Below are 113,728 nucleotides of genomic sequence, written 5' to 3'. Positions count from 1 at the left end.
AACGTAACACGGAAGGCAAGACTTTTCTCGTGCTCCGCCAACCCACCGGAAGTATTTGATTTTGGACGAAATTCGTCGAAAAGCGCAACCCTTGTGACGTGCTTGCAGGCAGGTTCGGAACGGGCATTTTCAAGCTCGTCGAGCAACGCCTGGAGCGGTACTTTCTGATCCACGACGACGGCGATATCACGCCGCACGGGCGGGAATTTCGGCACTTCCGAAGGCGCCGGCAGCGCGCGATCCATCAACGCGTCCGCTTCGATTTCGAAGAGGATCGGCGCATGCGGCAGGTCGTACTTTTGCTGCCAGCGCGGATGCAGTTCGCCGATCCAGCCCACCGCCCGGCCCGCCACTTCAACACGCGCGCTGCGTCCCGGATGCAGCGCCGGATGCTCCGCCTTCACGAAGCGCGGTACGACGGGAGCGAACAGCGCTTCGACGTCGCTCTTCACGTCGAAGAAGTCGACGCTGCGCGACGGCGCGCCCCATTGCTCGTCGAGCGCGGGACCGTAGGCGAGACCGCCGATCATCTTCGGTTGCGCGAAACCTTCGACAGCCAATTCGCCCGCCGTGACCGATGCATCGCGCAGAAACACACGCCCTGCTTCGAACACGCGAATACGGTCCGCGCGTCGGTTCAGGTTGTAGCGCAGTACGTCGATCAGACTGCCGAACAGCGTCGTGCGCATGACCGAAAGCTGACTCGCGATCGGATTGATGAGCTTCACCGGATTGTCGTTGCCGGCGAAATCCTTCTCCCAGTCGGCATCGACGAAACTGAAGTTCACGGTCTCCGAATAGTCGCGCGCGGCCACGGCATGACGCAATGTGTGAATCGAGCGCTTCGTTTCGTTCGTGCGCCGCATTTCGCTGGCAGCAACCGGCGGGCGCGCGGGAATTTTCTCGAAACCGTAGATACGCGCGACTTCCTCGATCAGATCTTCCTCGATCTCGATATCGAAGCGATAAGCCGGCGGCGTCACGCTGAAGGTATCGCCGTCGCGCTCGAAAGCGAGATTCAGACGCGTGAAAATCTGTGCGATCTCGTCCACGCTAATGTCCACGCCGATAATGCGGTGCGCGCGCGACACGCGCATGGTCACCGGATGACGCTCGGGCACGTTGACGGTCTGATCGTCCACCGGGCCGGCTTCGCCGCCGCAGATGTCGAGGATCAGTTGCGAAATGCGTTCGATATGCTCGACAGTGGTCGAGTAATCGACCCCGCGTTCGAAGCGATGCGCGGCGTCCGTCGAGAAGTTGTATTTGCGCGCACGGCCGCGAATGGCGTCCGGCCACCAGAAGGCGGCTTCGAGATAGATGTTGGTGGTATCGAGCGTGACAGCCGTGCTGTCGCCGCCCATGATGCCCGCGAGGCTTTCGACCTGCGCGCCGTCCGCGATCACGCCGACGGTTTCATCCAGTTCGACAGTGTTGCCGTTGAGCAGCTTGAGCGATTCGCCCTTCTTGCCCCAACGCACTTCGATACCGCCGTGAATCTTGTCGAGATCGAACACGTGCGAGGGACGGCCGAGTTCAAGCATCACGAAATTCGAGATATCGACGAGCGCCGAGATGCTGCGTTGACCGGCGCGTTCGAGGCGCTCGACCATCCATTGCGGCGTCTTCGCGCGCGCGTTCACACCGCGAATCACGCGACCTGAAAAGCGGCCGCACAGATCCGGCGCGAGGATCTTCACTGGCAGCTTCTCGTCGAGCTTGACCTCGACCGGCCGCATGTCGAGCGACTTCAACGTCGCGCCCGTGATCGCGGCGGTTTCGCGCGCGACGCCAAAAACCGAAAGGCAGTCCGCCTTGTTCGGCGTGAGCTTGATCTCGAAGACGGTGTCGTCGAGATTGAGCGCTTCGCGAATGTCTTGTCCGATTGGCGTATCGGCCGGAAGGATCAGCAAGCCGCTATGGTCTTCCGAGAGCTTCAGTTCGCGCGCCGAGCACAGCATGCCCTGGCTTTCGACACCGCGCAGCTTCGAGAGCTTGATTGCGAAAGGCGCGCCACCGGCTTCGGCAGGCGGCAACTCCGCGCCGACCAGCGCGACTGGCACCTTGATGCCGGGCGTGACGTTCGGCGCGCCGCACACGATGTTCAACTGCTCGCCCGTGCCGGCATCGACCTGACAGACGTTGAGCTTGTCGGCGTCCGGATGCTTCGCCACTTCCAGCACTTGTCCGACGACGATCTTCTTGGTCGGCGGCGCGACCGGCCGCAGGTCTTCGACTTCGAGACCGGCCATCGTGAGTGCGTGCGCAAGTTCGTCGGTCGTGAGTGCGGGATCGACGAAGCTTCGGAGCCAGGATTCTGGGAATTGCATGTGTGTCTACGTTCGAATGAGGTGGTGTCTCTCGCCCGGTTGCTGTTGCCAAACCGGGCTCCGCGGGCCGTGCGGCGTTTAAGCGAACTGGCGCAGAAAACGCAGGTCGTTCTCGAAGAACAGACGCAAGTCCTGCACGCCGTAACGCAGCATGGCGAGACGCTCAAGGCCGCTACCGAACGCAAAACCGATATAGCGCTCCGGGTCGAGGCCCATGTTGCGGATGACGGTCGGATGTACTTGACCCGAGCCGGAGATTTCCAGCCACTTGCCCGCGTTCTTGCCGTGTTCGAACATCATGTCGATCTCGGCCGACGGCTCCGTGAACGGAAAATACGACGGGCGGAAGCGCACGAGAATGTCGTCGCGCTCGAAAAACTTCTTGAGGAAATCGGTATAGACGCCCTTCAGGTCCGCAAAGCTGATGTTCTCTTCGATCCACAGGCCTTCGACCTGGTTGAACATGGGCGAATGCGTGGCGTCGCTGTCCACGCGATACGTGCGGCCCGGCACGATCACCTTGATCGGCGGCTTGTTCATGCGCGCGTAGCGCACTTGCATCGGGCTCGTGTGCGTGCGCAGCAACAGCGGGCGGCCTTCGGCATCTTTACCATCGACGTAGAAGGTGTCCTGCATCGAGCGCGCCGGATGGTTCTCAGGGCTATTGAGCGCCGTGAAGTTGTACCAGTCGGTTTCGATCTCGGGACCGTCCGCGACATCGAAGCCGATCGTGCCGAAGATGCGCTCCACGCGCTCCCACGTGCGCATGACCGGATGCAGCGTGCCCGTGCTCGCGCCGCGTCCGGGCAAGGTAACGTCGATAGCTTCGGCAGCGAGCCGCTGGTTGAGGAGCGCGTCGGCCAGCGCCTGACGACGCGCGTTGAGCGCCGCTTCGACTTGCTGCTTGGCCACGTTGATCCGCGCGCCTTCGGTCTTCTTTGCCTCCGGATCGAGCTTGCCGAGACCCTTCAGCAGTTCGGTCAGCGCGCCGGATTTGCCGAGAAAGCGGGCCTTCGCGTTTTCGAGCGCGGCGGCGTCGGAGGCTTCTTCAAAGGCGCTTTTTGCGTCGGCGACAATCTGGTCCAGATCCATTGATCCCATCTTTTCAACGTCGAAGTTCTAACTGAATTACGGTTTGGCTTATGCGCACGATTGGTTCGTACGCCTCACATGCGATAAGCAAAACCGTCCGACCAACAAAAACGGGGCTCGGTGAGAGCCCCGTTTTCTACCTTTGCGCCACCCGAACAACCGGACGACGCTCAGGCGAACCACGCAGTACTAATTTCGCAATTAGGCTGCAACGGCGGCTTTCACCTGATTCACGATCGCAGCAAAAGCAGCCTTGTCGAACACAGCCATGTCGGCCAGCACCTTACGGTCGAGTTCGATCGAAGCCTTCTTCAGGCCGTTGATGAACACGCTGTACGTCATGTCGTGCTGACGCACCGCCGCGTTGATACGCGTGATCCACAATGCGCGGAACACACGCTTCTTGTTGCGGCGATCGCGATAGGCGTATTGCCCTGCGCGCATGACCGCTTGCTTGGCGATGCGATAGACGTTATTGCGACGGCCGCGGTAACCCTTGGCCAGACGGATGATCTTCTTGTGACGGGCCCGTGCGGTAACCCCACGTTTTACTCGAGGCATGTTGCGCTCCTATGAGTGTCGGTTAAGGGTTAAGCGAACGGCAACATTGCGCGGACGGAGTTCAGATTTGACTCATGAACGGCCGTCGTGCCACGCAAATGGCGTTTGTTCTTGGTGGTTTTCTTGGTAAGAATGTGGCGCTTGAAGGCCTGACCGCGCTTGACGGTACCGCCCGGACGCACCACGAAGCGCTTTGCAGCACTCTTCTTGGTCTTCATCTTCGGCATGAAACTACTCCAGTTTATTAGATGGTCATGGGTGTGCGGATGATCCGTCAAACAAACATCGGACCCCTTGCCGCCCTTCGAAACCCACGCTCCACTTATGTGCGGACAGCCTTTTGTGGCTACCGCTTTTCATGAGCGGCGTCACCAAAGTGACGCCAGCCCTGAAACCACCTGCGATGCCGCGCTCACGCTTTTCAACGGCGCGCGATCCAACGCTTTACGACGCTCGTTACTTACCCTTTTTCTTCGGGGCAAGCACCATGATCATCTGACGCCCTTCCATCTTCGGCATTTGCTCGACCTGACCGTATTCGTCCAGATCCGTCTTCAGACGTTCGAGCATGCGCATGCCGATTTCCTGGTGCGCCATTTCCCGCCCGCGGAAACGCAACGTGATTTTCGTCTTGTCGCCGTCTTCGAGGAAGCGCGTGAGGTTACGCAGCTTGACGTTGTAATCACCGTCGTCCGTGCCGGGGCGGAATTTGACTTCCTTCACCTGCACGATCTTCTGCTTGAGCTTCGCCTCGTGCTGCTTCTTCGCTTCCGAGTACTTGAACTTGCCGTAATCCATCAAACGGCAGACAGGCGGTGAAGCCTGCGGCGCGATTTCGACCAGATCCACGTCGAGCTGTTCCGATTGACGGAAAGCCTCGGCCAGTTTCACGATTCCGAGCGGCTCGTTGTCCACTCCGACCAAGCGCACTTCCGGCGCAGTGATTTCACCGTTGATGCGATGTGACGACTTATCAGTAGCGATGTTACGTTTCCTCTAAATATGAAAAAACAAGCCGCGCTGCGAGTGACTTACTTGAACGCCCGCACTTCCTGCTGCAGACGTTCGAGGAATGCGTCGACCGGCATCACGCCCAGATCGACACCGCCACGAGCACGCACGGCTACGGTTTGTGCATCACGCTCTTTGTCTCCGACGACCAGCAAATACGGAACCTTTTGCAGCGTGTGCTCGCGTATTTTATAGCTAATCTTCTCATTGCGCAAATCGCTCTCAACTCTAAGCCCTTGTTTTTGCAACGATTGGGCCAGAGAAGCCGCATATTCGGCCTGACTTTCGGCAATATTCAGCACGACTGCCTGCACAGGCGCGAGCCACGGCGGCATTGCACCGGCGTGGTGCTCAATCAGGATGCCAAGGAAACGCTCCATCGACCCGACGATGGCGCGATGGAGCATGACCGGACGGCGGCGGCTGTTGTCCTCGCCGACGTACTCCGCGCCGAGACGCTCCGGCAACACCATGTCGAGCTGCAGCGTACCGCATTGCCAGGACCGGCCGAGCGCGTCCTTGATGTGATACTCGATCTTCGGACCATAAAACGCGCCCTCGCCCGCGAGTTCTTGCCACTGCAGGCCGCACGCGGTGAGCGCGTCACGCAGGCCTTGCTCCGCGCGATCCCAGGTTTCGTCGGTACCGGCGCGCTGCTCCGGACGCAGCGACAACTTGATGTCGATGTGATCGAAGCCGAAGTCCTTGTACACGCTCATCGCGAGCGTATTGAACGCGATCGATTCGGCGATGAACTGATCTTCCGTGCAGAAGATGTGCGCGTCGTCCTGAACGAAACCGCGCACGCGCATGAGACCATGCAACGCGCCCGACGGCTCGTTGCGATGGCACGATCCGAACTCCGCGTAGCGCAGCGGCAGATCGCGATACGACCGAAGGCCGTGATTGAACACCTGCACATGGCCCGGGCAGTTCATCGGCTTGATGGCATAGTCGCGCTTCTCGGACTCGGTCGTGAACATGTTCTCGCGATAGTTCTGCCAATGGCCGGACGCTTCCCACAGCGAGCGGTCCATGACCATCGGGGTCTTGATCTCGAGATAGCCGGCCTCATTGATCCGACGGCGCATGTACTGCTCGACCTGCTGCCACAGCGACCAGCCCTTCGGATGCCAGAACACCATGCCCGGCGCTTCGTCCTGCAAATGGAACAGGTCGAGCTGCTTGCCGAGCTTGCGATGATCGCGCTTCTCCGCTTCTTCGAGCATGTGGAGATACGCTTCCTGGTCTTCCTTCTTGGTCCAGGCGGTGCCGTAGATACGCTGCAACTGTTCGTTCTTCGAGTCGCCGCGCCAGTACGCGCCCGCGACCTTCATGAGCTTGAAGACCTTCAGCTTGCCGGTGGACGGCACGTGCGGACCACGGCACAGGTCGGTGAAACCGCCGTGCGAATAGAGCTTGATTTCGTCCGAAGCCGGGATCGATTCGATGATCTCCGCCTTGTACTTCTCGCCGATGCTCTTGAAGTACTCGACCGCTTCGTCGCGCGACACCACGCGCCGCGACACGGGCTCGTCTTTCTTGACGAGGTCCTGCATGCGCTTTTCGATCTTCTCGAGGTCTTCGGGCGTGAAGGGACGGCTGTACGCGAAGTCGTAATAGAAGCCGTTGTCGATGACCGGCCCGATGGTCACCTGCGCCTCGGGGAACAAGTCCTTGACCGCGTAGGCCAGCAAGTGCGCGGCAGAGTGACGAACGACATCGACGCCTTCCGGATCTTTGTCCGTGACGATGGCGAGCGACGAATCCTGGTCGATGACAAACGACGTGTCGACGAGCTCGCCGTTGAGCTTGCCGGCAAGCGCGGCCTTGGCGAGACCCGCGCCGATCGATGCCGCGACTTCCGCGACGGTCACCGGGTGGTCGTATTGACGGACCGACCCATCAGGCAAACGTACCGAAACCATTTCGTTCTCCAAGACGCCAGCTCACGCCAGGCGAGTTCGACTAAAACATGCCGCTCGATACCGTGCAAAACCCGAGAGACAAAAAAAATGCGGCCCCGCTATCGAGGGGCCGCATTCACTTTTCACACATACCGCAAACAGATTGGCAGAAGGCGAATTAGGTCCTCGACTAGCGTCGCTCCGAAGTTGTTTCGGTCAACGTTCGACGTGCCATATTTTTTCGCCTTGTGCGCAATGCGCTTCTTGCGGATTGAAGACTCGGCGGACCGAGGCTTCGTTTTCGTTGGTAGGCTCGATTGGACTCGAACCAACGACCCCCACCATGTCAAGGTGGTGCTCTAACCAGCTGAGCTACGAGCCTGAAAGAAGTGAGATTATATGGAGCGTTTCGATTTTTGGCAAGTGCATCTGTGCGATGAATCGAAAAATTATTCGTCGATCCGTTCAACTTTTCGCGCAGTGACGCTCCCGGCCGTAGCTTGCGTTCAGGCTCGGCGCGCCGCGCGGATCACGCCCACGACTTCCCCGAGCAAGGTGCACGCGCGTTGAATCTGCATCGCGTTGGACACTTCCACGGTGAACTGCATGTAGGCCACGTTGCGCCGGCTTTGCGTCTTCACGCCTATCACGTTGATTTTCTCGCGCGCGAAGACTTCAGTGATGTCGCGCAATAGTCCCTGCCGATCCGCCGACTCGACCGACAAATCCACCGGATACACCGACGACCCACGCCCGTTCATCACCTGCGCCGACCACGTCGTATGCAGCACGCGCTCGGGCGAACGCTGCGCCATGCGCTGGAACGTCGCGCAATCGGACCGATGAATGGACATGCCCTTGCCGCGCGTGACGAACCCCGCGATAGGGTCCGGCGGCGCCGGGCGGCAGCAACGCGCGAGCTGCGTGAGCAACGCATCGACGCCGACGACCAGCACGCCCGTCGATGCCCCGAGCGCCACGCTCTGTCCGCTGCTGCGCTTTTCGAACTGCTCGGGCGTTTCGAGTTCGGGCTCGGGGGGCGGCGTATCGCTCAAGGCCTGTTCGATATTGCGCAGGCTGAATTCGTCCTTGCCGACGACCGAGTACAGATCCTCGGGCGCCTTGAAGCCGAGCTTGCTCGCGAGCTGATCGAGATTGACCGAGGTCTTCCCTTCGCGCTGCAGCGTCTTTTCGACGATCGCGCGACCTTCCGCGATGTTCTCCGCCGCATCGATCGTGTTGAACCACGCGCGCACCTTCTGCCGCGCGCGCGGGCTGTGCAGATAGCCGAGCTGCGGATTGAGCCAGTCGCGCGACGGGCCGCCCTCCTTCACCGCGACGATCTCGACCGTCTGCCCGTTCTGCAGCGGCGTGTTGAGCGGCACCATGACGCCATCGACACGTGCGCCGCGACAGCGATGCCCAAGCTCGCTATGCAGGTGATACGCGAAGTCGACCGCTGTCGCGCCGTGCGGCAACGCGATCACGCGCGCCTGGGGCGTCAGCACATAGATGTGGTCGTCGTCGAGGGTGGCGTCGCGCAACTGCTGCCAACCGGGCTGCTCGCCTTCGACATCGTCCTTCCAGGCAAGCAACTGGCGCAGAAAGGCGATTTTCTCGTCGTACTTCTCGCTTGCCGTGACCTGGCCCGCGTAGCCGCGCGTGCCCGCTTCCTTGTAGCGCCAGTGCGCCGCCACGCCATACTCGGCAAACTGATGCATCTCGTAGGTACGGATCTGCACTTCGAACGCGCGCCCGTCGTCGCCGATCACGACCGTATGCAGCGACTTGTAGCCATTCGGCTTGGGCCGCGAGATGTAGTCGTCGAACTCGCGCGGCACCGGCTGCCACAAGTTGTGCACGATGCCGAGCACGGTATAGCAGTCCTTGATGTCCCCGACGATCACGCGAAACGCGCGCACATCGTTCAGTTCGGAGAAATCGAGATGCTTGCCGCGCATCTTCTTCCAGATGCTGTAGATGTGCTTTGGCCGGCCGCTGACTTCGGCCTTGATCTGCGCGGTATCGAGTTCAGTCTGCAGCCGCGCGATGGCGTCCGTGACATAAGACTGGCGCTCCACGCGCTTCTCGTCGAGCAGCTTCGCGATGCGCTTGTACGTGACCGGGTCCTCGAAGCGGAACGACAGGTCTTCGAGCTCCCACTTGAGTTGCCAGATGCCGAGACGGTTCGCGAGCGGCGCGTAGATTTCCATGGTCTCGCGTGGCACATCGGGCGAGGGATCGATCTTGTTGGCCGCGTGATAGCGCAAGGTTTGCAGGCGCGACGCGAGGCGAATCAGCACCACGCGAATATCCTGCGCGAAAGCAAGCAACATCTTGCGCAATGATTCGACTTGCGCGCGCCGCGCGGCCTGTGCGTCGCGCGTGTTCTCGGGTAAGTCCGCGAGCGTGGCGCGCGAACTGACGGAGCCGAGACGCAAGAGCTTGCGCACATCGCCGACGAGCCGCTGCACTTCCGCGCCGAAGCGCTCCTCGATAACCTTTTCCGGGTCGTCCAGATGCGGCGTCAACACGAAGAGCGCCGCAGCGGCGATCGCGTGAGCGTCGACGTTGAGCGTCTGCATGATGCGCGCCGTGCCTTCCGCGTGCTCGGTGAGCAGTTCGCCCGTCGAGACGCGCGCATCCTTCGCGTGCTCGCGGATGAACGCGAGCGCATCGTCGATGGATGGCTCCGGCAAGGTGTCGGCGATAACGGCGGACTCGGTCATGCGCGAATGACTGCTCTTCGGCGAACCTGCTTAGCGCTGCGCCGCCACGACGACGACTTCCACCAGGCATGCGGGGTTCGCGAGCTTCGCTTCGACGGTAGCGCGCGGCGGCGTGTTGCCCGCGGCGACCCACGAGTCCCACACGGCGTTCATCGCGGCGAAGTGCACCATGTCGGAGACGTAGATTTGCACCGACAACAGATGCGACTTGTCGCTGTTCGCTTCTTCGAGCAAACGGTCGATATGGCCGAGCACTTCGCGCGTCTGGCCGGTGATGTCCTGGTCGGTGTCCTCGGCGATCTGGCCCGCGAGATACACGGTGCCGTTGTGGATGGCGATTTCCGAAAGCCGTGCGCCGACGTGATGACGAGTAACTGCCATATGCGTTCCTGTTCGATGAAGATGCAAATTGGGATAAAGCGCCAGGCGCTCAGCCCGATATTATGCCGCGCCCGCGTCATTTCCGAGAAAGAAGGCGCGCGCGGTGGCGATCTGGTCCGCCGCGAGGAAGGCCGGCGCGTGTCCGGTATCCGCCACTTCGACGCTCGTGACCGCCTGCCCTTTCGACACCATTCGCTTGACCGTCTCGCGCGACAGCAAGTCCGAATGCTCTCCTCTCACGACGAGCACCGGCGTCTTGAACGAGGCCAGCGCATGCCACAAGTACGCTTCACCCGCCGCGTTCTGTTCGGGCGTCGACGCCTTGAACGGCTTCGCGATGTCCGGGTCGTAGCGAAAGCGCCACGCGCCGTCCTTCTCGTGCAGAAGCGGCGTATTGATGCTTGCCCACTCCTCGTCCGTGAGATTGCCGAACGAAGCCGCAAGCGCGGCGGCGTGCCGCACGCCTTCATCGAGCGAGGCGAAGCGCGTGGGCTTGCCGAGATATTCCCCGATACGCGTGAGCGCGATGGGCTCGATATGCGGTCCCACGTCGTTGATGAGCATCTTGCGAATCGGCGTATTCGGCAAGCCGCCGAGCGCCATGCCGATGAGTCCGCCCATCGAGGTGCCGAACCAGTCCACCGTTTCCACGTTCAGACGCGCGATGAGCGTCACCATGTCCGCGACGTACTGCGGCACGCCGTAATGGCGCGGGTCGGCGAGCCAGTCCGACAGACCACGCCCGACGACATCCGGACACACCACGCGATACTCGTTTGCGAGCGCCTGCGCCACCTTGTCGAAGTCGCGGCCCGAGCGCGTCAGGCCATGCACGCACATCAGCACGCGCGGATTGGCGGGATCGCCCCATTCGGTGTAGGCCGTGCGATGCAGACCGGCCGGGCTCGAACACTGCACGAAACGCTGGCGCGGCACGGCGGCCGCCGGATGCGGCGCTTCGACGACGATGGATGTGCTCATGGGTATTCCTCGCAGGAAGATGTCGAATCGATTGTAAGCGCCGCGCGCGAAACCGACTGAACATCGGCCGAACGGACGACCCCTTGACCACGGTGATCAAAAACAAAGCGGGCGAAGCCTCGCAGCCCCACCCGCCTTTCCACGTCGAAAGACGCCGCTTTACTTCAACCCGATTACTTCACGCCGCTGACATCCAACGGCGCGCCGGTCTTTTGCTGAATCTCCTCGGCACTGACGCCATCGGCCAGTTCGACGAGCTTGAGACCATTCTCGGTCACGTCGATCACGCCGAGGTCCGTGATGATGCGATCCACCACGCCCACGCCCGTCAGCGGCAGCGAGCATTCTTCGAGAATCTTGTGCTGGTCGCCCTTCGCGACGTGTTCCATCAGCACGACGACTTTCTTCACGCCCGCTACGAGGTCCATCGCGCCGCCCATGCCCTTGATCATCTTGCCGGGAATCATCCAGTTGGCGAGGTCGCCCGTCTTGCTGATCTGCATGGCGCCGAGAATCGCCAGGTTGATGTGGCCGCCGCGGATCATCGCGAATGAATCCGCCGACGAAAAGATCGACGAGCCCGGCAGCGTGGTCACCGTCTGCTTGCCGGCGTTGATGAGATCGGCGTCCACTTCTTCTTCGGTCGGCGACGGGCCGATGCCGAGCAGGCCGTTCTCCGATTGCAGCCATACTTCCATGCCGTCCGGCACATGGTTGGCAACGAGCGTCGGCAAGCCGATGCCGAGGTTCACATAGAAGCCGTCCTGCAATTCCTTCGCCGCGCGCGCGGCCATCTGATCACGAGTCCAAGCCATGGTCATTCTCCTTTCGCGCGGACGATACGTTGCTCAATGCGCTTTTCAGGGTGCGCATTCAGGACGAGCCGCTGCACGAAGATGCCCGGCGTATGGATGTGATCGGGATCGAGCTCGCCTACTTCGACGATCTCTTCCACTTCGGCCACGGTGATCTTGCCGGCCATGGCGCACATCGGATTGAAGTTGCGCGCCGTGCGGCGATAGATGAGATTGCCCGATTTGTCGGCTTTCCATGCCTTCACGATACCGACGTCCGCTGTCAGCGAATGCTCGAGCACGTAATGGTTTTCGCCGAACTGACGCGTTTCCTTGCCGTCCGCGATCACGGTGCCGAAGCCCGTGTTCGTGAAGAACGCCGGGATGCCCGCGCCGCCCGCGCGCAGTTTTTCGGCGAGCGTGCCTTGCGGCGTGAATTCGAGTTCGAGTTCGCCGGCCAGATACTGCCGCTCGAATTCCTTGTTTTCGCCCACGTAAGACGAAATCATTTTCTTGACCTGACGTGTTTCGAGCAGGAGGCCGAGCCCGAAGCCGTCGACACCCGCGTTGTTGCTGATGCAGGTGATGTCCTTCACGCCCGAGTCGCGCAACGCCGCGATCAGCGCTTCGGGAATGCCGCACAGCCCGAAACCGCCGACGGCGAATGTCTGCCCGTCCTTGACGATGCCATCGAGCGCCGCCTTCGCGCTGGGATAGACCTTGTTCATCTGATTGTCCCTTCCATTTGTGAACCCGACTGAAAACCGGCTTTTCTTGGCCGCCGTGGCATGCAAGGCGGCGTTTAGACTTGAGCAAAGATTACGCTTAGCGATCCATCCGGCACAATACGCAAAAATACATAAGTCTTTGCCCGCGCCCTTTGGTTCCGTCCGGGAGCGAAGCACGGGCGCACCTTTTCCTCATGCCTGAACTGGACTACCAAACCGCGTTTCATCTCGCGCCCGTTGGCCTCGTGCTTTCGCGCGAGCGCATCATCGAGGACTGCAACGAGCAGGTCTGCGCCATGTTCGGCTTCGAGCGCGCGGCGCTCATCGGCGAGTCGTTTCAGGTGCTTTATCCAAGTCCGGACGAGTTTGCGCGCATCGGCGAGCGTATTGCCGCGCATATCAGCACGCAAGGCACCTACAGCGACGATCGCATCATGAAGCGCTCGGATGGGGAAATGTTCTGGTGCCACGTCACCGGCCGCGCGCTGGAGCGCGACGCACCGCATGCGGCAGGCGTCTGGACTTTCGAGGATTTGAGCGCGACGCGGCGTGTGGCCATAGAACTGACGCCGCGCGAAAGGGAGATCGCCGCGCAACTCGTGACCGGCAAGACGAGCAAACAGATTGGCCGCGTGCTCGACATCAGCCCGCGCACGGTCGATATCTACCGCGCGCGGCTCATGCGCAAATACGATACGGGCAACGCGACGGAGTTGCTGCAGCGCCTGCTCGGCAACTGAGCGCGCACGCTCATAGTGCGGGCGCAGCCGTCTCGATGATCTGACGAAGCAAGTCCGGCAGCGGCACGGACTTGCCCGCCTTGTAATCCACCCACACGATCTTGGCCGCGCCCTTTGCAAAGAGCTCACCAGGCGCGTCGTCGCGATACAGCTCGAAGTGCGTTTCCAGGCTGCTGCGTCCGGGCTTGCCGACCGACATGCGGCCGATCACGTTGCCCGGATAATGTAGTTGCCGCAGGAATTCCATCGACGCATTGACGATCACCGGCCCTTGTCCCTCGGCGTTCGATCCGACGATGCCGAGCTCTTCGAACCACGAAATTCGCACCTGCTCCATGTAGCGGAAGTAGACGGTGTTGTTGACGTGCCCGAAGGCGTCCATGTCACCCCAACGGATAGGCATGGAAAGTTCGAAGACGGTGTGAAAAGGGTTGTTGCTCATGTTTGCCTGTTCGAGAAAGCGCGCGCGCTCAGAGCGAAAAACCGTCGTCCGCCGAGATGACCGCGCCGTTCATGAACTGCGATTCGTCGGCGGCGAGTAAGAGCAGAAGGCCGTCGAGGTCGCCGGGCGAACCCACGCGGCGGCGCGGCAGCATCGACACGAGCTTCTGGCCTTGCTCGGTTTTCCAGTGATGGTGATTGATTTCGGTGTCGATATAACCCGGGCAGATGGCGTTCACATTGATGCCGTGGCGGCCCCATTCGAGCGCCATGGCCTTGGTCATCTGCACGACCGACGCCTTGCTCATGGCGTAGAGGCCGATCTGCGGAAACACGCGCAGTCCCGCCACCGAAGCCACGTTGATGATGCGATACGCCGGCTTGGCCGCGCCGCTGCCGCGCATGATCATGCGCTTGGCTACTTCTTGCGCCACGAAAAACGCGCCGCGCACATTGGTGCCGAAGACGTATTCGTAGTCGGAGGGCGTGACGTCGGTCAGCTTCTGCGTGGTCGACACACCCGAATTATTCACGAGGATGTCGATGGTACCGGCTTCCGTCTCCGCATGCGCGACCGCGGACTTGATGCTCTGATAGTCGGTCACGTCCAGCGACACGACATGCGCCGCGCCACCCGATGCCTCGATTTCCGCGCGCAATTCCTTGAGACGCTCGGTGCGACGGCTCGCCAGCACCACTTTCGCGCCGGCTTGCGACAGTACTTGCGCAAAACGCTTTCCAAGTCCACTGGACGCGCCGGTAATCAGCGCGACCTTGCCTTCCAGATTGATCGAACGGCCCATTGTGCTTCCTTCTTTTACGGTTGATTCGGCCTTACGCGGCACGCGGCATGCGCCAGTCCGCTAGTGGCATCGACACCGATTTCGCGGCGCCGTCTAGAATAGTACGATCGTACTCGATCAGACAAGGTCGGTTGCAGCCTGCCTGACGTTCGCTGACAATACGCGATCTTAAAAGGCCATTCTAACGGTACAGAGGAGCATTGATGACCCCGGCGAGCCTTATCGAGCAGTACGGTCCCCGCGAATCGATGGAATACGACGTCGTCATCGTCGGCGGCGGGCCAGCCGGTTTGTCGGCGGCTATCCGGTTAAAGCAGCTTGCGCAGGAAAAAGGCGTCGAAATCGGCGTGTGCGTGCTGGAAAAAGGCTCGGAGATCGGCGCGCACATTTTGTCGGGCGCGGTCATGGACCCGCGCGGTCTGTCCGAACTCATCCCCGACTGGAAGGAAAGAAACGCACCGCTCGACGTCGAAGTGACCGAAGACCGCTTCCTTTTTCTCACGCAGGACAGCGCGAAGCAGGTGCCGAACTGGCTGCTTCCCGACAACTTCAAGAATCACGGCAACTACGTCGTGAGTCTCGCCAACGTCACGCGCTGGCTGGGCGCGCAGGCGGAGGAACTGGGCGTCGAGATCTTCCCGGGCTTTCCGGCCGCCGAAGTGCTGTACAGCGACAGTGGCGCGGTGAAAGGCGTCGTCACCGGCAATCTGGGCATCGGCAAGGATGGCGAGCCGACCGAGAACTTCCAGCTCGGCATGGAATTGCACGCGAAGTACACGTTATTCTGCGAAGGCGCGCGCGGGCATCTCGGCCGTCAGTTGATGGACAAGTTCAAGCTCAATCAGAATGCCGATCCGCAGGTATATGGCATCGGCATCAAGGAATTGTGGGAGATCGATCCCGTCAAGCACAAGCCGGGGCTCGTTATCCACACGGCGGGCTGGCCGCTCGATCCCGACACGTACGGCGGCTCGTTCCTTTATCACATGGACAACAATCAGGTGATGGTGGGCTTTGTGGTCGGACTCGGCTATTCAAACCCGTATCTTTCGCCGTTCGAAGAGTTTCAGCGCTACAAGACGCATCCGGCCATTCGCCCGTTCCTCGAAGGCGGCAAGCGCATTTCCTACGGCGCGCGCGCCATTACCGCGGGCGGCCTGATGTCGTTGCCAAAGCTCGTGTTTCCGGGCGGCGCGCTGGCCGGCGACGACGCGGGCTTTTTGAACGCATCGCGCATCAAGGGCAGCCACGCGGCGATCAAGTCCGGCAAGATGGCCGCCGAAGCCGCCTTCGACGCGGTGCAGGCGGGCCGTCAGAGCGACGAGTTGAGCGCGTATCCAGAAGCCTTCGATACTTCCTGGCTCAAGACCGAACTGCATCGCGCGCGCAATTTCAAGCAGTGGATGAGCAAGGGCCTGTACCTCGGCACGTTCATGGTCGGGCTGGAACAGAAGGTCATGGGCGGCAACGTGCCGTGGACGCTGCATCATCAGCATTGGGATCACGAGATGCTGAAGCCCGCGTCGCAGAGCAAGCCGATCGTTTATCCGAAGCCGGATGGCAAGCTGACGTTCGACAGGCTTTCGTCGGTGTTCATTTCGAACACGAATCACGAAGAGAATCAGCCGGCGCATCTGACGCTGAAAGACCCGAGCGTGCCGGTGAACGTGAATTTGCGGACCTATGCAGGTCCGGAAGGACGTTATTGCCCGGCAGCGGTGTACGAGTTCGTGAAGACGGACGATGGCGGCGAACGTCTGCAGATCAACGCGCAAAACTGCGTGCATTGCAAGACATGCGATATCAAGGACCCAACGCAGAATATCGTGTGGGTGACGCCTGAAGGCGGCGGCGGGCCGAATTACCCGAATATGTAATCGGGTGAGATGGTGGGCCGCGCGTGGGCGCGGCTGCCGTACGGCGCCGGTCTTGAACCGGCGCCGTGCTTTTATCGGCGAGGATAACGCCGGCGCGGTCAAGCCTGCCGTTCAGAAAAGCGCAATCAAAGCGCGATCAACTAGCCGGCGTATGCGCCGCAATCTTCGGTGTGCCGACGACGACATCGCCGTTCTGCGCACGATGCCTCAGCGCGTGGTCCATTAGCACGAGCGCAAGCAGCGCCTCGGCGATAGGCGTCGCGCGGATCCCCACGCACGGATCGTGACGGCCGAAGGTCTCGACAGTCGCGGGCGCGCCCAATTTGTCGATCGACTGACGCGCCGTGCGAATGCTCGATGTCGGCTTGATCGCAATCGACACGGTGATGTCCTGCCCGCTCGAAATGCCGCCGAGAATGCCGCCCGCATTGTTGGTCGCGAAACCTTCGGGCGTCATCTCGTCGCCATGCTGCGAACCGCGTTGCGCCACGCTCGCGAAGCCCGCGCCGATCTCGACGCCCTTCGCTGCATTCAGGCCCATCATCGCCTTGGCGATGTCCGCATCGAGTCGATCGTAAAGCGGCTCGCCCAAGCCGACCGGCACGCCGCTCGCGACCACTTCGATGCGCGCGCCGACCGAGTCGCCGTCGCGCCGCAAGTTGTCCATGTACGCTTCGAGCTGCGGCACCACGTCGGCATTCGGCGCGAAGAACGGGTTCTCGCGCACATGTTCCCAGCCGACGAACGGAATGGGAATCTCGCCGAGCGCGCTCATGTAGCCGCGCGTTTCCACGCCGAACTTTTCGCGCAACCATTTCTTCGCGACCGCGCCTGCCGCGACTGTCGGCGCCGTCAGACGCGCCGACGAACGGCCACCGCCGCGATAGTCGCGCACGCCGTATTTCTGCCAGTAGGTGTAATCGGCGTGACCGGGGCGGAAGGTTTCGACGATATTGCCGTAGTCCTTGCTGCGCTGATCCGTATTGCGGATAAGCAGCGCGATGGGCGTGCCGGTGGTCACGCCTTCGAACACGCCCGAGAGAATCTCTACCTGATCCGCTTCCTGGCGCTGCGTCACGTGGCGCGACGTGCCGGGACGGCGGCGGTCCAGTTCGACCTGGATATCGGCCTCGGTCAGGGCCATGCCGGGCGGGCAGCCGTCGATCACGCAGCCGATCGCCGGTCCGTGCGACTCGCCGAAGTTGGTGACGGTGAAAAGCGTGCCAAGGGTATTGCCGGACATGAGCGTCGACCTTAGAAAAGTGCCGGGGAAACCGACATTATGCCAGTGGCATCTAGCGCCGCGCCCCGCGCAACGCCGTCACGATCTGCTGCAAACGTTCCGGCGTCGCCTCTTCCGGCGCGATCGGTTCGCCTACCGCCAGCGTCAGGCGGGTCATGACGCCGCGTTGGATAGGCCGCGGCCAGCGCGCATCTTCATGACGCGAAAACACGCTGCCCCACAAGCCTCGCAGCGCGACCGGCACGACCGGCGCCGGATGCCGCCGCAGGATCTGCGAAATGCCGTGCCTGAACGGATTGATCTCGCCCGTACGCGTGAGTTTGCCTTCAGGAAAGATGCACACGAGCTCGCCCTCTTCGAGCGCTTCGGCGCATTTCTGGTATGCGCGTTCGAGCAATTCCGCGTCTTCGTGCGCGGGCGCGATCGGAATCGCCTTCACATGGCGGAACAGCCAGCCGATCACCGGCGAGCGAAAGATGCGGTGATCCATCACGAAGCGGATCGGGCGCGGACTTTCGGCCATGATGACGATGGCATCGACGAAACTGACGTGATTGCACACCAGCACCGCCGCGCCGCGCGATGGAATGCGCTCGGCATCCACGAGACGAATGCGGTAGAACGTATGCACCAGCACCCAGGCCATGAAGCGCAGCAAAAACTCCGGCACGAGCGAATAGATGTATACGGCGACAACCACGTTGAGCAGCGCGGTCGCGAGAAAGAGCCCGGGAATGCCTACGCCGAGCGCCGTGAGCCCGAGCGCCATCAACGCCGAGACGATCATGAAGAACGAGTTCAGGATATTGTTCGCGGCGATGATGCGCGCCCGATGCGTCGGCTGGCTGCGCGCCTGAATTAGCGCGTAGAGCGGCACGCTGTAGAAGCCGCCGAACATGGCAAGGAGAAAGAGGTCCGCGAGAATGCGCCAGTGCGGCAACGCGAGCAGAAACTCCGCAACGCCGAGCAGATGCCCCGCCGGCGCAATCCGATGGCTGGCGAAGAACAGATCGATGGCGAACACGCTGATGCCGATGGACCCGAGCGGCACCAGTCCGATCTCGACGCGCCGCTTCGACAGCTTCTCGCACAAGAGCGAACCCGTGGCGATGCCGAGCGAAAACGTCGCGAGGAGAATGGTCACGACATCGGGGTTCGCGGAGAGCACGTCCTTCGCGAAGTTGAAGAACGACGTGAGAAAAGTCGCGCCGACGAACCACAGCCATGAAATGCCGAGCAGGCTCAAGAACACGGTACGGTCGGCTTTCGCGAGCTTGAGATTGCGCCACGTCTCCGAGACCGGATTCCAGTTGATGCGCAAATCCGGCTGCGACGCCTTGGACTTCGGAATGAAGCTCGATACGACGCGCCCGATGATCGCGAACGCGAGACACGCCGCCGCGAGCACCATCGCCCCGTGTTCGACCGCACCCGCCGCCGCCCCGCCGACGATCGTGCCGATGAGAATCGCGACGAATGTGCCCATTTCCACGAGCCCGTTGCCGCCGACGAGTTCGGAAGCCTCCAGATGCTGCGGCAGATACGCATACTTCACCGGCCCGAACACCGTGGAGTGCACGCCCATCAGAAATGTGCAGACGTATAAAAGCGGCGCGCTATGCAGCACGAAGCCCGCGCCGCCAATCAACATGACGAGAATCTCGAAGCTCTTGACCAGGCGCGCGAGCGTGGCCTTGTCGTATTTGTCGGCGATCTGGCCTGAGGTCGCGGAGAACAGCACGAACGGCACGATGAAGATGGCCGAAATGAGGAACGCGGCCGTGCCCGGATCGACGCCGGAAAAGCGCGCCGCCTGAAACGTGACGAGCGACGTAAAGCCGACCTTGAAGACGTTGTCGTTCATCGCGCCTAGAAACTGCGTCCAGAAGAACGGCGCGAAACGGCGTTCGCGCAAAAGACCGAACTGGCCTTTCTCGTCGTGGCGTGCGGCGCGGGATGCGCGCGACGAGGCACGCGACGGATTTTCACTACTCATGGCTATCTACAAAAATTGATCCGGAGTTGATCGCGAACCGGGCTTGGATGGCGCCGCGCGATCGAATGCGGATGTCACGGGAAAAGAAGCTCGAAGCCTGCAAAGGCGTTCGAGCCGGACGAAAAAAAGCGCGCCACCGGGGCGCGCTTCCATGGGGTGTCACGCGAAGCGTCGAAGCGTTGGATCGGGCAGGTGCTCAGCGCGCTTCTTCCTGTTGCTCAGGCCAGTCGCGTATATACGCTTTCAGCATGCGATTCTCGAAGCCTTGTTCCTCGACGACCGCGCGCGCGACATCATAAAACGAGATCACGCCCATCAGCGCGCGATTCTCCATGACCGGCAAGTAACGCACGTGATGCTCGAGCATCATGCGCCGCACTTCGTTGACGTCCGTTTCCGGCGTGCAGGTGAGCGGATGGTCGTCCATGATCTTGCGGATGCTCGTTGTGCCGACGCTGCCGCCGTTGTCGCGCAAGGTGACGATGATTTCGCGGAAGGTAAGCATGCCGGCCAGATCGCCATATTCCATGACGACGAGCGAGCCGATGTCATGCGCCGCCATGGCGTCGATTGCTTCGGCGAGCGGCGTGTCGGGCGTGACCGTGAATAGCGCGTTGCCCTTTACTTTCAGAATGTCGCTGACTCGCATGACTGTCTCCTCGCGAAATGCCTGTTCAATTGCCGAACGTTCTTGAAACCATGTTTCGATGCTATCGGAAAGGCCCGCAAAAAGAAAGCAAAGCAGCCTTGTCTGGCCATTCGGATAAGGCTTTGCGGGCCGATCTCCCATTCGATGCGCGCGTGTTCGCCCTAGGTTTTCCCGCGCGAGGCGGATGTTACGATGATCGACCGCTATTTTCCTGACCTGCTCCACACAGGCCGCCAACCATGCCCGCCAACCGCTTCGACACGCTCGCGCTGCACGCGGGCGCCGCGCCCGACCCCGTGACCGGGGCGCGCGCCACGCCGATCTACCAGACCACGTCGTTCACTTTCCGCGATACCGATCACGCCGCCGCGCTCTTCAACATGGAGCGCTCGGGGCATGTCTATTCCCGCATCTCGAACCCGACGGTGGCGGTTTTCGAGGAACGCGTGGCGGCGCTGGAAGGCGGCGCGGGTGCAATCGGCACGGCGAGCGGCCAGGCGGCGCTGCATCTGGCCATCGCCACACTGATGGGCGCGGGCTCGCACGTCGTGGCATCGAGCGCGCTGTATGGCGGCTCGCACAATCTGCTGCACTACACGCTGCGGCGCTTCGGAATAGAGACCACCTTCGTCGCGCCGCACGATCTCGATGCGTGGCGTCAAGCGGCGCGTCCAGAAACGCGCCTCTTCTTCGGCGAAACGCTCGGCAATCCGGGACTCGACGTGCTCGATATCGCGGGCGTCGCGGAGATCGCGCATGAACATGGCGCGCCGCTGCTTGTGGATTCGACCTTCACCACGCCTTACTTGCTGCGACCGTTCGAACACGGCGCCGACCTGGTCTACCACTCCGCGACCAAGTTTCTGGGCGGTCATGGCACGACCATCGGCGGCGTGCTGGTGGATGGCGGCACGTTCGACTTCGCGGCGAGCGGACGCTTCCCCGAATTCACCCAGCCTTACGACGGCTTTCACGGCATGGTCTTCGCCGAGGAAAGCACGGTTGCGCCGTTCCTGTTGCGCGCGCGGCGCGAAGGGCTGCGCGACTTCGGCGCGTGTCTGCATCCGCAGGCTGCGTGGCAGTTGCTTCAAGGCATCGAAACGTTGCCGTTGCGCATGGATAGGCACGTTGCGAATACGCGCAAGGTGATCGAATTCCTGCTGAGTTCACCGGCAGTCGAAGGCGTGGCTTATCCCGAACTGCCGACGCATCGCGACCATGCGCTCGCCAAGAGGCTTCTGCCGCGCGGTGCGGGCGCGGTGTTCAGCTTCGATCTGCGTGGCGGCGTGCCGGCGGCGCGCAAGTTCATCGAGTCGCTGACGCTGTTTTCGCATCTCGCCAATGTCGGCGATGCGCGCTCGCTCGTCATCCATCCCGCCTCGACCACGCACTTTCGCATGGACGCGGCGGCGCTCGCTGCGGCGGGTATCGGTCCGGGACGTATTCGTTTGTCTATCGGACTGGAAGATGCGGACGATCTCATCGACGATCTCAAACGCGGGCTCAAGGCAGCGCAAAAGGCGGCCGAAAGCGCAGAGAGCGGCAAAAGCAGCGAAGGCTCACGCGCCGCGCCGCTTGGGAGCCGCGCATGATGTTCGATATCGCCGGGCGCCCGGCCTATGCCTACACCGGTGGCAAACCGTTCGATGCCGCCAGGCCAACGATCGTCTTCCTGCACGGCGCGCAGCACGATCACAGCGTTTGGGGCTTGCAGACGCGTTACTTCGCGCATCACGGTTTCGGCGTGCTCGCGCCCGACCTGCCCGCGCATGGCCGTAGCGCCGGGCCCGCGTTGAGCACCATCGCCGCGCTCGCCGACTGGACGATTCACCTTCTCGATGCAGCCCATACGGACAAGGCCATTTTCGTCGGGCACAGCATGGGTTCGCTGATCGCGCTCGATGCCGCCGCGCGCCATCCGGCCCGCGCGCTCGGACTGGCGCTCGTCAGCACGGCCGCACCGATGGCCGTCTCCGACATGCTTCTCGATGCCGCGCGCGAGCACGAGCCGGAAGCGATCGATATGGTCAACCAATGGTCGCATTCGACCATCGCCGCGAAACCGTCGGCTCCGGCGCCCGGATTCTGGTTGCGAGGCGTCAACCAGCGCCTGATGGAACGCATCAGCGCTCAAGGCGAGGCGCAGCTTTTTCACACCGATTTCAGCGCGTGCAACGGTTACGCGGATGCGCTCGAACGCGCTGCAACGGTGCAGTGTCCGGTACTCGTACTGAGCGGCAAGCGCGATGTAATGACGCCGCCGCGCGCCTCCCGCCCGCTCGTCGAGGCGATGAAGCGTGCGGGCGCAACGGTGAGCGCGGTCGAATTGGACGGCGGTCATGCGCTGATGGCCGAGCAACCGGATGCCGTGCTGGACACGTTGTTTGCGTTCGCGCTGAAGTGTGCGGGGGAACGGTAAGCGCTTTCGAACCGATTGACGATTCTGCGCTGTTGGCCGAGGAACCGGACGCGTCGTTTGTCTTGGCGCCGAAATGTGTGGGGAAGCGGTAAGCGCTTTAGGTCCGAGTGACGATTTTGCGCGGATAGCCGAGTAACCGGACGCGTCGTTCGTCTCGGCGCCGAAGGGTGTGGGGAAGCGGTAGGTGCTTTAGGTCCGAGTGACGATTTTGCGCACATAGCCGGGTAACCGGACGCGTCGTTCGTCTTGGCGCCGAAGGGTGTGGGGAAGCGGTAGGTGCATTAGGTCCGAGTGACGATTTTGCGCACATAGCCGGGTAACCGGACGCGTCGTTTGTCTTGGCACCGAAGTGCATGGAAAAACCGGTGAGCGCGTGGTTTGCAAGAAGTTAAAGCCTCGCGCGTCAAAGCCTTGCATCGCTTGCACCACCACGCGCGCCGTCGCAGAATGAATCTTGCTGGCGCTTTCGTCAGGTGGAAGGCACCGCATCGACCGGGAGGCGATCATGGCGCAGACGACACACGGAGAACACTTCGCGAACTTCGCCGAGTTCTATCCGTACTATCTGGACGAGCATCGCAATCTGACATCGCGCAGGCTGCACTTTTTAGGCTCACTCGGCGTGATTGGCTGCATTGCCATGGCCATCGCCACCGGCGACTGGCTCTGGCTGCCGGCCGCTGTGATCTGCGGCTACGGCTTTGCGTGGATCGGCCACTTCTTTTTCGAAAAAAACCGCCCTGCCACCTTTCGCCATCCGGTCTATAGCCTGATGGGCGACTGGGTGATGTTCAAGGACATCTGCATCGGCAGGATCTCGCTTTGAACCGTGTGCTCAGGCCGGTTGTTGCGGCATGGAAGAACGCGGTGTTTCGAGCAGGCGCGGGTTTGTGAGCGCCGCCGCGCGCGCCGCGACGAGTGAATTGAGCGTGGCTTCGAGCCTGTCGTTTTCGAGCGCTTCCATCAGCGCCGTGCGATCGAGATGCGTGGCATCGAGACGCAATTGATAATCCAGTTCCTCCCGGTCGATCACGAACTGGTCGAACAGCATGGTCATGGTGATGTGCGCCGGGTTGGCGATCAACACGAAACGCGGCATCTTCGAGTCTTCGAGCCGGCCGATCCAGCCGAGCGCATCGAGCCGCGTGATCAGGCGCGTGGAGGTATCCAGATCGCAACGCGCCATCTTGGCGAGTTCCATCGCCGTGTAGCCAGGCTTGCCTTCGTCGCGCAATTCGACGAGTCGCGCGAGTATTTCGAGCGCGTAAAGCAAGTCGCTGCCCGGAAACTCGCGCCGATGATATTGCCCGATGCGAATGGCCGGCAACGCGGACGTCACCATTGCACCGACGAGCGCGATCATCCAGCAGAGATAAACCCACAGCAGAAACACCGGCAGCGCGGCGAACGCGCCATACACGGCGGTGTAAGTGGGAATGCGCCGCACGTAGTAGCCGAAGCCGCGCTTGCCCAGTTCGAACGCCACCGCTGCAATCAGCCCGCCGATGACGGCATCGCGCCATTCGACCTTGCAGTTCGGCATGAACACGTAAATGATGGTGAAGGCGAACACCGTGAGCGGCAACGAAACGCCCGTCAGCGCCCATTCGACGATAGGCGGCATAAGATTGTGCGACCCCGCGAACGCGATCGAATGCGCGAACACGTAGGACGAGATGGAAAGACTGCAGCCGAAGAGAATAGGCCCGAGTGTGATGATGGCCCAATAGACCATGACGCGTTGCGCGAACGGGCGCGCCTTCTTCACGCGCCAGATGACGTTGAGCGCCGATTCGATCGTCATCATGGTCATCACCGAGGTGACGAACAGGATAATGAGGCCGACCGTGGTCAGGCCCTTCGCTTTCGCGGCAAACTGGTTCAGATAGTTGAAGATCTGCGTGTTGATCTGCGTCGGCATTAAATGCGCCGCGAGGAAGTCCTGCAACGACGACTGGAACGAACCGAAAATGGGAAATGCGGTGAAGAGCGCGAACGCGACGGTTGCGAGCGGCACGACGGACAGCACGCTCGTGAACGTGAGACTGCCCGCCACCTGCGCGACGCGATCCTCGCCAAGACGCCGCGCGACGAAACCGGCGAGACGCTTGACTGCCGCGAGATCGATGAAAACGTGCCGCAAACGCATTCTCCCAAGCGAGGCCGCGTGAGGCTATTGCCCTGCGCGCCCCCAAAAACAGGCTAATCCCTATAATAGCCGTTCACTAAAAAAGCCTTATGAACGACATCCTCGTGCTCTACTACAGCCGCCACGGCGCGACCCGCGAGCTTGCGCTCGCCATCGCCCAGGGCGTCGACAGCGTTCCTGGCATGGCCGCGCGGGTGCGCACGGTGCCGCCGGTTTCCACCGTCTGCGAAGCCACGCAGCCCGACATTCCCGCCGACGGCCCGCCTTACGCCGAGCTGCGCGATCTGGAGGAATGCGCGGGTCTTGCGCTCGGTTCGCCCACGCGCTTCGGCAACATGGCCGCGCCGCTCAAATATTTCCTCGACGGAACCACGCCGCAGTGGCTGTCCGGCGCGCTCGCGGGCAAGCCAGCAAGTGTCTTCACCTCCACCGGCAGCCTGCACGGCGGCCAGGAAACCACGCTGCTCTCGATGATGCTGCCGCTCCTGCATCACGGCATGCTGATCGTCGGCATTCCTTACACCGAGTCGCGCCTGACTACCACGCAAAGCGGCGGCACGCCTTACGGCGCATCGCATCATGCGCGCACGGGCGACGCCAGCCAGCACGGCATCACCGCCGACGAGAAAGCGCTCGCCGTCGCGCTCGGCACAAGGCTCGCGCGCACCGCGCTCGACCTCGTGCGTGGCGCGAAGGCCGCTTGAGTCCGTTTGAGCCCGCTTAAGCCCAACATGACCGCACCTTCGCTGACCGAGCCGCGAACGAATGCGCCGCTTGCCATCGGTGCACTGACGAGTCTTGCCGCGCTCATCGTGCTCTCGCTTCTCTGGGAGCTGTGGCTCGCGCCGCTGCGTCCCGGCGCATGGGTACTCGCGTTGAAAGCACTGCCACTTGCATGCGCGCTGCCCGGTGTCATCAAGCGCAACGTCTATACCTTGCAATGGGCTTCGATGCTCGTTTTGCTCTACTTCGCCGAAGGCATCGTGCGCGGCATGACCGATACCGGCCTCTCCGCGCGCCTCGCCTGGCTCGAAACTTTGCTTGCGTTCGCATTCTTCGTCTGCGCGCTCAGCTTCGTCGCCCCCTTCAAACGTGCGGCGCGTGCAAGAAAACGCTGAATCGTTCGCTTTTTTCCATACGGACGTGATGCTTTTTAGCACGGATCGAAACGCTGCGCGCGGCCTATGCCATTCGGCCGAGGCGCAAGCCGCGCCCCGCTGCGCGATACTGTCGACTACGCTACACGGTCCAATCTGCCCTCATCCATGACTGCCTCTCACGCCCCGTTCATCGCCGCCTGCACCGAACTGCTCGGCGCGTCCCACGTTCTCACGCACGATCACGACACCGAGCCGTTTCTCGTCGACTGGCGCAAGCGCTATCGCGGCAATGCGTGCGCCGTGCTGCTTCCCGCCGACACCGCGGAAGTCGCCGCCGTCGTCGGACTCGCGCATGAACACGGCGTGGCCATCGTGCCGCAAGGCGGCAACACGGGACTCGCGGGCGGCGCAACCCCCGACGAGAGCGGCGCGCAAGCGGTATTGAGCCTGCGCCGCCTGAACCGCATTCGCGGTATCGATCCGCATAACAACACCATTACCGTCGAAGCAGGCGTCGTGCTCGCCGAAGTCCAGGCGCGCGCCGAAAGCGCACAACGTCTCTTCGCGCTGAGTCTCGCGGCCGAAGGCAGTTGCACGATCGGCGGCAACCTCTCGACCAACGCGGGCGGCACGGGCGTTCTGCGTTACGGCAACACGCGCGAGTTGTGCCTGGGCCTCGAAGTCGTGACGCCGCAAGGCGATATCTGGGACGGCCTGCGCGGCTTGCGCAAGGACAACACCGGCTACGATCTGCGCGATCTGTACATCGGCGCGGAAGGCACGCTCGGGATCATCACGGCGGCGGTGATGAAACTGCATCCCGCGCCGGTCGCGCGCGTGACAGCGCTCGCGGGTCTAGCCTCGCCGCACGCCGCACTCGATTTCCTGGCAATGGCGCAACGTCACGCAGGTGCGCTCCTGACCGGCTTCGAGCTCATGTCCGACTTCTCGATGCGCCTCGTCGGCCGGCATTTTCCGCAACTGCGTTATCCGTTCGGCGAACCGCACGCGCAAACCGTGCTGCTCGAACTCTCCGACAGCGAAAGCGACGAACACGCCCGCGCGCTCTTCGAAAGGCTGATGGAACAGGCTATGGAAGAAGGTATTGTCGAAGATGCCGTGGTCGCGGAAAGCCTCGCGCAGTCGCAGGCATTCTGGGACTTGCGCGAGCATATCCCGCTCGCGCAGGCGGAGGAAGGGCTGAACATCAAACATGACATTGCGGTGCCGATCTCGAGCATCGGCCGCTTTATCGAGGAAACCGACGCGATCATCGCTCGAGCCACGCCCGGCGCGCGCATGGTGACCTTCGGACATCTGGGCGACGGCAATCTGCATTACAACGTGCAGGCGCCCGAAGGCGTCGATCAGAAGCAATTTCTCGAAGCGTTCCAGACGCCGATCAACGCACTCGTCTACGACCAGGTGCATGCGCATCGCGGCAGTATCAGCGCCGAGCACGGTCTCGGGCAACTGAAGGTGGACGAAGCGATGCACTATAAATCGGCCGTCGAGGTGCGCCTCATGCAAAGCATCAAAGCCGCGCTCGATCCCGAGAATCGCATGAATCCGGGCAAGGTCGTGCGCTGGGCGCAAGCCGGGACAAGGAAGGAGAACATCGCATGAAGATACGCGTGCTGTCGGACCTGCACCTGGAAAACGACGAGCCGCTCGCGATTCCTTATGCCGAAGCCGATCTCGTCGTGCTGGCGGGCGATATCCACAATCACGCGGAAGGCGTGCGTTGGGCGGTGGAGAATTTCGGTTCGGATGTGCCTATCGTCTATGTGCCGGGCAATCACGAGTACTACGACGCCGAATTCGGCGCGATGGAAGTTGCCATGCTCGACGCGGCGCAAAGCGTGGACAACGTGCATTACCTGAACAACGCGGCGCTCGTCGACCGGCGCGGCGCGTGGCGCGTTCTCGGCACGACGCTCTGGACCGACTTCGCGCTGTTCGGGTCGAGCGACGAAGAAATCGGCCGCGCGCAGGAAGCGTGCATCAAGGCCATGCTGGATTATCGAGGGCTGATCCAGCTCGCGTGGCCGGAGCAAGACGGCGAACCCCGCGCGTTCGCGCCGGAAGATTCCCTCGCGCTGCACGAGCAAGCGCGCGCGTGGCTCGAAAACGAATTGGCCAGACCGTTCGCGGGCCAGACGATCGTCGTCACGCATCACGCGCCGTTGCGCGAAAGTCTGTCCGAGCGGTATGCAACGGATATCGTGTCGGCGGGCTTCGTCAATCATCTGCCGACGCTCGCCCGCACGCCCGCCGCGCTTTGGATTCACGGCCACACGCATACGTCGTTCGACTACACGGCGAATGGGACGCGCGTGGTCTGCAATCCGCGCGGCTACTTCGACCGTCGCTCCGGGCGCTGGGAAAACGAACAGTTCGCCTGGGACAAGGTCGTCGAAATCTGACGGAGCAACGCGAATAACGGGAGCCAAGCCATGTGCGGCCGAATCAGCCAGTACCGACTGCCGATGCATTACGCGCAACGTCTGCATCTGAAGAACCCGTTCGTACTCGTCGATGCCGCCGACCGGCGGCCCGGCTACAACTTGTCGCCGGGCACGCATCCGCTCGCCGTCTATCCTGACGAATCGATTCGCGCTGTGCATTGGGGATATTGCCCGCCGTGGGCGATACAAAAGAAGTTGCCGCAGACCATCAATGCGCGCGTCGAGACGGCGTCGACCAGTGCCTATTTTCGCAATCTGTGGAAAAAAGCGCGCATTCTCGTGCCGGCGGATGGCTGGTTCGAATGGCGAATCGAGCCGCGTCCGGGCGAATTGGCGACCAAACCCGCCGCCGCGAAGCCCCTCAAGCAACCGTATTACATTCGACGCGCCGACGGCGAGCCCATGTTCCTTGCCGCGCTCACGAGCATCACGCGCGAGGAGGACGCCGCGCAGCCCGGCGCGGGCTTCGTGATCGTCACGGCAGCAGCCGACGAAGGCCTCGTGGACGTCCACGACCGCCGCCCGCTGGTTTTCTCCGCAGCCACGGCGCGGCGCTGGCTGGACCCGGACGCATCAGCGGAGGATTTGGCGCGGCTCGTGAAGTCCGACGGCGTGCCGGCTTCGCACTTCGTCTGGCACCGCGTTTCAACCGATGTGAACCGCGCCACCACGGACGAAGCGCGGCTCATCGAGCCGCTGGAAGCGCTTTTTTAGATTCAGCGGGTGCGCCGGTCGCGGTTGCTTTCGACGCGAATCGGGATCAGGCGCTTTCTTGCCTCTTCTTCCGACTGGGCACGCATGGCATTGAAAAGCTCGCGCGACGCCGGAACGGCGATCAACGACACAAGCGCGGCAAGAGCGAACATAAGTGGCGTGCTCATCAGACGAGTCCCCAAGATAAATGCAGTGAACGTAGACAGACAGTAGCAAATGCGGGTGAATCAGGAGTAAGCAAGTGTTGCGCCGCAGCTTATTTCGTAACCGGACTTCGGTCAGCGCGCCGGAGCCGACAGCACTGACGGCAAGCCTATTCAGCCTACTACGAACTCCTTGAGCGACTCGGAATCGGCGGCGAGCGTGTCGGGCAACGCCTCGCGCAGAAACTCCACCCACGTGCGGATCTTGGCGTCCAGATACTGGCGCGACGGGTACAGCGCGTAGACCGTCAGTTCCTGCATCGTGTATTGCGGCAGCACACGCACCAAAGTGCCCGCGCGCAAGGCGGGCAGCGCGGAGGACGTCGGCAATACGCCGATGCCCATGTTTTCCCGGATCGCCGTCACCATGGCGTCGGCCACGTTCACCGTGAAGGGCGAAGCGCCGAGACTGACCGTTTCCTGCCCGTTCGGACCGTCGAAGACCCAGCGGTCGGGCGGAAACACGGGCGTCATCAATTGCAGACAGGTGTGGCGCACCAGATCGGACAACACATGCGGCGTGCCGTGCTTCTCGATATACGCCGGTGACGCACATGCAATGCTGAACACCGTGCCGAGCCGCGCCGACACCAATGCGGAATCCGGCAACTCAGAAGCCAGCACCACCGACACGTCGTAACCCTCGTCCAGTAGATCCGGCACGCGTTGCGCCAAAGTCAGCTCGACCTGCACGGACGGATGACGCTGCTGATAGCGCGAGATCATCGGCACGACATAGTGCACGCCGAAGCTCGTCATCGAATGCACCTTGAGTTTGCCGGCCGGACGCGCGTGGGCGTCGCTGGCTTCGGCTTCGGCCTGATCGACGTAAGCGAGAATTTGCTCGCAGCGTTGCAAATAGCGCTCGCCCGCCTCGGTTAGCGCGATTCGGCGCGTCGTGCGATTGAGCAGCCGCGTGCGCAGATGCGCTTCGAGGTCGGACACGGCGCGCGACGCGTAGGCGGTGGTCGTATTGAGATGCTGCGCGGCGGCGGTGAAACTGCCCGCCTCGACGACGCGCGCGAACACGCGCATGTTTTGGAGCGTATCCATGACGCTTTCCCGTTTTTCGGCGTTTGTGTAGATCGAATTGTTACATGACCAGTAACAGCGATTATCGCAATCTCAGTAAGAATGCTTTACATCGTTACTGGTTATTCGACAATCCCTGCAAAAATATAATTCACTCTCAAATTCTATTCAATTTTGGGAGGGAATCGTGCGGAGCCGGTCGTTCAGTCACGCCGCTTATGCCGCGGTTCTTACGGCATTTTTAACAATCGCCGGATGCGCAAGTACGGGCAAGGTTGCGCCGCAAGATCCGCTGAAAGACCCGGCAACGCTCGATGTCGGCAACGCCATTCGCGCCGCCAATGCGGACGCTGCGTGGCCCGGCCAGGAATGGTGGCGCGCGTATCGCGATCCGCAGCTCGATGCCTGGATTACACGCGCAACCGGCGGCAACCCGACACTGGCGATGGCCGCCGCACGCGTTCGCGAGGCGCGCGAGGAAGCCGGCGTGGCGCGCTCGGCGCTTTTGCCGCACGTCGATGGCGCGATGAGCCTGCAACGCAAGCACTGGCCGGAGAACGACTTCTACGGCCCCGGCTACTACGGCGGCACGACTACGTGGGACGACACCGCCGGCCTTTCGCTCTCCTATGACCTCGATCTCTGGGGCCGCGACGATAACGCCGCCGAACGCGCGCTCGATGTCGCCCACGTGCGCGCGGCCGATGCCCGCGCCGCCCAGCTCGAACTCGAAACCAACGTGGTGCGCGCCTACATCGGCTTTTCGCAGGCGTTCGCGCTGCTCGATATCGCTCAACAGACGCTCGCGCAGCAGCAGCGGATCGCGGATCTCGCAGAGCGGCGTTTAAAAGGCGGCATCGGCACACAGCTCGAAGTGAGTCAGGCCGAAACGCCGTTGCCCGAGTACGAGCGTCAGGTCGATATCTATCAGGAAGAGATTGAGCTCGCGCGCCATCAGCTCGCCGCGCTTGCAGGCGAAGGTCCCGGCGCGGGCGATGCGCTCACGCGTCCCACGCTCGCGCTCGCGACGCCGCTGCCCTTGCCCTCGTCGCTGCCCGCCGAACTCGTGGGTCATCGGCCCGATATCGTCGCGGCGCGCTGGATGGTGGCGGCGCAAGCGCGCGGTATCGATGTCGCGAAGGCCGAGTTCTATCCGAACATCAATCTCGCGGCGTCTCTCACGCAGACTTTCGCGGGCGGCGCGCTGCTCAGCTTCCTCACGAGCAAGGCGACGGGTTATACGTTCGGCCCGGCGCTGTCGTTGCCTATCTTCGAAGGCGGACGGCTGCGCTCGCAACTCGGCGCGGTGTCGGCGCAATACGACGTAGCCGTCGATCACTACGACGCGACGCTCGTCGCCGCGCTCAAGGACATCGCCGATCAGGTCGTGCGCGTGCGTTCGCTCGACACGCAGCTGGAAGCGTCGGGGCGCTCGGTCGCCGCCGCACGCAAGAACTACGACCTCGCCAACGCCGGTTATAAGCGCGGCCTGACCGATTACGTCAACGTGCTGATCGCGCAAGCGCAATTGCTGCGCGCGCAGGACGGCGAAGCACGCGTGCGGGCGCAACGGCTCGCAGCCTATGCAACGCTCACCTCCGCGCTCGGCGGCGGTATCGACGATCCCTCGAATGGTCCGCAAGAAACGGCGCTCGCGCCCGCGAAGCATATCGGCCCGTTCGGTTCGTCGCTCGGCGCGTCGTCCTCGGTGAAGTGAGGAGAACGTTCATGGCCACTGTTCTCATCGACAAGCGCGCATCGCTCGTGAACGCCTTCGCGGATTGGGCGCGCACCGACGGCCTCGCGTGGATCTACATCTTCAAGGCGGTGCTGGCGGCGCTGATCGCGCTATGGATCGCCATGCGGCTCGACATGCAGCAGCCGCGCACCGCGATGACCACCGTCTTCGTCGTGATGCAGCCGCAAAGCGGCATGGTGCTCGCGAAGAGCTTCTACCGTTTCTGCGGCACGATGGTCGGTCTCGTCGTCATGCTCGCATTCATCAGCCTGTTCTCGCAGCAGCCGGTGCTGTTTCTCTCGGCGACGGCGCTCTGGGTCGGCATCTGCACGGCGGGCGCGGCGCGCAATCGCAACTTCCGCTCGTATGGCTTCGTGCTCGCGGGATACACGGCGGCGCTGATCGGCATACCGGCGGCGCAGCATCCGGATGGCGCGTATCTGTCGGCCCTGACGCGGGTGGGCGAAGTGTCGCTCGGCATCGTGTGCGCGGGCGCCGTGAGCGCGCTCGTGTTTCCGCAACTCGCGGGCGAGCAGATCCGCACCACGGTGCGACGGCGCTTCACGCAATTCGTCGATTACCTCTGTCACGCGATGTCCGGCAAGCTCGAGCGCGCGCAAATCGAACGCACCAATCTGAGCTTCGTCGCGGATATCGTCGGCTTCGAGGCGGCGCGCAGTGTCGCGATTTTCGAGCATCCCGAATCGCGGCGGCGCGGCGGGCGGCTCGCGCGGCTGAATAGCGAATTCATGAGCGCATCCACGCGCTTTCACGCGCTGCATCAGTTGATGAACCGGCTGCGCGCAAACGCGTCGGGCACGACCATCGATGCGCTCGAACCGTTCATCCACGAAGTGCCGCCGCTGTTGCTGATTGCGGGCGAGCCGGTGCGCAACGCTGCCGACGCCGCGCACGCCGCCGCGCAATTGCGCGACTACAAGGCCGCGTTGCCCAGGCGCGTGCGCGCGACGCGTATCTCGCTCGAAGCCGCGCCCGGCTTCACCGCACTCGAATTCGATACCGCGACCGAGCTGCTTTATCGTTTCGTCGACGACATGCTCGCGTATGCCGACACCTACGCGTCGCTCGCGGCGCCGTCGCATGAACGCGAGCGCTGGGTCGCGCGTTACGTGCCCAAGACCAATCTGCTCGCGGCCGCACTTTCCGGCCTGCGCGGCGCGGTCGTGATGTTCGTCCTGAGCGCGTTCTGGATCGCGAGCGCGTGGCCGAGCGGCGGCACGATGGTGCTCAACGCCGCTGCCGTTTGCGCGCTGGCGTCGTCGTCGCCACGGCCGACGCAGATGGCCGCGCAAATGGCTATCGGCACGACGCTCGCGAGCATCACGGGCATGATCGTCGTGTTCGGCGTGTTTCCGCATATCGACGGCTTCGTGCTGATGTGCGCGGCGCTCGTGCCCGCGCTCATGCTCGGCGCGTTCTTGACGACGCGTCGCTCGCTCGCGGGCGTGGGCATCGGCTACTGCATCTTCTTCTGCTTTCTCGCGGGGCCGGACAACCTCGTTCATTACGATCCGACCGGCTTCATGAACGACGCCATCGCGCTCGTCTTGTCGATGATCGTCTCCGCGATCGCCTTCGCCGTGCTCCTGCCGACCGATGCGCCGTGGCTGCGCCGTCTGCTGCTCGCGGACCTGCGCCGCGAAGTAGTGAGCGCGCGGCGCGGACGTCTCGCGCAACTGACGACGCATTTCGAAAGCCGCACGCGCGACCTGCTTTCGCAGATCAACGCGCTCGCTTCCGACAAGCCCGCGCTGCAACGCGAGGCCTTGCAGTGGCTCTTCGCGGTGCTCGAATTCGGCAATGCGGTGATCGATTTGCGACGCGAAATGGCGGGCTTCGAACGCGTCGTGAACCCGACGCTCGATGCGGTGGCGCGGCTTTTCGATCGGCCACGGCAAGCGCGTTTCGATGGCGCGCTCGTCGCGACGGAACACGCCATCGACGAGATGCAGGCCAGGCTTGCTTCGCACGCTTCGGATTCGGATACGCCGCGTGAAGAGCGGCATCGGCTGCAACGCATCGTGAGTCATCTGCATTTCATTCGTACCGCGCTGCTCGACCCGGAATCGCCGTTCGCAGCGTTCCAACCGATTTCGCCTGAAGGAGCGTCCCATGCCGCGTGATACCGCGATTCTCGAAGCTTACGTGCCAACGCTGCTTTTGCTGTGCCTCGCGGGCGGGCTCGTCACCTGGATCATCGACCGCGTGCTGGCGCTGACCGGACTGTATCGCGTGGTCTGGCATCCGGCGCTGTTTCGCGCGAGCCTGCTCGTCTGCGTGTGCGGCGTGCTGGGTCTCGCGGTGTATCGATGATTCTCGACCGCTTCGTCGCCAACAACATATTCAAGAGAGTTGCATCATGCTGATCAGAAAACTCGTCGGCTTCGTCATGACGATAGCCATCTTCGCCGCGGCGCTCGTCATCGGCCGCATGCTGTGGGTGCATTACATGAACGATCCGTGGACGCGCGATGGACGGGTGCGCGCCGATGTGGTCAACGTGGCGCCGGACGTGTCGGGCGCGGTCGTGCAGATGCCGTTGCACGACAATCAGTTCGTGAAGAAAGGCGACTTGCTGCTGGAGATCGACCCGTCGCATTACCAGATCGCCGTCGAGCAGGCGCAGGCGAACGTCGCGGCGCGCGCGGCCGAGTTGCGCATGCGCCGGGCCGATGCGGCGCGTCGCGCGGACATGGACGCGCTGGTCGTCTCGAAGGAAGCACGCGAGAACTCCATGCAGACGGCATCGACTGCCGAGGCGCAGTTGCAGCAGGCGAACGCCGCGCTGGATGCCGCAAAGCTGAATCTGGAACGCACCAAGGTGTTTTCCCCAGTGGATGGCTATGTGACGAATCTGAACGTGTATCGCGGCGATTACGCGACGGCGGGCGCGGCAAAGCTCGCCATCGTCGATAGTCATTCGTTCTGGGTCTATGGCTATTTCGAAGAGACCAAGTTGCCGCATGTGAAGATCGGCGACAAGGCGCAGATTCGTTTGATGAGCGGCGGCGAGCTCACGGGTCACGTCGAGAGCATTTCGCGCGGCATTTACGATCGCGACAATCCGCAAAGCCGTGAGTTGCTCGCGGATGTGAACCCGACGTTCAACTGGGTGCGGCTCGCGCAACGCGTGCCGGTGCGCGTGAAGATCGATGATGTGCCGGAGGGCGTGCTGCTCGCGGCGGGGACGACTTGTACGGTGGTGATTGGGGCGATGTGAGGTACGAAGGGCGAGCAGTGCCGCTCATGCGACGGACGGGTTCGAGGTAAAGTCGAACGAAATTTTCGTTGCAGTAAAGGAGTCTCGAATGGGATCCAAGAAGATCGGTCGCTTCGCGGTCGAAGACATTCCGCCGCGTGAAAGAATCACGCCCAAGCCTGAACGAGCCATCGACATGTCGACGCCGGAAGCGCGCGAAAGAGCCTCGGCTGCGATCCGCAAGGTGATCCGTACGCATAACGTCGCGATCAAGGCACTCGCAAAGCGCTGAGTCTCGCCATGCTATAAAACGCTGAATTCGTCATCGTCGCGCACGTCGACATACTGGCCTGGGAAGGCGGGCTTCCGGGTTTCGCGCAAGCGGGTCCGGGCGGCGTGGACGCCGTGCTTGCCCGAGTAGAATCACGCCCACTACGCAGGGCAGACGATATTTTCGGTATTGCAGCGATGTACGCGGTGGCCATTGCCCGAGGGCACGTATTCAACGACGGTAACAAGCGAACAGCGCTTGTCTGTGCCTTGGCGTATCTGGGGGAACAGGGATACGACTTGTCCGCGACGCCAGACATTGAAGAGGATCTGGTCGAAACAATGGTGGATGTGGCCGAAGGCAACATCAGTCGAGAAGAATTGGCCGATTACCTCGGCGTCATCTGCGCGATTCGCTAGCTATTCCGCCGCAAAAAAGCCCGTTCCGCTTTCGCCAGAAACGGGCTTTCTCAAGCAAGACCAAGCCTTACTTCAAAACCACTTTCACATCGAAGTACTTGGCCGCGAACCGGTCGATGCTCCCATCGTCCTTCAACTCCTTCAGCGCGCGATTGAGCGCATCCTTCAGCGCCTTATCGTTCTTGCGCACGCCGAAGCCGACGCCTGATCCGAGCAGCTTGTTATCCGACACCGCCGGTCCCGCGAACGCGAAACCCGCGCCTTGCGGCTGCTTCAAAAAGCCCTTCGATGCCGCCTCGGCATCTTGGAACGCGGCATCCAGACGGCCCGTCGCGAGATCCGCGTAGATCTGATCCTGCGCCTGATACGACTCGACATCGATACCCGCCGGCGCCCACTTCGCCTTCGCGTATGTCTCTTGAATCGAGCCTTGCAGCACGCCCACGCGCTTGCCCTTCAGACCATCGACGCTCGGCAGGATCGTGCTGCCCTTCTTCGCGACGAGCTGGTTGGGAATCGTATAAATGGGATCGGTGAAGTCGATCGCGACGCGCCGCTTGTCCGTGATCGTCATGTCGGAGTTGATGGCGTCGAACTTGCGCGCCTGCAAGGCCGGAATCAAGCCGTCGAACGAATTTTCGACCCACACGCATTTCGTCTTCAGCTTCGCGCACACCGCGTTGCCGATGTCGATATCGAAGCCCGTCAGTTCACCCGACGGCGTCTTGGATTCGAACGGCGCGTAAGACGCCTCCACGCCGAAGCGCAGTTCCTTCATGCTGTCGGCGGCATGCGCGTCGAGCGTTGCCATGCCTGCCGCCGCGGAAACGCTCACGAGCGCGAACGCGGCAAACCTGCGATTGAGCCATTGCAGTTTAATCAAGTCCATCTCCTTCCAGTTCGATTCGTTCGTCTCTGTCAGATGCCGCATGCCGCCAGCGTCCGAAGCATCGCGGCACGGAAAGCCATGCTCAAACGTCTCGGCGATGATCGCTGCGCCGCATCAAACACAGGGCCGCGATTGTAGCGCGGTCGCGGCAACAGACTGTGGAGATAACGTGGACGGGAAAGTTGCAAGTGGCGGTCGCGTTCATGCAAGTGCAAATGGACGGCCGGGTGCGCGGGCAGGTGCGTGCTGCAAGCTCAAGCTAGAGCCCAAACGCAAACGCACGGGCAAGCCACGCACAAGTGCAAACACGCGACAGATCGCGAAGGCGTGCCACCCACCTCGATAGAAATCTCGGCGATGTGCCGCCCAATAATCGCGACCGATGTGTGGCCACAAGCACGACTCGACGCTCGAACAAACGTGCAAGCGCCACCGCAAACGCCAGCGCTCAATCGAGCGCCGCCAGCGTAGCCTCGGTCGTATCGACGACCATCAGCCCCGCGCGCAATCCCGCCTTGACCCGAGCATTCGGAAACACGATCCGCTCTTCATCGTGCGATACGCGATACCGGTAATCCCCATCATGCGCGAGCTCGGTGCCCGCTGGAAACGCCGTGAAATTCGGCACGTCGCCAGCTACGTTCAGCACGAACGCATCGCTTTGCTTGTCGATCTGCGCGACCACCGAAAACACGCGCAACGGCGCATCCGCGTCCGGCCGCTCACCGCCTATCAGACGACGCAACGCCGCATCCGATGCCGCAAAACGCGTGAGATCGTTCGCGCCGAACGGACGCACCTTGCCGAGCTCCAGCGTGCAGGCAAGCGCGTTGCAAGCCTGCGCCGTGAAGTATGAAAACGTATTGTTCTTCTCGCGATGCAAAAGCACCGCCTGCAAGCGCGCATCGCGCAGCCAGTCGAACATCGCGCGTGCGAGCGGTGCGCCGGTGTGCGGCAGCAAGGCGAACTGCTCGAATACCGAGGCGCGTATCGCCGTGTGCATGTCGATATGCCATCGCGCATGCGTGACGCCCTCGAAGAACGCCAACGCACTCGCTTCGAGCGACGCCGCGCGCGGCGCTTCCCGGCTCTGCGTGAACTTCGCATGGCGGCCGCTAAAAAGCCGGTTCAGATCGTCGTCGATATACCGCTCACCCGCGCGCATCGCCTCGATGTTGCCGAGAATCACCAGCATGCGCGCGGCAAGTGGCGCCGCGCCGCTCGCGATATCGGCAACAAGCCGCGACAGCATTTCGATGGGCGCGGTTTCATCGCCATGAATGCCCGCCGATGCAATCACGCTTGGCGAAGCCTCGTTCGCCGCGGGTTCGAGCAGCAGCACGCCATCGTCCTGCCAGGTCCAGCGCACGCCCGAAGGCGCGACGCCGAAGGTTTGCAACGGCTGCGCGCCCGACAGCGTGAAGCGCAAGAAATCGTTCAGCAGCAAGGCATCAGCGCTGGAAGTCATAGATCGATCCGAGCGAGAGAATGGCCGTCAATTCATCGAGCGCGGTGCGCGACTGATCGAGCAATTGCGGGTCGGCGAGATCGGCGGCCGCGAGGCGATCGCGATAATGTGTGTCGATCCAAGCATCGAGGCGGGTGAAGAGCGCGTCCTTCATCCAGACATCGCGATTGACGGCCGCGTGCTCCACGTCGTTCAGCACGACGCGCAAGCGCAGACACGCCGGGCCGCCGCCGTTTTTCATGCTCTCGCGCAGATCGAAGACGAGCACTTCGTCGATCGGCGTGGATCGCTCGCCCAGCGAATCCAGATACGCGGCCACGCGCTCGTTCTCGCGGCATTCCTGCGGCACGACGAGCACCTGCTTGCCCTGAACGTTCGACAGCAACTGACTGTTGAAAAGATACGACGAGACCGCATCCGCGACGCTCACTTCGCTCTCCGGCACTTCGAGCGCCGTGAAGACCGCGCCACGCGCCGCGAGCTTCGCGCTCAGTTCGTCGTACACGTTGTGTTGATCGACGAACGCGCGCTGATGGCAAAACAGCGTCGTGCGATTGCCGACCGCGATGACATCGTTGTGGAACACGCCGGCATCGATCACATCGGGCGATTGCTGCGCGAAAACGGTCGCCGACTCATCGAGTTCATGCAGGCGCGCGACGGCCCGGCTCGCCTCCAGCGTCTGCCGCGCGGGATAGCGTTGCGGCTGCAGTCCCTGCGCATATTCGCTGCGTCCGTAGACAAAGAACTCGACGCCCTTCTCCCCATATTCGCGCGCAAAACGCGTGTGATTCGCCGCGCCTTCGTCGCCGAGCGCGGGCGTGCCGGGCAGCGCGTGATGAATGCGAAAGCGCGCTTCGTCGACGAAGATCGCGGCGAGCGAACGGCGCGTTTCGCCATGCTCGATCGCGCGATGCAGCTTCGCGGCGAGATTGGCGGGCGTGAAGTGGACGCGGCCATCGGCGGTGTCGGCGGAAGGACTGACGGTCGCGGCGTTGGCGGTCCACATCGCCGATGCGGAACTGGCCGCCGCCAGCAGTTCGGGCGCTTCGCGAGCGGCGCGCGCGATGACCGTGGCATCGTCGCCGGAAAAGCCGACGTCGCGCAGAAGACGCACGGAAGGCCGTTCGAGCGGCGGCAAGACGCCTTGCTTAAAGCCGAGGTCCGCCAGCCGCTTCATCTTGCGCAAGCCCTGCTTCGCGGCGGCCTTCGGGTTCGCCACCGACTTCTCGTTGCTGCGCGACGCGACGTTGCCGAACGACAGCCCCGCGTAGTTGTGCGTCGGGCCGACCAGCCCGTCGAAGTTCGCTTCGAATGAAGACATCCTTGATCCTTCGCGGTTCTTTAGAACGTGAGTCCCGGCGACACGCTCGCGGGCATCTGCAATTGCGCGCTTTCCACCGATGCCATCGGGTACGAACAGTAATCCGCCGCATAGTACGCGCTCGGCCGCTGATTGCCCGAGCGCCCGATGCCGCCGAACGGCGCCGCCGACGAAGCGCCGTTGGTCGGCCGGTTCCAGTTGACGATGCCCGCGCGGATGGTGCGCTGAAAGTGCGTCCACGCGGCTTCGTCGTCGGCGAGCAAGCCTGCCGAGAGACCGTAGGCCGTATCGTTCGCGCGTTCGATGGCCTCGTCGAAAGTCCGGTAGCGCGTGACCTGCACGAGCGGCCCGAAATGCTCTTCGTCGGGAACGTCGGCCGCGTGGGTCACATCCAGGATAGCCGGCGTGACGAAGCCCAGATGCGCCGCGCGCTGCTTCATCTCGAGCACGGGCGCCGCGCCCGCTTCGATCAGATGCGCCTGCGCCTTTACGAGCCGCGCCGCCGCGCGCGCCGAGATTACCGCGCCCATGAACGGCTGCGGATCTTCGTCGTAAGCGCCAACGCGAATGTTCGCACTCACTTCGGCGAAGCGCTGCATGAAGCGCTCGCCGAAGGCATCGTCGGGAACGAAGAGACGGCGCGCGCACGTGCAGCGCTGCCCCGCCGACAAGAACGCCGATTGAATGGTGTGATGCACGGCGGCGTCCACGTCGTCCGTATGCGCGACGACGAGCGGATTGTTGCCGCCCATTTCCAGCGCGAGCACGATCTCCGGCCGCCCACCGAACTGGCGATGCAACAGCGTGCCCGTATCCGAACTGCCGGTGAAGAAAAGCCCGTCGATTTGCCGATGATTCGCCAGCGCCACGCCTGTGTCCTTCTCGCCCTGCACGAGATTCAACACGCCGGCGGGCAAGCCTGCTTCGCTCCACAACGCGACCGTCGCTGCAGCCACGCCCGGCGCGAGTTCCGAAGGCTTTAACACGACCGCGTTGCCCGCAATGAGCGCCGGCACGATATGACCATTGGGCAGATGCCCCGGAAAGTTGTACGGCCCGAACACGGCGACGACGCCATGCGGCCGATGCCGCAACACGGCGACGCCATCGGCCATGGGTGCGCGCTTCTCGCCGGTGCGCTCGTGATAGGCCTGCACGGAGATATCGACCTTCGCGGCCATCGCAGCCACCTCGGTGCGCGCTTCCCACAACGGCTTGCCGGTCTCGCGGCCGATGGCGTCGGCGAGCGCTTCCTTGTTCTCGTTCAACGACGCGGCGAAGCGGCGCGCAATGGCGACGCGTTCATCGAAACTCACCGCCGACCACGACGCAAACGCGCGCCGCGCCGATGAAACCGCGCGCTCGACATCGTCGGCCGAAGCACTGTTGCCTTGCCAGACGACCGAGTTTGTCGCCGGATTGCGCGAGGCGAACGCCGCACCCTTGCCTTCCAGCCACTCGCCGCCGATATACAACCGATTCTGGATACTCATGTCGTTTCTCTTTACTTGGCGCGCGGATAAGACGTGAGCACGCGCACGGCATCGCCTGCGGTTACGCGCAGGGCATCGGCTTCTTCCTGAGTCAGCAGGAACTTGCCGTCATCGACCGCGCCGACGGTCGCGCCGCAGCGGAACCCTTCGAGCAGCGTGTTCGATACGAGACTGCGCGCATCGCTTTCGATGGCGGCATCGCGCACGCCGATCCTCACTTCGGCCAGCACGCTTTCACGCACCGTGCGCAAATCCGCGACGTGACATTCGAGCACGGGACCGGCATCGAAGATATCGACGTGATTCTCGTAGCGCAGCCCTTCGGCTTCGAGCATCTTGCGCGCGGGCGCGGTATCGCGATGCGTGATGCCGACCGCATCGCGCGCGGCATCGGGCAACAAGTCGAGGTACACGGGATAACGTGGCATCAGTTCCGCCACGAACGACTTCTTGCCATGCGAGCTGAGATAGTCCGCTTCGTTGAAATCGATCTGATAAAAATGCGAGCCGACCGCGTTCCAGAATGGCGACTCGCCGTTGTCATCGAAATGACCGCGCAACTCGGCGCACAGACGCTGCGGAAACCGCGAAGTGAATTGCGCGATGAACATGAAGCGCGAGCGCGACAGCAAACCGCCGACACCCGCCGTGCGATAACGCGGGCTCAAAAACAGCGAGCACACTTCCGCGTAACCGGTGAGGTCGTGCGAGATGTTGAGCAGCGACATACGCGTCCATACGCCCAGATCCTTGCTCGCATGCACGACCGTTGCCACGCGATAGTTGTAGAACGGCTGCTCCAGTCCGACTTCCGTTTCGATGCCGCAAACGCCCGCGATATCGCCCGTCGCGGTGTCTTCCATCACGAAGAGATAGCCTGCCTCGAAAGCCTCGGCGGCATCCGCAAGCGTGCGGCGCGCGCGTTCGACGCGCGCGGCGAGCGCCTCGCGATCCGGCTTGAAGGTGGTCAGGCCCGGCCCCGTTTCGAGGGCCAGCGCGACGAGTGCGTCGACATCTCCCGGCCGCACAGAGCGCACGACGATCATTGCAATTCTCCCGAAGCCTGATGCAAGGGCACGGCACGCACCGTCTCTTTCTCCTGCACGCCGAGCGCCGCGCGCGCGTCGGCGCTCAAGGCCGCGCCGTCGGACCGCGTGCCCGCCAATGGTGCGACGATCGCGCGAAATTCGTGCGCGCCGCCCGCGGCCACGAGATACGGCGCGGCGCGTGAACCGGCAAGCGCGCCATCGCGCACCGTGCGCAATTCGCCCGAACTCGCCGATGCGCTCTTGTCCACGGCTATCGTCAACACCGGGCCGGCGTCGAAGATGTCGACGAAACGGTCGGGCTCGAAGCCCTCTTCCAGATGGATGTCGTATGCAAGGAGCGTGCTTTCGTTCGGCTCGCCGAGCACGCGCTGCGCTTCGCCTGGCAAGAGCGGTACATAGATGGGATAACTCGGCATGACTTCGGCAATGAACGTGCGGCTGCGTCCACCCGATTCGAGTTCCACCTGCTCGAAGTCGCGGCTGAAGAACTTGCGTCCCACTGCTTCCCAGAACGGCGACGCGCCGGTGTCGTCGCTGACGCCGAGCATCAGCGAGAAGACTTCGCTCGAAAAGCGCTTGCGGTTCGCGGCGATATACAACATGCGCGAGCGCGACAGCAAATGCGCCGCCGCTTCGCCTTCGGGCGTGCGCAGCGACGGATCGATATAAAAGCCCGTGAGACGGCTCTTGCCCGTGAGTTCGTGCGACATCGTGAGCGCGTGGATCTTGCGATTCACCTTGAGTTCGCGCGATGCGTGGATCAGCGCGTCGTTACGAAACGCGTAGAACGGCTCCGAGTACCCTGCCGACGCGACGATGCTCGATGTCCCGAGCAGCTTGCCCGTCGTCGAATCCTGCATCACGAAGAGATAGAACTCCTCGCCGGGCAAATCCACCTCGGCGCGAAACGAATCTTCCGAGAGCGCAACGCGCGTTTCGAGCGCGCGGCGGTCGCGCGGCAGCGAATGCAGCACAGGTTGCGCCGCACGCGCCATCCGTTCGAGCTCGTCGAGATCGGAGAGTCTTGCGGGACGAACGAATAGCATCATCGGGTCCTGTTAGCGAGTGACGGCGGACGCGCCCAGAAGCTGGCCGATTGCCTGCTCGATACGCGCGAAGCCTTCGTCGAGATCGGCCATCGGCATGATGAGCGACGGCGCGAAACGCAGCACGTTGGGGCCGGCGATCAGCATGATCACGCCATTCGCCGCTGCCGCATTGAGCACGTCCTTCGCGCGGTCCTTGTAAGTGTCGTTGAGTTCCGCGCCGATCAGAAGACCGCGACCGCGAATCTCCCTGAACATGTTAAAGCGCTCGCCAATCCGCTGCAGATGCGCCTTGATCGCGCGGCTGCGCGCTTCCACGCCGGCGAGCACCGTTGGATCGCTGATCAGTTCGACGACCTTTTCCGCAATCGACGCGCCAAGCGGATTGCCGCCATACGTCGTGCCGTGCACGCCGACCGAGAAATGGCTTGCGATCGCTTCGGTGGTCAGCATCACGCCGATGGGAAAACCGTTGCCCAGCGCCTTCGCGCTCGTGAGAATGTCGGGCGTCACGCCATACTGCATGTATGCGTAGAACGTGCCCGTGCGGCCGACGCCCGTCTGCACTTCATCGAAAATCAGGAGTGCGCCGTGCTTGTCGCAGGCTCGGCGCAGACCCTCGAGGAACGCGGGATCGGCGGGCAGCACGCCGCCTTCGCCTTGCACCGGCTCGACGATCACCGCGCACGTGTCCGGACCGATGGCTTCGACGGCCTTCGCGAGATCGTTATACGGCAAATGCCGAATGCCTTGCGGCTGCGGCCCGAAGCCTTCCGCGTATTTCGGCTGGCCGCCCACGCTCACCGTGAAGAAAGTGCGGCCGTGAAACGATTGCGTGAACGAGACGATGCCGATCTTCTCCGGACCGAATGTGTCGATGGCATAACGGCGCGCGAGCTTGAGCGCGGCTTCGTTGGCTTCGGCGCCCGAGTTGGCGAAGAACGCGCGATCCGCGAAAGTGAGGTCCGTGAGGCGTTTCGCGAGGCGCAACACCGGCGCGTTGGTGTAGCCGTTGCCGATATGCCAGAGCTTTTCGCCCTGCTCGTGCAAGACCTTGAGCAGTTCGGGATGCGCATGACCGAGCGCCGTGACCGCTATGCCGCCCGCGAAGTCGATGTAGTCTTTTCCTTCGGTATCCCACACGCGCGAGCCGCGGCCTTTTTCCGGCACGAAACTCGCCGGCGAAAACACCGGCACCATGACTTCGTCGAACGTATCGCGGCTTACCTTGATCTCGCTCATGCTGTGCTCCTCGTCTGCCATTGCAATGTCTCCGATATTAGGCAATCGCGCGCCATCCGTCTTGCGCGTTCGCGACATGCTTCGAGGGCTTTTCGCGGAACGGCGCGTGCAAGACCGCAGCGCAATGCCTTGGAGCACGCTTCCCTATCGCAGGATTGCGCGATTTATCCGGCGCATTGATCGCGTATTACCCCCGCCGTACCTCATCTCGTACGCTCGAGCTGTAACAAAAGGATTGACCACAGCTCGTTGAGGAGGTCCATATGCAGGTGAATTCGCAAACTGGGTATATGTACGGCGTATCGAATGATGAACTGACGCAAGATACGAGCGGCTTGCCGCCGGAATCGCTGATGCCGGCCGGTACGAGAGCGTTGGCGGCCCCGCCGCCCCGTGTGGGAAGCGAAAATACTCCGCCTGGGAGCGCAGGCACGACGGGAGGCCCGCAAAGGCCGCCAGCAACGCCACCCACCTTTCAGGGGCAGAACGTATTCACGCGTTATACGCCAAACGGATATTCCGTCTCCGCGAAGGGAGGAAGCTGGCTCACGCTTAGCCCCGACTTGGTCGCGCAGACAATTACCAATCGATTCGGCATGCTGGGAAATAACGTTCTCGCGATTGAAGGCAAATTGCAGGCTCATCAGGAGCTAACGGCGGACGAAATCGTCGCTCTAAGGCGGTTCGCTGTCGCGACGGAATATCTTGCGCGTGTCGATCCCGCGCTCAAGAGCATGCTGGACACACCGTCCACCCATACTCAAGACGAAGTGCAGATCAGCTATGTAGGCGGGCCGATTATCCGGACGGACTATACGCAAGCCGAAGTTCTCGAAATGACGTCCGAGGCTCTTAAAAATCCCCTCGCGTCCTTCGTAAAAAGCTCGCAGGACCTCGGTAAGAAGCTGGCAAGAGGAGAAGCGCTTACTCCCGAAGAGGCATCGACCATAGAACGGTATACCGGCGTGGCGGACCAGTTCATGGCATTAACGCCTGCTGGCTGGGCCATGAAAGTTGCCGGTATGTTGACTGGCGGCTTGAATCAAGTCTTAGAAGGAAAGCCACTTACGAGAGCATTGGCGCACGAGTTGCTCGACGAGCTGAACGTGCGGCCGAACTTGGGAGCCGTGCAAAGCGCACGAAACGAGACGCCGCCTGCAACACCTTCGACGCCTTTCGTCAAGCGGCCTGTACATCTCCAGGACGGGCGCATCGGGTACCTGTTGGGGCCGACCAAACCACCGCGCATGCGCCCGGAACAACCCGGTACCTCCGGCGTTTCGACAGCCGGGGGCGGCAGCACGACACGGCCGCCTGCCCGCCAGCTCGGCCAGCGCGATGTCGAGAAATTGGCCGGAAAAGGCCCGCTCAAATTACGTGCACCCACCGATCAGGCGGCCGAACAGCAACGAATGAATTCGTTGCGCGTCCGGTTCGAATACTATCGGCACGACAGAGACGTCTCCGACATGGCCGCGCCGATGGACGCCACCGAAGCGCGATACGATCAGCGCCGCGACGTGCTGAACGTAGGCGAGACGAAGGATGCGACCTCGTACGACAGCAAAATGAAGATGTTCACCGGTACTTATTGGGACAAGAAAGGCATCTCGCTCAAGAAAACCGATCAGATCATCAGTATCGACAACGGCCGGGAGGGAGTCGGTGCCATCGCGGTGCCGTACTCGAAGATTCCGCGCGGGGGAACCGTCCTCGTGACCACAGGCACTCTGTCCGGATGTTCCGTGGTGATGGCATCGGACGGACGGAACTTTTATGCTTACCACGCCGGCACCAATCGCGCGGGTCCAGGATGGACGACCTCTGCGGACGGCGCCGCTGAAATCGTCCGAGCGCACAACGCAATGCGCCCAGATAGCCCGGTCGTTGCTTCTGCCTCGCCCGGCGGTCAAGACCTGATGAACGTCGGCAATAAGTATCCATTCTCGGTGATCGTCTATAACGGCAAATCGGGAAGCCTGACGAATCCGAGTACTGGCAACTCCGCTGAACGAATGTCGATGTTCGACTACTTCGAACCGGACAACTCGAAGAGCGTGGTAGGCACTGGAGAAGCGGTCATCTCCAAGGACATGAACGGCACCGTCTCGGTCCGCGTCCTGGCGGAAAAAGGAACGTTGAGCGATCCCAAGTCGGGGCCGGACGGAATGACGACCAAGTACACGATGCAAATGAGAAAAACGAGCGTCTATACCTTGCCGGCGGCGACTTCGTAAAAAAAGCGCCGGTGCAAAACTTCGTGATTCGCTCGATGCGTCCATTGACCGGCGGACAGGCTCCGTTTCGGTCGATGGCGTGCGCCGCGAGGCACCTCGTCAATTGCGCTGGCCGCTACCATCGGGCGGTTCGATGAGCGCGCCGCCGCGCGGTTCGTCGACCACGCCGCCGCGCTGCTTCTCGATCCAGTTGCGGCGCTCCTCGCGCGGCGTCACGCCGAAACGGTCGCGATAAGCATTCGAAAAATGCGCCGCTGAAGAAAAGCCGCATGCGAGACTGATCTGCACGACCGACTTGCTCGTGCGCTGCAATTGCGTGCGCGCCTTGGTGAGCCGCAGATTGAGGTAGTACTTCGATGGCATCGCGCCGAGGTATTGGCGGAACAGCCGTTCGAGCTGCCGCCGCGAAATGCCGATGAGGTTCGCGATTTCATCGGTGGCGAGCGGGTCTTCGATATTCGCTTCCATGAGCTGCAAGGCGTCGTTCAGACGCGGATGACGCTCGCCCGGCGCGGTCACGAACGGAATGCGCTGCCGCTCCGTGCCCGCGCGCAACACGCCGACGCCGAGCGAATCGGCAATGCGTTCGGCAAGATCCTGGCCGTGATCGCGCGCGATCATCGCCAGCATGAAGTCGATGCTCGCTTGCCCGCCCGCGCAGGTCGCGCGATTCCGGTCGATCTCGAAGATCTGCTGCGAGACGATGGCGCGCTCGAACTGCTCGGTGAATTGCTGATACGTTTCCCAGTTCACCGCGACGCGATACTGCGCGAGTTGTCCCGCCATGGCGAGCCACCAGACACCGTGATGGATGCCGGAAACGAGCGGCGTGCGGGGCGCCACGCGCGCGAGGCTTGCCAGAAAGAGGCGGTAGTCGGCGAACTGCTGGTAGCGCTCCGAGATCACGATGAGCCAGTCGCACTGCACCGCGTCGTTGAAGGCGCAATCGGCGGGCATGTGCGCGCCGCCCGAGAGCGGCACCGGCCGGCCGTCCCACGAACAGATCCGCCATTCGTAAAGCCTGTGCCCGTCGATCTCGTTGGCGAGCAGAAGACTGTCGATGATCGGCGCGATGCCGCTCATGGATACCGGCGGCAGCGCCACGATCACGACCTGCAACGGCCGAGACGAGCCCGCGGAACCCGGCGGCGACAGCCCCACCTTACTTGAGACTGCCGGACAGGAATTGACGCAGGCGGTCGCTTTTCGGCGCGCTCAGCACATCGGCGGGTGCGCCCTCTTCCTCGGTGCGTCCCTGATGCAGAAACATCACGTGATTCGACACGTTGCGCGCGAAGCCCATCTCGTGCGTGACGACGATCATCGTGCGGCCTTCCTCCGCGAGCTTCTGCATGACCTTAAGCACTTCGCCGACGAGTTCGGGATCGAGCGCGGACGTAGGTTCGTCGAAGAGCATGACATCGGGATGCATGGCAAGCGCGCGCGCAATCGCCACGCGCTGCTGCATGCCGCCCGACAAATGCGACGGATACTGCTTCTCCACGCGCGGCGGCAAACCCACTTTCTCCAGATACGTACGCGCGCGGTCCTCGGCTTCCTTCTTCGACAATCCGAGTACGTGGATGGGCGCTTCCATCACGTTTTCGATGGCGGTCATGTGCGACCACAAATTGAAGTGCTGAAACACCATCGCGAGTTTGGTGCGGACGCGCTGCAACTGCTTGTGATCGGCGACATCGAGATTGCCGGCCTTGTCCGCCTTCGTGCGCACGGGTTCGCCGTCGACCACGATCTGCCCCGCGTTGGGCTTCTCCAGAAAGTTGATGCAGCGCAGGAACGTGCTTTTGCCCGAACCGCTCGCGCCGATGATGCTGATGACATCGCCCGCGCGCGCCGAGAGCGACACGCCCTTCAGCACTTCGTTGTCGCCGTAGCGCTTGTGAATGTCACTGGCGACGAGCTTGGTCGCGACGTCTTTGGCGGTAGGCTCCAACGCTTTCTCCTCGGATGATGGCTTGTCGTGATGCATGGCTTCGGATTTTACCGCTCGTCAACGGCTCGCCGGTCTCAAATAGCCGAGCCAGCGCCGCTCCGCGCGCCGGAACGCGGCCACGAGCGCGAACGAAATCGCGAGATACAACAGCGCCGCAATGCCGAACGATTCGAACGACTGATACGTGGCGGAGTTAGCGTCTCGCGCGACCTTCAGGATGTCGGGCACGGTGGCGGTGAACGCGACCGTCGTGGCATGCAGCATCAGGATCACCTCGTTGCTGTACAAAGGCAAGGCGCGGCGCAGCGCGGATGGCAGGATCACGCGGCGATACATCGTGAAGCCGCTCATGCCGTAGGCGCGCGCCGCTTCCACTTCGCCGTGCGGAATCGCGCGAATCGCGCCCGCGAAGATCTCGGTCGTGTAGGCGCAGGTATTGAGCGCGAAGGCGAGGATCGCGCAATTGAAGCCGCTTTTGAAGAACGCTTCGAGAAGCGACTGCGAGCGCACGAATTCGAGGCTGTACATGCCCGTGTAGAGCAGCAGCAACTGCACGTAGAGCGGCGTGCCGCGAAACACGTAGGTGTAGAGACGCACGGGCGTCGAGAGCCAGCGGCGCTTCGACACGCGCGCGCAGGCGAGCGGCACGGCGGCGCAAAAGCCCGTCGCGATCGATGCCGCCAGCAGCCACAACGTGACGACGAGACCCGACGCGCGCATGCCGTCGGAGTACAGGAACGGGCGCCAGTAGTCGGCAAGGATCTGGATCATGGAAAGCGCGAGTGGTCAGAGTTCGGCGTGCCGCACGCCAATGGAATAGCGGCGTTCCAGCGCCATCAGCACCAGATTCGAGGCGCTCGTGATCGCGAGATAGATGAGCGCCGCGACGAGGATGAAGAAGAACATGTCGAAGGTGCTCTTGCCCGCATCCTGCGCCGCCTTGACGACATCCGCGAGCCCGATGATCGACACGAGCGCGGTCGCCTTCACCAGCACCTGCCAGTTGTTGCCGATGCCCGGTAACGCAAAGCGCATCATCTGCGGAAAAAGAATGCGGCCGAACACGCGCATGCCGCTCATGCCGTAGACGCTACCCGCTTCGAGCTGGCCGCGCGGCACGGCGAGGAACGCGCCGCGAAAGGTCTCGGTGAAGTACGCGCCGTAGATGAACCCGAGCGTCAGCACGCCGGCCGTGAAGGGGTCCATGTCGAACTGGTCCCAGCCGAAGGCATCGGTAACGCGATTGATCGCGATCTGAATGCTGTAGAACAAGAGCAGCATGAGGACGAGATCGGGAACGGAGCGGATGAGTGTCGTGTAGGCGGTGGCGATAGCGCGCAGCGCGCCATGCCGCGACAACTTGGCCGTCGCGCCCGCAAGTCCGAGCAGCACCGCCACGAGAAGCGACAGCACCGCGAGCGCGAGCGTTTCCCTGGCGCCCGCCCAGAGGAGCGGACCGAAACCGTGTAAAGACAAGGAGCGCCTCCAATTCGTTCTTCGATTGGCGGCGATCCTCGCAAGCTAAAAATAATCGCTCAAAGCGCAAGCTGGCTTATATTGCGATGCAGCATCCGTGTGTGAAGGCAGTCGAGACGCCGCTGCGTACGCGAGCGCGGATCGGAACCCGCGCACGCACGACATTGAAAAATCGCGCTTTCAGGTCGCATTTTCGATAGACGCGTCGGCGTCCAGACGATGACCTGTCGTGGCCGCGTCGCGTTCAATCCGCTGGCAGCGCGCGCACGAGTTGCGCGACCTGGCCGTTGGCCACCGCGATATCGGCGCTTTCCTGCAGCAGCGGCAGGAAACGTTCGGCGAAGGCGGCTTCGCGAGTTTCGGCGCGGAACATCGCGGCCACCGCTTTCGCGTGCTCGATGCGCGCCTCGGGCGTGGCTTCACGGTCGTCGAGGACGTCGTCGATGGCGGCGATCACGGCCGACAAGGGCGAGAGCCATTTATAAGCCGAACCGTTGATCACGATCTGTAGGAACTCGCCGGGCGACACCGCGCCGAACTCGGCCTCGTGGCGCACGCGCATGTGCGCGAGCACGCTGCGATGAAGCGTGAGCAGCGGATGACGAACATCGCGAAGAAAAGCGCTTGCTGTCTGGTCGTTCATGGTCGTGGCTCCTTGAGGTCAGCCCACCAGATGAGGACGATACCGGCGATTCCAACCCGCTCAGTGGCCGCGTGTCCTGCTTGCGTAGCGAATGAACTCGGCAGCCGAGAGCGGCGGCGAGAAGAGCCAGCCTTGACCGAACTTCGCGCCCCGCGCTTGCAGATACGCCGCCTGTTCCTCGCGCTCGATGCCCTCGGCGATCACCTGCACGTCGAGCGTCTCGGCCATGTCGACGATATGCGAGGCCACGCTGCTCGATGCCGCGTCCTGACCGATGGTATCGACGAACGATTTGTCGATCTTCAGGCCATCCACGCGAAAATTCTGCAAGTGGGACAGGCTCGAATAGCCGGTGCCGAAGTCGTCGAGATAGACCGCGTGCCCCGCATCGCGGAACGCGCTGATGACTTCCTTCGCGGCGGCGGCATCGAGGAAACTGCGCTCGGTCGCTTCGATGCGAATCTGCTGCGGCCGCACGCCGACCCGCGCCACCGCCGGGCGCAGCACGTCGAGAAAACGGTGCGTCGTGAGATCCGGCACGGACAGATTCACGGACACGTAGTAATCGCGATAGCGCTTGAGAAACTCGCCGAGTTCGAAGAGCACGGTGTCGAGCACCTGATCGGTGATGGCCTGGATCAGCCCGCCATGCTCCGCGAGCGGAATGAAGTGATCCGGCCGCACGATCCGGTCATGATGCTTCCAGCGCACGAGTGCTTCCGCGCCGACGCAACGCCGCGTGGCGAGATCGACGATAGGCTGATACGCGACGATGAACTGATGCCGCCGCACCGCGTCGCTCAACTGACCGCGCGGCGAGAGCCTTCTCACGATGAACCATGCGGCCCAGCCCGCGCACGCGAGACCCGCGCCCATGCCGCCGAGCAGCCATCCCCACGGCAAGGTGGAAACACGCTGCCTGAAGGTCTGATGCGGCGCGCTCACGACCACCGCGAGCGGCAGCGACACGGACCGGCGCACGACCCACGACGCGCAATCGGGCCCGGGCGATGGCGTGCGATAAACGGCGAGGATGGCGGCGGTATCGGTGGCGGGCGTGCGCGCGATCACGCGGCTCGCTTCGGTGTTGATGACCGCGAGACTCGCGGGCGCGCTCGCGTTGTCGCGACCATCGAGATAAAGCGAAGGATCGGCGGCGACGTAGAAACCGTCGCGGCCCATGACGAGCGACTCCTTGCCGCCCGGCAAACGCGAGAGCGCATACCAGGCGCTCACGCCGTCGCGCGAACGCCAGTCCGGAGCCGGCAGCGTGAGCCCTTCGAGCGTGCCCGCCGACACCGCGCCCAGAAGCGACGAGCATTGCCAGCGGCCGTCGTGATCGTAGGCGCCCGCATCGCGCACTTGTGTATGTGTCAGCGCAATGCGCCTGAGTTCGTGGAGATAGATCGTCGAGCATGGCGTGGCGCTCACCTTGCCGATTTCGCCGAGCGCGCCCGACAGACGGCGCGTTACGTCTTCCGCCCGAAACAGCGCGGCGGCGGCGGCGGTGTTCAGCAATTCGACTCGCTCCTGCCGGCGGCTGCGCTCCGCCAATAAAAAGCCGATGCCCGCCGGTGCGAGCGCCGCAGTCACCACGATGACGATCAGAAGCGCCGCCAGCGCCCCACGTTGGAATTTGTTCATTGCATGTTATGGTCCGCGGCGCGTTGGGTGATACTGGTCTTACGCCGCACGCGCTTTGAGCGCGTTTTTCGTTCGGATGCTCGACTCGGCGGGGCGCGCGCAGGGCGGCGCCGTCCGCCGTCCCGGACAGACGACTAAGTGTAGGGGGCAGCGCCCGCCCGGTTCAACGCTTTCTTTAACCTATAAGTCGCCGGCTTGGTGGGTTGGCGCACGGCCCGCAGGCCCTTTTTTTGCCTCGGCCGGTCGTGCGAGAATCCGCTTATCACTTTTGCTCCAGAAACGACGATGAACGCACAGAGCGCCACCGCGCCGATCATTCGCGACGCCGCATCCGGCGATTTCGACGCCATCGCGCGCATCTATGCGCATTACGTCGACCATGCGCTCGCCACCTTCGAGGAAGTCCCGCCATCGCCCGATGAAATGCGTTCGCGTCAGGCGGCCATCGTGGCTGCGGGCTTGCCTTATCTCGTCGCCGAGATAGATGGCGAAGTGGCCGGATATGCCTATGCGTCGGCGTATCGGGCGCGCTCGGCGTATCGGCATACGATCGAAGACTCCATCTATATCGCCGAGGGCTTTCATGGCCGCGGTCTTGGCTACACGCTTCTCAGCGCGCTGATCGACCGATGCGAGGCCGGGCCTTGGCGTCAGATGGTCGCGGTCATTGGCAACAGCGGCAACGCGGCGTCGATTGCGCTGCATACGCGTCTCGGCTTCGGACATGTGGGCGTGCTGCGCGATGTCGGCTTCAAGCATGGCCGATGGGTCGATTCCGTGCTGATGCAACGTGCGCTCGATGCGTCGGCGCCGGTCATCGACGGGAAGAGTTGAGCACGCCTTGCCGACCTACACACTCGCCTCCGCCGTCAGCGCTGAAATCGATATCCGCAAAAGCCGCTTCATCGCGCTCGCGATTCCCGTCGCCGACCGCGACGCGGCCATGCGCGAACTCGAACGGCTGCGCGCCGAGCACCCATCGGCGACGCATGTCTGCTGGGCGCTCTTGGCGGGCGGCCAGTCGGGCATGTCCGACGACGGCGAGCCATCTGGCACGGCAGGCCGCCCGATTCTCGAAGTGCTGCGCCATCACGAAGTCGATGGCGTGCTCGCCGCCGTCGTGCGCTACTACGGCGGCATCAAGCTCGGCGCGGGCGGGCTCGTGCGCGCCTACACCGATGCCATCGCCAGCGCCATGCAACTGGCCGAGCGTGTGGAGCGCATCGAGCAAGGAGTCGTCGAGATCGACATCGATTACGCCGATGAAGCGCGCGTGCGACGCTGGATCGAACAGAACGCCGCCGAACTCGTGGAAAGCGCCTACGGCATGCGCGTGCGGCTCGTCGTCAAGATGGCGGCCGTCGCACGCGAAACCGCTGCCGCCGAATTACGCGACCTCACCCATGGCCGCGCGAATGTCGAGGTGCGCACTTGAGCGCGTTCGTAATGCGCGTCGAGCCGGCCGGGTTCGTCGTCCCGGTCGATGAAAACGTCTCGCTGCTCGAAGCCGCGCAAAAGGCACGCGTGGCGCTGCCGAGTTCCTGCCGTAACGGCACGTGCCGCGCGTGCATGTGCCGCCTGATCGAAGGCGACGTGCGGTATCGAATAGAGTGGCCAGGGCTGACGGCGGAAGAAAAAGCCGAACGCTGGGTTCTGCCGTGCGTGGCGCTTGCGACGTCGGATGTGGTGATCGAGCAGCCCGAAGCGCGTGAGATCGTGCCTTCGCCGCGCCCTTCACGCTCGCGCGGATTCTGACTCCGCGAACCCGGGTATTCCGGGATTGTCGTCTCGATTCAACGACCTACGATGAACATCCCGAGCCGCGGCCAAGCATGTCCGTGTGGAAAGAGGATGCAGGCCGGCTCTCAAAAAGTGTACAATTGCGCTTTGCCCTAAATTCTGGCAGGGCCAGATCAACCGAGAATTCAATGACAAAAGTACTGCTGAAAGAGAATGAGCCTTTCGACGTCGCCATGCGCCGTTTTCGCCGTACCGTCGAGCGCACGGGCCTGATTCAAGAACTCAAGTCGCGCATGGCGTATGAAAAGCCGACCACCGAGCGCAAGCGCAAGAAAGCTGCTGCTGTCGCTCGCCTGCGCAAGCAGATCCGTCGCGCGCAATTGCCGAAGAAATTCTATTGATCGACGTGGGGCTTGAGCCCTCGCCTGCATCAAAGCTGTTTGGAGTCGTTTGAGTTGTCTGGTACAGCGGCCCGATAGCCGGTCATAGCCTGAGTCTGATTAGTCGCGGTTTCGCTCTTGAGTGGCCGTCTGGTCATCGGTGCGAAAGCTCGCGGGTGGTATGCGCACTCGACGTGCGTCCTTCGGACAACGGCTGGCAAGAATGCACAAAGCCTGCATGAGTGAATGCTCATGCAGGCTTTTCGTGCTTGTCGGGGAAGAATTTTTTTCGACGCGGCCTTGTGTTTTGGTTTTGACTTGCGATCAGGATGTCGGCGCGCAAAGGCTAAACAAACGCGCAAAAGCGAAGAGCCCGGCTTTAACCGGGCTCTTCGCTTTAAAACTTGGTTGCGGGGGTAGGATTTGAACCTACGACCTTCGGGTTATGAGCCCGACGAGCTGCCAGACTGCTCCACCCCGCGTCTGAAGAACTAAATTATAGACGCAATTTGCTCGCTACGTCAAACGGAGTTTTCATCAAGTCGATGAAACACGCAGAAGTGTTTCGCTGGCGTGCGTTTCTTCGCCAGACTGCAACGCTCGATGGTGCTCCCGCGAAAGTTTATTGAGCAATGGCAGCAAGATGAATGCGATGGCCGCGCCGGCCGTCGCAAGCCATCCCAGCCCGAAGAACAGATGCGTATAGAGCGGCAACGACTGCACCGCATCGAGACTGCCGTTCGGCATGCGCGCCAGATTGGCGACCAAGCTGCCAAGATACTGCGACACGCCCGTCGCCACGAAATACGCGCCCATCATGAAGCCGCTCATGCGCGCCGGCACGTAACGCGCGATCATCGCGAGACCAAGGCCCGACACCAGCAACTCGCCGAGCGAGTAGAGTCCGTACCCCGCCACCATGAACCACGACGACACGCGCCCTTCCACCGCGTAGCGCCCGCTCAATCCGAAGACGAAAAAGCCAATCGCCACGACGACAAAGCCAAGGGCGTACTTCGCCGCAACGGAAATGTCGCGGCCGCTACGCCCGAGGCGTGTATAGGCCAGCGCGAGCATAGGACTCAGCAGCATGATCCAGATCGGATTGAGCGCCTGAAACTGCGCCGCGCTCCAACTGAAGAGATGCCGGCCTGCAATGGAGAACGAAGGATCGACATTGCGCAGGGCGAACAGCGTGAGCGACGTCGACATCTGCTGATAGAACACGAAGAACAGGATGACCTGAAACACGAGGATCAGCGCGGCGACGAGTCCCGCGCGCTCGCTACGATCGCACACGCTCAGCATGTAGCCGAAGATCGCGAGAATCGCGACGCCCGCACCATACACGCACGTCACGGCCACGGCCTTGTGCTGCAGGATGAACACTGTTGCCAGCGCCAACATCACGCCGCCGCCGATGACCGCGAACAAACGCCTCCAGTTCAAAGGCGCTTCGTCGGGCGCCGAGCCGATATGCGCGAGCGTGCGTCGCATCAGCGCAAAATTCAGAAGTCCGAGCAGCATGCCGCCGCAGCACACCGCAAAGGCCGCGTGCCAGCCCCAGTGATCTTTGATCCACGGCGTGGCGAGCATCGAAAAGGTCGAGCCGATATTCACCGCCATGTAGTAAATGGTGAACGCACTGTCGATACGCGCGATATCGCCTTCGTAAATACGTCGCACGAGATTCGCCGCATTCGACTTGAAAAGCCCATTACCGACGACGATCACGCCAAGCGACGCATACATGAACCCGAGCGCGTCGTATGGCAGCGCCAGCATGAAATAACCGAGCGCAAGCACGATTGCGCCAAGCGTCATCGTGCGCCGCGCGCCGAGCACTTTATCGCCAATCCAGCCGCCTATGGACGGCGCGGAGAAAACCAGCGCGGTAAATGCGCCCCATGTGAGATTGGCGTGCTCGTCGGCGAAACCAATCTTGTCAATCATGAACAGTACGAGCAACGCAGCCATGCCGTAATAACCAAAACGCTCCCACATCTCGATCAAAAAAACCGTGGTGAACGAGCGCGTCTCAGACGTGCCGGGCGGGCGAGTAATCATCGATAAATCCTTGAACAACGATGGGCGAATCAGCGGCGCGAGAAACGTCGCTTCAAAGGGTGATCAGGAAAAAGTCAAATAACTGTAAGGCGAGTTCGAGCGGGAAAATGGGTGATTATCGCAAATCCGCGGTGCAGATCATGGCGGAAATTGAGAAACAGGCTATTGCGCGAGTTGCCGCAGCGGATGCCGACAAAAATCCGACGCGCCGGTATTGCATGGCAGACCAACGGCGGATTGCACGACATTCTCTTGCCAATCTCGCGCTGCACGACAACCGCTGCAATTTTAATTGCGCATATCGCCATGAATCTTTGGGGAAACAAGACTTTGCGATGTCATAAACAGCATCGCAATTACGAGCGTAATAATCGTTCGAATTACGTAAAAATGTGCAGCACCACATTTAAAAACGATGCCGAATTCCCGTCGTGAACATCAACTGATTTCGGCCGCTCGACGGATCATTGCCATAAACCACCGCTGGCGCCTGCGACGATGATCTCTGGTAAATCGATTCGAGATAAACATCGGTGCGTTTCGACAGCAGATAATCCACCTGCAGCGCGCCCTCATGCCAGTGCGCACCGCCGCCGCTGGTATAAACATACATGCCCGCTATCGCAATGGACTGCGTGAGCTTGTAAATGCCGTTGATCTCGTAGTTGTTCAGCCCGAGCGATGGCATGACGTTGCCGGTGTCGGCATCGGTTACGCCAGAATTGACGGTGCGTGAAAAGGCGCCGCCCAGCGTGACCGCACCGAGTTCATAGTTTGCGCCCACGCCGAAAGTATTCTGCTGCTGAACGTTCGCCGAGTAGACCGTGCTGGCCGCGCCGGGAAGCGCCAATGCGTCGTACGCGCCGCTCGTGGTGTCGCCGCGTCCGTTGTTATGCAGATAGGCAGCGCCCGCGCTGAACGACCCGAGCGAATAGTTCGCGCCGATGCTGTACGCGCGATTCTCCGCAAACTGGCCGGCGGCATTAGAGAACGCGTACAACCCGCCGAAGCTCAGGCCGCCATAGGAAGCGCTCGTGTACTTCACGGAATTCGCGGCAAGGTACGAATTGTTGGCGTTGTCGTTATCGAGCAAATGGGCGAACGCGGTGCCGCCAGTGCCACCTGTCAACGTGAATGGCGCGAGGTAATCGTGGATGGAATCGTATTGATGCCCGAACGTCACCGTGCCGAGCGTGTCGGTGCCGAGTCCGACGTACATCGGATGATCGTTCAAGCCCTCTCCCGATACCGACGAGAACCCGCGCTCCAGCCGGAAGATGGCGCGCGCGCCGCCGCCGAGGTCCTCCGAGCCTTGCAGCCCCCAATAGCTGCCATCGATCGTGCCGCTCGTCAGCCGATACTGCGACTTCCCGCCCACGTTGCTGACATAAGCGACGCCGGTGTCGATTTCGCCATAGAGCTGCACCGAACTTTGCGCCCAGGCCGACGACGGCGTCCCGACGACTGCGATGATGGTTGCCACTGCCGCCTGGACGCCGAACAGCGCGCTGGATGGCGTCGGGCCAGCATCGACGGCCGAAGAAGTATCGCGGCAGTTTCGCGGACGGATTGGCATAAAGAGCTCCGATAGTTCGTTTTGGTTCTGAGAGCGATTGTCGATTCTGCAATCGAGGTTGTCAGGTCGAAAAGCGTCAGCAAAGCCCTCTGTGACCTTGAACCAACGAACGCGCTTTTTTCTGCTTTATTGAGGTTGCGCATTTCGCCCTCTTCAGCATAGTCAGCGACCCGTGTTGCTTGCCGCTAGAATCGAGGCGCTCACGGACAACCGGATGACGCCCCATGTCGAAAAACACCATCGCAATCGTAACGGGCCACACGCGCGGCCTTGGCGCGGCGCTCGCCGAAACGCTGCTCGCGCGAGACATTCGGCTTCTCGCCCTCTCGCGCAACACAAACGCCGCGCTCGCCGCGCGCTATTCCGGCAAGCTCGAAGAGGTGGAACTGGATTTGACCGACTTGGATGCCCTCGGCCGCTGGCTGGAAGGCGACGCATTGCGCACGTTCATCGGCGACGCGGACCAGGCGCTCCTCGTCAACAATGCGGGCATGCTGGCACCGATCGGCGCGCTCGCGGATCAGAACGCCGCAACCATCGCGCGCGCGGTCAGCGTCAACGTTGCCGCTCCGCTGATGTTCGCCGCGGCCTTCGCCGCACAGGCTGCGCACGTCGCGGACAAACGCATTGCGCATATTTCGAGCGGCGCGGCGCGCAACGCCTATCCCGGTTGGAGCGTGTACTGCGCGACCAAGGCCGCGCTCGATCATCACGCGCGCGCGGTCGCACTGGATTCGGAGCAAGCCGGGGATCGCACGCTGCGCATTTGCAGCGTTGCGCCGGGTGTCGTCGACACGGACATGCAGGCTGAAATCCGCTCGACCGGACTCGAACGCTTTCCGCTGCGGGAACGTTTCGATGCCCTCAAGCGCGACGGTCAGCTCGCGACGCCGCGGCAATCGTCCGAGAAGCTGATCGCCTACTTGTTGAGCGATGCGTTCGGCAGCGCGGCCATAGCGGACGTGCGCGAGCTCGGCTGAGCGTCGTGCGTGTCCATTTGAATCGACGCTCCGTCGAGCGCCCGACGCGACAGCACGTCCGCGCTCGCATTCCGTTCGCGCGGAATCCACGTGAGGCGGACCGCGCCGATCCGGGCGATGAGCGCCCGCGCCTCGCGCGCAAAATGAGTCAGGGAACGAATGCCCGCGCCTTCGCTGGCGTGCATATCGTCGATCACGACGCGGCTGTCGCCGTGAATCGCGATCTCCGTCGCGCCTTCGCGCAAGGCGGCTTCCAATAGCGCGATGAGCGCGCGATATTCGGCAACGCTGCTGTCGCCGCGTCCCGCTTCCGCGCTGATTTCGACGACCTCGCCTTGCGGGCTCTGCAATACCGCGCCAATGCCGACGCGCCCCGGATTCGGCAGCGCGGAGCCGTCGAACCAGCCGCGCCAGGCGGGCGCATCGGTGACCACGGGTTTTCGGTTCGCGCGGCTCGCACGCTCGGCCTCGCGCATTCGTACGGCATCGGCAAACTTCCGCTGCGTTGCACGTCGGGTCGCGATCAAATCGGCGAGGCTTTGCGAACCGGCGACTTTCGTCATCGTCCTAATGAGCGCTTCGTGCTCGGACAACGAAGCGCCTTTGGACAGCCGGCGGCTCCGTTCACGTTCCTTCTTATAGGCAACCGCAAGCAGTTCCTCGACATCGATCATGGACTAAGGAGGCATCGGGGAAAAAGAAGCCCGAGCTTAGCAGACGCCATTAGCGCGCATTCAAACAGGCATCGATGGGAACGAACGTTGCTGCTTAGTTGAAGAAAAAGAGCGGCTCATGCACCTTTGAAAACCGACACCGCGCAACGTTCTTCACGCGTAAGGAGCGAATCATGAACCAACCGATGGAACCCGCCTCGGGCGGCGCGACGATCATAGGCAAAGGCGCCGCGACCGCCGCCGGACCTGGCCCGGACGTGATGGCCGCAAGTACGCTCGATGGAAATTCGGTGTTGTCGAGCGACGGTCACGACGTCGGCTCGCTGAAGGAAATCATGCTGGATGTGAGCAGCGGACGTATTGCGTATGCGGTGCTGTCGAGCGGGGGCTTTCTTGGCATCGGCAACAAGCTGCTGGCCATTCCCTGGAGCGCGCTGACGCTGGATACCGACAATCGCTGCTTTCGGCTAACCGCGACTGCCGAGGAAGTGCGCAGCTCGCCCGGTTTCGACAAGGATGCGTGGCCTTCCATGGCCGACCGCGTCTGGGCGACCACGGTGCATCAGCACTACGGACGAGAGCCTTATTGGACCAAAGAGACGCGGCCGGACGATGTGAGTCCGACGGGCGCGATCCCGCCATCCGGCGTCGACGCGCCCGAGGCGGGCGGCGTCAAGCTCTGACGGGTGAACGGATTTCGGCGAGCCGCCTAGTCGCGGCGGCGCTCGCCGACTTGAACGTCGACGCCTTCGGTCTCGCCCATCAGCGCCTTCAGGACGTCGCCGGCGAAGTCTTCGATAGCGAAATGCCATTCGAGCGAGCCCACGGGGAAGTCGTTGGGATTGCATTTGCCTTGTGCACGCCGGATGGCTCCGACCGACAGGCTCAACGCACGAGCGTGTTCGAAGTGTGGATCGCTCGAATCCAGAAACGGTATCTGATCTTTATCCATGACACTCTGTCGGCCCCGGCCGCGGCGGTTGCATGAAATCGATAACGGCTGACGCCGGCAATACTTTAGGATCACGCGCGCTGTCGGACTCGCATTACACGGCCACACGGCCGCGCCAGATCCAGCATGCGGGAAACTACTCATGCAGCCTTATGAAAATCTTTCGGGCAAATCGGGCATTGCGGCTTTCGAAATCCTGCACGACGGCATAAAAATACGCTTCGTCAACGGCGGGACCTATTTATACGACTATTGCACGCCGGGGCGTACGACAGTCGAGGAGATGAAACGGCTAGCTAACACTGGACGCGGGCTAAGCACCTACATTTCGCGACACGGCGGCGAGTATGCCGAAAAAATTAGCTAGCCGCCAAAACCGCCATTTTAGCTTATTGCCGCCAGCACTCTTTTTTTGCCCCACTATGGAACAACTCAACGACGCGACGGAAGGTGCGGGACAACTTCGTTGCAGGTCGTTTCGAGTTGATGAAGCTGACGTTGAAGTTTGCTGAGCTGCACCTGTGCCGAGACTCGCCGGCCTTCTAGTTGGGCAAGCTCGCGACGTATTTCCTGCTGCCTGGCTGCGACTTGCTGATCCTGACTATTGCCACGCTGCAGATCGACCCGCACACGCTCGACTTGCGCTTCGGATTCTGCAATCAACCGTGTGTACTGTTCGTTCTGTGCTTCCAGGTATGCGCGCCGCATTTCGGCTTCGGCGAGTCGCATGGCTTGCTCGACGAAGTGACGGAACGCGGCTTCAGCGGCATCGGCATCTTCTGCTTTTAGGACTCGCCACACAGCGTCGTCGTGGAAAAGTACCGAATAGTACGTCAGGTCACGCGGGTAAAACAGGAGAGTGGTCGAAAACGCAAAACTTCGAAATGCGCGAAACGTCGATAACGATGATTGCTGAATCAGCCATTCGACTTCAGCTATTTGAGCAGCCTGCAACGCTTGCGAATTGACTTGCTGCGCCGATGCGCCTATCGGCCGAAGAGGCGTGACGCGCGTTGCTTGCGCAGCGGGTGTGGCGACGGTAGGCGGCTCGGCACCAGTGTCATCGTCATCGTCATGCGGCTGAGGGGCGTGCATTCGAAAGGAATCAGGCGCTTTTGGCCGTAAGAGAAACGATGGCGCATTATCGAGTAAGGTGCCTCTTCTGCTGAGCAGACTCTTCACATTGACTCCCCGGCTGCCCTCGCTCCGATCGCCAGATGTCACGCGATCCGTATTCGAAGTTCGCGACTTGAAATTGCTTCGCGATGAATTGCGAGCTTGAAGATTGAAACGCCACTAATATGTATCGCTCAATGACGCTTTAATCTTCAATACGATTGAACTGCGTAAAACTTAGTATAGCCGAGGCGTCGGTAGATTCAATCGACGCCTTGAAAAGGCCGAGGCTTCTCATGTATCTCGTAGGATTGACTCGCGACGTTTCCGTGAATGCAATTCCGTGAAACGCCGTGACTCTTCCGGCTACGCTAATCACATATGGCGGTAGATTGCCTGAGTTCCACTCATGCGCAACTTAGCTAATTGCGCGGACCGTGCCTTGGACATTAAAGCAACCATGCGCATGATTCGAATGCCCTGTACGCCACATGTAATGCCGGGCGTCTTGGCGACGCTGGCTTCAAGCGTGGACATGTGGCGATACAAATGTTCGATAGGCGCAACGCCATGTACCAGCGAAGGTGGTGCAGCGTGCGTGGACGCGGACAGACGACTGACGTTTTCGACGGCAACCGGCGTATTCACCGGCGGTTCCGGAAGCGGCTCGGGCGCTGGTATATCGGCACGGATGGTGCCTTCATTTCGGCCGACGAAAAACTGATAAACCGCTTCCAGACCATCGGCAGGCGTTTGCTCGACACGTCGCGCAGTCGCGGCGCACACATGCAAGCGCCAATTTTCACGCTCACTTATTTTCGAGATGAGATCGGCAATGCGCAAGCGCAATTCGCTATCGCGGCGCGCAATCATGACTTGAAGCATTCGCGCTTCTTCGCTCGATGGATCGGGCAGGCGTGCGCTCCATGCCATTAATTCGTTCAGGGAAATCGACATGGAAAACTCCGTAACATTCTGTTGATTGAAACGGATTTCGATCCGTTCCAGATCTTCTGGACCACGAATTGTAACGAACCAACAGCGGCTTTTGCCCGTCCATAAATCCTAGTCTTTGCGAATGATTTAAGACAAGAAAGCCGCCGTTTCGACGCGGCACGCGCGATGCTTACGAAGTCGGCACACGGCGCACATCTCGCGCCGGACTTCAAGGAGACAAACATGAAATCCACCGCATTGGTTGCCGGCGCTCTCATTGCCTTAGTCAGCACCGCCACGCTGGCGCAGGAGATGTCGCGCGATCAGTTGAATCAGCGTCCTTCCCAAATGCAGCAGGTACAACCGGGCGTCTCGCCGGGCAAGAACATGAACGACTCGGCCCAGGGCGGCGTGCCGTCGGGCACAGCGGGAAGCGGCACGCTCATGCAACAGCGCGAGAAGGGCATGGCGCCCGATGCGACGCAAGCGCCCGCAAAGGGCGCGAATTCCACTGGGACGATGAAGCAGTAGTCGTGCGCGAAGCAGCGCCGCGCGCCGCGTATTCGTGCGGCGCGCTGACACGCGCGTTTCCGGCCAACACATCTTTAACTGTTGGCGACTTGGACGCGACACTTGCGAACGGTCTCGCGTGGTCGCCATCGGACCTACCAAACGTTAATTATCGTCTCCATCACAACGATTAAGAATTGTCCGAAGGTTTTTTGCAGCGTGAGTCGCTTAAATGCATACCTCCTACAGACCATAAAGAGGCTCACAATAATGAAGGACCTGCAAGTTTCCGTCGACTCCAACGGCCGCGTCACCACTTCCCACTCCATGGCTATCGGCGAGCATTGCGCCAATCGTGCGCGCCTGCTGTCATCGCTCGTCAATATCGTCGCAGCGCCGGGCGGCTTCGAACACTTTTGCTCGTACCCGGAAACCATGCGTCGCGACATCCTGAGCCTGCTCCACTCCGTCGCAGAAGAACAGATGCCGTTGATCGCCGCACTCGAAGAGCACACGGCTCGCGCGTCCTTTGAAAAGGGCGTTCAGACGGCGCGTGAATTCATGGCGCAGGAACAGGCGGCAAACGCCGCATTGCATTTCGACGCAGAGCAGGCTGCGCAAGCAATGATCGCTCACTAAACGACTTGACCGCGAGCAAAAGCACGCGGTATCGAGTCGAGCGACTCACAGCCCCGCACGCGCGGGGCTTCTCACTGCAACGATTTCAACCGTTACGCGCCCATGTCCACGTACCAGGCAGCGTCATGGTGCATCCGCCAATTGGAAAACAATCACGAAATCATGCGAACACTTAACGCTCTTATTGTTTCATTCGGATTCCTGGCGTTGACCTGTGCATCGTCGGCCTTCGCGACCTACAGCGAAGAATGGGTTAGCAGTACGGCGGGCGCGCGACAAAGCACGCCGCAACATGCGGCGAAGACGGTGTCACCAAAACGAAAAGTGGCGGATACGTCACAACACGTCGATACCGCAAACCAGTCCGATCCTATCGCCGCGTTCGCGCGACCGGAGTCATCGGCCAGGAAACGCGAGGAAAAAGCAGCCGCTTCGCGCGATCCGATCGAGGCTTTCGCGACTGCGCCGCGGCAACGGTAGCACGGAGCGTACGTTTTTTCCGCAATTTGGCGGTGCAACGTTTGTAGAAACACGATTAATCCGATATCGAAACCAGAGCAGGATCGACTATTCTTTTGGATGTCGTAAGAGATGGATACACGGTTGGCCCCGCCCTGCCATGTGCGCGATTCAATCGAGCATTATTAGAGGCCTGGCCTTGCCGTCGTAGCCATCGTTCTTACGGCGCCTCCTTTTCCCCGTGTCTGTCCAAAAAGAAGCCCGCTATCGGAAATGACTCCAATAGCGGGCTTGTTCTGCTGACTGTCTTTTGCTTGCGTTTAAGCGAGCATATCCGACGGCAGCTTGCCACCATTGGCAGCCAATGCCTGCATCAGTTGCTTGTGCAACCAGATGTTCATCGTCGCCGAGTCGTTGGTGTCGCCGCTGTACTTCAGCTCGGCGGCCAACTGCTTGCGATGGTCGAGGCTGCTGTCTACTTGCAGAAGTTTCATCAGATCGACGATCGATACGCGCCAGTTGAGCGTCTGGCCGCTTTCGCGCGCCAAGCTGTCCATGACGGCGGCCACGTCGATGTCGGACAGTGCGGCAGGAGCCGGCGCCACGTCGGCTTGTGCGACATCAGCCGGGACCGGTTGCGCTTCGACTGCGGGCGCTTGCTCGGCGGGCTTTGCCTTGTGGAAAATCTTGTTGACGATGTCACCGAAGATGCTCATGTTTCAATTCCTTGAGTTGATAGGGAGTTGCAGCGCGTGAACCTTAGCGCGGAGTACCGTCGATGGTTAGTCTTTCCAGCATCGAGTGATGCGAATTTGACTAAATTTTTCAAGGACGTACGCTTAGGAGTGCGGCTTTTCCCCGCGGATGAGTATTCGGTTGGATCGCGCGTGAGAAATGGCGATCGCTTGTGTTGCGTGAAGTGCATCGCTTGGGGAAATGAAGACAACCCTTTGATTTTCATAAAGGATTGCGGAATTCGTCAGAACATGCTGGCTTGCATACAGGCGGTCCCTCTCCGCCACAATTTCAAGCCCTTGATTGTTTGAGGGCTTTTTCTTTTGCAGCCGTTATGTTCGCCTTGCTCGATTCTTATCACGACAACGTCCGCGTTCCAGACGCTGGCGCCCGTCAAGCGGTTGAAGGAGCAGGAGCTCCATGTAATGCTTGTATTCCCTTCGCCACGCGGCAAGGTTCTAAGCGATATCGTTCTCACGTCCTTCCTGCGCCGCGTCAGTGCGAAGAGCGACACGCCTGGACGTATCGCCACGGCGCACGGATTCCACAGCAGCTTCCGCGATCGGGCCAGCGACAACGGCCACGCCCGTGACCTCGCGGAACGCGCGCTGGCTCATACCGTTGCGAACAAGGTTGAAGCGGCTTATCACCGAACCGATTTGCTAGAGTTGCGCCGCCCAATGATGGAAGCGTGGGCAAGACACGTTTGCGCCACGCCGGCTGGTTGCGCCAACCAGTCCGACTGCTAGCAAACCTGCTTAACTGTGCCGCCAGACACCGGCTGGACTGATACTAGATCGGGCGGATGACATACCAAACTAGAGCTGGCACTTCGCGCAAGACGGAATAGGCGTCCCGCGCCTCCCAGAATCGCGGATATGCACCACTAACGTTGCTCACACCAAAACGCCTAAGCGTAAGCATCGTTCTTGGAAGATGAAAATACTGCGTCACTACTAACGCACTTGATAGTCCTCGATTTCGCATAAAAGCGCTAGCGTTACGCGCAGTAGCCCAAGTGTCGTTTCCCGCACGATCAATCACGATGTTGCGAGACGGAACGCCACGACGCACAAGGTAGCGATACATGACAAGCGCTTCGTCATTACCCGACGCTTCAATGCCACCACTCACAAAGACGAGTTTGCATTGTTGTTGCTGATAGCACTGGAAAGCTCGTTCAAGCCTTGCCGCCAACCGTGCTGACGGACTACCATCGGCATCTACCGTGTTTCCCAGCACGATGGCGACGTCCGCCGGGCGCTGCAGGGAAAACAAACCCACAGAAACTAGCCCCGCCGCCGAAAGCAGCCAAAGATGAACAATTATTTTTAAATAGCGCAAATGAAAATCCTCATCGGCATCTGTTTCGTTGTCGTTCTCGCATGGCTTTCCATTACTACGAGCCTACCGCGCGCCCCAGTCGCCCAGCCGTGTACGCAAGAGTGGTTTTCATATCTGGACAACCACTACTTCGACATTTCAGATAGCGACGGACACGGTCCGGACATGGGCAACAGCGAGTGGTTCGACGCATTTGAGGAAAAAGCCAAGCTGCCCGTGACGAATCGTCTTCCGAAACAGCAACGCTGCCAGCTAATTCAAGACCAGCTTGCGCGTCGAAGCTACATCATTAACGAACAGCTTGGCTGGGCAATCTCACTTTGAAGGTGCGCGAAGCCCGAATTTTGCCCGCATTGCCTCGACTACCTGCATCCCATACTTACCCGGACATGCCCGCCCCTCGTTACCGGGTGCTAGAAGCTGATATTCGCGATGCCCCCCTAACGCCGTGATGTTGAAAACATCGTTCAATGTTGCTATCAACACCGACAGGGCATCAATCTGCGCCTTCGTCGGCATCGCGTGGTCAAAGGCCACGGAATCTTTCGCGATGTCCATCGATCCTTTCAACTTCTGCCAAAGCGATTTCCGGCTGTACTCCTGCTGCCAAGCTTCGCCAGCTTCGGCCAGATATTCGAGCAGGACAATAACAAGTTGCCTGTGTTGTCCCCTTTCACATGGGAACCGGTAAAACGAATGTAACGGGCTTCAATCACCTCGCCGGGGCATGAAACGGCATAGTGATAACCAACGTCATCAAATGCTTGCTCGCCCATATCATAGGACTGAACCTTCTTCATTTGTTCGATCGCCCCGTGCTCACCTACTGCGCACGAATAACTACGCCCTGCGTGGTGAATCACGATATCTCGGTAATCCCAGCGTGACGGCGTCAGCGTGTTCTTGGGCGGCTTTGCACCCCAAGACGATCTTTCTAGTAACGGGTAGCCCTTTTGCTTCAATTGCATGATAATCGCCTGCCGAGTTGCGGCTCGATTATTCACAGATATAGATATTGCGCTGGCTCTGGTGTGTCCCGCCGCCGAACGAGTCGATGTCCAGTGTTCAATGTTGTAATCTGCGGTCATATCCCTACGTCCCTGTACCCGGTTTGAGTTCGCGTTTCGGTGACGAGAAAACGACGTGTAAATCGATAGTCCTTTCCCCGTCTGTTTCAATCTTTGCGTACCCGCTCACGTCCGTTTTGCCGGATTGTTTAACTCCTGCTACTCGAGCGACGAAACTTTGGTTACGCAGCGCCTCGCCCGTAATGCTGTCCTGCACATAGAACCAGCTCGCATACTTGTCCTTACTGCGAATTTGTTCGACAGTCTCTGCGATTTCCGCTGGGATGCCCGAGTTCGCTGCAAGTTGCTGTTTGATGACTCCAAGGCTCTCGGCCATGTCGTCGTACCAAGCTTCGCCCGCAAGCATGGCGAAGATGCGCGGATGCTCGGAGCAACCGCATACAACCACGTCGTCATGGGCTGCAATCTCGCTGATGAAGAAATTCATACGACGCGGCCCGCCAACCTTAGCGATGTATCCGGTCGTTTTGCAGACGGGGCAGTATGCCGCCCCGCCAATTAGAGCGGCTTGATGCCCGTGAACGAGAAATTGCGGTCCTTCGTAAGAGCAAATTTCGCCATCGTTGTCGAGCTTGTCTCCGACAACCGCTATACGACGCATCATGACCGAGCCTCGCGATGTGTTTCGTTATGCTTGATTTTTGGCATGTAATTCATTTCTGTCTCGTATGCTCGCTCGGCTTGAGCGGCATCGTGATGCATACGAGCGGCGCGACGGCGCATAACAAGATTCAAACGGACACACGTCAAATTTAACTAATTTTTACGGCGTCGTAGAATCAACGCTGCGGATTTGTATCGTATTCTGCAAAAGTCTGACGCGTGGTTGCGCTGGGACAGGCTTGGCAGCCTGTAGTGACTTTGCAATCCGCGACGCTCGCACAATGCAGCGAAGCGATAGAACCCAAGCGCGACAGACCGCTCGCGCATGGTGCTTTGTCAAGCCTATGGGCGGGACATGGCAGGGAACCCGAAAGGGTTGCCGATAATGGTTGTACTCACCCGCTCTACCAACCTTGTCACTGTTCCCGCCCGCCCTTTCCTTCGAAGGGCGCGGCTCCGGGCTTCATACAGGAGCTAGACAGCATGAAAGAAAAGAGGAAGGCAACGGCCAGCAAGGCAACCCGCGATCCAATAGACTCGCCTTCGCCGAACGCGCGCAACGCAGAGTATCCCGGATGGATGTCGATATCTGAACGCAGTGGCAAACCCGGCCATTGCGGACCGCACTACATGATGACGGCAGGCGTCGATTATTATCAGGCACGCGCAACGTTTGTCCTTACCGGGCTCGTCTCACTCCTGCGCTTGTTATCTGATGAAGAACAAGCCACCAAAGCCATATACAGAGTCCTGGACCATTGGGTACTGGCCGCGCGCTTTAATACGCTCGCTGAGGCGCCAAGGCCGAGGAAAAGTGCGCCCGCGATGGGCCAAAAAAACATAAAGCCCCGTAACGCATTGAGTTAACGGGGCTTTTATGCATTCTTATGGCGGAGAGAGGGGGATTCGAACCCCCGATAGGTTTTACCCTATACACGCTTTCCAGGCGTGCGACTTAAACCGCTCATCCATCTCTCCGGAAGACCGCGATTATACCAACTTCCCGCCGCCCCGCCACCCCCTACGGATGTCGAATGTAATCGACGAGCGCGCGCGTGTAAGCATCCGGCTTCCGGTCGAGAAGACTCACGACGATCGCCACCGCAAAACCGGCCGGCACACCGAAGACGCCAGAACTGATCGGCTCGATGCCAAGCCAGCGATTCCCAGCGAAGCCGGTCAGTTGCACGAAGAACGGATACGTCGACACGATGTAATACACGCACACGACAAGCCCGGCAATCATCCCGGCGACCACGCCGCGCTGCGTGGTGCGCTTCCAGAACACACCGAGCACCAACGCTGGAAACAAACTTGATGCCGCCAGCGAAAACGCGGCTCCCACCAGAAAGAGAATATTTCCCGTATTGAGCGACGCCACCCACGATGCCAGCAACGCCACGCCCAGCAACAAGATTTTGGAGATGGTGACGCGCCGCTGACTCGTCGCGTTCCTATCGACCATGCAGTAATAGACATCGTGCGAAAGCGCATTCGCGATGGTCAGCAGCAAGCCATCCGCCGTCGAGAGCGCGGCCGCCAGCGCGCCCGCCGCGATCAATCCCGATATCACGTACGGCAAGCCCGCGATCTCCGGCGCGGCGAGCACGACCATGTCGGGCTGCATCTGGATTCCCGCCCAACGCACGATGCCATCGCCATTCACATCGCTGATATGGATGAGATACGGCTCCACGCGCCGCCATTGCGTGACCCACTGCGGCAGGTCCGCGAACCGGTGGCCGACAATGCCCGTCAGAATCTCGTGCTTGATGAGCACCGCGAGCACCGGCACGGTCAAATAAAACAGCGCCACGAAGAACAAGGTCCAGCCAACCGAGCGCCGCGCCGATGCCACCGATGTGGTCGTGTTATAGCGCGTGAGGATGTGCGGCAGACTGGCCGTGCCGATCGACAGGCACAGCAGCAGCGACAAGAAGTTGAGTTGATGCGAGCGCGGCGTCTCATCGCTCGCGGAGTCCGGCGCGAAGGCTTCGACCATCGAAACCGGAGCCGCGACGCGCTCGGTCAGGGCATCGCGTTCGCGCGCCCACTTGACTTTCGCATCCGCGGGATCGCGGGGGAACGAAGCCAGTTCGCGCTCGCGCTCGTTGATTTCGCGCAGCGGTCCGTTATGCCGGCGCAGGTCCGCGACTTCGTTGAGGAGACGGCCGTGTTCGTCGAAGAACGACTTCGGCAGCGCGTCGATACGCTGCTGCATTCGCGCCGCCTGACGCTGATAATCCATCCGCACGCGCGCTTCGTCGGGTGACGCCGCGACTTCGCGCTCGAGGGCTTCGACTCGCTCCATCACGCGGCCATAGTTGAGTTGCGGCAGCCAGCCAAGGCCTTCGCGATGCGCGATCATCGACACGGGAATCAGCATCGCGCTGATCAGAATGATGTACTGCGCGACCTGCGTCCACGTCACCGCGCGCATGCCGCCCAGAAAGGAGCACACGAGAATGCCCGCGAGCCCGCAAAAGATGCCGATGGAAAACTCGATGCCGATAAAGCGCGACGCGATCAACCCGATGCCCTGAATCTGCGCGACGAGATAGACGAACGAGCAGAGTATCGCCGCGATGGCCGCGAGCGCGCGCACGAGGTTGCTGGAAAAGCGCGTGCCGAGGAAGTCGGGAATGGTGTAGCGCGCGAGTTTGCGCACGTACGGCGCGAGCAGGAACGCGACGAGGCAGTAGCCGCCGGTCCAGCCCATCACGTAGGCGAGGCCGTCGTAGCCGCTTGCATAGATCGATCCCGCGAGTCCGATGAACGACGCCGCCGACAGCCAGTCCGCCGCGGTCGCCATGCCATTGAACGCCGACGGCACGCGCCGGCCCGCGACATAGTATTCGACGAGATCGGACGTGCGCGAAAGCAGTCCGATGACCGCATACACCGCGATCGGCACGAACAGGAACACGTAGCCTATCCACATGCCCGGCCCGGTCGTGCGCTCGATGCGCTCCATCAGAAAGATAAAGAGCAAAAACCCGAGCGTATAGAGCGCGTAGGCGAGGATCAGCCGGTTCGTGAGCTTCATCGCGCGGCCGCGTCCATTGCGTCTTGTCTCGCCGATAACGCGGCAGCGCGCAACAGACGCGCATCGGCAATCTGCATCAGCACGATATAGACGAGGATCAACGCGACATAGACGAGTATCGCGCCTTGCGCCCCGAAGTAGAACGGCAGCGGAAAGCCCGCGACGCGCACGTGCGCGAGACGCTGCGCGAAAAGCGGCACGCCGAACGAGACGACGAAACCGATCGTGAGCAGCACGCCGATCAACGCGATATTGAAGCGCCAATACGCCCGCTGCGCGCGCGCCATTGCCGCCGGCACGAGCGGCGGAGCGGGAAGCGTGGGTGGCGCGGAATCGGCGGGCGGCGGCATGACCATGCGGTTATTTACCAAAACCGCATGGTATCGGCAATCGGGGACTACAGCGGGATGGGATGGGCGGACGCGGATCGAGTTCGAATCTAACTGCGTTTGCCCTGGCTGGACGAGTCCGCTGCCGAGACGACCGAATGGAATGGCACGGAGACGGAGAGGCTCACGTACCTGCCCTCGTCGATCGAGCTAAACCGCAATCACGGCATGCGGCTAAACGCGATGCGGCGCGCGCCTTGACGTGCGCGACACATCGCAAACCGTCAATCAACGCGCCTCGCCGAGCTGATCCAGAATCGCCGGATTCTCGAGCGTCGAAACATCCTGCGTGATCTGCTCGCCCTTCGCGAGCGAACGCAGCAGACGCCGCATGATCTTGCCCGAACGCGTCTTCGGCAAATTCTCACCGAAGCGAATGTCCTTCGGCTTGGCGATCGGTCCGATCTCCTTGCCAACCCAATTGCGAAGCTCGTTGGCAATCTGCTTCGCTTCATCGCCCTCAGGACGATCGCGCTTGAGCACGACGAACGCCACGACGGCTTCACCGGTCGTGTCGTCCGGACGGCCGACGACTGCCGCCTCCGCGACCATCGGGTTCGCAACCAGCGCCGATTCGATCTCCATCGTCCCGAGCCTATGACCGGAGACGTTCAGCACGTCGTCGATACGGCCCATGATCGTGAAATAACCGGTGTCCTTGTCGCGCACGGCGCCATCGCCCGCGAGATACACCTTGCCGCCGAGTTCCTCGGGAAAGTAGCTCGACTTGTAGCGGTCCGGGTCGCCCCAGACGTTGCGCAGCATGGACGGCCACGGACGCTTGACCACCAGAATGCCGCCTTGTCCGTTTGGCACGTCCTGGCCGGTTTCATCGACGATAGCGGCCATGATGCCCGGCAACGGCAACGTGCACGACCCCGGCACGAGCGGCGTCGCGCCCGGCAGCGGCGTGATCATGTGGCCGCCGGTTTCGGTCTGCCACCAGGTGTCGACGATAGGACACTGCCCGCCGCCCACGTTCTCGTGATACCACATCCACGCTTCGGGATTGATCGGCTCGCCGACGGTGCCGAGAATGCGCAGGCTCGACAAATCGAAACTCTTCGGATGGACCTTCTGATCCGCTTCCGAGACCTTGATGAGCGAGCGGATCGCAGTCGGCGCCGTGTAGAAGATCGTGACCTTGTGGCGCGCGATCATCTCCCAGAAACGGCCCGCGTGCGGATACGTGGGCACGCCTTCGAACATGACTTGCGTCGCTCCAATGGCGAGCGGCCCGTACGCAATGTAACTATGTCCCGTGATCCAGCCGATGTCCGCCGTACACCAGAAGACATCGCCCGGCTTCATGTCGAAGGTCCACTTCATGGTCTGCGCGGCCCACAGCAACACGCCAGCCGTGCTGTGCTGGACGCCCTTCGGCTTGCCCGTGGAACCCGACGTGTACAGAATGAAGAGCGGATGCTCCGCGCTCACCCATTCCGGCTCGCACGTCGCCGGTTCATTCTCGACTACGTCGTGCAGCCAGGAGTCGCGTCCTTCGGTCCATTGCACCTTGCCGCCCGTGCGGCGATACACGATGACGTTCTTCACCGCCTCGCAGCCGCCGGCCGCGAGCGCTTCATCGGCGATGCTCTTGAGCGGCAACGCCTTGCCGCCGCGCATCTGCTCGTCGGCGGTGATGAGCGCGACCGCGCCGACATCGACGAGACGTTCGTTGAGCGACTTCGACGAGAAGCCGCCGAACACGACCGAATGCGTCGCGCCGATCCGCACGCAAGCCTGCATGGCGACCACGCCTTGCACCGACATCGGCAGATAGATCACCACGCGATCGCCCTTCTTCACGCCGCGCTTTTTGAGTGCATTGGCCAGACCGCATACGCGGTCGAGCAAGTCCTGATACGTGACGTTGGTGACCGTGCCGTCGTCGGCTTCGAAGATGATGGCGTTGTCGCCGCCGCGGCCCGCTTCGACATGGCGATCCAGACAGTTATACGAAGCGTTCAACTCGCCGTCTTCGAACCACTTGTAGAACGGCGCCTTGGATTCGTCGAGCACGCGGGCAAAGGGCTTGTGCCATGACAGCGTTTCGCGCGCGAGCCGCGCCCAGAAACCTTCGTAATCGCGTTCGGCTTCGGCGACGAGCGCCTTGTAAGCCTCCATGCCGGAGATGGCCGCGCCCGCCGATGCTTTCGCAGACGGCGGGAATACGCGTTTTTCCTGAAGAACCGATTCGATCGCAGACATCGACAACCTCTCTGATGGTGATTCCAAAAGCCGGCGGCGCGCTTCGTTGCTATCGCGTGCCGCATGTTATGAAGTTCGAAAGCCGGAAAGCGTGCTTCGTTCCCGGCCGAACCTTGTCTCCTTTCCAGGAACGGCTTCGCTCGTAAAGCGCTGCCATCCCGCATGTACTCCAAGATATGCCGTTCAACTTACCCGCTTCTTACGCGCGCCGGTCAAGAGGCACGGGGTATACGCGGAGTCGCGGCGGCTTCAATTACAATGCGTCCCCACAATCGTAACTGAACTCGCAGTGCGGATTCCAGCTTGAATCGCTACGCCCTTTTACTCATCGCAGCCATGCTGCTCGTCGGAAGCAACGTCGGTATCGGCAAGTCCATCGTCGCGTCCGTTCCCGTTCCGCTCTTCGCGCTTCTGCGCTTCGTGATCGCCCTCTTGGTCCTTTGGCCGCTCTTCCGGCTCCCCAAGATGAGGCAGGTCGCGCGCGGCGAATGGATCAACCTCTTTCTGCAGGCATTCTTCGGCACATTCGGCTTCACGCTTCTGATGTTGAATGGCGTCGCACGCACGAGCGCGGTCGCGGCGGGCGTCATCACGAGCACGATTCCGGCTGTCGTCGCGCTCTTCTCGTGGCTCTTTCTCAAGGAGAAGCCGAGCGGACGCGCGTTCGCATCGATCGCGCTTGCGATTGCGGGCGTGCTCGTCATCAACGTCGTGCAAAGTGGCGATGCCTACGCCGACGGCAGCGCGGGCTCGCTCACGGGCAATCTGATGGTGCTCGGCGCGGTGTGCTGCGAGTCGCTCTATGTGATCCTGTCGCGGCGTCTGACGCAAACGCTGCCGGCCATCGACATCTGCGCTTATACGCATGGCATAGGCTTCGTGCTGATGCTGCCGTTCGGCGCGGCTTCGTTTGTTGCGTTCGACTGGCGCGGCGTCGAACCGCTCACCTGGGCGCTCGTACTCTGGTATGGACTCGCGGCGAGCATCTTCTCGTTCTGGCTGTGGATGAAAGGCATCCGCCATGTGGACGGCAGTCTCGCCGGCGTGTTCTGCGCCGTGCTGCCGATTGCCGCCGCGATCTACGGCATCGCGTTTCTCGGGGAGCGGCCGAGTATCGCGCATGGCGTCGCACTCGCCTGCGTGGTCGCGGGCATCGGGCTCGCGAGCATGAAGACGCGCGCGGCGGTATCGGTTGCCGAGTAGTCGCGCCGACACGCGCGCATTTTGAAAGCCGGGCGGATCGTCACATACAACTTGCTACAATGGCGGGCTTCCTGAGCGCGGGTCCACGACCCGCGCGCGTTTCCTGTTCGTTGCTTCTTCCCTTTCCTCGTCCGACAGCCGACCGACAAGCCGCCCATGCCCGCTTCCAAGCACACACCCGACTCGCGCGTCCAACCCGGCTCGATGAAGGCGCTGCCGAAAATCATCTTCATGAGCCGCTGGCTGCAGGTGCCGCTGTATCTGGGCTTGATCGTCGCGCAAGGCGTGTACGTCGTGCTGTTTCTGAAGGAAGTCTGGCATCTCGTCACGCACGCAATGACGCTCGATGAAACCAACATCATGCTGGTCGTGCTCGGCCTCATCGACGTGGTGATGATCTCGAACCTGCTGATCATGGTGATCGTCGGCGGCTACGAAACCTTCGTGTCGCGTTTGGGCGTGGAAGGTCATCCCGACGAGCCCGAATGGCTCGACCACGTCAACGCGGGCGTGCTGAAGGTCAAGCTCTCGATGGCGCTCATCAGCATCTCGTCGATCCATCTTCTCAAAACCTTTATCAACCCGGACCAGCATACGTTTCATACGGTGCTGTGGCAGGTGATCATCCACATGGCCTTCCTGTTCTCGGCGCTCATCATGGCGTACGTCGACAAGCTGACCACGCATACGCATCCCGCACATTTTCACAGCGAAGTCGCGCCCCGAAGCGCGCTCGACTGAGCCTCAGGCGTCATCAGAACGCACAAATATATTCGTCCCCGAAAAGCCCAAGCCATGACCGTCATCAAGCAGGAAGACCTGATCCAGAGTATTGCCGACTCGCTGCAATACATCAGCTATTACCATCCGCTCGACTACATTCAGGCGCTCGGCCGCGCCTACGAGCTGGAGGAAAGCCCGGCTGCGAAGGACGCCATCGCGCAGATCCTGACCAATAGCCGCATGTGCGCGGAAGGCAAGCGTCCGATCTGCCAGGACACGGGCATCGTGACCGTGTTCGTCAAGGTTGGCATGGACGTGCGTTGGGACGGCGCGACGATGAGCGTCACCGACATGATCAACGAAGGCGTGCGCCGCGGTTACCTGAACCCGGACAACGTGCTGCGCGCGTCCATCGTGAGCCCGCCCGAAGGCGCGCGCAAAAACACGAAGGACAACACGCCCGCCGTGATCCACTACGAGATCGTGCCCGGCGACAAGGTCGACGTGCAGGTCGCGGCCAAGGGCGGCGGCTCGGAAAACAAGTCTAAGTTCGCGATGCTGAATCCGTCGGATTCCATCGTCGACTGGATCATCAAGACCGTGCCGACGATGGGCGCGGGCTGGTGTCCGCCAGGCATGCTCGGTATCGGCATCGGCGGCACGGCGGAAAAGGCGATGCTGATGGCCAAGGAATCGCTCATGGACCCCATCGACATTCAGGACGTCATCGCGCGCGGACCGCGGGACTGGATCGAAGAACTGCGCGTGGAACTGCACGAGAAGGTGAATGCGCTTGGTATCGGCGCGCAAGGTTTGGGCGGGCTTGCCACCGTGCTCGACGTGAAGATCATGGCGGCGCCGACGCACGCGGCGTCCAAGCCCATCGCGATCATTCCGAACTGCGCGGCCACGCGTCACGCTCACTTCACGCTCGACGGCTCGGGCGCGGCGAAGCTCGAAGCGCCGCCGCTCGACGCGTGGCCGGACGTGACCTGGGCGCCGAACACGGAAACCAGCAAGCGCGTCGATCTGAACACACTGACGCCGGAAGAAGTGGCTTCCTGGAAGCCGGGTCAGACTTTGCTCTTGTCGGGCAAGATGCTCACGGGCCGCGACGCGGCGCACAAGCGCATTGCCGACATGCTCGCCAAGGGCGAAAAACTTCCGGTCGATTTCACCAACCGCGTGATCTATTACGTCGGCCCGGTCGACCCGGTGCGCGACGAAGCCGTCGGTCCCGCCGGCCCGACCACGGCCACGCGCATGGACAAGTTCACGGAGATGATGCTCGCGCAAACCGGCCTCATCTCGATGATCGGCAAGGCCGAACGCGGGCCTGTCGCCATCGAGGCCATCAAGAAGCACTACGCGGCGTATCTGATGGCCGTGGGCGGCGCGGCATATCTCGTCTCCAAAGCCATCCGCGAAGCGAAGGTGCTGGCGTTCGAAGACCTCGGCATGGAAGCCATCTACGAATTCGACGTGCGGGACATGCCGGTGACGGTCGCCGTCGATTCGCAAGGCACGTCGGTACACAAGACGGGTCCCGCCGAATGGCAGGCGAAGATCGGCAAGATTCCCGTCGCGACGGTCTGATCGATCGAGGCCGCGCGGATCGCGGCCAATGAAGAGCCGGACCGCGCGTCCGGCTCTTTTGTTTTGGAGAAGCGGTATCGAGAAGGATTTCCATTCTCAGTTTTATCGCAATTAAAAAAGATTCACTCATCCTTGGCAGAGCCGTTAAGAACGTTTATCTTTGCGGGATGCCCCACGCTATGAAAAGGAACAATCATGAAAGGCGACGCTAAAGTCATCGAATATCTGAACGCGCAGTTGAAAAATGAACTGACCGCGATCAATCAATACTTCCTGCACGCGCGGATGTACAAGCACTGGGGCCTGGAAAAGCTCGGCAAGCATGAGTACGACGAATCGATTGGCGAAATGAAACACGCCGACTGGCTCATCCAGCGCGTGTTCATGCTCGACGGTCTGCCGAACCTGCAAGACCTGCACAAGCTACTTATCGGCGAAGAGACCAAGGAAATCCTCGAGTGCGACCTGAAGCTCGAACAGATTTCGCAGTCCACGTGCAAGGAGGCGATTGCCTATTGCGAATCGGTGCGCGATTTCGTCTCGCGCGATATCTTCGACAAGATCCTGAACGACACCGAGGAACACATCGACTGGCTGGAAACGCAACTGGATCTGATCGACAAGGTTGGCATCCAGAACTACCAGCAGACTATGATGGGCGAAGGCGAGTAAATATCTGTCCGCAATGTCAGTAGTTGTCGTACCCACAATCATGCCGAACGCGCGTGCTCCGACAAACGCGAGCGCGCCGGTCGGCATTTTCGATTCCGGTCTCGGCGGCTTGTCGGTGCTGCGTGCGGTGCGGGCGTTGCTTCCGCACGAGCGGCTCGTCTATGTCGCGGACTCGTTGTACGCGCCCTACGGCGAGCGCGATGACGATTTCATCGTCGACCGCACCATGGCTATCGGCGAATGGCTTGTCGCGCAAGGCGCCAAAGCGCTCGTCGTCGCATGCAATACGGCAACCGCGCAATCGATCGCGCTCGTGCGCGAGCGGCTTTCCATTCCGCTCGTGGGCGTCGAACCGGGCGTGAAGCCCGCCGCCGCTGTTTCCAAGACGCGCGTCGTCGGCGTGTTGGCAACCGCGGTGACCTTGCGCAGCGCGCGCTTCCAGTTGCTGCTCGAACGTTATGCGGGCGATTGCCGCTTCATCTGCCAGCCGGGACACGGTCTCGTGCAGGCCGTCGAACGCTGCGATACGTCGTCGCCGGAACTCATGGCGCTGCTCGAAGGCTACCTCGCGCCCATGCTCGAAGCCGGCGCGGATACTCTGGTGCTCGGCTGCACGCACTATCCGTTTCTCGACCGCGCCATTCGCGAGATCGCCGGCGAACGGCTGCAACTCGTCGATACCAGCGTCGCCATCGCGCGCCAGCTCGACCGTCTGCTGGAAACGAACGCGCTGAAAAACTCATCGGCTGCGGTGGAATCCATGCCGCGCTTCTGCTCGACCGCCGACGGCGAATCCCAGCGTCAGCTTGCGGCATCGCTTCTGCATCTCGACGCCAGCGTTGAGCACGTGCTGATCCCTTCGCGACGCACGCGCCTTGCCGAACCCGACATCGTCTAAGGGTTTTTCCGGGGCGTCATAGCCGTCGGAGCCCCACCAGCAAACGCTCCTAAGCAATAAATCGGCTAACACACGCGCTGTGTTACAAAAAACACAGAACCCGGCTTGCCAAGAGCGTCTTACTGAATGATAATAATTCGCATTAACGCAAGCTATCGCGAACGACCATGATCGTCTGTGTCTGCAAAGCAGTTTCCGACCGTAAGATCCGCTCCGCCATCGCCGATGGAATGGAATCCTTCGACGAGCTCCAGTTCGAGCTTGGGGTCGCGCTATGCTGCGGGAAGTGCGAAGCAAGCGTGCGCGACGTCATGGCGACGAGCGGTGTCTGCGCGTCGCGCTGTGGAATGGAACAGCGCGAACATGCGCCAGTCGCGCCGCTCACGTTCTACGAACGCCAGGCTGCCTGAGTTACGCGGGCGCGACCGAGATAGCGCTCGGCGCCCCGCTGTCGGCGAAGCGCGCCGCTTGGTTTCTTGATCGCTTATCGCAAGCCAGGTTCCGATCACCTACGCCAGCCACGCAACTCTTTGCCCTTAAGGAGGGAAAGATGGAATTGCTGATTGGTTTCGTGGCTACTCTATTCATATCCCTCATTATTTTCAGAAAATGATGTCGTTTGGTTTCTTCCGCGCCGAACCAGCGAACCTACGTAACTTCGATGGCCGCGCTACTGGCAACACCGCAAGCAGCGAATAAGAATGCAGTCCCCGACAACCTCCCCCGCTGTATTCGACACGACGACGCCGAGCAATCTGAACCCGCGCGTGGTGGCCGCGTGCGTCGCCGTGCTGGCGATTCACGCCGCGCTCTTCGGCGTGGCGCTCACCATGCATCGCGAGCCGCTGCCGCGCCCCGTCGAAGCGAAGACGATCACCGCGCAGCTGATCAGCGAAACGCCGGCGCCCGCGCCGCAGCCTGTCGCCGTGCAGTCGCCACCGACTCCCGAGCCGCCGAAACCGGTTCCAAAGCCGCAGCCTAAACCGAAGGTCAAACCCAAGGTCGAGCCGAAGCCCACGCCGATGCCGGTGCGCGAGACGCCCTCGCAAATCGCCGCGCCCGCGCCCGATCCCACACCGCCGGCCCCGACACCGCCCGCGCCAGCGCCCGCCGCGCCGGCCGCGCCCGCGATCGGAAAACCGACGATGGATCTGGCCGCGCCAAAGAACGTCGCGCGTCTGAGCTGCAACATCGCGCAGCCGGATTATCCGGCGATGTCGCGGCGTCGCGGCGAAACCGGCACCTCGCTCGTCAAGCTGACGGTCGGTATTACGGGCAAAATCGAGAATGTGACGCTGCAAAAGAGCAGCGGCTCGCAGCGCCTCGACGACGCGGCGCTCGACGCCGTGCGCAGCAGCGCGTGCAGTCCTTACAAAGAGAATGGCGAGGCCATTCGGGCAACCGCCACGGTGCCATTCGTATTCAGTCTGAACGACTGACCGGCTTTTTATAGAAACAGGAACTGGAAATGAACAACTACGGGATTGCGCACGTCTGGGCGCAAGGCGACTTCGTCACACGCGGTATCGCGCTGGCGCTCGTCATCATGTCGGTGCTTTCGTGGACCGTGATCGTCGTCAAGGGATGGAATGTGCTGCGTCTCAAACGCCTCACGAAGAACGCCGATCAGGCCTTCTGGCATTCCGACGACTTCAATGACGGCATCAAGAAAATCAGCAGCCAGTCGTCGAATCCGGCTGACAACCCGTACCTCGCGCTGGCGCTGGCCGGTCAGGAAGCGTCCGAGCATCATCATCAGACGCAGCCGCATCTGCACGACCGCATGGATGTGTCGGAGTGGATCACGCGATGCCTGAAAGACGTCATGGATGAAAGCGTCGGCCGCATGCAGGCAGGGCTCGCCGTGCTGGCATCGATCGGCAGTACGGCGCCGTTCGTCGGGCTGTTCGGTACTGTCTGGGGCATTTATCACGCGCTCCTGACAATTGGCGCGACGGGCCAGACGTCGATCGACCAAGTGGCGGGTCCGGTGGGCGAGTCGCTCATCATGACGGCCTTCGGTCTCTTCGTCGCGATCCCTGCCGTGCTCGGCTACAACGCCCTCACGCGCGCGAACAAGAGCGTCGTGACGAAGCTGAACCGCTTCGCGCACGGCTTGCACGCCTTCTTCGTGACCGGCTCGAAGCTGTCGTCGTCCAAGCGCACCAAGGACGCCACGTCCGAAAGCCTGCGTCTCGCGACGCGCGCATCGTAAGCGGAGGTTCAAGATGGCCATGAGCCCTTTCGCCGGCGATGAAGACGACGGCATGATGAGCGAGATCAACATGACGCCGCTCGTCGACGTCATGCTGGTGCTCCTCATCATTTTCCTCGTGACCATCCCCGCGATGCATCACGCCGTGAAGATCGACCTGCCGCACGCAAGCAGCCAGCCGCAAGACGAAAAGCCGTCGCATGTGGACGTCGCGATTCAAGCCGATGGCACGATCGTCTGGGACGAGCAGAAAATCGACGACGCGACGCTCAAGGCGCGCATTGCGCAGGCTTCGCAGCAAAACCCGCAGCCGGAGATTCATCTGCGCGCGGATCGCAAGGTGGCGTACGAACGCGTGGCCGATCTCATGTCCGCGGCTCAGGCGGGCGGACTCACGAAGATCGGTTTCGTGACCGAACCGAAAGCCGGCGGCAATTAAAGCAGCGCGCAACACAGCCGCAAAAAGTAAAAGGCCTTCATCGTCGGATGAAGGCCTTTTTTATTGCGCACTCGGCGCATTCGGGCAAGGCAATTACTTGGGACTCGAATAGCCCGAGCCGGAAGAATCGCCACATGCGGCAGCCGTCGTTGACACGGACAGCGCGATCAGCCCTATCAGGCTAACTATCAGAGTAGCCGTCAGTTTCCGCATAAGAAGCTCCTTAGCGAAAGGAATTTCAATATAACGCCGGCCATTCCCGCAAACAAGGTTTCGGCGATTGAATCTGTCCATCGCAAGCGCGCGCTTCAATGACATAAATGATGCCGCGCGCCGATTGCGATCAAACCGTTTCGCGTTCCGGCTGTTCGTTGACAGGACATTCTCCGGGGAAGCGTTTGCCGCCTTCGATCGACTCCACCAGAAAATCGACGAACGCCCGTACGGCCGGGACCATGCCCTGCCGCGTCAGGAAAACCGCATAGAGTTGCGGCGACGGAAATGTCCAGCCGGGCATCACGGGCGAAAGCTGGCCGGTTCTGAGCGGCGCGCCGTACATCATCTCGGGCAGCGCCGCGATGCCGACGCCGCGCATGACGGCTTCGCGGATCATCGAGAGATCGGCGGTGACGAGACGCGGCTCGTGCTCGAACTCGTGACGCGTGCCATCGGGCGCGATCAGTCGATACACATGGCGGCCATCCGCCGATGGCACATCGAGCGTGTCGTATTGCGCGAGTTCGGCGGCGGTCATCGGCGGCGCGTTCGACTTGAGAAGCGAAGGCGCGGCGACCAGCATCTGCTCGGTGCGCCACAGCGGACGCGCGACCACATTCGAACTCACGGGCGGCTCGGAGCGCACGCGCAAGGCGACATCGATCGCGTCTTCGAACAGATCCACGACGCGATTGGTCACGCGCAGCACGACCCGCACTTCAGGGAATCGATGCATGAAGTCGGGCATCACCGCCGACAGAAACGTCTGCGCGATGGTCACCGGGACGCTCACGCGCACCGTGCCACGCGGTGAGTCACGCAGGCTTTGCACCACGTTGACGGCGGCCTGCGCCTCCACGAGCATTGCCTGACAGTGTTGATAGAAAAGCTGCCCCGCCTCGGTCAGCGCAAGCTTGCGCGTGGAGCGCTGCAAAAGGCGCACGCCTAGCGACGCCTCCAGCTCCGACACGCGCCGCGACAAGCGCGACTTGGAGATGCCCAGCACGCGCTCGGCCGCCGAAAAACCGCCGTGTTCGACGACGTGCGAAAAGTACATCAGATCGTTCAGATCGTGCGAATCGACTTTCATGGGACGTTCGGTTCGTTCGAGTTCGTTATCCGTGGCGGGACAATCCATTGCGCCACGAGGTCTTTTATCGCTAAATCCGGCACATATAATATCCCCACGTTCTACAAATATCGCTATTTCCCTTTTGGTGACGCGAGGCATTCCGATCATGAGCCGTACCATTTCCAGCATCATTCCCGCAACGCGCACGGTTGAAGGCGGCGGCTTCGTCGTGCATCGCCCGTTTCCGACGCGTCTTCTCATGGACTTCGACCCGTTCCTTCTCCTCGATGAAATGGGCCCGACCGATTACGCTCCGGGCGAAGCCAAGGGCGCGCCGGATCATCCGCATCGCGGCTTCGAAACGGTCACCTACATGCTCGAAGGCGAGTTCGGTCACAAGGATTCGGCCGGCCATTCCGGCACATTACGTCCCGGCGACGTGCAGTGGATGACCGCCGGCGCGGGCGTCATTCATAGCGAGATGCCTGGCGAGGAATTCACGCGACGCGGTGGCCGCGTGCACGGCCTGCAATTGTGGGTGAATTTGCCGAAGCGCGACAAGATGACGACGCCGCATTATCAAGAGATCGCGTCGGCGCAGATTCCCGTCGCGACGAGCGACGACGGCAAGGTGCGCGTGAAGGTCATCGCGGGCGAAGCGCTCGGCGTGAAAGCCGCCATCGAAACACGTACGCCGATTCTTTATCAGCACTTTTCGCTGCAACCTGGGGCAAGGGTCGAGCATCACGTGCCGCGGGATTTTCGCGTGTTCGCGTATCCGTTGTCGGGCGTCGGTCTCTATGGGCCGCAGGGTCAACCGGTACGCAAACAGCAGATGATCTCGTTCAAGGACGATGGCGACACGATCATTCTCGCCGCCGGCGATGAACCCGTCGAAGTGTTGCTCATCGGCGGCGTGCCGCTCAAGGAACCTGTGGTGCGCTACGGTCCGTTCGTCATGAACACGGAAGATGAAATTCGCCAGGCCGTGACCGACTATCAGACAGGCCGCATGGGCGCGATCACGCACTAGGCACACCGAGCGGTATTCATCGCTGAACCGTATCGGCACGATGAAACGGCGCGGCACGAACGGGCGCATTGCGTCACAATGACCGTTCGTGCCGCGCCGCTCTCATTCGCGCCGCTATTCTTGCCGTACATCGCCATTCATAGGAGCGACGCATGTCTTCCGGATCTTCCGTGACCGCCAGCATCGGCGCTGCCGACTATCAGGTGCAATTGCGCGACGGCACGCATGGCTGGGTCGCCGATGAACCCGCGAGCCTCGGCGGCGCGGACACCGGTCCGGAGCCTGCGTCGCTGCTGCTATCGAGCCTGGGTGCGTGCACCTCGATCACGCTTCGCATGTACGCGAAGCGCAAGGGTTGGCCGCTCGAAGCGGTGCACGTCGAATTGTCGATGAAGAGCACGGCAGACGGCACGATCATCGACAGGCAGATCGCGCTCACGGGCGCGCTCGATGCCGAACAGCGGGAACGCCTCTTGCAAATCGCCAATGCGTGTCCGATGCACAAGGTTCTGTCCGGAGCGGTGCGCATCGACTCGGGGCTCGCTTCCTGACTTCCTGAAAACAGCCCGCATGGGTACATCGAACTATCCAGGGAAACGTCGTTTTGAATTTCGAACATCTCATCCAGATCAACGATCCGACCAATCCGCTCGTCGAGTCGCTCACGCGCGAACAACTGTGGGAAGGACTCGTGCTGCGCGCCGAGCAGCCGCAACTTTTCGTGCTCGGACTCGATAGCTGCGACATCCTCTCGCGCGAAGGCGACGTCATGGAGCGCGAGTTGCACTACGGTCAGGCCGTGGTGCGGGACCGCGTCACGCTCACACCAGATAGCAGCGTGCGTTACGACATCCTGCCGACTGCCGAACATGTCGGCGGCTCGTTGACCATGGCGATCGAGCAGCCCGACGAGTTGCAACTGTTTCTGCGATTCACGTACAGCACCACCCTGCCCGAAAACGACGACGCGACGCCTGACGAGCGCCAGACCAAGGAGATCGTCAAGTCGGCTTATCGGGAATCGGATATCGACACGGTGCGGCTGATCCGCCAGTATGCGCACGGGCGCCACGACGAAACGCCGCTGCACTAGAAAGTTCAAGTACTACATGAAGCGCGGCTATGACGCCTGCGCATCCATAGGAAACTCTAGTTGCAAATAGGAATAGTTATCATTTACTATAGACCCATCGAATCAACGAACGCACTCAAACGACATGACCGACACGCTGCGATCCACCACGCTCAGGCTTCGCCGTCCGGCAGTTCGCGATGCAGCCATCACGCGCCCGAAGACGGCTGCCGTGACGTCGGTGCGGGCATCGACGACATCGACGGATTCAGCCGATACAACCGGCGATCGTTCGTTGCGCAGCGATACGTTACTGCAGGGGCGCAGTCATATCGCGATCGTGCATAACGGGGAGACCTATCAGTTGCGCGCGACGCGTCTGGGCAAGCTGATCCTGACGAAGTAAGCGGCAAAGAGGTAAGGCAGAACAGCAGTACCGTGTATTGTGGGGACCACCTCGCCAAAGAGGTGTTTGGCCTTAGCCAGCGAGGACGACTTGCACGCGAGAATTTAGACCCCTTCGTGCAAACACCAGCCAGTCGTCGATAGCAAGCGAAGCCGCTTTTTTTGGTTCCCGCCGATGTCATGTGCCCGAACGAGGCCATGCATTTTGATTGATCGAACGGCACGCCTTCAATGCGAAGGCGTGCCGTTTTTATTGTGCGCGGGCTATGGCAAAAATTCGAACGCGTGCTTCGACGTTCTCGCTTCAGACGTTTTCGATGCCAAGCGCCGCAATGCCCGCCCGCGCGATCGATGCATCCTGATCCGATTTCACGCCCGACACGCCCACCGCGCCGACGATATCCGTTCCGACGAAGATTGGCACGCCGCCTTCGAGCATGGCCGTCATGGGCGCGCTCAGAAACGCGGTGCGGCCCTGCTTGATCGTGTCTTCGTACACCTTCGTTTCGCGCCGGCCGAGCACGGCGGTGCGCGCCTTGCCAGTCGCCATCTCGACCGTGCTCGCGCCCGTCCCTTCGAGCCGATGCAGATGCAGCAGATGCCCGCCGTCATCGACGATGGCGATGGTCACGTTCCAGTTGTGCGCCTTGGCGTGCGCCTCGGCGGCGGCGGCCATCAGCAGGACGTCTTCGTCGGTCAGTACGGGTTTGGTTCTCACTTGATTCTCACCTAATGGCGTTATCGGCTGAAGCCCCAGAACATCAAATACCAGGCGCTATCCGCGACGGCGAGCGCCGCGACAAACCATACCATCGTGAGTGCGCGCGGAACAAGCGTCGAGGAATAACGAGCCGTGACGCGCCACGCGAGCCAGGCGCTCCAGAAGTTGGCGACGCCAAGCAGCCCGAGGCGCAGGTCTGTCACCCACCACAGCGGCAGATGCTCCGCGCGCAGGAGCGAGACCGTGGTCGCCGACAAGCCAAGAAACACGCCGCATCCCGCGAGCGGAATCAGCGAGAGCGTCAGGTGATGCAGCCGCGCCGCGTTCATCTTGCCGAGCATGCGCGTGCCGAGCGCCAGCAGCGCGAGGAGCGCCGTGCCGTAGACGAGACCCGTCGCGACGATATAGCCGATCACCATTGTGCCGTCGAGCCAGGAGAACACGTCGTTCTGCTCGGGATAATGCGTGAAGAGGAACCACGGCGCGTTGGTATCGAGCGGCCAGAGGATGTTGTGATCGATCAGCCAGCTCGCGAAGATCTGCTTGAGATCGACGAACCATGTGCTCACGGTCCAGTGGAACGCACCGATCGCGATGCCGAGCAAGCCGTACAGAATCAGCGCCGTGTCCCACGGATTCGCCGCCTTGTTGCCGAGCTCGACCACTTCCTCCGACGGCGAGCGCCACGTGAGCGCGATGGCATCGCGATGGCCGCTGCATCGGCCGCACATATGGCAGTCGGCGGCGCCTTCCATCTTGCGCAGGGGCACGAGCGGCGCGCAGTTGATCGGAATAACCCGATGCCCGTGCTCGCCTTCCTTGTACGAACGGCGCCACGCGTCTTCGCTGACTTTGTAGTGAAACGGCGCAAGCCGTGCGAGCAGCGAGAACACGCCGTTTACCGGGCAGAGGTACTTGCACCACACGCGCTTTTCGCGGCCATACAGCACGCCGACGATCATCGCGCCCACGGTCGAGCCGCCGAGCACGAGCAGCACGGCTTTCGGATATTGATAGACGCTCACCATCTGTCCGTAGATGGTCGTGAGTCCGAATGCGACGAACGGCCAGCCGCCCCAGCGCATCCAGCGCGGAATCGCCCAGCCGCGGCCGAACTTGCTCGCGAACTCGGTGAGCGCGCCTTCCGGACACAGCACGCCGCACCACACTCGGCCGAGCATGACCATCGACAGCAGCACGAACGGCCACCAGATGCCCCAGAACACGAACTGCGCGGCAAGCGTGAGGTTATTCCACAAATGCGCCGAGCCATCGGGCAGCGGCATGACAGCCGGCACGAGAATCAGAAACGCGTACACGGCAACCACGACCCACTGAATTCCGCGGATCGCGTTGCCGTGCCGTTGCATCCATTGACCGGCCTGTTGCAGCCGGCCGGGTCGTTGCAGAACAGAGCTCATGCTGGACGGCTCGCCGCCTTTTGTTTTTGCGCCATCTGATGATTGGAACGGCGCAGGAGAAGATAGATCACGATCCAGTAGACCGCGTAGGCAACCAGGTTCATGCCCGCCGGATGCGCGCGATAACCCGTGAGGGTGGCAACGAGCGAACCGAAGGTGCTCGAGTCGTCGAGCAGCGCGGACGAGTTCCACACCTGATTAACGATGACCGGCAGCACTTCCATGTCGATCAGTTTGTCGACGCCCGTCTCGAAGAGGCCGGCGGCGAGGAACAGCAGCATGATTTCGGTCACGCGAAAGAACGAGCGCCACGAAAAGATCTTGCCGCCGAGTTGCAGCACGTAGAACGTCAGGAGCGCGAGCGCGAAGCCGAGGATGATCGCGAGATACTGCGAAGCATCGACGTGTCCCGATTGCCCGAAGCCGACGCCATACAGAAACACGGCCGTCTCGCTGCCTTCACGCGCGATAGCCAGCGCAACAAGCACCGCGATGCCCCAGAACTGTCCGTCCTGCGTGCTCTTTTGCAGCGAGCTTTCCATGTCGCGCTTGAGCGTGCGGCCGTGACGCTTCATCCACAGGACCATCTGCACAATGAGCACGCAGGCGATCAGCACCATGCCGGTCTGGAAGTAATCCTGCGCGTTGCCGGACAGCACTTCCGTGAAGCCGATGAGCGCGGCGCCCAGCGCGATGGCGGCAACCAGCCCCGCAGCCACGCCGAACCACAGATAAGGCAGGCCGCGACGCGCCTGCTGGTCGCCGTTCTTCAGCCATGCGTACAGAATGCCGACGACCAGCAAAGCTTCGACGCTCTCACGCCAGACGATGAAAAGTACCTGCCCCATTTGAACCCCTTTGCGTTGCTTCACTTGCCCGCGCGGACGCACCGAAACACGCGCGCGGCACAGACATTTACTTGGCGACGATCACGCCTTGCGCGGTCTGATGAAAGTCGTCGAAGAACTTGTATTCGCCCGGATCGAGCGGCGCGATCACCACGAACGAATCGGCACCCGGCGCGAGCACCTTCTCCTTGCGCAACTGCACGCTTTCGAACTCGGCCGCGCCCTTGCCGACGTTATGCACTTCGATCTTGATGCGCTGCCCCGCCGGTACTTCGATGCGCGCGGGGTTCAGCTTGCCGTCGTTCATTTCGAGCTTGAAGGTCGGCAGATCGGCGGCGTGCGCCACGCCAAGACCCGCTGCGACCGAGAGCAACATCGCCATCAGCTGGCTTTTCAATTTCATGCGGACTTCCTGATTGGTACGCGTCCGGCGGCGCAGCAAACTGCAAACCCCTGCCGGAACGCGCGAACGCCGTGCGCGAGCTTAGTACCCGCCCTTCTTGCCGATGCCCGCGAACGGGAAGTCGTATTCGATCGTGAACGGCTTGAACCACGGACCCACGCCGGTTTCCTTGTCGACGTGACGGCCGAACGCCATGTGGCCGGTTTCGGAAGGCGGCGAGATATGCAGCTTGAGGTGATATTTGCCCGGACCGAAGAGCTTGACGTTGTCGCCGTAGTGCGGGCCGTCGCTTGCGACCATCGCCATCAGGTCGCCCTTGACCGACTGCGTCGAGCCGGTTTTCGTGAGTTCATACGTCACGTTCAGATAGGGCATCCAGTCGCCTTCGGCGAAACCGGTCGGGTTGTTCTTGACCGCGTGAATATCCGCTTCGAGGTGGATGTCCGAATCCGATGCCTTGCGCATGATGCCTTCCGGCGCCATCGTGATTGGCTGCAGATAGACGGCGCCCGTTTCCATGCCGCCTTCGATATGCTGCTTGCCGATCGGATACTCAGCAGCGGAAGCCGCCATCATCGCCGTGAGGCCCGCGGCGGCAACGAGGCCGCGCATCAACGTTGAACCCATCAAACACTCCTGTTGTTATCGATGGCGCGCGTGACATTGGCGCGCCCTTTCCACCGAACTCCGGCGCTCTAAAAAGGCGCGCCGGCGCAAAAAAATGACTGTGGTGCCGGTTCGTTAGCGCGAAGCAGAAAACCGCTTCCAGAATCTGGAAAACGTTAATACGAACCATTCTCAATGTTCGTCAGTTTAGCACCCTTCACCACTCGGGACAAATTAGCGCGGGCTTACAAAAGCCTGCTGCGGCAAGGCTCCGGCGTGCTTTGCAGCCAACTCGCGGTCCATTCGCGGCCGATAAAAAAACGCGGTGCGCCTTCCGGCTCGCCGCGTCGCTTGAGACAGACGATGAAAACTTTCTTTCTTTCGCCTTACTTTCCGCCGATGCCGGTGATGTGATCGCCCACGTTCGCGCCGAACACGCGTTGACGTAACAGCGCCAATTGGTCGCGGGTCTGCGCCGCCTTTTCGAATTCGAGATTCTTGGCGTGATCCATCATTTGCTTTTCCAGCCGCTTGATTTCCTTCGCGAGCTGCTTCTCGGTCATGTCCTCGAACTTCGCGCGCGTCTGGGCTTCCTTCAGTTCGGCGCGTGCGTCGTCGGCGTTGTAGACGCCATCGATGATGTCCTTGATGCGCTTTTCCACTCCGCGCGGCGTGATGCCCCGCTCGAGGTTATGCGCCACCTGCTTGGCGCGGCGCCGCTCGGTTTCGTCGATGGCGCGTTTCATCGAGTCCGTCATGTTGTCGCCGTAGAGGATCGCCTTGCCGTTCACGTTGCGCGCCGCCCGTCCGATTGTCTGGATCAGCGAGCGCTCGGCGCGCAGGAAGCCTTCCTTGTCCGCGTCGAGAATGGCGACGAGCGACACTTCAGGAATATCCAGACCCTCGCGCAACAAGTTGATGCCGACGAGCACATCGAACGTGCCGAGCCGCAGATCGCGGATGATTTCCACGCGCTCGACCGTGTCGATATCGCTGTGCAAATAGCGCACCTTCACTCCGTGATCGGCGAGAAATTCGGTCAGCTGTTCGGCCATGCGCTTGGTGAGCACGGTAACGAGCACGCGTTCGTGCACCGCGACGCGCGCGTTGATCTCGGAGAGCACGTCGTCGACCTGCGAGCGCGCGGGCCGCACCTCGATTTCGGGATCGACGAGACCTGTCGGCCGCACGAGTTGCTCGGCCACTTGCCCCGCTTTCTTCTGTTCGTAGTCGGCGGGCGTCGCGGAGACGAACACGGCCTGGCGCATCTTGCGCTCGAATTCGTTGAACTTGAGCGGCCGGTTGTCGAGCGCGGACGGCATCCGGAAACCGTAATCGACGAGATTTTCCTTGCGCGCGCGGTCGCCGTTATACATGCCGTTCAACTGGCCGATCAGCACGTGCGACTCGTCGAGCAACATGATGGCGTCGGGCGGCAGATAGTCGACGAGCGTCGGCGGCGGTTCGCCGGGCGCCGAGCCCGAGAAATGCCGCGAGTAATTCTCGATGCCCTTGCAAAAACCCAGTTCCTGCAGCATTTCCAGGTCGAAGCGCGTGCGCTGTTCGAGCCGCTGCGCCTCGACGAGCTTGCCCTGGCTATGGAAAAACTCCAGCCGCTCGCGCAGTTCCAGCTTGATGGTTTCGATCGCGCGCATGACGGTGTCGCGCGGCGTCACGTAATGCGACGACGGATACACCGTGAAGCGCGGAATCTTGTTGCGCACGCGGCCGGTGAGCGGATCGAAAAGCTGCATCGACTCGATTTCGTCGTCGAACAATTCGACTCGCACCGCCATTTCCGCGTGTTCCGCCGGAAAGATGTCGATGGTGTCGCCTCGCACACGGAACGAGCCGCGCTGAAAATCCGCCTCGTTGCGCGTGTATTGCATGGCGATCAGCCGCGCGATGACATCGCGCTGGCCGAGCTTGTCGCCTACGCGCAGCGTGAGGATCATCTTGTGATACTCGGACGGATTGCCGATACCGTAAATGGCCGACACCGTCGCCACGATCACTACGTCGCGGCGTTCGAGCAGGCTCTTGGTCGCCGAGAGCCGCATCTGCTCGATATGCTCGTTGATCGACGAATCCTTCTCGATGAAGAGATCGCGCTGCGGCACATACGCTTCCGGCTGGTAATAGTCGTAGTACGAGACGAAGTACTCGACCGCGTTGCGCGGGAAAAACTCGCGGAATTCGGCGTAGAGCTGCGCGGCGAGCGTCTTGTTGGGCGCGAAAACGATGGCGGGCCGGCCCAGACGCGCGATGACGTTGGCCATCGTGAAGGTCTTGCCCGAGCCGGTCACGCCGAGCAGCGTCTGGAACGAGAGACCGTCGTCCACGCCCTCGACGAGCGTCTTGATGGCCTCGGGCTGATCGCCCGCGGGCGGATACGGCTGATAGAGCTGAAACGGCGAGCCTTCGAACGTGGCGAACTTCGATTCGTCCAGTGCGTCGGGCGTTTCGATAAGGGTATCGGACATGGAGAGGGGAATCTTCTAAGTCGGCGCCGGAGCAAACACCTATTCTAGCGGCTGCGGCGAAAGTGGCGCGGGCCGCCTCACGGAGGCGGAATCGAGGAGGTTGGGACCGTTGGGTGGAAGTCAAGCAATGGCGCGCAAGGCTCCGCGCTGTTCCGTCGATGCCGTCCAATCGAGGCTTGCGCGCATGCCGGACAAGGCGTTCAACCGGCCAGCGCCCATGCGCTTATTCTTGCTCGCGAGAAAAAAGCGCGTACATAGAATAACGCTCGATCCGAAATGCAGCGCCGGATTCGATACAATATGCGACTGGGCTTCGAGGGGGCGCCCCGCACGACCGCGCCGCCAACGACGTCACGCGCCGCTTTTTCGAGCGCCCAAGCATCGTTCTTCCCGCCGCACGTCTTCCTTCCACTGCCGATAGATCATGTCTCTTTTCTCTGCCGTCGAACTCGCTCCCCGCGACCCGATTCTGGGCCTCAACGAAGCCTTCAACGCCGACCCGCGCCCGACCAAGGTCAATCTGGGCGTTGGTGTCTACACCAACGAAGAAGGCAAGATTCCGCTTCTGCGCGCCGTTCGCGAAGCTGAAAAAGCACGCGTCGATGCAGCGCTGCCGCGCGGCTATCTGCCTATCGACGGCATCGCCGCGTACGACTCGGCCGTCCAGACGCTGCTCGTCGGCCGCGACTCGCCGCTGATCGCTTCGGGCCGTATCGTCACGGCGCAGGCGCTGGGCGGCACGGGCGCGCTCAAGATTGGAGCGGACTTTCTGAAACGCGTGAATCCGGGCGCGAAAGTCGCGATCAGCGACCCGAGCTGGGAAAACCATCGCGCGCTCTTCGAAGGCGCGGGCTTCGAGGTCGTCAACTATCCGTATTACGAAGCGGCGACGCATGGCGTCAACTTCGCGGCCATGCTCGACGCGCTGAACGGCTACGCGGCCGGCACCATCGTCGTGCTGCACGCGTGCTGCCACAACCCGACCGGCGTGGATCTGACGGACGCGCAGTGGGCGCAGATCGTCGAAGTCGTGAAGGCGCGCAACCTCGTGCCGTTCCTCGACATCGCGTATCAAGGCTTCGGCGAAAACATCGAAGCCGATGCCGCCGCCGTGCGCCTCTTCGCCGCGTCGGATCTGAACGTGTTCGTGTCGTCGTCGTTCTCGAAGTCGTTCTCGCTGTATGGCGAGCGCGTTGGCGCGCTGTCCATCATCACGTCGAGCAAGGAAGAGTCGTCGCGCGTGCTGTCGCAATTGAAGCGCGTGATTCGTACCAACTACTCGAACCCGCCGACGCACGGTGGCTCGGTGGTCGCGGCCGTGCTGGCATCGCCGGAACTGCGTGCGCTGTGGGAACAGGAACTGGGCGAGATGCGCGATCGTATCCGCGCCATGCGTAATGGCCTCGTCGAGCGTCTGAAGGGCGCGGGCGTGGATCGCGACTTTTCCTTCGTCGACCGTCAGCGCGGCATGTTCTCGTACTCGGGCCTGACCGCGCCGCAAGTGGACCGTCTGCGGGAAGAATTCGGCATCTATGCGGTCAGCACGGGCCGCATCTGCGTGGCTGCGCTGAATCTGCGCAATATCGATGTCGTCGCCAACGCGGTGGCAAGCGTGCTGAAGTAAGGCATTGCACGCGCGTTTGCTGCAAAAGAAAATGGCGTCCTTCTCATGAAGGGCGCCATTTTTTGTGGCCTGTGCGCGGCGTTTCGCCGGCGTCTATATCGATTCGGGACGTGCCGGCGCGTTGGGTCTTGCGTCGTCGTCATCGACTAAGCCGTAGGAAATCGCGCGCGCCAATTCCGCGCTCACGCTTGCCACGCCCAAACGCCCGTGACGTTCGACGGCTGACCGGGGCTCGCCCGCGTGCATACAGAACGTCAGTACGAGCGGCAACAGGATCGCGGCGGGCCAATAGGTCGATATTGTCTTTTTCATGGGATTACCTCTGTTCGTCGTCGCATCAAGCGCATGAATGATGCCCACTAAGCGACTATCGAATTTTACGGAATCGCCGACATCTTAAAAAGACGCTGAAAAGCAAAGCTTCGTTGCGTGGCGGACAACGAACGGTAGCCAACCCACGGCTTTGAAATTGCAACAAGAACGGGCCAATCGTCATAAAACCTTACAAAGTTCTTGGGGACATCGGAGCACGCCGGGTGTCTTATTGTTATCACTACAACGAACTAATCAACGACATGAAATCCGCAGTTGCTGGACTTTTGATCGCGTCATCGGCTTTGGTACTAGGCGGCTGCGCGGTTTATCCCGATGGATCATCCTACGGTGGCGGATATCCCGCCGCGGGCTACGCCGATCCCGGCTATGGCTACGACGCGTACGGCGCGCCGGTGGTCGTTCAGCCCGGCGTAGCGGTGGGCGGCGGCTACTACTCCGGTCCCGGCCCCGCTTACTACGGTCCTGGCCCCGGCCGCTATTGGGATGACGGTCCAGGCTGGCGTCGTCCGCCATCGGGCAACTGGAATCGCGGGGACTATCCGCGTGGGCGCCCGCCGCAAGGAAATAATCAGCCGCAACAAGCGGGTGGCGGACATCAGCCGGGTGGTGGTCAGCCACCGCAAGCCGGTGGAGGCCGTCCGGTGGGCGGACCGCCGCCTCAACAGGCAGGCGGCGGCGCGCCGTTGCCGCGAGCCGTCGGCGGCGTCCCGCCGGGACGTCCGCAGGCGCCCGCCGCGAATCCTGGCGGAAACGGTGGCGGCAATGGCGGCTACCATCGCGGTGGCGATCAAGGTGGTGGCGCCGGTGGCGGTGGCGGACACGGCGGCAACCAGCGAAGCTCGCTCGGGCCAATCGGCGGATAACGCGTCGATTGCGCGGAGCGCTAAAAAGCCGCGCCGGGTCGAACCGGCGCGGCTTTTTACATCGCTTTCGTGGAACACGCTCACCCGAGATGGGTGCCTTTCGCCTTATACAGTTCACGGAAGGTGCGCCCGACCGGCGCGGGCATATCGCGTGTTTCGGTCCATCCGGCGCCGTATGGCATGCGCGATATCGTCTTTCTCTTTCCGCCCATGACTTCAAGCACGCGCACCGCGAGTTTCGTGAAAAGCGCATAAGCAACTGGCCGAAGCGCGAAGTAACCCCACACGGCGAGCGCCACGCGTTCGGTCCAGGGGCGCAGATGGCGTTCGGTCTGCTTTTCGCGCAGTTTGCGCAGCAGGTCGGACAGCGGAATGCCCACCGGGCACACGCTGTTGCATTCGCCGCATAGCGTTGCGGCTTGCGGCAGATCGAGCGCCTTGTCGATGCCCACATAAGCCGGCGTCAACACCGAACCCATCGGTCCGGGATAAACCCAGCCATACGCATGACCGCCGATCTTTTGATACACCGGGCAGTGATTCATGCACGCGCCACAGCGAATACACCGCAGCATCTCCTGAAACTCGCCGCCGATAAGCCCGGTGCGCCCGCCATCGACGAGCACGAAATACATATGCTCGGGCCCGTCCCGCTCGCCCGTCGCGCGGGGGCCGGTCAGCAATGAGAAGTAATTGGAAATGGTCTGCCCGGTCGCCGAACGCGGCAGCAGACGCATTGCGGTGGCGAGATCTTCGAGCGTCGGCAGAATCTTCTCGATGCCTGTCACCGCGACGTGCACGCGCGGCATCACGGTACACATGCCTTCGTTGCCTTCGTTCGTGACAACTGCCACCGAGCCGGTTTCCGCGATCAAAAAGTTGCCGCCCGTCACGCCCATATCAGCGGACATGAAATGCGGGCGCAGCACTTCGCGCGCCTCGCGGGTCATGTCGGGAATGTCCGTGAGACGCGGCTTGCCGTGCGTCTTCGCGAAGAGATCGGCGATCTGCTCCTTGTCTTTGTGAACCACGGGCGCAATGATGTGGCTCGGCGGCTCGTTGTCGTTGATCTGCAGGATATATTCGCCGAGATCGGTTTCGATGGACTGCACGCCCATTTCGCCGAGCACGCGATTCAGTTGCATCTCTTCCGAGACCATCGACTTGGTCTTGATGACCTTTTTCACGCCATGCGCGCGCGCGATGTCCGCGACGAGCCGCGCGGCATCCTGCGTCGATTCCGCGTAGAGCACGGTCGCGCCACGGCGCGTCGCCTCGCGTTCGAAGGTTTCGAGCCATACGTCGAGGTTGTCGAGCGCGCGATTGCGGCGCTCCTTCAGCGCGGCGCGCGTCGCCTCGAAGTCGATATCGAGCACCGCGCTCGCCCGCGCGCTCACGAATTTGGTCGAGAGCTTGGTGAGGTTCTGCTGCAGACGCTCATCGGCGAGTTTGCTACCGGCGCGCGCCTTGAAGTGCATCGTCTGGACTTGCATGGGCTCGCTCGTTCGTCAGTTGCGGATGGAGTCGGATGCGTCGCCGGCAAGCACTTGCGCGATATGCAGCACACGCGTGCTCGTGTCGCCGGTGCGCCTCAAGCGCCCTTCTATATTCAGCATGCAGCCGAGATCGCCCAGCACGACGGTAGCCGCGCCGCTCGCCTTGATGTTGGCGCATTTTTCATCGACGATGGCCGTCGAAATGTCGCCGTACTTCACCGCGAACGTGCCGCCGAAACCGCAGCAATGTTCGCAGCCCGCCATCTCGGTCACGGGCACGCCCGCTTGTGCGAGCAAATCGCGCGGCTGCGCCTTCACGCCGAGTTCACGCAGGCCCGAGCAGGAATCGTGATAGGTCACGGCGCCTTCGAACACACCGGGCTCCATGCGCGCCTTGGCAACATTCACGAGAAAATCCGTAAGTTCGAAGACGCGCGGTTGCAGGCGCGCGAAGCGATTCATGAGTTGCGGATCGTCGCGGAAGAGATCGCCGTAATGCGTGCGGATCATTCCGCCGCACGAACCCGACGGCACCACCACGTAGTCGAATTGTTCGAATTCCCGCAGTGTCTTTTCGGCGAGATCGCGTGCAAGCCTGCGATCGCCGGAGTTATACGCGGGCTGGCCGCAGCAGGTTTGCGCGGGCGGCACGCTCACCGTAAAACCCGCGCGCTCGATCAGCTTGATGACCGAAAAGCCGATCTCCGGCCGCATCATATCGATGAGGCACGTGACGAATAGTCCGACTTGCATGGTGGAGCGTTTCCTGTTTTATCGCGATTTTCTAAGACGCACGCCGATTATCCGCGAAGCGGCGGTGGTTCGGGCAATCCCAACCGCCGACCGCGTTTTCACATTATGAGATACAATTGCGCATCCGTAGTTTGACGCATCAACCGATTTCCACGATGAGCGATACGAACCCGGAATCCAAAACCTCCATTCAGGTGATCGAACGCATGATGCGTCTGTTGGACGCGCTTGCCGGCCACACCGATCCCGTCAGCCTGAAGGAACTCTCCCAAAGCACCGATCTGCATCCTTCCACGGCGCACCGCATCCTGAACGACATGGTGCTGTGCCGGCTGGTGGACCGCTCCGATCCAGGCACGTATCGGCTCGGCATGCGTCTGCTCGAACTAGGCAATCTGGTCAAGGCGCGCCTTTCGGTGCGCGAGGCCGCGATGCCGCCGATGCGCGAACTGCATCGGCAAACGGGACAGACGGTCAACCTCTCGGTGCGTCAGGGCGACGAAATCGTCTATATCGAGCGGGCTTATTCCGAACGCTCCGGCATGCAGGTCGTGCGCGCGATCGGTGGACGCGCGCCGCTACATCTGACTTCGGTCGGCAAACTCTTCCTCGCCGCCGACGAAACCACGCGCGTGCGCGCCTACGCCATGCGCACGGGTCTTTCGGGCCACACACAGAACAGCATCACCGATCTGTCGAAGCTGGAACGTGAGCTGTCGTTCGTGCGGCAACAGGCTTGCGCGCGCGATAACGAAGAACTCGAACTGGGCGTGCGCTGTATCGCGGCGGGCATTTACGACGATACCGGGCGGCTCGTCGCGGGCTTGTCGTTGTCGGCGCCGGCCGATCGTCTCCAAGACGCGTGGCTCAAGCAACTCAGTCATACGGCGCTGGAGATCTCGCGCTCGCTGGGTTATCACCCCGAGCCGGTTGCAGCCGCATCGCGCTGAATCTTGCGTTAGAAACGCTGCTTCAAAGACAAAAAGCCGGACGGGTCGAGAGACCCATCCGGCTTTCTGCTTATTCAAACGTGCTTAGGGGTTCGTGCCGCTACCCATGTCCGCACTCATGATGCGCGGTTCGCCGAGCGTATCGAGGAACGAACGCAGGCGGCCGGCATCCGCGAAACGCGAATACTTGCCGTAGGAATCGAGCAGCACGATCACGACCGGGCGGCCGTTGACCGTTGCCTGCATCACCAGGCACTCGCCCGCTTCGTTGATGAAGCCGGTCTTCTGCAAACCGATATCCCACGACGCATTACGCACCAGCGCGTTCGTGCTGTTGTAGGCGAGATTGCGCTTGCCAGTGAAGACTTCGTAGCTGCGATCCGTCGAGAACTTGCGGATGAGCGGATATTGATACGCCGCGTTCACCATCTTCACGAGATCGCGTGCGCTCGAAACGTTGAGGCTCGTGAGACCCGTGGAGTTCTCGAAATGCGTGTCGGTCATGCCGAGCGACTTCGCCTTCGCGTTCATTGCCGCGATGAAAGCCGGCCGGCCACCCGGGTAATAGCGCGACAACGCAGCCGCCGCGCGATTTTCCGATGCCATGAGCGCGATATGCAGCATGTCCTCGCGATTGAGCTCCGAGCCGACGGCGAGCCGCGAGCCCGTGAACTTCTCGTAATCGCGATCTTCGTCGGTCACCGTCATTTCGTCGGTGAGCGGCAAGTGCGAGTCGAGCGTGACCATGGCCGTCATCAACTTGGTGATGGACGCGATAGGCACGACGGCGCGCGAATTCTTGTCGAAAAGCGTTTCGGACGTGTTCTGGTCCACCACATAGGCCACGCTCGAACGCAGCGCCAGGCTGTCGGGCGTTTCATGCAGACCGAACGCCGAACCGACCGAGGTGGCACGCGGCTGATACGCCACCGAGTGCACTGCGGCGCGGCGCGAGCGCGGGTCCATGCGGTAATTCACTCGACGCTTGCGGGAAGCCCGGGGCACGTCGTCGTCTTCGGCGGCGACCTTGGCTACGCGGGCGGCACGGCCCGATTTCGCCGATGTCTTCGCCACACGAGCAGGCTTTTCGGCCTTCTCGGCGGAAGCAGTGGACTTCGCGGATTTCTTGACGGATTTGGTTGCGGTGGCGGTTTTTGCGAGGGCTTCAGCCGGAGCCGCTGCAAAGGACGTCGCTACGGCGATGGAAATGGCGATCGACAACGCGGAGCGCAGCGCTACGCCATGAACCACCTTAAACGACGAAAACATTTCGGTTTTCATTAGTGTTCTGTTGGGCGGCTGGAGAGTACCGCCAAGTGTAGTGAAGCTACGAAATTTAAGCAATATTAAGCACTTATCGGCACTCGTTAAACTGAGTTGTAAGCCACGATTGCTTATCGTTACACAACGCGCGCTTTGATCGGAAAAAACGATCGCGCTTTGCAGCAGTGCTGCCAACAGTGCGCTTTTATACGGGACGACAAGCGCACTATCGGCAAAACTTTCTGCAACTTGAGCCAGGAATCGCGGATTCGGGTCTGGAAGACAGCGAAGCGAAAATTCGAAGAAGGCTGCGTGCGGTGGACGGGTGCGGCGTCGACACAACAACAACGCAACCGACAGTCGAAATGTTAACGTCTCTTCAACAATTTGGTGTACGGCGTCATCCTAAAAATAGGATTTACTACAGAAACATCTCATCTTTCTTGCCGATGCGAGTTTCCAGCATGCGCATCGACGGGACATGATTCTGTCGTCTTAGCGTGCTTTCATAACGCTCCCATCCGGTTAAGAGCGTCTCGCAACGCCACGCCCTGCGGCGGTGCATAGGGTTTTCACCGAGCAGCAGCGCATGCGGCTTCGATCCGACTTAAGCCATTGTTTAACAAGACCTTTCGGCGTATTGTGCAATGCACAAAAAGCGCTTGACATCTATCGGAATATCTCTAAAATGGCTTCATGTTGCGACGCACCAATCGCGCTTTGCAGTAACCGGCCGCAACGGCGCGCCGGACCTACCAAACCACGACCCGCGTTGATGGGTCGACTATCAGGAGCCTGAGATGACCCTGTTGACCCCCGAGCAAATCGCCGCCGCACAAAAAGCTAACTTCGACACGCTGTTCGGCCTCACGAACAAGGCATTCGAAGGTATCGAAAAGCTGGTCGAACTGAATCTGCAAGTCGTGAAGTCGACCCTGGCCGAAAGCCAGGAGAACACCCAGCGCGCGCTGTCGGTCAAGGACGCACAAGAACTCCTCTCGCTGCAAGCAAGCCTCACGCAGCCGGTCGCCGAGAAGGTTCTGTCGTACGGCCGTCATCTGTATGAAATCGCGTCGTCCACGCAGGCTGAATTCGCTCGCGTTGCTGAAGCTCAGTACGAAGAGCAAAACCGCAAGGTGCAATCGCTCGTCGACAACGTCGCGAAAAACGCACCGGCTGGTTCGGAAACCGCAGTCGCAGTCATGAAGTCGGCCATCACCGCCGCCAACACGACGTACGAAACGGTTCACAAGGCAACGAAGCAAGCTGTCGAAATCGCTGAAAGCAACTTCAACGCAGCCGCCACGGCCGCCACGAAGGCCGCTACGCAAGCGACCGAACAAGCTACGCGCACCGCCAAGAAGACGGTTGCGTAAGTCCGAAGCCGGGTTCGCCCGGTTGACGAAGCAAGAATCACGAAAAACCCGGCCTCGCGCCGGGTTTTTTGTCGTCTGTTGGTTCGGAAAAACGGCTTTAGCTTCACGCATTCGAGCGGGCAGTTCAAAAGCAAAAGCGCGCTTCCGTGAAGAAGCGCGCTTCGCTCGACACCCTTTTGCGGCCGCTTACTTCTTGCGCTGCGGCGGCAAGTCCGTACAGACGCCTTCGTACAACTCCGCCGCCATGCCGATGGATTCGCCCAAGGTCGGATGCGGGTGGATGGTCTTGCCGATGTCCGTGGCATCCGCGCCCATCTCGACCGCGAGACACACTTCGCTGATCAGATCGCCCGCGTTCAATCCGACGATCCCGCCGCCGATCACGCGATGCGTCGCTTCATCGAAAATCAGCTTGGTGAAGCCCTCGTCGCGACCATTGGCGATCGCGCGGCCCGAAGCGGCCCACGGGAACACCGCCTTGCCGTACTTGATGCCTTCGGCCTTGCACTGGTCTTCGGTCTTGCCGGCCCACGCCACTTCCGGATCGGTATAAGCCACCGACGGAATTTGCAGCGCATCGAAGTACGCCTTCTCGCCATGCGCCGCTTCCGCCGCGACGTGGCCTTCGTGCACGGCCTTGTGCGCGAGCATCGGCTGGCCAACGAGATCGCCGATCGCAAAAATATGCTCGACGTTCGTACGCAGTTGCTTGTCGACGTTGATGAAGCCGCGATCCGTCACCGCGACGCCCGCCTTGTCCGCGCCGATCTTCCCGCCGTTCGGACTGCGGCCCACGGCCAGCAACACGAGGTCGTAACGCTGCGCTTCGGTCGGCGCCTTGTCGCCCTCGAACGTCACGTAAATGCCGTCGTCCTTGGCTTCCGCCTTGGTCGTCTTGGTCTTCAGCATGACGTTGGCGAAGCGCTTCGCGTTGTACTTCTCCCAGACCTTCACGAGATCGCGGTCGGCGCCCATCATCAGACCGTCGAGCATTTCGACGACATCGATTTCGGAGCCGAGCGACGCATACACCGTCGCCATTTCCAGCCCGATGATTCCGCCGCCCACCACCAGCATGCGCTTCGGAATCTGACGCAGTTCGAGCGCGCCGGTCGAGTCGACCACGCGCGGATCGTCCGGGAAGAACGGCAACTTCACCGCCTGCGAACCCGCCGCGATGATCGCCTTCTTGAATTTGACGACCTTCCTGCCGCCGTCGCCCTGCACTTCCATGTGGTTCGGATCGACGAACGTACCGACGCCCGTCACCACCTGTACCTTGCGCGCCTTCGCCATGCCCGCGAGACCGCCGGTCAGCTTCTTGACGACGCCTTCCTTGAAGCCGCGCAGCTTGTCCAGATCGATGCTCGGCTTGCCGAACGTGATGCCGTGCGATTCGAGATGCTTGGCTTCGTCGAGCACGAGCGCCGTATGCAGCAGCGCCTTCGACGGAATGCAACCGACGTTCAGACACACGCCGCCCAGGGTCGCATAGCGTTCGACAAGCACGGTGCTCATGCCGAGATCCGCTGCGCGGAACGCCGCCGAATAGCCGCCGGGGCCTGCGCCGAGCACGAGCATGTCGCACTCGACATCCGCGCTGCCCGAATAACTGCCTGCCTTCGGCGCGGGCGCGGCGCTCGCCTTTTCGGCGGGCTGCGGTTGCGCGGCCGTCGGCTTGGTCGGCACTTCGCTCACGCCTCCGCCCTGACCTTCGAGCGTCAGAATCACGCTGCCTTCGGAGACGTTGTCGCCCAGCTTGACCTTCAGTTCCTTCACGGTGCCCGCGGCGGGCGAAGGCACATCCATGGTCGCCTTGTCGGACTCGAGTGTGACGAGCGATTGCTCCTTCTCGACCGTATCGCCCGGCTTCACATGGATCTCGATGACCGGAATGTCCTTGAAGTCGCCGATATCCGGCACCTTCACGTCCTGTGCGCCGCCGCCCGACGCCGCGGGCGCGGGTGCAGCCGGCTTTGCGGACGACGCTTCCTTCGGCGCTTCGGCCTTAGGTTCCGCAGCGGCGCTCGCGCCTTCGGTTTCGATCATCGCGATGACCGAGCCTTGCGAGACTTTGTCGCCCTGTTTGACCTTCACTTCCTTGATCGTGCCTGCCTGGTCGGCGGGCACTTCCATGGTGGCCTTATCGGTTTCGAGCGTGATGACGCCCTGTTCCTTTTCGATGGCGTCGCCGGGCTTGATATTGACTTCGATGACATCGACATCGGAGAAGTCGCCGATGTCGGGTACTTTTAGTTCGACGAGACTCATATTTGTCCCCTATGTCGACCAGAGCCGGTGCCTGAAGCGCCTGACCCGGGTCCCATGCAAGATGATGGCGAAGAAGAGCGGTTGGAGCCGGCGCGCGCACTGAAGCGCGCGCCGTCCCAGCGTCTCACGTGTCTTGCCCGCACAATCGAGCGAGGAAGACACGCGCCACTTTTTTAGAGAATCACCCGGCGGAAGTCCGCCAGAATGCCCGCGAGATAGGCGTTGAAGCGCGCCGCCTCCGCACCGTCGACGACGCGGTGGTCATACGACAGCGACAGCGGCAACGTAAGGCGCGGCACGAACTGCTTACCGTCCCACACCGGCTTCATCGCGCCACGCGACAGACCCAGGATGGCCACTTCCGGCGCGTTGATGATCGGTGTGAAGTTCGTGCCACCGATGCCACCCAGCGAAGAAATCGAGAAGCAGCCGCCTTGCATCTGGTCCGGCTTCAGCTTGCCTTCGCGCGCGAGCTTCGAGAGATCCGTCATCTCCTTCGCGATATCCATCAAGCCCTTCTTGTCGGCGTCGCGGATCACCGGGACGACGAGGCCGTTCGGTGTATCGGCCGCGAAGCCAACGTGGAAATACTTCTTGAAGACGAGGTTGTCGCCGTCGAGACTCGCGTTGAAGGTCGGGAATTTCTTCAGCGCGGAAACCACTGCCTTGATGACGAAAGCCAGCATCGTGATCTTGATGCCCGACTTCTCGTTTTCCTTGTTCAGCTTCACGCGCAGCGCTTCGAGCTCGGTGATGTCCGCTTCGTCGTTGTTCGTGACGTGCGGGATCATCACCCAGTTGCGATGCAGGTTCGCACCCGAGATCTTCTTGATGCGCGACAGCGGCTTTGGATCGACAGGACCGAACTTCGTGAAGTCGATCTTCGGCCACGGCAGCAAGTTGAGGTCGCCACCGCCGCCAGCCGGCGCGGCAACCGCGGCGGGCGCTGCGCCCTGACCCGACATGACGCCCTTCACGAACGCGGTGATGTCGCCTTGCGTGATGCGGCCTTTCGGACCGGAACCGCGCACACGCGTGACATCGACGCCGAGTTCGCGCGCGAACTTGCGCACCGAAGGCGACGCGTGGCTCGACGTGCGTGTGCCATCGCCTGCGGGAATAGCGGGCGCCTGCGCGAGCGCGGACGGCTGGGCGGGCGCGGGCGCGGGTTTGGCGGGCGCATCGGGCGGCGCTTCGACCGGCTTCGGCGCTTCCTGCTTCGGCGCCTCCTGCTTGGGCGCGGAAGCGGCCGGGCTGCTTTCGCCGCCTTCGAGAATCAGAATCAGCGTGCCTTCTGACACCGTATCGCCGAGCTTGACCTTCAATTCCTTGACGGTGCCGGCGGCAGGCGAAGGCACATCCATGGTCGCCTTGTCGGATTCGAGCGTGACGAGCGACTGTTCCTTCTCCACCTTGTCGCCAACCTTCACGCCGATTTCGATGACCGGGATATCCGTGAAGTCGCCGATATCCGGCACCTTCACTTCCACCGATCCGCCGCCGCTCGAAGCCTGAGCGGCTTGCGCGGGTTGCGACTGCGTGGTCGTGCCGGCCGGCGCTTCCTGCTTGGCGGGCGCGTCGGCTTGGGCGGGCGCGGAAGCGCCGCTTTCCAATACGACGATCAACGTGCCTTCCGACACGTTATCGCCCACTTTGACTTTTACTTCCTTGACCGTGCCCGCGGAGGAGCTCGGTACATCCATGGTGGCCTTGTCGGATTCCAGCGTGACGAGGGACTGTTCCTGTTCAACGACATCGCCCACCTTGACCAGAACCTCGATCACGGGAATGTCCTTGAAATCGCCGATGTCCGGCACTTTGACTTCGATCGCTTGACTCATTATTAGTGTCTCCTGTGTTGCATGCGGCGCGCCCCCGCTTCGGGAGCGCGCCGCATCACAACGCACGGGGGCGATGCCTTTAGACGGTCATCGGGTTGGGTTTAGCCGGGTCGAGGTTGTACTTCTTGATCGCCTCAGCGACGACCTTGCGCTCGATCGTGCCTTCGTCGGCGAGCGCGTTGAGCGCGGCCAGCGTGACCCAGTAGCGGTCGACTTCGAAGAAGTGGCGCAGTGCTTCGCGCGTGTCCGAGCGGCCGTAGCCGTCGGTGCCGAGCACCACGAACTTGTTCGGGACATAGGCGCGAATCTGGTCGACGAGCGCGCGGATGTAATCCGTCGACGCGATCACCGGACCTTGCGCGCCCTTGAGCAGCTTGGTGACATGCGGCACTTGCTTTTCGTCGGCCGGATGCAGCAGGTTCCAGCGGTCGATTGCCTGACCTTCGCGAGCCAGTTCCGTGAAGCTCGGCACGCTCCACAGGTCGGCGGCCACGCCCCAGTCGTTCTTGAGCAAGTCGGCGGCGGCGATCACTTCGTTGAAGATCGTGCCCGCGCCCATCAACTGGACGCGCGGACCCTTTGCCGCGCCTTCGGCCTTCCTGAACGCGTACATGCCCTTGATGATGTCCGCGGCAACCGATTCACCTTGCGGAATCGCCGGATGCTCGTAATTCTCGTTCATCACGGTGATGTAGTAATACACATCTTCCTGGTCGGCGACCATGCGGCGCAGGCCGTCCTGCATGATGACCGCGAGTTCGTAACCGAAGGTCGGGTCGTAGCTCACACAGTTCGGGATCGATGCTGCCCACAGAAGCGAGTGGCCGTCTTCGTGCTGCAGGCCTTCGCCGTTGAGCGTCGTGCGCCCAGCGGTGCCGCCCAGCAAGAAGCCGCGCGAACGCATGTCGCCCGCCGCCCAGGCCAGGTCGCCGATGCGCTGGAAGCCGAACATCGAGTAGAAGATGTAGAACGGGATCATGATCTCGCCGTGCGTCGAATACGACGTCGCGGCCGCGATCCAGTCACACATGCCACCGGCTTCGTTGATGCCTTCCTGCAGAATCTGCCCGGTTTCCGATTCCTTGTAGAACATCAGCTGGTCGGAGTCTTCGGGAATGTACTTCTGGCCGTCCTGATTCCAGATGCCGATCTGGCGGAAGAGGCCTTCCATGCCGAAAGTACGCGACTCGTCCGGCACGATCGGCACGATACGCTTGCCGATGGCCTTGTCCTTCAAGAGGATGTTGAGCACCCGCACGAACGCCATCGTCGTGGAGATTTCGCGGCCTTCGCCCGTGCCCTTGAGCAGCGGCTCGAATGCCGACAGTTCCGGCACCGGCAGCGACTCCGCCTTCTCGCGGCGCGACGGCAGATAGCCACCCAGTTCCTGACGGCGGGCGCGCATGTATTCCAGTTCCTTCGAGCCTTCCTCGAAGGTGAGATACGGCACGTCGGCAATCTGTTCGTCGGTCAACGGCAGACGGAACTGGTCGCGGAATTTCTTCAGCGTGTCGATCGGCAGCTTTTTCTGCTGGTGCGTGATGTTCATGGCCTGGCCGTGTTCGCCCATGCCATAACCCTTGATGGTCTTGGCGAGGATCACGGTAGGCGAGCCCTTCGACTTCTGCGCCTGATCGTAAGCCGCGTAGATCTTGTGCGGATCGTGGCCGCCGCGGTTCAGGTTCCAGATGTCTTCATCGGACCAGTCGGCCACCAGCGCCTTCAGTTCCGGCGTGTTGAAGAAGTGCTCGCGCACGAACGCGCCCGATTCCGACTTGTAGGTCTGGTACTCGCCGTCGACCACTTCCATCATGCGGCGCATAAGCGCGCCGGTCTTGTCGCGTGCGAAGAGCGCGTCCCAGCGGCTGCCCCAGATCACCTTGACGACGTTCCAGCCCGCGCCACGGAATTCGCTTTCGAGTTCCTGGATGATCTTGCCGTTGCCGCGCACCGGACCGTCCAGACGCTGCAAGTTGCAGTTGATGACGAACACGAGGTTGTCCAGACGCTCGCGCCCGGCCATGCCGATTGCGCCGAGCGATTCCGGCTCGTCCGTTTCGCCGTCGCCGAGGAACGCCCAGACTTTGCGGCCCTGCGTCTTCACGATACCGCGCGCTTCCATGTACTTCATGAAACGCGCCTGATAGATGGCCATGATCGGGCCGAGGCCCATGGACACCGTCGGGAATTGCCAGAAGTCCGGCATCAGCCACGGATGCGGATACGAGGAGATCCCCTCGCCGCCCACTTCCTGACGGAAGTTGTTGAGTTGCGCCTCGGTCAGACGGCCGAGCAGGAACGCGCGCGAGTAGACGCCCGGCGACGAGTGACCCTGCACGAACACGAGATCGCCTCCATGTTCCTTCGACGGTGCGTGCCAGAAGTGATTGAAGCCGACGTCGTACAGCGTCGCCGCCGAAGCAAACGAAGCGATGTGACCGCCGACATTGGTGTCCTTGCCCGCGCGCAACACCATGGCGATGGCGTTCCAGCGCGTGTACGAACGAATGCGGTGCTCGATGTCCTGGTCGCCCGGGATCTTGGCCTGGCCGGCGACGGGAATCGTATTGATATAGGGCGTATTCGCCGAAAACGGCAGATGCTCGCCATGCACACGGGCGAATTCGATCTGCTTTTCGATCAGGTAGTGCGCGCGATCAGGACCGACTGCCGAAATGACGCCGTCGAGTGCGTCGAGCCACTCGGCGGTTTCCTGAGGATCGTCGTCTTTGGCATTGGCGACATATTTGAGAACTTCGTCGGGTACAGCGGACATGCTCGTCTCCTGATGTGAGGATCGCTCTAAGAACCGCCGACAGTCGCCCGCCGAAAACCGGGCACTGGCCGCGTGCCGGCAATTCTAAATAGGGTCCAGACTTTGTAGCAAGGAATTTTTCGAATCATGAGAGATGATCTCATAATGCGGAAAATTGCTGCAATGCACCGTCCGATATGGCTTTTTTAATCAGACTTTTCTCCTCCTTTTCCCGCAATTGAGCCGTCTCTAGCACCTTTTTACGCTAATTAACAATCAGACGCTGCGTTACAATCGCTTCCATGTTGACCGATCGGCTTCTCGCACGCTCGGCGCGGGTCGCGCGCAAGCCGACCGACTCGTCGCCCACCCGCTGGCACCACGGACCGTGGTGGTCGAACTCCTATTTACTCACGCCGCTCATCTCGATCCTCGTTTTTCTGGTCGTCATGAGCCTGATTCTCTGGAGTCTCAACCGCCGCGAGCAGCAGCAGCAGGAAGACACGCTATATCGGAACGTCGCCTGGGCCCAGCAACAGATTCGTCTTTCGATGACGGGTGCGCAAGAGCAGATCCAGGCGTTATCGCGAGACATCGCAAGCGGTCATGGCGACCCTCAGACATTCCAGACGTCTTCCACCGACATCATGCAGGGGCATCCCGAGATCCTCTACATGAACTGGTACACGAGCCAGCACAAACCGCGCTGGCCTAATACGCCGCTGCCGGTACTCGGGTCTCGGCTCGCCAAACCCAACGACACGCAGATGGACGAAGCGGTGCAGGCCGCCTTCGAGGAAGCGCGCACGACGCGTCGCCAGGTTTATTCGCCCTTACTCTACGACGACCTCGGCAACGGCTACATCACCTTGCAAACGCCGGTGTTTCGCGACCGCGAATTCCTCGGGTCCATCGCGGCGGTGTTTTCCATCGAAGGCATTCTGAAGCACGACATTCCGAGCGAGCTGTCGGCGAAGTACAAGATCTCCATCACCGATCTGAACAATCGCGAACTCGCGACGACATCGAGCCGTCCACGCCTGCCGCGCGACATGTTCTACGATCTGCCGCTCGATCCGCCCGGCCAGGGGTTGTCGGTGCGCGTGTATTCGTATCCGCAGCTCACGAACTTCACGAACAACACGCTGGTGTGGCTCGTCGCCGGCCTGTCGTGCTTCGTGCTCTGGAGCTTGTGGAGTCTCTGGAAGCACACGCGTCAGCGCTTCGAGGCGCAACAGGCGCTTTACGCCGAAGCGTTCTTCCGCCGCGCGATGGAAAACTCCGTCTTGATCGGCATGCGCGTGCTCGACATGCACGGCCGCATCACGCACGTGAATCCCGCGTTCTGCCGCATGACGGGTTGGGACGAAAGCGATCTCGTCGGCAAGAACGCGCCGTTTCCGTACTGGCCGCGCGATGCCTATCCCGAGATGCAGCGCCAACTCGACATGACGCTGCGCGGCAAGGCGCCCTCTTCCGGTTTCGAGTTGCGCGTGCGCCGTAAGGACGGTTCGTTCTTCCACGCGCGTCTTTACGTGTCGCCGTTGATCGACAGTTCGGGCCGCCAGACCGGCTGGATGTCGTCGATGACGGACATCACCGAACCCAAGCGCGCGCGCGAAGAGCTCGCCGCCGCCCACGAACGCTTCACCACGGTGCTCGAAAGTCTCGATGCCGCCGTCTCCGTTCTCGCCGCCGACGAAGCCGAACTGCTGTTCGCGAACCGCTATTACCGGCATCTCTTCGGCATTCGTCCGGACGGGCACTTGCAGCTTGCGGGCGCCGGTTTCGATGGCGCTTCGGGTTCGTCGGAGCTGAGTTCGTCGGACACCATCGACATGGTCGATACCTACGCCGGACTGCCCGCAACCGCGCTGACCGAAAGCTCGGCCGACGCGCAGGAAGTCTATGTGGAAGGCATCCAGAAGTGGTTCGAAGTGCGCCGCCAGTACATTCAGTGGGTGGACGGCCATCTCGCGCAGATGCAGATCGCGACCGACATCACGCAGCGCAAGCAGGCGCAGGAACTCGCGCATCAGCAGGAAGAGAAGCTGCAGTTCACGAGCCGTTTGATGACGATGGGTGAAATGGCGTCGTCGCTCGCGCATGAGCTGAATCAGCCGCTCGCGGCCATCAACAACTATTGTTCGGGCTGCGTCGCCTTGGTGAAATCCGGGCGCATGACACAGGAATCGCTCTTGCCCGCGCTCGAAAAAACCGCACAGCAGGCGGTGCGCGCAGGCATGATCATCAAGCGCATTCGCGAGTTCGTGAAGCGCAGCGAGCCGAAGCGGCAGGCGACGCGCGTGGCCGATATCGTCGCGGATGCAGTCGGTCTCGCCGAAATCGAGGCGCGTAAACGCAAGATTCGCATCGTCACGGAAATCCGCTCGCGCATGCCCGTGATCTACGTCGATCCCGTGCTGATCGAACAAGTGCTCGTGAATCTGTTGAAAAACGCAGCCGAAGCAATGCATGATGCAAAACCGAATGCCGTCGATCCCGTCATCCGCGTGATCGTGCAGCGGCTCGACGGCGGCGTGGTGTGCATCAGCGTGGTCGATCAGGGCCCGGGTGTGGATGAAGCCACCGCCGAGCGTCTCTTCGAACCGTTTTACAGCACCAAGTCCGATGGCATGGGCATGGGGCTGAACATTTGCCGTTCGATCATCGAATCGCATCGCGGCCGCCTTTGGGTCGTGAACAATGTCGAATCGGACGGACACGTGACCGGCGCGACTTTCCATTGCAGCCTGCCGATCGGCGAAGTGGATGGGTCGGGCACGGACTCGGGCGGCAACGCCGGGTCGCAAAGCGAACATACGAGACAACAAACAGTTACGGGAGAACTATGAGCAGTCCAGTCACCACTCAGGAAACCGTCTTTGTCGTGGACGATGACGAAGCCGTGCGTGATTCGTTGCGCTGGCTGCTCGAGGCGAACGGGTATCGCGTGCAGTGTTTTTCGAGCGCGGAATCGTTCCTCGACGTCTATCTGCCGATCGCGCATTCGGGCGCCATTTCGTGCCTGATTCTCGATGTGCGCATGGCCGGCATGACCGGCCTCGAGTTGCAGGAAAAGCTGATCGCCGAGAATTCGCTTCTGCCGATCATCTTCGTGACCGGTCACGGCGATGTGCCGATGGCAGTCTCGACGATGAAGAAAGGCGCGATGGATTTCATCGAAAAACCTTTCGACGAAGCCGAACTGCGCAAGCTCGTCGAGCGCATGCTCGAAAAAGCGCGCAACGAAAGCAGCAGCGTGCAGCAGCAACGCGCGGCCGCCGAGCGGCTTGGCAAGCTCACGGCGCGCGAGCATCAGGTGCTGGAGCGGATCATCGCCGGGCGGCTGAATAAGCAGATCGCCGACGATCTCGGCATCAGCATCAAGACGGTGGAAGCGCATCGCGCGAACATCATGGAGAAGCTGTCCGTGAATACCGTTGCCGACCTTCTGCGTCTCGCGCTTTCAAACAAGCCGCAGCAGCAATAACCGTAGTTCACTGCCTAAAGGCAATCTTTATCCATACGGCCGGCATTCGATGCTGGCCGTATGCGTATTTGCGCTTCCAATTCACGCGCCCTTCTCTCGACATTCCTTCGTTGTCCGCGCATGCAAAACGTGATATTTCGTGGATCACGTTGACACATTACAAGGGCGGCCCGTAACTTGACCGCACCCTCCTTACGGGAACGAGGTCATGCACGACAACGCATTCGTCGCCTTTTCAAACGGTGCTTCGGCACGCGGGCAAACGTTTGAATTGAGTGCTGCCAAAAGCAGCGTGATTGCCTCGGTGCTTGCTTCGCTTCATTGCCTTTCATCGGCTTCGCTCTTACTTCTCGTACCGCCAATCCATCCCGCTGGTTCACGCTCATCTCTCGCGCGCATGTCGCGTCATGCGGCGGCGTGTGCGTGTCTGTCGGGCGCCAAGGTCGCGCCCGAAGCATCGAATACCGTGCAACGGAGGAACTGAAATTGACCGCTCATCGCACCCGTTTGACCCGGCCCGCGCGGCAAGCCCGCATGCTCGCGCTGTGCGCGGCGCTTGCCGCCATGCCGCTCGCCGCGCTGCATTGCTCGTCCGTGCTTGCGCAGACTCAAGGCGCGGCCAGTACGGCGCCCAAGCTCGGCAATCAGCAACTCGACGCGCTCACCGCGCCCGTCGCGCTTTATCCCGATGCGCTGCTCGCGCAAGTGCTGATGGCGTCGACGTACCCGCAAGAGGTCACCGAGGCCGCGCAATGGTCGAAGACCAACTCGAACATCAAGGGCGACGATGCCGTCAAGGCCGTGCAGTCCGAGCCGTGGGACCCGAGCGTGCAATCGCTCGTTGCTTTCCCGCAGGCGCTCGCGACGATGGCATCCAAGCCCGACTGGATGACGCAACTTGGCAACGCGTTCATTGCGCAGCCGAGCGACGTGATGGACTCCGTGCAGCGCTTGCGCCGCGCCGCGCAGACAGCGGGCAATCTCAAGAGCACGGAGCAGCAGAAGATCGTGGTCGAACAGCAGACTATCCAGATTCAGCCTGCCAATCCGCAAGTGGTCTACGTGCCGACCTACAACCCGACGGTCGTATACGGCGCGTGGCCGTATCCCGCGTATCCGCCGGTGTACGTGCCGCCGCCGCCCGGCTATGCGATCGCCACCGGATTCGCGACGGGGCTCGCGTTCGGCGCGGGCATCGCGGTTGCGAATTCGTTGTGGGGCAATTGCGACTGGAACCACGGCAATGTGAACGTGAACGTCAATCGGTACAACAACATCAACGTGAACAATCGCCTGAACGCGAACAGCAATAACGTGAACTGGAACCGCAACGACCCGCAGTTCAACCGGAACAACGTCGCGAACCGGCAAAACAACTTCAACAATCAGAATCTCGGCGCGGCCAACCGCGATCAGTATCGCGGCCGTAACGACGCCCGCGCGCAGGCCGCACAGACGCTGCAGCAGCGCACCGGCCAGAACCTCAACCAGAATGCGAGTCAGCGCGTGCAGAACATTCGGCAAGGCGGCGGTCAGAACGCGCTCGACAACAACGGCGTGCGGCAGCGTGCGCAGAGCGTGAATCGCGATAACGCGCTGCGCGGCGCGGGCGACGGCAACACGGCCCGGCAGGACGCGCAGCGCGGGCAAGCGAGCAGGCAGTCGTTCGCGAATCAGCAGAATCGCGTGGGCGGCAACGGCGGCGGCGTGCAGCGCCCAGGTCTTGGTGCGGGCGGCGGCGGCGTGCAGCGCGAAGGCGGCTTCGGCGGCGGAGGTTTTCACGGCGGTGGCGGACTTGGCGGTGGCGGAGGTTTTCATCGCCGTTGATCGTGTCGCGCCCCATGTCCCCATCCGCTACAGGAGCCTGAGATGACGTTTAACCAAGCACTCGCACTTTCACGCGCCTTCTGCGCCGCACTCGCTTTCATGTCGTTGTCGATGCCCATGCTCGCGCACGCGCAGGCCATTTATCCGTCGCCAGAAGCCGCCGCGGAGGCGCTCACCGATGCCATCGCCTCCAACGACGAAACCGCGCTTTCCAAGGTGCTCGGCAAGGACCACGCGCAGTATGTGCCGACCGACAGCATCGGCGAGCAGGATATCTATCAGTACCTTGGCTCGTGGGCCAAGGGGCATCGCATCGTCGAAGATGCCAAGCCGCTCGGCGGCCGTCGCAGCGCGCACGTGGAAGTGGGCGACAGCGGCTGGACGCTGCCGATCCCGCTCGTGAAGGCGGCCCAGGGCTGGCGCTTCGACATGCCCGCCGCGCGCGATGAAGTGCTGACGCGGCGCATTGGCCGCAACGAGCGTTCGGTGATCCAGGTCGCGCTCGCTTTCGTCGATGCTCAAAACGACTTTCGGAAGCTCACGAACCACTACGCGCTGCGCTTTCTGAGCACGCACGGCACGCACGACGGCCTTTACTGGGACGCCGCGCCCGGTGAACCCGAAAGCCCGCTCGGCCCGCTCGCCGCCACCATGCCCGACAAGACCGACACGGCCGATGCCTACTACGGTTACCACTACCGCATTCTCACGGCGCAGGGGCCGCATGCGAAAGGCGGCGCGATGAACTACCTGCAGGACGGAAACCTGAGCCGGGGTTTCGCCATGATCGCGTGGCCGGCAAAGTATGGGCAGACGGGCGTGATGTCGTTCATCGTCAATCAGGACGGGCAGGTGTACGAGAAGAATCTGGGCGCAGCGACGCCGCGCACGGCGGCGGCGATCAAGTCGTTCGATCCGGATTCGTCGTGGCAGCCGGTCGCCCAGTGA

General features: G+C 61.6%; 111 protein-coding genes, 3 tRNA genes and 1 pseudogene (1 of these 115 running past the window's edge). 51 read left to right on the top strand and 64 right to left on the bottom strand.

Annotation, left to right across the window (positions count from 1 at the left end; translation table 11 throughout):
• From pheT to NCR98_RS05595, 12 genes are all read right to left on the bottom strand, one after another.
• Nucleotides 1-2,330, bottom strand: the 5' portion of a protein-coding gene (gene pheT, locus NCR98_RS05650; RefSeq protein WP_250525717.1) for a phenylalanine--tRNA ligase subunit beta. 103 nt of this gene lie to the left of the window's left edge; only the first 2,330 of its 2,433 coding nucleotides appear in the window; it begins with the start codon at nt 2,328-2,330; the stop codon falls past the left edge of the window.
• Between the two features lie 78 nt (nt 2,331-2,408).
• On the bottom strand, nt 2,409-3,422 hold the full coding sequence (gene pheS, locus NCR98_RS05645; protein ID WP_244827701.1) for a phenylalanine--tRNA ligase subunit alpha: 1,014 nt from the start codon (nt 3,420-3,422) through the stop codon (nt 2,409-2,411).
• 201 nt (nt 3,423-3,623) lie between these two features.
• Nucleotides 3,624-3,983, bottom strand: coding sequence for a 50S ribosomal protein L20 (gene rplT, locus NCR98_RS05640; RefSeq protein WP_050454097.1), 360 nt, complete (start codon nt 3,981-3,983; stop codon nt 3,624-3,626).
• A gap of 29 nt (nt 3,984-4,012) precedes the next feature.
• On the bottom strand, nt 4,013-4,210 hold the full coding sequence (gene rpmI / locus NCR98_RS05635; RefSeq protein ID WP_244827700.1) for a 50S ribosomal protein L35: 198 nt from the start codon (nt 4,208-4,210) through the stop codon (nt 4,013-4,015).
• A gap of 229 nt (nt 4,211-4,439) precedes the next feature.
• A complete protein-coding gene (infC, locus tag NCR98_RS05630) occupies nt 4,440-4,967 on the bottom strand; it encodes a translation initiation factor IF-3 (protein WP_074168877.1) in 528 nt (175 codons plus the stop codon).
• A 47-nt stretch (nt 4,968-5,014) separates the two neighbouring features.
• Nucleotides 5,015-6,922 carry a threonine--tRNA ligase gene (gene thrS, locus NCR98_RS05625; protein ID WP_244827699.1) on the bottom strand — a complete coding sequence of 636 codons (1,908 nt, stop codon included), beginning with the start codon at nt 6,920-6,922 and terminating at the stop codon, nt 5,015-5,017.
• A gap of 284 nt (nt 6,923-7,206) precedes the next feature.
• Nucleotides 7,207-7,283, bottom strand: a tRNA-Val gene (locus NCR98_RS05620).
• 124 nt (nt 7,284-7,407) lie between these two features.
• Nucleotides 7,408-9,630: a RelA/SpoT family protein gene (locus NCR98_RS05615; RefSeq protein WP_250464417.1), complete on the bottom strand. Its 2,223-nt coding sequence runs from the start codon at nt 9,628-9,630 to the stop codon at nt 7,408-7,410.
• Nucleotides 9,631-9,660: 30 nt separating this feature from the next.
• Nucleotides 9,661-10,011, bottom strand: a complete 351-nt coding sequence (locus NCR98_RS05610; protein ID WP_244827697.1) for a RidA family protein — start codon at nt 10,009-10,011, stop codon at nt 9,661-9,663.
• A 60-nt stretch (nt 10,012-10,071) separates the two neighbouring features.
• Entirely contained in the window at nt 10,072-10,992 is a 921-nt protein-coding gene (locus NCR98_RS05605; RefSeq protein WP_250525716.1) for an alpha/beta fold hydrolase, read from the bottom strand.
• A gap of 173 nt (nt 10,993-11,165) precedes the next feature.
• On the bottom strand, nt 11,166-11,807 hold the full coding sequence (locus tag NCR98_RS05600; protein WP_244827695.1) for a CoA transferase subunit B: 642 nt from the start codon (nt 11,805-11,807) through the stop codon (nt 11,166-11,168).
• A gap of 2 nt (nt 11,808-11,809) precedes the next feature.
• Entirely contained in the window at nt 11,810-12,514 is a 705-nt protein-coding gene (locus NCR98_RS05595; protein WP_244827694.1) for a CoA transferase subunit A, read from the bottom strand.
• A gap of 194 nt (nt 12,515-12,708) precedes the next feature.
• On the opposite strand from NCR98_RS05595, the gene NCR98_RS05590 reads away from it, so the two are divergent.
• Complete coding sequence (locus tag NCR98_RS05590; RefSeq protein WP_250464414.1) at nt 12,709-13,254, top strand: LuxR C-terminal-related transcriptional regulator; 546 nt, start codon at nt 12,709-12,711, stop codon at nt 13,252-13,254.
• 10 nt (nt 13,255-13,264) lie between these two features.
• Here NCR98_RS05590 and NCR98_RS05585 read toward each other — a convergent pair whose 3' ends face one another.
• Both NCR98_RS05585 and NCR98_RS05580 read right to left on the bottom strand, forming a co-directional pair.
• On the bottom strand, nt 13,265-13,696 hold the full coding sequence (locus tag NCR98_RS05585) for an acyl-CoA thioesterase (protein ID WP_244827692.1): 432 nt from the start codon (nt 13,694-13,696) through the stop codon (nt 13,265-13,267).
• A 28-nt stretch (nt 13,697-13,724) separates the two neighbouring features.
• Nucleotides 13,725-14,498: an SDR family oxidoreductase gene (locus NCR98_RS05580; protein WP_244827691.1), complete on the bottom strand. Its 774-nt coding sequence runs from the start codon at nt 14,496-14,498 to the stop codon at nt 13,725-13,727.
• Nucleotides 14,499-14,701: 203 nt separating this feature from the next.
• On the opposite strand from NCR98_RS05580, the gene NCR98_RS05575 reads away from it, so the two are divergent.
• Nucleotides 14,702-16,375: an electron transfer flavoprotein-ubiquinone oxidoreductase gene (locus NCR98_RS05575; protein WP_250492220.1), complete on the top strand. Its 1,674-nt coding sequence runs from the start codon at nt 14,702-14,704 to the stop codon at nt 16,373-16,375.
• 136 nt (nt 16,376-16,511) lie between these two features.
• Here the strand turns inward: NCR98_RS05575 and aroC are convergent, their stop codons facing one another.
• The 3 genes from aroC to NCR98_RS05560 all read right to left on the bottom strand — a co-directional run bounded on the left by aroC (nt 16,512) and on the right by NCR98_RS05560 (nt 20,263).
• Nucleotides 16,512-17,618 carry a chorismate synthase gene (gene aroC / locus NCR98_RS05570; RefSeq protein WP_250525715.1) on the bottom strand — a complete coding sequence of 369 codons (1,107 nt, stop codon included), beginning with the start codon at nt 17,616-17,618 and terminating at the stop codon, nt 16,512-16,514.
• 52 nt (nt 17,619-17,670) lie between these two features.
• On the bottom strand, nt 17,671-19,614 hold the full coding sequence (locus NCR98_RS05565) for an MFS transporter (RefSeq protein WP_250525714.1): 1,944 nt from the start codon (nt 19,612-19,614) through the stop codon (nt 17,671-17,673).
• Between the two features lie 196 nt (nt 19,615-19,810).
• Complete coding sequence (locus NCR98_RS05560; RefSeq protein WP_244827687.1) at nt 19,811-20,263, bottom strand: CBS domain-containing protein; 453 nt, start codon at nt 20,261-20,263, stop codon at nt 19,811-19,813.
• A gap of 239 nt (nt 20,264-20,502) precedes the next feature.
• Here NCR98_RS05560 and NCR98_RS05555 point away from each other — a divergent pair, with 239 nt between their 5' ends.
• From NCR98_RS05555 to NCR98_RS05545, 3 genes are all read left to right on the top strand, one after another.
• A complete protein-coding gene (locus NCR98_RS05555) occupies nt 20,503-21,855 on the top strand; it encodes an O-acetylhomoserine aminocarboxypropyltransferase (RefSeq protein ID WP_250464404.1) in 1,353 nt (450 codons plus the stop codon).
• A complete protein-coding gene (locus tag NCR98_RS05550) occupies nt 21,852-22,682 on the top strand; it encodes an alpha/beta fold hydrolase (RefSeq protein WP_250525713.1) in 831 nt (276 codons plus the stop codon). The genes NCR98_RS05555 and NCR98_RS05550 overlap by 4 nt, the downstream gene beginning before the upstream one ends.
• Nucleotides 22,683-23,187: 505 nt before the next feature.
• Nucleotides 23,188-23,508 carry an Mpo1-like protein gene (locus NCR98_RS05545; RefSeq protein WP_244827684.1) on the top strand — a complete coding sequence of 107 codons (321 nt, stop codon included), beginning with the start codon at nt 23,188-23,190 and terminating at the stop codon, nt 23,506-23,508.
• 9 nt (nt 23,509-23,517) lie between these two features.
• Here the strand turns inward: NCR98_RS05545 and NCR98_RS05540 are convergent, their stop codons facing one another.
• Complete coding sequence (locus tag NCR98_RS05540; protein ID WP_370652103.1) at nt 23,518-24,825, bottom strand: YihY family inner membrane protein; 1,308 nt, start codon at nt 24,823-24,825, stop codon at nt 23,518-23,520.
• Between the two features lie 95 nt (nt 24,826-24,920).
• Here NCR98_RS05540 and wrbA point away from each other — a divergent pair, with 95 nt between their 5' ends.
• From wrbA to NCR98_RS05515, 5 genes are all read left to right on the top strand, one after another.
• Nucleotides 24,921-25,535, top strand: a complete 615-nt coding sequence (gene wrbA, locus NCR98_RS05535) for an NAD(P)H:quinone oxidoreductase (RefSeq protein ID WP_250492215.1) — start codon at nt 24,921-24,923, stop codon at nt 25,533-25,535.
• A gap of 27 nt (nt 25,536-25,562) precedes the next feature.
• Nucleotides 25,563-25,949 carry a DUF2069 domain-containing protein gene (locus NCR98_RS05530; RefSeq protein WP_250525712.1) on the top strand — a complete coding sequence of 129 codons (387 nt, stop codon included), beginning with the start codon at nt 25,563-25,565 and terminating at the stop codon, nt 25,947-25,949.
• 147 nt (nt 25,950-26,096) lie between these two features.
• Nucleotides 26,097-27,557 carry an FAD-binding oxidoreductase gene (locus tag NCR98_RS05525; RefSeq protein WP_250525711.1) on the top strand — a complete coding sequence of 487 codons (1,461 nt, stop codon included), beginning with the start codon at nt 26,097-26,099 and terminating at the stop codon, nt 27,555-27,557.
• Nucleotides 27,554-28,357, top strand: a complete 804-nt coding sequence (locus NCR98_RS05520) for a metallophosphoesterase (RefSeq protein ID WP_250525710.1) — start codon at nt 27,554-27,556, stop codon at nt 28,355-28,357. The genes NCR98_RS05525 and NCR98_RS05520 overlap by 4 nt, the downstream gene beginning before the upstream one ends.
• Before the next feature lie 30 nt (nt 28,358-28,387).
• Nucleotides 28,388-29,113, top strand: coding sequence for an SOS response-associated peptidase (locus NCR98_RS05515; protein WP_250525709.1), 726 nt, complete (start codon nt 28,388-28,390; stop codon nt 29,111-29,113).
• A 2-nt stretch (nt 29,114-29,115) separates the two neighbouring features.
• On the opposite strand, the gene NCR98_RS05510 is transcribed toward NCR98_RS05515, so the two are convergent.
• Entirely contained in the window at nt 29,116-29,280 is a 165-nt protein-coding gene (locus NCR98_RS05510; RefSeq protein WP_244827677.1) for a hypothetical protein, read from the bottom strand.
• Between the two features lie 150 nt (nt 29,281-29,430).
• The gene (locus tag NCR98_RS05505) at nt 29,431-30,369 is read right to left on the bottom strand and encodes a LysR family transcriptional regulator (protein ID WP_244827676.1); all 939 of its coding nucleotides are present in this window, start codon (nt 30,367-30,369) and stop codon (nt 29,431-29,433) included.
• Between the two features lie 166 nt (nt 30,370-30,535).
• Between NCR98_RS05505 and NCR98_RS05500 the strand changes: the two genes are divergently transcribed.
• From NCR98_RS05500 to NCR98_RS05475, 6 genes are all read left to right on the top strand, one after another.
• Entirely contained in the window at nt 30,536-32,065 is a 1,530-nt protein-coding gene (locus NCR98_RS05500) for an efflux transporter outer membrane subunit (RefSeq protein ID WP_250525708.1), read from the top strand.
• An 11-nt stretch (nt 32,066-32,076) separates the two neighbouring features.
• On the top strand, nt 32,077-34,230 hold the full coding sequence (locus NCR98_RS05495; RefSeq protein ID WP_250525707.1) for an FUSC family protein: 2,154 nt from the start codon (nt 32,077-32,079) through the stop codon (nt 34,228-34,230).
• Complete coding sequence (locus NCR98_RS05490; RefSeq protein ID WP_250464390.1) at nt 34,220-34,420, top strand: DUF1656 domain-containing protein; 201 nt, start codon at nt 34,220-34,222, stop codon at nt 34,418-34,420. Before NCR98_RS05495 ends, NCR98_RS05490 begins: the two co-directional genes overlap by 11 nt.
• A gap of 46 nt (nt 34,421-34,466) precedes the next feature.
• The gene (locus NCR98_RS05485; protein WP_244827672.1) at nt 34,467-35,327 is read left to right on the top strand and encodes an efflux RND transporter periplasmic adaptor subunit; all 861 of its coding nucleotides are present in this window, start codon (nt 34,467-34,469) and stop codon (nt 35,325-35,327) included.
• A gap of 88 nt (nt 35,328-35,415) precedes the next feature.
• Nucleotides 35,416-35,598 (top strand): hypothetical protein, encoded by a 183-nt coding sequence (locus NCR98_RS05480; RefSeq protein ID WP_250464389.1) that lies wholly within the window; start codon nt 35,416-35,418, stop codon nt 35,596-35,598.
• Nucleotides 35,599-35,630: 32 nt separating this feature from the next.
• Entirely contained in the window at nt 35,631-35,996 is a 366-nt protein-coding gene (locus NCR98_RS05475; RefSeq protein ID WP_350029502.1) for a type II toxin-antitoxin system death-on-curing family toxin, read from the top strand.
• Nucleotides 35,997-36,063: 67 nt separating this feature from the next.
• Here the strand turns inward: NCR98_RS05475 and NCR98_RS05470 are convergent, their stop codons facing one another.
• The 7 genes from NCR98_RS05470 to NCR98_RS05440 form a co-directional block, all read right to left on the bottom strand.
• Nucleotides 36,064-36,876 carry an ABC transporter substrate-binding protein gene (locus NCR98_RS05470; RefSeq protein WP_309845207.1) on the bottom strand — a complete coding sequence of 271 codons (813 nt, stop codon included), beginning with the start codon at nt 36,874-36,876 and terminating at the stop codon, nt 36,064-36,066.
• 457 nt (nt 36,877-37,333) lie between these two features.
• Nucleotides 37,334-38,353 (bottom strand): succinylglutamate desuccinylase, encoded by a 1,020-nt coding sequence (gene astE / locus NCR98_RS05465; protein ID WP_250525705.1) that lies wholly within the window; start codon nt 38,351-38,353, stop codon nt 37,334-37,336.
• On the bottom strand, nt 38,337-39,677 hold the full coding sequence (astB, locus tag NCR98_RS05460; RefSeq protein ID WP_250525704.1) for an N-succinylarginine dihydrolase: 1,341 nt from the start codon (nt 39,675-39,677) through the stop codon (nt 38,337-38,339). The genes astE and astB overlap by 17 nt, the downstream gene beginning before the upstream one ends.
• Nucleotides 39,678-39,697: 20 nt before the next feature.
• A complete protein-coding gene (gene astD / locus NCR98_RS05455) occupies nt 39,698-41,170 on the bottom strand; it encodes a succinylglutamate-semialdehyde dehydrogenase (protein WP_250525703.1) in 1,473 nt (490 codons plus the stop codon).
• An 11-nt stretch (nt 41,171-41,181) separates the two neighbouring features.
• Complete coding sequence (gene astA, locus NCR98_RS05450) at nt 41,182-42,216, bottom strand: arginine N-succinyltransferase (RefSeq protein ID WP_250525702.1); 1,035 nt, start codon at nt 42,214-42,216, stop codon at nt 41,182-41,184.
• The gene (gene aruF, locus NCR98_RS05445) at nt 42,213-43,265 is read right to left on the bottom strand and encodes an arginine/ornithine succinyltransferase subunit alpha (RefSeq protein WP_250525812.1); all 1,053 of its coding nucleotides are present in this window, start codon (nt 43,263-43,265) and stop codon (nt 42,213-42,215) included. Before aruF ends, astA begins: the two co-directional genes overlap by 4 nt.
• Before the next feature lie 12 nt (nt 43,266-43,277).
• Complete coding sequence (locus NCR98_RS05440) at nt 43,278-44,507, bottom strand: aspartate aminotransferase family protein (protein ID WP_250525701.1); 1,230 nt, start codon at nt 44,505-44,507, stop codon at nt 43,278-43,280.
• Nucleotides 44,508-44,770: 263 nt separating this feature from the next.
• Here NCR98_RS05440 and NCR98_RS05435 point away from each other — a divergent pair, with 263 nt between their 5' ends.
• A complete protein-coding gene (locus NCR98_RS05435) occupies nt 44,771-46,744 on the top strand; it encodes a cytotoxic necrotizing factor Rho-activating domain-containing protein (protein ID WP_250525700.1) in 1,974 nt (657 codons plus the stop codon).
• A 99-nt stretch (nt 46,745-46,843) separates the two neighbouring features.
• Here NCR98_RS05435 and NCR98_RS05430 read toward each other — a convergent pair whose 3' ends face one another.
• From NCR98_RS05430 to NCR98_RS05405, 6 genes are all read right to left on the bottom strand, one after another.
• A complete protein-coding gene (locus tag NCR98_RS05430; protein ID WP_250525811.1) occupies nt 46,844-47,827 on the bottom strand; it encodes a GlxA family transcriptional regulator in 984 nt (327 codons plus the stop codon).
• 79 nt (nt 47,828-47,906) lie between these two features.
• Complete coding sequence (locus tag NCR98_RS05425; protein WP_370652102.1) at nt 47,907-48,734, bottom strand: ABC transporter ATP-binding protein; 828 nt, start codon at nt 48,732-48,734, stop codon at nt 47,907-47,909.
• Between the two features lie 21 nt (nt 48,735-48,755).
• Nucleotides 48,756-49,469 (bottom strand): ABC transporter permease, encoded by a 714-nt coding sequence (locus tag NCR98_RS05420; RefSeq protein WP_250525699.1) that lies wholly within the window; start codon nt 49,467-49,469, stop codon nt 48,756-48,758.
• A 15-nt stretch (nt 49,470-49,484) separates the two neighbouring features.
• Nucleotides 49,485-50,174, bottom strand: a complete 690-nt coding sequence (locus NCR98_RS05415) for an ABC transporter permease (protein ID WP_250525698.1) — start codon at nt 50,172-50,174, stop codon at nt 49,485-49,487.
• A 244-nt stretch (nt 50,175-50,418) separates the two neighbouring features.
• A complete protein-coding gene (locus tag NCR98_RS05410; RefSeq protein WP_250525697.1) occupies nt 50,419-50,817 on the bottom strand; it encodes a hypothetical protein in 399 nt (132 codons plus the stop codon).
• 60 nt (nt 50,818-50,877) lie between these two features.
• On the bottom strand, nt 50,878-52,461 hold the full coding sequence (locus NCR98_RS05405) for an EAL domain-containing protein (protein ID WP_250525696.1): 1,584 nt from the start codon (nt 52,459-52,461) through the stop codon (nt 50,878-50,880).
• 285 nt (nt 52,462-52,746) lie between these two features.
• Here NCR98_RS05405 and NCR98_RS05400 point away from each other — a divergent pair, with 285 nt between their 5' ends.
• The 4 genes from NCR98_RS05400 (at nt 52,747) to rpsU (ending at nt 54,602) form a co-directional block, all read left to right on the top strand.
• Entirely contained in the window at nt 52,747-53,295 is a 549-nt protein-coding gene (locus NCR98_RS05400; RefSeq protein ID WP_250464381.1) for a GNAT family N-acetyltransferase, read from the top strand.
• Nucleotides 53,296-53,302: 7 nt separating this feature from the next.
• A complete protein-coding gene (locus tag NCR98_RS05395) occupies nt 53,303-53,896 on the top strand; it encodes an IMPACT family protein (RefSeq protein WP_250525695.1) in 594 nt (197 codons plus the stop codon).
• A gap of 11 nt (nt 53,897-53,907) precedes the next feature.
• On the top strand, nt 53,908-54,216 hold the full coding sequence (locus tag NCR98_RS05390; protein ID WP_250525810.1) for a 2Fe-2S iron-sulfur cluster-binding protein: 309 nt from the start codon (nt 53,908-53,910) through the stop codon (nt 54,214-54,216).
• Nucleotides 54,217-54,389: 173 nt separating this feature from the next.
• A complete protein-coding gene (rpsU, locus tag NCR98_RS05385) occupies nt 54,390-54,602 on the top strand; it encodes a 30S ribosomal protein S21 (RefSeq protein ID WP_006999077.1) in 213 nt (70 codons plus the stop codon).
• Between the two features lie 384 nt (nt 54,603-54,986).
• Here rpsU and NCR98_RS05380 read toward each other — a convergent pair.
• Nucleotides 54,987-55,063, bottom strand: a tRNA-Met gene (locus NCR98_RS05380).
• Between the two features lie 55 nt (nt 55,064-55,118).
• Entirely contained in the window at nt 55,119-56,648 is a 1,530-nt protein-coding gene (locus NCR98_RS05375; RefSeq protein ID WP_250525694.1) for a peptide MFS transporter, read from the bottom strand.
• A gap of 107 nt (nt 56,649-56,755) precedes the next feature.
• Here NCR98_RS05375 and NCR98_RS05370 point away from each other — a divergent pair, with 107 nt between their 5' ends.
• Nucleotides 56,756-56,992, top strand: a complete 237-nt coding sequence (locus NCR98_RS05370; protein WP_250525693.1) for a hypothetical protein — start codon at nt 56,756-56,758, stop codon at nt 56,990-56,992.
• Nucleotides 56,993-57,054: 62 nt separating this feature from the next.
• Here NCR98_RS05370 and NCR98_RS05365 read toward each other — a convergent pair whose 3' ends face one another.
• Entirely contained in the window at nt 57,055-58,224 is a 1,170-nt protein-coding gene (locus NCR98_RS05365; RefSeq protein WP_250525692.1) for a porin, read from the bottom strand.
• 224 nt (nt 58,225-58,448) lie between these two features.
• Here NCR98_RS05365 and NCR98_RS05360 point away from each other — a divergent pair, with 224 nt between their 5' ends.
• A complete protein-coding gene (locus NCR98_RS05360) occupies nt 58,449-59,204 on the top strand; it encodes an SDR family oxidoreductase (protein WP_250525691.1) in 756 nt (251 codons plus the stop codon).
• Here the strand turns inward: NCR98_RS05360 and NCR98_RS05355 are convergent.
• Nucleotides 59,144-59,878 carry a ribonuclease HI family protein gene (locus NCR98_RS05355; RefSeq protein ID WP_250525690.1) on the bottom strand — a complete coding sequence of 245 codons (735 nt, stop codon included), beginning with the start codon at nt 59,876-59,878 and terminating at the stop codon, nt 59,144-59,146. The genes NCR98_RS05360 and NCR98_RS05355 overlap by 61 nt on opposite strands.
• 173 nt (nt 59,879-60,051) lie before the next feature.
• Between NCR98_RS05355 and NCR98_RS05350 the strand changes: the two genes are divergently transcribed.
• Nucleotides 60,052-60,561, top strand: a complete 510-nt coding sequence (locus NCR98_RS05350; RefSeq protein WP_250464375.1) for a PRC-barrel domain-containing protein — start codon at nt 60,052-60,054, stop codon at nt 60,559-60,561.
• Between the two features lie 26 nt (nt 60,562-60,587).
• On the opposite strand, the gene NCR98_RS05345 is transcribed toward NCR98_RS05350, so the two are convergent.
• Complete coding sequence (locus tag NCR98_RS05345; RefSeq protein ID WP_250464374.1) at nt 60,588-60,830, bottom strand: hypothetical protein; 243 nt, start codon at nt 60,828-60,830, stop codon at nt 60,588-60,590.
• 142 nt (nt 60,831-60,972) lie between these two features.
• On the opposite strand from NCR98_RS05345, the gene NCR98_RS05340 reads away from it, so the two are divergent.
• Nucleotides 60,973-61,197 carry a hypothetical protein gene (locus NCR98_RS05340; RefSeq protein WP_250525689.1) on the top strand — a complete coding sequence of 75 codons (225 nt, stop codon included), beginning with the start codon at nt 60,973-60,975 and terminating at the stop codon, nt 61,195-61,197.
• 65 nt (nt 61,198-61,262) lie between these two features.
• On the opposite strand, the gene NCR98_RS05335 is transcribed toward NCR98_RS05340, so the two are convergent.
• Together NCR98_RS05335 and NCR98_RS05330 are read right to left on the bottom strand one after the other, a co-directional pair.
• Nucleotides 61,263-62,012 carry a DUF2968 domain-containing protein gene (locus NCR98_RS05335; protein WP_250525688.1) on the bottom strand — a complete coding sequence of 250 codons (750 nt, stop codon included), beginning with the start codon at nt 62,010-62,012 and terminating at the stop codon, nt 61,263-61,265.
• A 309-nt stretch (nt 62,013-62,321) separates the two neighbouring features.
• Nucleotides 62,322-62,789 carry a hypothetical protein gene (locus tag NCR98_RS05330; protein WP_250464372.1) on the bottom strand — a complete coding sequence of 156 codons (468 nt, stop codon included), beginning with the start codon at nt 62,787-62,789 and terminating at the stop codon, nt 62,322-62,324.
• A gap of 336 nt (nt 62,790-63,125) precedes the next feature.
• Between NCR98_RS05330 and NCR98_RS05325 the strand changes: the two genes are divergently transcribed.
• From NCR98_RS05325 to NCR98_RS05315, 3 genes are all read left to right on the top strand, one after another.
• A complete protein-coding gene (locus tag NCR98_RS05325; RefSeq protein WP_244827642.1) occupies nt 63,126-63,413 on the top strand; it encodes a hypothetical protein in 288 nt (95 codons plus the stop codon).
• Nucleotides 63,414-63,611: 198 nt separating this feature from the next.
• On the top strand, nt 63,612-64,031 hold the full coding sequence (locus tag NCR98_RS05320) for a hypothetical protein (RefSeq protein ID WP_250464370.1): 420 nt from the start codon (nt 63,612-63,614) through the stop codon (nt 64,029-64,031).
• A 102-nt stretch (nt 64,032-64,133) separates the two neighbouring features.
• The gene (locus NCR98_RS05315; protein ID WP_250525687.1) at nt 64,134-64,511 is read left to right on the top strand and encodes a hypothetical protein; all 378 of its coding nucleotides are present in this window, start codon (nt 64,134-64,136) and stop codon (nt 64,509-64,511) included.
• A gap of 299 nt (nt 64,512-64,810) precedes the next feature.
• Here NCR98_RS05315 and NCR98_RS05310 read toward each other — a convergent pair whose 3' ends face one another.
• The gene (locus tag NCR98_RS05310; RefSeq protein WP_250508865.1) at nt 64,811-65,206 is read right to left on the bottom strand and encodes a DUF3597 domain-containing protein; all 396 of its coding nucleotides are present in this window, start codon (nt 65,204-65,206) and stop codon (nt 64,811-64,813) included.
• Nucleotides 65,207-66,017: 811 nt separating this feature from the next.
• Entirely contained in the window at nt 66,018-66,569 is a 552-nt protein-coding gene (locus NCR98_RS05305) for a YdcF family protein (RefSeq protein ID WP_244827638.1), read from the bottom strand.
• Here NCR98_RS05305 and NCR98_RS05300 point away from each other — a divergent pair, their 5' ends adjacent.
• Nucleotides 66,570-66,893, top strand: coding sequence for a hypothetical protein (locus NCR98_RS05300; RefSeq protein ID WP_244827637.1), 324 nt, complete (start codon nt 66,570-66,572; stop codon nt 66,891-66,893).
• On the opposite strand, the gene NCR98_RS05295 is transcribed toward NCR98_RS05300, so the two are convergent.
• The 3 genes from NCR98_RS05295 to NCR98_RS05285 are packed head-to-tail and all read right to left on the bottom strand — an operon-like array spanning nt 66,885 to nt 68,261.
• Nucleotides 66,885-67,127 carry a peptidoglycan recognition protein family protein gene (locus NCR98_RS05295; protein ID WP_250525686.1) on the bottom strand — a complete coding sequence of 81 codons (243 nt, stop codon included), beginning with the start codon at nt 67,125-67,127 and terminating at the stop codon, nt 66,885-66,887. The two genes, NCR98_RS05300 and NCR98_RS05295, sit on opposite strands and share 9 nt — an antisense overlap.
• Nucleotides 67,128-67,135: 8 nt before the next feature.
• Nucleotides 67,136-67,657 carry a peptidoglycan recognition protein family protein gene (locus tag NCR98_RS05290; RefSeq protein WP_250525685.1) on the bottom strand — a complete coding sequence of 174 codons (522 nt, stop codon included), beginning with the start codon at nt 67,655-67,657 and terminating at the stop codon, nt 67,136-67,138.
• A 4-nt stretch (nt 67,658-67,661) separates the two neighbouring features.
• On the bottom strand, nt 67,662-68,261 hold the full coding sequence (locus NCR98_RS05285; RefSeq protein WP_250525684.1) for a PAAR domain-containing protein: 600 nt from the start codon (nt 68,259-68,261) through the stop codon (nt 67,662-67,664).
• Nucleotides 68,262-68,743: 482 nt separating this feature from the next.
• Here NCR98_RS05285 and NCR98_RS05280 point away from each other — a divergent pair, with 482 nt between their 5' ends.
• Nucleotides 68,744-69,127 (top strand): hypothetical protein, encoded by a 384-nt coding sequence (locus NCR98_RS05280; RefSeq protein WP_250525683.1) that lies wholly within the window; start codon nt 68,744-68,746, stop codon nt 69,125-69,127.
• Nucleotides 69,128-69,148: 21 nt separating this feature from the next.
• On the opposite strand, the gene NCR98_RS05275 is transcribed toward NCR98_RS05280, so the two are convergent.
• From NCR98_RS05275 to acs, 4 genes are all read right to left on the bottom strand, one after another.
• Nucleotides 69,149-69,238 (bottom strand) — tRNA-Ser (locus tag NCR98_RS05275).
• Nucleotides 69,239-69,281: 43 nt separating this feature from the next.
• Nucleotides 69,282-71,306 carry a sodium:solute symporter family protein gene (locus NCR98_RS05270; RefSeq protein WP_250525682.1) on the bottom strand — a complete coding sequence of 675 codons (2,025 nt, stop codon included), beginning with the start codon at nt 71,304-71,306 and terminating at the stop codon, nt 69,282-69,284.
• On the bottom strand, nt 71,303-71,662 hold the full coding sequence (locus tag NCR98_RS05265) for a DUF4212 domain-containing protein (protein ID WP_404989057.1): 360 nt from the start codon (nt 71,660-71,662) through the stop codon (nt 71,303-71,305). Before NCR98_RS05265 ends, NCR98_RS05270 begins: the two co-directional genes overlap by 4 nt.
• A gap of 261 nt (nt 71,663-71,923) precedes the next feature.
• A complete protein-coding gene (acs, locus tag NCR98_RS05260) occupies nt 71,924-73,906 on the bottom strand; it encodes an acetate--CoA ligase (protein WP_250525680.1) in 1,983 nt (660 codons plus the stop codon).
• Between the two features lie 303 nt (nt 73,907-74,209).
• Here acs and NCR98_RS05255 point away from each other — a divergent pair, with 303 nt between their 5' ends.
• From NCR98_RS05255 to NCR98_RS05215, 9 genes are all read left to right on the top strand, one after another.
• Nucleotides 74,210-75,109, top strand: coding sequence for a DMT family transporter (locus tag NCR98_RS05255; RefSeq protein ID WP_250525679.1), 900 nt, complete (start codon nt 74,210-74,212; stop codon nt 75,107-75,109).
• Between the two features lie 204 nt (nt 75,110-75,313).
• Nucleotides 75,314-75,850 (top strand): TIGR00645 family protein, encoded by a 537-nt coding sequence (locus tag NCR98_RS05250; protein WP_404989359.1) that lies wholly within the window; start codon nt 75,314-75,316, stop codon nt 75,848-75,850.
• A 54-nt stretch (nt 75,851-75,904) separates the two neighbouring features.
• On the top strand, nt 75,905-77,428 hold the full coding sequence (locus NCR98_RS05245; RefSeq protein ID WP_250525678.1) for a fumarate hydratase: 1,524 nt from the start codon (nt 75,905-75,907) through the stop codon (nt 77,426-77,428).
• A gap of 195 nt (nt 77,429-77,623) precedes the next feature.
• Nucleotides 77,624-78,100, top strand: coding sequence for a bacterioferritin (gene bfr, locus NCR98_RS05240; protein ID WP_244827626.1), 477 nt, complete (start codon nt 77,624-77,626; stop codon nt 78,098-78,100).
• Between the two features lie 40 nt (nt 78,101-78,140).
• On the top strand, nt 78,141-78,998 hold the full coding sequence (murI, locus tag NCR98_RS05235) for a glutamate racemase (protein WP_244827625.1): 858 nt from the start codon (nt 78,141-78,143) through the stop codon (nt 78,996-78,998).
• Nucleotides 78,999-79,165: 167 nt separating this feature from the next.
• Nucleotides 79,166-79,408, top strand: coding sequence for a (2Fe-2S)-binding protein (locus tag NCR98_RS05230; RefSeq protein ID WP_250464357.1), 243 nt, complete (start codon nt 79,166-79,168; stop codon nt 79,406-79,408).
• Between the two features lie 291 nt (nt 79,409-79,699).
• Nucleotides 79,700-80,437: an energy transducer TonB gene (locus NCR98_RS05225; RefSeq protein ID WP_244827623.1), complete on the top strand. Its 738-nt coding sequence runs from the start codon at nt 79,700-79,702 to the stop codon at nt 80,435-80,437.
• A 29-nt stretch (nt 80,438-80,466) separates the two neighbouring features.
• The gene (locus NCR98_RS05220; protein ID WP_244827622.1) at nt 80,467-81,213 is read left to right on the top strand and encodes a MotA/TolQ/ExbB proton channel family protein; all 747 of its coding nucleotides are present in this window, start codon (nt 80,467-80,469) and stop codon (nt 81,211-81,213) included.
• Nucleotides 81,214-81,226: 13 nt separating this feature from the next.
• A complete protein-coding gene (locus NCR98_RS05215; protein ID WP_244827621.1) occupies nt 81,227-81,652 on the top strand; it encodes an ExbD/TolR family protein in 426 nt (141 codons plus the stop codon).
• Between the two features lie 343 nt (nt 81,653-81,995).
• Here NCR98_RS05215 and NCR98_RS05210 read toward each other — a convergent pair whose 3' ends face one another.
• The gene (locus NCR98_RS05210) at nt 81,996-82,958 is read right to left on the bottom strand and encodes a LysR family transcriptional regulator (protein WP_250464354.1); all 963 of its coding nucleotides are present in this window, start codon (nt 82,956-82,958) and stop codon (nt 81,996-81,998) included.
• Between the two features lie 148 nt (nt 82,959-83,106).
• Between NCR98_RS05210 and NCR98_RS05205 the strand changes: the two genes are divergently transcribed.
• From NCR98_RS05205 to hemP, 4 genes are all read left to right on the top strand, one after another.
• Nucleotides 83,107-83,973, top strand: a complete 867-nt coding sequence (locus NCR98_RS05205) for a pirin family protein (protein WP_250508859.1) — start codon at nt 83,107-83,109, stop codon at nt 83,971-83,973.
• 152 nt (nt 83,974-84,125) lie between these two features.
• Nucleotides 84,126-84,524 (top strand): OsmC family protein, encoded by a 399-nt coding sequence (locus NCR98_RS05200; RefSeq protein ID WP_244827618.1) that lies wholly within the window; start codon nt 84,126-84,128, stop codon nt 84,522-84,524.
• Between the two features lie 53 nt (nt 84,525-84,577).
• Nucleotides 84,578-85,066, top strand: a complete 489-nt coding sequence (locus NCR98_RS05195) for an SRPBCC family protein (RefSeq protein ID WP_244827617.1) — start codon at nt 84,578-84,580, stop codon at nt 85,064-85,066.
• A 124-nt stretch (nt 85,067-85,190) separates the two neighbouring features.
• The gene (gene hemP / locus NCR98_RS05190) at nt 85,191-85,451 is read left to right on the top strand and encodes a hemin uptake protein HemP (RefSeq protein ID WP_250525677.1); all 261 of its coding nucleotides are present in this window, start codon (nt 85,191-85,193) and stop codon (nt 85,449-85,451) included.
• Nucleotides 85,452-85,754: 303 nt separating this feature from the next.
• On the opposite strand, the gene NCR98_RS05185 is transcribed toward hemP, so the two are convergent.
• From NCR98_RS05185 to uvrB, 6 genes are all read right to left on the bottom strand, one after another.
• Nucleotides 85,755-86,168, bottom strand: a complete 414-nt coding sequence (locus tag NCR98_RS05185; RefSeq protein WP_244827615.1) for a GlcG/HbpS family heme-binding protein — start codon at nt 86,166-86,168, stop codon at nt 85,755-85,757.
• Nucleotides 86,169-86,188: 20 nt separating this feature from the next.
• Nucleotides 86,189-87,592 carry a 4Fe-4S binding protein gene (locus tag NCR98_RS05180; protein WP_250525676.1) on the bottom strand — a complete coding sequence of 468 codons (1,404 nt, stop codon included), beginning with the start codon at nt 87,590-87,592 and terminating at the stop codon, nt 86,189-86,191.
• A complete protein-coding gene (locus tag NCR98_RS05175; protein ID WP_244827613.1) occupies nt 87,589-88,440 on the bottom strand; it encodes an FTR1 family iron permease in 852 nt (283 codons plus the stop codon). The genes NCR98_RS05180 and NCR98_RS05175 overlap by 4 nt, the downstream gene beginning before the upstream one ends.
• 67 nt (nt 88,441-88,507) lie before the next feature.
• Nucleotides 88,508-88,843, bottom strand: coding sequence for a cupredoxin domain-containing protein (locus NCR98_RS05170; RefSeq protein ID WP_250525675.1), 336 nt, complete (start codon nt 88,841-88,843; stop codon nt 88,508-88,510).
• Between the two features lie 81 nt (nt 88,844-88,924).
• On the bottom strand, nt 88,925-89,470 hold the full coding sequence (locus NCR98_RS05165) for an iron transporter (protein ID WP_370652099.1): 546 nt from the start codon (nt 89,468-89,470) through the stop codon (nt 88,925-88,927).
• Nucleotides 89,471-89,835: 365 nt separating this feature from the next.
• Entirely contained in the window at nt 89,836-91,932 is a 2,097-nt protein-coding gene (gene uvrB / locus NCR98_RS05160; protein ID WP_244827610.1) for an excinuclease ABC subunit UvrB, read from the bottom strand.
• Nucleotides 91,933-92,356: 424 nt separating this feature from the next.
• Here uvrB and NCR98_RS05155 point away from each other — a divergent pair, with 424 nt between their 5' ends.
• Entirely contained in the window at nt 92,357-93,556 is a 1,200-nt protein-coding gene (locus NCR98_RS05155; protein WP_244827609.1) for an amino acid aminotransferase, read from the top strand.
• A 93-nt stretch (nt 93,557-93,649) separates the two neighbouring features.
• On the opposite strand, the gene NCR98_RS05150 is transcribed toward NCR98_RS05155, so the two are convergent.
• Nucleotides 93,650-93,868 carry a hypothetical protein gene (locus NCR98_RS05150; protein WP_250525674.1) on the bottom strand — a complete coding sequence of 73 codons (219 nt, stop codon included), beginning with the start codon at nt 93,866-93,868 and terminating at the stop codon, nt 93,650-93,652.
• 263 nt (nt 93,869-94,131) lie between these two features.
• On the opposite strand from NCR98_RS05150, the gene NCR98_RS05145 reads away from it, so the two are divergent.
• Nucleotides 94,132-94,755 (top strand): hypothetical protein, encoded by a 624-nt coding sequence (locus tag NCR98_RS05145; protein WP_244827607.1) that lies wholly within the window; start codon nt 94,132-94,134, stop codon nt 94,753-94,755.
• Between the two features lie 80 nt (nt 94,756-94,835).
• Here NCR98_RS05145 and NCR98_RS05140 read toward each other — a convergent pair whose 3' ends face one another.
• Together NCR98_RS05140 and NCR98_RS05135 are read right to left on the bottom strand one after the other, a co-directional pair.
• A complete protein-coding gene (locus tag NCR98_RS05140; RefSeq protein WP_250525673.1) occupies nt 94,836-96,248 on the bottom strand; it encodes a lactate utilization protein B in 1,413 nt (470 codons plus the stop codon).
• Between the two features lie 15 nt (nt 96,249-96,263).
• Nucleotides 96,264-97,004 (bottom strand): (Fe-S)-binding protein, encoded by a 741-nt coding sequence (locus NCR98_RS05135; protein ID WP_250525672.1) that lies wholly within the window; start codon nt 97,002-97,004, stop codon nt 96,264-96,266.
• A 155-nt stretch (nt 97,005-97,159) separates the two neighbouring features.
• Between NCR98_RS05135 and NCR98_RS05130 the strand changes: the two genes are divergently transcribed.
• Nucleotides 97,160-97,954, top strand: a complete 795-nt coding sequence (locus NCR98_RS05130) for an IclR family transcriptional regulator (RefSeq protein WP_244827604.1) — start codon at nt 97,160-97,162, stop codon at nt 97,952-97,954.
• Between the two features lie 84 nt (nt 97,955-98,038).
• Here the strand turns inward: NCR98_RS05130 and pbpG are convergent, their stop codons facing one another.
• Nucleotides 98,039-99,235: a D-alanyl-D-alanine endopeptidase gene (gene pbpG, locus NCR98_RS05125; RefSeq protein ID WP_244827603.1), complete on the bottom strand. Its 1,197-nt coding sequence runs from the start codon at nt 99,233-99,235 to the stop codon at nt 98,039-98,041.
• Between the two features lie 782 nt (nt 99,236-100,017).
• On the opposite strand from pbpG, the gene NCR98_RS05120 reads away from it, so the two are divergent.
• Nucleotides 100,018-100,593: a phasin family protein gene (locus tag NCR98_RS05120; protein WP_244827602.1), complete on the top strand. Its 576-nt coding sequence runs from the start codon at nt 100,018-100,020 to the stop codon at nt 100,591-100,593.
• Nucleotides 100,594-100,779: 186 nt separating this feature from the next.
• Here the strand turns inward: NCR98_RS05120 and lpdA are convergent, their stop codons facing one another.
• From lpdA to aceE, 4 genes and pseudogenes are all read right to left on the bottom strand, one after another.
• Nucleotides 100,780-102,522 (bottom strand): dihydrolipoyl dehydrogenase, encoded by a 1,743-nt coding sequence (gene lpdA, locus NCR98_RS05115; RefSeq protein WP_350029501.1) that lies wholly within the window; start codon nt 102,520-102,522, stop codon nt 100,780-100,782.
• Nucleotides 102,523-102,525: 3 nt separating this feature from the next.
• Nucleotides 102,526-102,864: pseudogene (locus tag NCR98_RS33470) on the bottom strand (biotin/lipoyl-containing protein); the annotation flags it as partial.
• A gap of 173 nt (nt 102,865-103,037) precedes the next feature.
• Nucleotides 103,038-104,705 carry a dihydrolipoyllysine-residue acetyltransferase gene (aceF, locus tag NCR98_RS05110; protein ID WP_244827600.1) on the bottom strand — a complete coding sequence of 556 codons (1,668 nt, stop codon included), beginning with the start codon at nt 104,703-104,705 and terminating at the stop codon, nt 103,038-103,040.
• A 79-nt stretch (nt 104,706-104,784) separates the two neighbouring features.
• Nucleotides 104,785-107,481, bottom strand: coding sequence for a pyruvate dehydrogenase (acetyl-transferring), homodimeric type (gene aceE / locus NCR98_RS05105; protein ID WP_244827599.1), 2,697 nt, complete (start codon nt 107,479-107,481; stop codon nt 104,785-104,787).
• Nucleotides 107,482-107,762: 281 nt separating this feature from the next.
• Here aceE and fixL point away from each other — a divergent pair, with 281 nt between their 5' ends.
• From fixL to NCR98_RS05085, 4 genes are all read left to right on the top strand, one after another.
• On the top strand, nt 107,763-110,315 hold the full coding sequence (fixL, locus tag NCR98_RS05100) for an oxygen sensor histidine kinase FixL (protein WP_244827598.1): 2,553 nt from the start codon (nt 107,763-107,765) through the stop codon (nt 110,313-110,315).
• Nucleotides 110,312-110,953: an oxygen response regulator transcription factor FixJ gene (gene fixJ, locus NCR98_RS05095; protein ID WP_244827597.1), complete on the top strand. Its 642-nt coding sequence runs from the start codon at nt 110,312-110,314 to the stop codon at nt 110,951-110,953. The genes fixL and fixJ overlap by 4 nt, the downstream gene beginning before the upstream one ends.
• Nucleotides 110,954-111,517: 564 nt before the next feature.
• Nucleotides 111,518-112,780, top strand: coding sequence for a DUF3300 domain-containing protein (locus NCR98_RS05090; protein WP_244828005.1), 1,263 nt, complete (start codon nt 111,518-111,520; stop codon nt 112,778-112,780).
• 42 nt (nt 112,781-112,822) lie between these two features.
• Complete coding sequence (locus NCR98_RS05085) at nt 112,823-113,728, top strand: DUF2950 domain-containing protein (RefSeq protein ID WP_502799719.1); 906 nt, start codon at nt 112,823-112,825, stop codon at nt 113,726-113,728.

The sequence above is a fragment of the Caballeronia sp. GAWG2-1 genome (genome assembly GCF_023631405.1).
Lineage (GTDB): Bacteria > Pseudomonadota > Gammaproteobacteria > Burkholderiales > Burkholderiaceae > Caballeronia.
The sequence above is the reverse complement of the archived record's forward strand: the minus strand, read 5'-3'. Positions and strand labels throughout refer to the sequence as shown.

Excerpts from the sequence above, each read along its gene's own strand:
- aroC (WP_250525715.1), bottom strand. The coding sequence starts at position 17,618 with ATGTCCGGCAATACCCTTGGCACGCTTTTCACCGTCACCAACTTCGGC.
- NCR98_RS05165 (WP_370652099.1), bottom strand. The coding sequence starts at position 89,470 with ATGGGTTCAACGTTGATGCGCGGCCTCGTTGCCGCCGCGGGCCTCACG.
- NCR98_RS05615 (WP_250464417.1), bottom strand. The coding sequence starts at position 9,630 with ATGACCGAGTCCGCCGTTATCGCCGACACCTTGCCGGAGCCATCCATC.
- NCR98_RS05280 (WP_250525683.1), top strand. The coding sequence starts at position 68,744 with ATGAAAGAAAAGAGGAAGGCAACGGCCAGCAAGGCAACCCGCGATCCA.
- NCR98_RS05085 (WP_502799719.1), top strand. The coding sequence starts at position 112,823 with ATGACGTTTAACCAAGCACTCGCACTTTCACGCGCCTTCTGCGCCGCA.
- NCR98_RS05150 (WP_250525674.1), bottom strand. The coding sequence starts at position 93,868 with ATGAAAAAGACAATATCGACCTATTGGCCCGCCGCGATCCTGTTGCCG.
- thrS (WP_244827699.1), bottom strand. The coding sequence starts at position 6,922 with ATGGTTTCGGTACGTTTGCCTGATGGGTCGGTCCGTCAATACGACCAC.
- NCR98_RS05370 (WP_250525693.1), top strand. The coding sequence starts at position 56,756 with ATGGGTGATTATCGCAAATCCGCGGTGCAGATCATGGCGGAAATTGAG.
- rpsU (WP_006999077.1), top strand. The coding sequence starts at position 54,390 with ATGACAAAAGTACTGCTGAAAGAGAATGAGCCTTTCGACGTCGCCATG.
- NCR98_RS05135 (WP_250525672.1), bottom strand. The coding sequence starts at position 97,004 with ATGCAAGTCGGACTATTCGTCACGTGCCTCATCGATATGATGCGGCCG.
- bfr (WP_244827626.1), top strand. The coding sequence starts at position 77,624 with ATGAAAGGCGACGCTAAAGTCATCGAATATCTGAACGCGCAGTTGAAA.
- NCR98_RS05565 (WP_250525714.1), bottom strand. The coding sequence starts at position 19,614 with ATGAGTAGTGAAAATCCGTCGCGTGCCTCGTCGCGCGCATCCCGCGCC.
- NCR98_RS05530 (WP_250525712.1), top strand. The coding sequence starts at position 25,563 with ATGACCGCACCTTCGCTGACCGAGCCGCGAACGAATGCGCCGCTTGCC.
- NCR98_RS05590 (WP_250464414.1), top strand. The coding sequence starts at position 12,709 with ATGCCTGAACTGGACTACCAAACCGCGTTTCATCTCGCGCCCGTTGGC.
- NCR98_RS05390 (WP_250525810.1), top strand. The coding sequence starts at position 53,908 with ATGCGCGTCGAGCCGGCCGGGTTCGTCGTCCCGGTCGATGAAAACGTC.
- NCR98_RS05595 (WP_244827694.1), bottom strand. The coding sequence starts at position 12,514 with ATGAACAAGGTCTATCCCAGCGCGAAGGCGGCGCTCGATGGCATCGTC.
- astA (WP_250525702.1), bottom strand. The coding sequence starts at position 42,216 with ATGATCGTCGTGCGCTCTGTGCGGCCGGGAGATGTCGACGCACTCGTC.
- NCR98_RS05355 (WP_250525690.1), bottom strand. The coding sequence starts at position 59,878 with ATGATCGATGTCGAGGAACTGCTTGCGGTTGCCTATAAGAAGGAACGT.
- NCR98_RS05585 (WP_244827692.1), bottom strand. The coding sequence starts at position 13,696 with ATGAGCAACAACCCTTTTCACACCGTCTTCGAACTTTCCATGCCTATC.
- NCR98_RS05315 (WP_250525687.1), top strand. The coding sequence starts at position 64,134 with ATGTCCACGTACCAGGCAGCGTCATGGTGCATCCGCCAATTGGAAAAC.
- NCR98_RS05515 (WP_250525709.1), top strand. The coding sequence starts at position 28,388 with ATGTGCGGCCGAATCAGCCAGTACCGACTGCCGATGCATTACGCGCAA.
- NCR98_RS05295 (WP_250525686.1), bottom strand. The coding sequence starts at position 67,127 with ATGGACATCGCGAAAGATTCCGTGGCCTTTGACCACGCGATGCCGACG.
- NCR98_RS05425 (WP_370652102.1), bottom strand. The coding sequence starts at position 48,734 with ATGCATCACGACAAGCCATCATCCGAGGAGAAAGCGTTGGAGCCTACC.
- NCR98_RS05215 (WP_244827621.1), top strand. The coding sequence starts at position 81,227 with ATGGCCATGAGCCCTTTCGCCGGCGATGAAGACGACGGCATGATGAGC.
- NCR98_RS05175 (WP_244827613.1), bottom strand. The coding sequence starts at position 88,440 with ATGGGGCAGGTACTTTTCATCGTCTGGCGTGAGAGCGTCGAAGCTTTG.
- NCR98_RS05485 (WP_244827672.1), top strand. The coding sequence starts at position 34,467 with ATGCTGATCAGAAAACTCGTCGGCTTCGTCATGACGATAGCCATCTTC.
- rpmI (WP_244827700.1), bottom strand. The coding sequence starts at position 4,210 with ATGCCGAAGATGAAGACCAAGAAGAGTGCTGCAAAGCGCTTCGTGGTG.
- NCR98_RS05510 (WP_244827677.1), bottom strand. The coding sequence starts at position 29,280 with ATGAGCACGCCACTTATGTTCGCTCTTGCCGCGCTTGTGTCGTTGATC.
- NCR98_RS05155 (WP_244827609.1), top strand. The coding sequence starts at position 92,357 with ATGTCTCTTTTCTCTGCCGTCGAACTCGCTCCCCGCGACCCGATTCTG.
- NCR98_RS05090 (WP_244828005.1), top strand. The coding sequence starts at position 111,518 with ATGCCGCTCGCCGCGCTGCATTGCTCGTCCGTGCTTGCGCAGACTCAA.
- NCR98_RS05250 (WP_404989359.1), top strand. The coding sequence starts at position 75,314 with ATGAAGGCGCTGCCGAAAATCATCTTCATGAGCCGCTGGCTGCAGGTG.
- NCR98_RS05310 (WP_250508865.1), bottom strand. The coding sequence starts at position 65,206 with ATGAGCATCTTCGGTGACATCGTCAACAAGATTTTCCACAAGGCAAAG.
- fixL (WP_244827598.1), top strand. The coding sequence starts at position 107,763 with ATGTTGACCGATCGGCTTCTCGCACGCTCGGCGCGGGTCGCGCGCAAG.
- NCR98_RS05420 (WP_250525699.1), bottom strand. The coding sequence starts at position 49,469 with ATGATCCAGATCCTTGCCGACTACTGGCGCCCGTTCCTGTACTCCGAC.
- acs (WP_250525680.1), bottom strand. The coding sequence starts at position 73,906 with ATGTCTGCGATCGAATCGGTTCTTCAGGAAAAACGCGTATTCCCGCCG.
- NCR98_RS05205 (WP_250508859.1), top strand. The coding sequence starts at position 83,107 with ATGAGCCGTACCATTTCCAGCATCATTCCCGCAACGCGCACGGTTGAA.
- NCR98_RS05265 (WP_404989057.1), bottom strand. The coding sequence starts at position 71,662 with ATGGTCATGCCGCCGCCCGCCGATTCCGCGCCACCCACGCTTCCCGCT.
- NCR98_RS05430 (WP_250525811.1), bottom strand. The coding sequence starts at position 47,827 with ATGAGCGGCATCGCGCCGATCATCGACAGTCTTCTGCTCGCCAACGAG.
- NCR98_RS05245 (WP_250525678.1), top strand. The coding sequence starts at position 75,905 with ATGACCGTCATCAAGCAGGAAGACCTGATCCAGAGTATTGCCGACTCG.
- aruF (WP_250525812.1), bottom strand. The coding sequence starts at position 43,265 with ATGCTATTCGTTCGTCCCGCAAGACTCTCCGATCTCGACGAGCTCGAA.
- NCR98_RS05340 (WP_250525689.1), top strand. The coding sequence starts at position 60,973 with ATGCAGCCTTATGAAAATCTTTCGGGCAAATCGGGCATTGCGGCTTTC.
- NCR98_RS05285 (WP_250525684.1), bottom strand. The coding sequence starts at position 68,261 with ATGATGCGTCGTATAGCGGTTGTCGGAGACAAGCTCGACAACGATGGC.
- NCR98_RS05290 (WP_250525685.1), bottom strand. The coding sequence starts at position 67,657 with ATGACCGCAGATTACAACATTGAACACTGGACATCGACTCGTTCGGCG.
- NCR98_RS05610 (WP_244827697.1), bottom strand. The coding sequence starts at position 10,011 with ATGGCAGTTACTCGTCATCACGTCGGCGCACGGCTTTCGGAAATCGCC.
- NCR98_RS05525 (WP_250525711.1), top strand. The coding sequence starts at position 26,097 with ATGACTGCCTCTCACGCCCCGTTCATCGCCGCCTGCACCGAACTGCTC.
- NCR98_RS05405 (WP_250525696.1), bottom strand. The coding sequence starts at position 52,461 with ATGAACAAATTCCAACGTGGGGCGCTGGCGGCGCTTCTGATCGTCATC.
- NCR98_RS05140 (WP_250525673.1), bottom strand. The coding sequence starts at position 96,248 with ATGCAAGTCCAGACGATGCACTTCAAGGCGCGCGCCGGTAGCAAACTC.
- NCR98_RS05345 (WP_250464374.1), bottom strand. The coding sequence starts at position 60,830 with ATGGATAAAGATCAGATACCGTTTCTGGATTCGAGCGATCCACACTTC.
- NCR98_RS05410 (WP_250525697.1), bottom strand. The coding sequence starts at position 50,817 with ATGAACGACCAGACAGCAAGCGCTTTTCTTCGCGATGTTCGTCATCCG.
- NCR98_RS05325 (WP_244827642.1), top strand. The coding sequence starts at position 63,126 with ATGAAATCCACCGCATTGGTTGCCGGCGCTCTCATTGCCTTAGTCAGC.
- NCR98_RS05145 (WP_244827607.1), top strand. The coding sequence starts at position 94,132 with ATGAAATCCGCAGTTGCTGGACTTTTGATCGCGTCATCGGCTTTGGTA.
- NCR98_RS05230 (WP_250464357.1), top strand. The coding sequence starts at position 79,166 with ATGATCGTCTGTGTCTGCAAAGCAGTTTCCGACCGTAAGATCCGCTCC.
- NCR98_RS05300 (WP_244827637.1), top strand. The coding sequence starts at position 66,570 with ATGAAAATCCTCATCGGCATCTGTTTCGTTGTCGTTCTCGCATGGCTT.
- NCR98_RS05200 (WP_244827618.1), top strand. The coding sequence starts at position 84,126 with ATGTCTTCCGGATCTTCCGTGACCGCCAGCATCGGCGCTGCCGACTAT.
- astB (WP_250525704.1), bottom strand. The coding sequence starts at position 39,677 with ATGTCTTCATTCGAAGCGAACTTCGACGGGCTGGTCGGCCCGACGCAC.
- uvrB (WP_244827610.1), bottom strand. The coding sequence starts at position 91,932 with ATGTCCGATACCCTTATCGAAACGCCCGACGCACTGGACGAATCGAAG.
- NCR98_RS05560 (WP_244827687.1), bottom strand. The coding sequence starts at position 20,263 with ATGCGAGTCAGCGACATTCTGAAAGTAAAGGGCAACGCGCTATTCACG.
- NCR98_RS05490 (WP_250464390.1), top strand. The coding sequence starts at position 34,220 with ATGCCGCGTGATACCGCGATTCTCGAAGCTTACGTGCCAACGCTGCTT.
- NCR98_RS05495 (WP_250525707.1), top strand. The coding sequence starts at position 32,077 with ATGGCCACTGTTCTCATCGACAAGCGCGCATCGCTCGTGAACGCCTTC.
- pheS (WP_244827701.1), bottom strand. The coding sequence starts at position 3,422 with ATGGATCTGGACCAGATTGTCGCCGACGCAAAAAGCGCCTTTGAAGAA.
- NCR98_RS05210 (WP_250464354.1), bottom strand. The coding sequence starts at position 82,958 with ATGAAAGTCGATTCGCACGATCTGAACGATCTGATGTACTTTTCGCAC.
- NCR98_RS05600 (WP_244827695.1), bottom strand. The coding sequence starts at position 11,807 with ATGGCTTGGACTCGTGATCAGATGGCCGCGCGCGCGGCGAAGGAATTG.
- NCR98_RS05375 (WP_250525694.1), bottom strand. The coding sequence starts at position 56,648 with ATGATTACTCGCCCGCCCGGCACGTCTGAGACGCGCTCGTTCACCACG.
- NCR98_RS05365 (WP_250525692.1), bottom strand. The coding sequence starts at position 58,224 with ATGCCAATCCGTCCGCGAAACTGCCGCGATACTTCTTCGGCCGTCGAT.
- murI (WP_244827625.1), top strand. The coding sequence starts at position 78,141 with ATGCCGAACGCGCGTGCTCCGACAAACGCGAGCGCGCCGGTCGGCATT.
- NCR98_RS05555 (WP_250464404.1), top strand. The coding sequence starts at position 20,503 with ATGCCCGCCAACCGCTTCGACACGCTCGCGCTGCACGCGGGCGCCGCG.
- NCR98_RS05225 (WP_244827623.1), top strand. The coding sequence starts at position 79,700 with ATGCAGTCCCCGACAACCTCCCCCGCTGTATTCGACACGACGACGCCG.
- pbpG (WP_244827603.1), bottom strand. The coding sequence starts at position 99,235 with ATGAAAACCGAAATGTTTTCGTCGTTTAAGGTGGTTCATGGCGTAGCG.
- NCR98_RS05580 (WP_244827691.1), bottom strand. The coding sequence starts at position 14,498 with ATGGGCCGTTCGATCAATCTGGAAGGCAAGGTCGCGCTGATTACCGGC.
- NCR98_RS05220 (WP_244827622.1), top strand. The coding sequence starts at position 80,467 with ATGAACAACTACGGGATTGCGCACGTCTGGGCGCAAGGCGACTTCGTC.
- NCR98_RS05605 (WP_250525716.1), bottom strand. The coding sequence starts at position 10,992 with ATGAGCACATCCATCGTCGTCGAAGCGCCGCATCCGGCGGCCGCCGTG.
- NCR98_RS05360 (WP_250525691.1), top strand. The coding sequence starts at position 58,449 with ATGTCGAAAAACACCATCGCAATCGTAACGGGCCACACGCGCGGCCTT.
- NCR98_RS05130 (WP_244827604.1), top strand. The coding sequence starts at position 97,160 with ATGAGCGATACGAACCCGGAATCCAAAACCTCCATTCAGGTGATCGAA.
- aceF (WP_244827600.1), bottom strand. The coding sequence starts at position 104,705 with ATGAGTCAAGCGATCGAAGTCAAAGTGCCGGACATCGGCGATTTCAAG.
- NCR98_RS05435 (WP_250525700.1), top strand. The coding sequence starts at position 44,771 with ATGCAGGTGAATTCGCAAACTGGGTATATGTACGGCGTATCGAATGAT.
- NCR98_RS05170 (WP_250525675.1), bottom strand. The coding sequence starts at position 88,843 with ATGAAATTGAAAAGCCAGCTGATGGCGATGTTGCTCTCGGTCGCAGCG.
- wrbA (WP_250492215.1), top strand. The coding sequence starts at position 24,921 with ATGAACGACATCCTCGTGCTCTACTACAGCCGCCACGGCGCGACCCGC.
- aceE (WP_244827599.1), bottom strand. The coding sequence starts at position 107,481 with ATGTCCGCTGTACCCGACGAAGTTCTCAAATATGTCGCCAATGCCAAA.
- NCR98_RS05575 (WP_250492220.1), top strand. The coding sequence starts at position 14,702 with ATGACCCCGGCGAGCCTTATCGAGCAGTACGGTCCCCGCGAATCGATG.
- NCR98_RS05550 (WP_250525713.1), top strand. The coding sequence starts at position 21,852 with ATGATGTTCGATATCGCCGGGCGCCCGGCCTATGCCTACACCGGTGGC.
- NCR98_RS05505 (WP_244827676.1), bottom strand. The coding sequence starts at position 30,369 with ATGGATACGCTCCAAAACATGCGCGTGTTCGCGCGCGTCGTCGAGGCG.
- NCR98_RS05180 (WP_250525676.1), bottom strand. The coding sequence starts at position 87,592 with ATGAGCTCTGTTCTGCAACGACCCGGCCGGCTGCAACAGGCCGGTCAA.
- NCR98_RS05520 (WP_250525710.1), top strand. The coding sequence starts at position 27,554 with ATGAAGATACGCGTGCTGTCGGACCTGCACCTGGAAAACGACGAGCCG.
- NCR98_RS05480 (WP_250464389.1), top strand. The coding sequence starts at position 35,416 with ATGGGATCCAAGAAGATCGGTCGCTTCGCGGTCGAAGACATTCCGCCG.
- NCR98_RS05440 (WP_250525701.1), bottom strand. The coding sequence starts at position 44,507 with ATGAGCGAGATCAAGGTAAGCCGCGATACGTTCGACGAAGTCATGGTG.
- NCR98_RS05270 (WP_250525682.1), bottom strand. The coding sequence starts at position 71,306 with ATGAAGCTCACGAACCGGCTGATCCTCGCCTACGCGCTCTATACGCTC.
- NCR98_RS05350 (WP_250464375.1), top strand. The coding sequence starts at position 60,052 with ATGAACCAACCGATGGAACCCGCCTCGGGCGGCGCGACGATCATAGGC.
- NCR98_RS05400 (WP_250464381.1), top strand. The coding sequence starts at position 52,747 with ATGAACGCACAGAGCGCCACCGCGCCGATCATTCGCGACGCCGCATCC.
- rplT (WP_050454097.1), bottom strand. The coding sequence starts at position 3,983 with ATGCCTCGAGTAAAACGTGGGGTTACCGCACGGGCCCGTCACAAGAAG.
- hemP (WP_250525677.1), top strand. The coding sequence starts at position 85,191 with ATGACCGACACGCTGCGATCCACCACGCTCAGGCTTCGCCGTCCGGCA.
- astE (WP_250525705.1), bottom strand. The coding sequence starts at position 38,353 with ATGACTTCCAGCGCTGATGCCTTGCTGCTGAACGATTTCTTGCGCTTC.
- NCR98_RS05545 (WP_244827684.1), top strand. The coding sequence starts at position 23,188 with ATGGCGCAGACGACACACGGAGAACACTTCGCGAACTTCGCCGAGTTC.
- NCR98_RS05120 (WP_244827602.1), top strand. The coding sequence starts at position 100,018 with ATGACCCTGTTGACCCCCGAGCAAATCGCCGCCGCACAAAAAGCTAAC.
- fixJ (WP_244827597.1), top strand. The coding sequence starts at position 110,312 with ATGAGCAGTCCAGTCACCACTCAGGAAACCGTCTTTGTCGTGGACGAT.
- astD (WP_250525703.1), bottom strand. The coding sequence starts at position 41,170 with ATGAGTATCCAGAATCGGTTGTATATCGGCGGCGAGTGGCTGGAAGGC.